The organism is Cellulomonas sp. (genome assembly GCF_015234515.1).
Taxonomy (GTDB): domain Bacteria; phylum Actinomycetota; class Actinomycetes; order Actinomycetales; family Cellulomonadaceae; genus Cellulomonas.
On the sequence record NZ_JADGMY010000010.1, the window covers coordinates 115,343 to 230,685 of the forward strand.

The 115,343-nt window shown below is 73.9% G+C and carries 97 protein-coding genes, 2 tRNA genes and 2 pseudogenes (2 of these 101 running past the window's edge); 39 read left to right on the top strand and 62 right to left on the bottom strand.

Annotation, left to right across the window (positions count from 1 at the left end; genetic code table 11):
* On the top strand, nucleotides 1-512 hold the 3' portion of the coding sequence (locus IR158_RS02860) for an HAD hydrolase-like protein (protein WP_291809254.1). The gene continues 211 nt to the left of window position 1, outside the view; only the last 512 of its 723 coding nucleotides appear in the window; its start codon lies beyond the left edge, outside the window; it ends in the stop codon at nucleotides 510-512.
* Here the strand turns inward: IR158_RS02860 and IR158_RS02865 are convergent.
* On the bottom strand, nucleotides 466-972 hold the full coding sequence (locus tag IR158_RS02865; RefSeq protein WP_291809256.1) for a phosphoribosyltransferase: 507 nt from the start codon (nucleotides 970-972) through the stop codon (nucleotides 466-468). The genes IR158_RS02860 and IR158_RS02865 overlap by 47 nt on opposite strands.
* 153 nt (nucleotides 973-1,125) lie before the next feature.
* On the opposite strand from IR158_RS02865, the gene IR158_RS02870 reads away from it, so the two are divergent.
* Nucleotides 1,126-2,022, top strand: a complete 897-nt coding sequence (locus IR158_RS02870; protein ID WP_291809259.1) for a formate/nitrite transporter family protein — start codon at nucleotides 1,126-1,128, stop codon at nucleotides 2,020-2,022.
* Here the strand turns inward: IR158_RS02870 and IR158_RS02875 are convergent.
* The 10 genes from IR158_RS02875 to IR158_RS02920 form a co-directional block, all read right to left on the bottom strand.
* Nucleotides 2,015-3,466 (bottom strand): AMP-binding protein, encoded by a 1,452-nt coding sequence (locus IR158_RS02875; protein ID WP_291809263.1) that lies wholly within the window; start codon nucleotides 3,464-3,466, stop codon nucleotides 2,015-2,017. The genes IR158_RS02870 and IR158_RS02875 overlap by 8 nt on opposite strands.
* Nucleotides 3,453-4,094 (bottom strand): hypothetical protein, encoded by a 642-nt coding sequence (locus IR158_RS02880; protein ID WP_291809266.1) that lies wholly within the window; start codon nucleotides 4,092-4,094, stop codon nucleotides 3,453-3,455. The genes IR158_RS02875 and IR158_RS02880 overlap by 14 nt, the downstream gene beginning before the upstream one ends.
* Nucleotides 4,091-5,851: a hypothetical protein gene (locus tag IR158_RS02885; RefSeq protein ID WP_291809269.1), complete on the bottom strand. Its 1,761-nt coding sequence runs from the start codon at nucleotides 5,849-5,851 to the stop codon at nucleotides 4,091-4,093. The genes IR158_RS02880 and IR158_RS02885 overlap by 4 nt, the downstream gene beginning before the upstream one ends.
* A complete protein-coding gene (locus tag IR158_RS02890; protein ID WP_291809271.1) occupies nucleotides 5,848-6,777 on the bottom strand; it encodes a hypothetical protein in 930 nt (309 codons plus the stop codon). The genes IR158_RS02885 and IR158_RS02890 overlap by 4 nt, the downstream gene beginning before the upstream one ends.
* Nucleotides 6,774-8,354, bottom strand: a complete 1,581-nt coding sequence (locus tag IR158_RS02895) for an AAA family ATPase (protein ID WP_291809274.1) — start codon at nucleotides 8,352-8,354, stop codon at nucleotides 6,774-6,776. The genes IR158_RS02890 and IR158_RS02895 overlap by 4 nt, the downstream gene beginning before the upstream one ends.
* On the bottom strand, nucleotides 8,351-9,403 hold the full coding sequence (locus tag IR158_RS02900) for an AAA family ATPase (protein WP_291809277.1): 1,053 nt from the start codon (nucleotides 9,401-9,403) through the stop codon (nucleotides 8,351-8,353). Before IR158_RS02900 ends, IR158_RS02895 begins: the two co-directional genes overlap by 4 nt.
* Nucleotides 9,400-9,996, bottom strand: a complete 597-nt coding sequence (gene pnuC / locus IR158_RS02905) for a nicotinamide riboside transporter PnuC (RefSeq protein ID WP_291809280.1) — start codon at nucleotides 9,994-9,996, stop codon at nucleotides 9,400-9,402. Before pnuC ends, IR158_RS02900 begins: the two co-directional genes overlap by 4 nt.
* A gap of 37 nt (nucleotides 9,997-10,033) precedes the next feature.
* Nucleotides 10,034-11,857: an ABC transporter ATP-binding protein gene (locus IR158_RS02910; protein ID WP_291809283.1), complete on the bottom strand. Its 1,824-nt coding sequence runs from the start codon at nucleotides 11,855-11,857 to the stop codon at nucleotides 10,034-10,036.
* The gene (locus IR158_RS02915) at nucleotides 11,854-13,710 is read right to left on the bottom strand and encodes an ABC transporter ATP-binding protein (RefSeq protein ID WP_291809286.1); all 1,857 of its coding nucleotides are present in this window, start codon (nucleotides 13,708-13,710) and stop codon (nucleotides 11,854-11,856) included. The genes IR158_RS02910 and IR158_RS02915 overlap by 4 nt, the downstream gene beginning before the upstream one ends.
* Before the next feature lie 74 nt (nucleotides 13,711-13,784).
* Complete coding sequence (locus IR158_RS02920; RefSeq protein WP_291809289.1) at nucleotides 13,785-14,549, bottom strand: SDR family oxidoreductase; 765 nt, start codon at nucleotides 14,547-14,549, stop codon at nucleotides 13,785-13,787.
* Nucleotides 14,550-14,786: 237 nt separating this feature from the next.
* Here IR158_RS02920 and IR158_RS02925 point away from each other — a divergent pair, with 237 nt between their 5' ends.
* From IR158_RS02925 to IR158_RS02950, 6 genes are all read left to right on the top strand, one after another.
* Nucleotides 14,787-16,187, top strand: coding sequence for a cellulose binding domain-containing protein (locus tag IR158_RS02925; RefSeq protein ID WP_291809292.1), 1,401 nt, complete (start codon nucleotides 14,787-14,789; stop codon nucleotides 16,185-16,187).
* A gap of 246 nt (nucleotides 16,188-16,433) precedes the next feature.
* Nucleotides 16,434-17,516 carry a putative F420-0 ABC transporter substrate-binding protein gene (locus IR158_RS02930; protein WP_291809295.1) on the top strand — a complete coding sequence of 361 codons (1,083 nt, stop codon included), beginning with the start codon at nucleotides 16,434-16,436 and terminating at the stop codon, nucleotides 17,514-17,516.
* Nucleotides 17,517-17,525: 9 nt separating this feature from the next.
* Nucleotides 17,526-18,626 carry a putative F420-0 ABC transporter permease subunit gene (locus IR158_RS02935; protein ID WP_291809297.1) on the top strand — a complete coding sequence of 367 codons (1,101 nt, stop codon included), beginning with the start codon at nucleotides 17,526-17,528 and terminating at the stop codon, nucleotides 18,624-18,626.
* Entirely contained in the window at nucleotides 18,617-19,417 is an 801-nt protein-coding gene (locus tag IR158_RS02940; RefSeq protein WP_291809299.1) for a putative F420-0 ABC transporter ATP-binding protein, read from the top strand. Before IR158_RS02935 ends, IR158_RS02940 begins: the two co-directional genes overlap by 10 nt.
* A gap of 259 nt (nucleotides 19,418-19,676) precedes the next feature.
* Entirely contained in the window at nucleotides 19,677-20,708 is a 1,032-nt protein-coding gene (locus IR158_RS02945) for an ice-binding family protein (RefSeq protein ID WP_291809301.1), read from the top strand.
* Between the two features lie 16 nt (nucleotides 20,709-20,724).
* Nucleotides 20,725-21,345 (top strand): class F sortase, encoded by a 621-nt coding sequence (locus tag IR158_RS02950; RefSeq protein WP_291809303.1) that lies wholly within the window; start codon nucleotides 20,725-20,727, stop codon nucleotides 21,343-21,345.
* A gap of 115 nt (nucleotides 21,346-21,460) precedes the next feature.
* On the opposite strand, the gene IR158_RS02955 is transcribed toward IR158_RS02950, so the two are convergent.
* Nucleotides 21,461-21,757, bottom strand: a complete 297-nt coding sequence (locus IR158_RS02955; protein WP_227564326.1) for a WXG100 family type VII secretion target — start codon at nucleotides 21,755-21,757, stop codon at nucleotides 21,461-21,463.
* Nucleotides 21,758-21,885: 128 nt separating this feature from the next.
* The gene (locus IR158_RS02960) at nucleotides 21,886-26,262 is read right to left on the bottom strand and encodes an FtsK/SpoIIIE domain-containing protein (RefSeq protein WP_291809308.1); all 4,377 of its coding nucleotides are present in this window, start codon (nucleotides 26,260-26,262) and stop codon (nucleotides 21,886-21,888) included.
* A 181-nt stretch (nucleotides 26,263-26,443) separates the two neighbouring features.
* On the opposite strand from IR158_RS02960, the gene IR158_RS02965 reads away from it, so the two are divergent.
* From IR158_RS02965 to IR158_RS02975, 3 genes and pseudogenes are all read left to right on the top strand, one after another.
* Nucleotides 26,444-27,172, top strand: coding sequence for a class I SAM-dependent methyltransferase (locus IR158_RS02965; protein WP_291809311.1), 729 nt, complete (start codon nucleotides 26,444-26,446; stop codon nucleotides 27,170-27,172).
* 23 nt (nucleotides 27,173-27,195) lie between these two features.
* A complete protein-coding gene (locus tag IR158_RS02970; RefSeq protein ID WP_291809313.1) occupies nucleotides 27,196-27,630 on the top strand; it encodes a hypothetical protein in 435 nt (144 codons plus the stop codon).
* Between the two features lie 81 nt (nucleotides 27,631-27,711).
* Nucleotides 27,712-27,804: pseudogene (locus tag IR158_RS02975) on the top strand (Fe-S cluster assembly protein HesB); the annotation flags it as partial.
* A gap of 122 nt (nucleotides 27,805-27,926) precedes the next feature.
* On the opposite strand, the gene IR158_RS02980 reads toward IR158_RS02975, so the two are convergent.
* Nucleotides 27,927-29,081, bottom strand: a complete 1,155-nt coding sequence (locus tag IR158_RS02980) for a TIR domain-containing protein (protein ID WP_291809315.1) — start codon at nucleotides 29,079-29,081, stop codon at nucleotides 27,927-27,929.
* Nucleotides 29,082-29,290: 209 nt separating this feature from the next.
* Between IR158_RS02980 and IR158_RS02985 the strand changes: the two are divergent.
* Nucleotides 29,291-29,386: pseudogene (locus IR158_RS02985) on the top strand (Fe-S cluster assembly protein HesB); the annotation flags it as partial.
* A gap of 210 nt (nucleotides 29,387-29,596) precedes the next feature.
* On the opposite strand, the gene IR158_RS02990 reads toward IR158_RS02985, so the two are convergent.
* On the bottom strand, nucleotides 29,597-29,863 hold the full coding sequence (locus IR158_RS02990; RefSeq protein ID WP_291809317.1) for a hypothetical protein: 267 nt from the start codon (nucleotides 29,861-29,863) through the stop codon (nucleotides 29,597-29,599).
* A 112-nt stretch (nucleotides 29,864-29,975) separates the two neighbouring features.
* Between IR158_RS02990 and IR158_RS19320 the strand changes: the two genes are divergently transcribed.
* Nucleotides 29,976-30,152, top strand: a complete 177-nt coding sequence (locus IR158_RS19320) for a helix-turn-helix transcriptional regulator (protein WP_366928403.1) — start codon at nucleotides 29,976-29,978, stop codon at nucleotides 30,150-30,152.
* 58 nt (nucleotides 30,153-30,210) lie between these two features.
* Here the strand turns inward: IR158_RS19320 and IR158_RS02995 are convergent, their stop codons facing one another.
* Nucleotides 30,211-31,146, bottom strand: a complete 936-nt coding sequence (locus IR158_RS02995) for a hypothetical protein (RefSeq protein WP_291809319.1) — start codon at nucleotides 31,144-31,146, stop codon at nucleotides 30,211-30,213.
* A gap of 84 nt (nucleotides 31,147-31,230) precedes the next feature.
* Between IR158_RS02995 and IR158_RS03000 the strand changes: the two genes are divergently transcribed.
* Together IR158_RS03000 and IR158_RS03005 are read left to right on the top strand one after the other, a co-directional pair.
* Nucleotides 31,231-31,800 carry an HhH-GPD-type base excision DNA repair protein gene (locus IR158_RS03000; RefSeq protein ID WP_291809321.1) on the top strand — a complete coding sequence of 190 codons (570 nt, stop codon included), beginning with the start codon at nucleotides 31,231-31,233 and terminating at the stop codon, nucleotides 31,798-31,800.
* A 100-nt stretch (nucleotides 31,801-31,900) separates the two neighbouring features.
* On the top strand, nucleotides 31,901-33,139 hold the full coding sequence (locus tag IR158_RS03005) for a DUF418 domain-containing protein (RefSeq protein WP_291809323.1): 1,239 nt from the start codon (nucleotides 31,901-31,903) through the stop codon (nucleotides 33,137-33,139).
* A 38-nt stretch (nucleotides 33,140-33,177) separates the two neighbouring features.
* Here the strand turns inward: IR158_RS03005 and IR158_RS03010 are convergent, their stop codons facing one another.
* The 8 genes from IR158_RS03010 to IR158_RS03045 all read right to left on the bottom strand — a co-directional run bounded on the left by IR158_RS03010 (nucleotide 33,178) and on the right by IR158_RS03045 (nucleotide 38,974).
* Nucleotides 33,178-33,639 carry a hypothetical protein gene (locus IR158_RS03010; RefSeq protein WP_291809325.1) on the bottom strand — a complete coding sequence of 154 codons (462 nt, stop codon included), beginning with the start codon at nucleotides 33,637-33,639 and terminating at the stop codon, nucleotides 33,178-33,180.
* A gap of 2 nt (nucleotides 33,640-33,641) precedes the next feature.
* Nucleotides 33,642-34,436, bottom strand: coding sequence for a coenzyme F420-0:L-glutamate ligase (locus IR158_RS03015; RefSeq protein WP_291809328.1), 795 nt, complete (start codon nucleotides 34,434-34,436; stop codon nucleotides 33,642-33,644).
* Nucleotides 34,433-35,434 carry a TIGR03557 family F420-dependent LLM class oxidoreductase gene (locus IR158_RS03020; RefSeq protein WP_291809330.1) on the bottom strand — a complete coding sequence of 334 codons (1,002 nt, stop codon included), beginning with the start codon at nucleotides 35,432-35,434 and terminating at the stop codon, nucleotides 34,433-34,435. Before IR158_RS03020 ends, IR158_RS03015 begins: the two co-directional genes overlap by 4 nt.
* 76 nt (nucleotides 35,435-35,510) lie before the next feature.
* On the bottom strand, nucleotides 35,511-36,125 hold the full coding sequence (locus IR158_RS03025; RefSeq protein WP_366928401.1) for a uridine kinase: 615 nt from the start codon (nucleotides 36,123-36,125) through the stop codon (nucleotides 35,511-35,513).
* A 79-nt stretch (nucleotides 36,126-36,204) separates the two neighbouring features.
* Nucleotides 36,205-37,206, bottom strand: coding sequence for an NAD(P)-dependent alcohol dehydrogenase (locus IR158_RS03030; protein ID WP_291809332.1), 1,002 nt, complete (start codon nucleotides 37,204-37,206; stop codon nucleotides 36,205-36,207).
* 22 nt (nucleotides 37,207-37,228) lie between these two features.
* The gene (locus IR158_RS03035; RefSeq protein ID WP_291809334.1) at nucleotides 37,229-37,456 is read right to left on the bottom strand and encodes a helix-turn-helix transcriptional regulator; all 228 of its coding nucleotides are present in this window, start codon (nucleotides 37,454-37,456) and stop codon (nucleotides 37,229-37,231) included.
* Nucleotide 37,457: 1 nt separating this feature from the next.
* Nucleotides 37,458-37,877 carry a hypothetical protein gene (locus IR158_RS03040; RefSeq protein WP_291809336.1) on the bottom strand — a complete coding sequence of 140 codons (420 nt, stop codon included), beginning with the start codon at nucleotides 37,875-37,877 and terminating at the stop codon, nucleotides 37,458-37,460.
* Between the two features lie 119 nt (nucleotides 37,878-37,996).
* Nucleotides 37,997-38,974: a DMT family transporter gene (locus tag IR158_RS03045; RefSeq protein WP_291809338.1), complete on the bottom strand. Its 978-nt coding sequence runs from the start codon at nucleotides 38,972-38,974 to the stop codon at nucleotides 37,997-37,999.
* 84 nt (nucleotides 38,975-39,058) lie between these two features.
* Here IR158_RS03045 and IR158_RS03050 point away from each other — a divergent pair, with 84 nt between their 5' ends.
* The 6 genes from IR158_RS03050 (at nucleotide 39,059) to IR158_RS03075 (ending at nucleotide 46,751) form a co-directional block, all read left to right on the top strand.
* Entirely contained in the window at nucleotides 39,059-39,610 is a 552-nt protein-coding gene (locus tag IR158_RS03050; protein ID WP_291809340.1) for a CGNR zinc finger domain-containing protein, read from the top strand.
* A 61-nt stretch (nucleotides 39,611-39,671) separates the two neighbouring features.
* On the top strand, nucleotides 39,672-42,332 hold the full coding sequence (gene valS, locus IR158_RS03055; RefSeq protein ID WP_291809342.1) for a valine--tRNA ligase: 2,661 nt from the start codon (nucleotides 39,672-39,674) through the stop codon (nucleotides 42,330-42,332).
* 168 nt (nucleotides 42,333-42,500) lie between these two features.
* A complete protein-coding gene (locus tag IR158_RS03060) occupies nucleotides 42,501-43,295 on the top strand; it encodes a transporter substrate-binding domain-containing protein (RefSeq protein ID WP_291809344.1) in 795 nt (264 codons plus the stop codon).
* On the top strand, nucleotides 43,295-44,116 hold the full coding sequence (locus IR158_RS03065) for an amino acid ABC transporter permease (RefSeq protein WP_291809346.1): 822 nt from the start codon (nucleotides 43,295-43,297) through the stop codon (nucleotides 44,114-44,116). The genes IR158_RS03060 and IR158_RS03065 overlap by 1 nt, the downstream gene beginning before the upstream one ends.
* A complete protein-coding gene (locus IR158_RS03070) occupies nucleotides 44,113-44,886 on the top strand; it encodes an amino acid ABC transporter ATP-binding protein (protein WP_291809348.1) in 774 nt (257 codons plus the stop codon). The genes IR158_RS03065 and IR158_RS03070 overlap by 4 nt, the downstream gene beginning before the upstream one ends.
* 50 nt (nucleotides 44,887-44,936) lie before the next feature.
* Nucleotides 44,937-46,751 (top strand): long-chain fatty acid--CoA ligase, encoded by a 1,815-nt coding sequence (locus IR158_RS03075; RefSeq protein ID WP_291809351.1) that lies wholly within the window; start codon nucleotides 44,937-44,939, stop codon nucleotides 46,749-46,751.
* A gap of 35 nt (nucleotides 46,752-46,786) precedes the next feature.
* On the opposite strand, the gene IR158_RS03080 is transcribed toward IR158_RS03075, so the two are convergent.
* The 6 genes from IR158_RS03080 to tig all read right to left on the bottom strand — a co-directional run bounded on the left by IR158_RS03080 (nucleotide 46,787) and on the right by tig (nucleotide 52,971).
* On the bottom strand, nucleotides 46,787-47,971 hold the full coding sequence (locus IR158_RS03080; RefSeq protein ID WP_291809354.1) for a hypothetical protein: 1,185 nt from the start codon (nucleotides 47,969-47,971) through the stop codon (nucleotides 46,787-46,789).
* A gap of 140 nt (nucleotides 47,972-48,111) precedes the next feature.
* Nucleotides 48,112-48,426, bottom strand: a complete 315-nt coding sequence (locus tag IR158_RS03085) for a chorismate mutase (RefSeq protein ID WP_291809356.1) — start codon at nucleotides 48,424-48,426, stop codon at nucleotides 48,112-48,114.
* A complete protein-coding gene (clpX, locus tag IR158_RS03090) occupies nucleotides 48,423-49,703 on the bottom strand; it encodes an ATP-dependent Clp protease ATP-binding subunit ClpX (protein ID WP_291809357.1) in 1,281 nt (426 codons plus the stop codon). The genes IR158_RS03085 and clpX overlap by 4 nt, the downstream gene beginning before the upstream one ends.
* 252 nt (nucleotides 49,704-49,955) lie before the next feature.
* A complete protein-coding gene (locus tag IR158_RS03095) occupies nucleotides 49,956-50,651 on the bottom strand; it encodes an ATP-dependent Clp protease proteolytic subunit (RefSeq protein ID WP_291809359.1) in 696 nt (231 codons plus the stop codon).
* 35 nt (nucleotides 50,652-50,686) lie between these two features.
* A complete protein-coding gene (locus IR158_RS03100; RefSeq protein ID WP_291809361.1) occupies nucleotides 50,687-51,307 on the bottom strand; it encodes an ATP-dependent Clp protease proteolytic subunit in 621 nt (206 codons plus the stop codon).
* Between the two features lie 269 nt (nucleotides 51,308-51,576).
* Nucleotides 51,577-52,971 carry a trigger factor gene (gene tig, locus IR158_RS03105; RefSeq protein ID WP_291809549.1) on the bottom strand — a complete coding sequence of 465 codons (1,395 nt, stop codon included), beginning with the start codon at nucleotides 52,969-52,971 and terminating at the stop codon, nucleotides 51,577-51,579.
* A gap of 282 nt (nucleotides 52,972-53,253) precedes the next feature.
* Between tig and IR158_RS03110 the strand changes: the two genes are divergently transcribed.
* Nucleotides 53,254-53,324: transfer RNA gene (locus IR158_RS03110), tRNA-Gly, on the top strand.
* 662 nt (nucleotides 53,325-53,986) lie between these two features.
* Here IR158_RS03110 and IR158_RS03115 read toward each other — a convergent pair.
* From IR158_RS03115 to IR158_RS03225, 23 genes are all read right to left on the bottom strand, one after another.
* The gene (locus IR158_RS03115) at nucleotides 53,987-56,620 is read right to left on the bottom strand and encodes a DUF6519 domain-containing protein (protein ID WP_291809364.1); all 2,634 of its coding nucleotides are present in this window, start codon (nucleotides 56,618-56,620) and stop codon (nucleotides 53,987-53,989) included.
* Between the two features lie 11 nt (nucleotides 56,621-56,631).
* Nucleotides 56,632-58,848: a phage tail protein gene (locus IR158_RS03120; protein ID WP_291809367.1), complete on the bottom strand. Its 2,217-nt coding sequence runs from the start codon at nucleotides 58,846-58,848 to the stop codon at nucleotides 56,632-56,634.
* Entirely contained in the window at nucleotides 58,845-61,349 is a 2,505-nt protein-coding gene (locus IR158_RS03125) for a putative baseplate assembly protein (protein ID WP_291809370.1), read from the bottom strand. The genes IR158_RS03120 and IR158_RS03125 overlap by 4 nt, the downstream gene beginning before the upstream one ends.
* Nucleotides 61,346-63,877: a hypothetical protein gene (locus tag IR158_RS03130; RefSeq protein WP_291809372.1), complete on the bottom strand. Its 2,532-nt coding sequence runs from the start codon at nucleotides 63,875-63,877 to the stop codon at nucleotides 61,346-61,348. The genes IR158_RS03125 and IR158_RS03130 overlap by 4 nt, the downstream gene beginning before the upstream one ends.
* A complete protein-coding gene (locus IR158_RS03135; protein ID WP_291809375.1) occupies nucleotides 63,877-64,236 on the bottom strand; it encodes a GPW/gp25 family protein in 360 nt (119 codons plus the stop codon). The genes IR158_RS03130 and IR158_RS03135 overlap by 1 nt, the downstream gene beginning before the upstream one ends.
* A complete protein-coding gene (locus IR158_RS03140) occupies nucleotides 64,236-64,568 on the bottom strand; it encodes a hypothetical protein (protein WP_291809377.1) in 333 nt (110 codons plus the stop codon). Before IR158_RS03140 ends, IR158_RS03135 begins: the two co-directional genes overlap by 1 nt.
* The gene (locus IR158_RS03145) at nucleotides 64,569-65,066 is read right to left on the bottom strand and encodes a phage baseplate assembly protein V (RefSeq protein WP_291809378.1); all 498 of its coding nucleotides are present in this window, start codon (nucleotides 65,064-65,066) and stop codon (nucleotides 64,569-64,571) included. It abuts the gene before it with no gap.
* Nucleotides 65,063-66,208, bottom strand: coding sequence for a hypothetical protein (locus IR158_RS03150; protein ID WP_291809380.1), 1,146 nt, complete (start codon nucleotides 66,206-66,208; stop codon nucleotides 65,063-65,065). The genes IR158_RS03145 and IR158_RS03150 overlap by 4 nt, the downstream gene beginning before the upstream one ends.
* Nucleotides 66,205-66,489 (bottom strand): hypothetical protein, encoded by a 285-nt coding sequence (locus tag IR158_RS03155; protein WP_291809382.1) that lies wholly within the window; start codon nucleotides 66,487-66,489, stop codon nucleotides 66,205-66,207. The genes IR158_RS03150 and IR158_RS03155 overlap by 4 nt, the downstream gene beginning before the upstream one ends.
* Before the next feature lie 5 nt (nucleotides 66,490-66,494).
* Nucleotides 66,495-67,079 (bottom strand): hypothetical protein, encoded by a 585-nt coding sequence (locus IR158_RS03160; RefSeq protein WP_291809385.1) that lies wholly within the window; start codon nucleotides 67,077-67,079, stop codon nucleotides 66,495-66,497.
* Nucleotides 67,080-67,220: 141 nt separating this feature from the next.
* Nucleotides 67,221-67,880 (bottom strand): hypothetical protein, encoded by a 660-nt coding sequence (locus IR158_RS03165; protein ID WP_291809388.1) that lies wholly within the window; start codon nucleotides 67,878-67,880, stop codon nucleotides 67,221-67,223.
* Nucleotides 67,881-68,036: 156 nt separating this feature from the next.
* Nucleotides 68,037-73,982 (bottom strand): DUF4157 domain-containing protein, encoded by a 5,946-nt coding sequence (locus IR158_RS03170; protein WP_291809392.1) that lies wholly within the window; start codon nucleotides 73,980-73,982, stop codon nucleotides 68,037-68,039.
* Nucleotides 73,979-74,239 carry a hypothetical protein gene (locus IR158_RS03175; protein ID WP_291809395.1) on the bottom strand — a complete coding sequence of 87 codons (261 nt, stop codon included), beginning with the start codon at nucleotides 74,237-74,239 and terminating at the stop codon, nucleotides 73,979-73,981. The genes IR158_RS03170 and IR158_RS03175 overlap by 4 nt, the downstream gene beginning before the upstream one ends.
* Nucleotides 74,230-76,134 (bottom strand): ATP-binding protein, encoded by a 1,905-nt coding sequence (locus IR158_RS03180; RefSeq protein WP_291809399.1) that lies wholly within the window; start codon nucleotides 76,132-76,134, stop codon nucleotides 74,230-74,232. The genes IR158_RS03175 and IR158_RS03180 overlap by 10 nt, the downstream gene beginning before the upstream one ends.
* A 4-nt stretch (nucleotides 76,135-76,138) precedes the next feature.
* Complete coding sequence (locus tag IR158_RS03185) at nucleotides 76,139-77,350, bottom strand: DUF4255 domain-containing protein (RefSeq protein ID WP_291809402.1); 1,212 nt, start codon at nucleotides 77,348-77,350, stop codon at nucleotides 76,139-76,141.
* The gene (locus IR158_RS03190; RefSeq protein WP_291809405.1) at nucleotides 77,347-78,141 is read right to left on the bottom strand and encodes a hypothetical protein; all 795 of its coding nucleotides are present in this window, start codon (nucleotides 78,139-78,141) and stop codon (nucleotides 77,347-77,349) included. The genes IR158_RS03185 and IR158_RS03190 overlap by 4 nt, the downstream gene beginning before the upstream one ends.
* Complete coding sequence (locus tag IR158_RS03195; protein WP_291809408.1) at nucleotides 78,138-78,890, bottom strand: hypothetical protein; 753 nt, start codon at nucleotides 78,888-78,890, stop codon at nucleotides 78,138-78,140. The genes IR158_RS03190 and IR158_RS03195 overlap by 4 nt, the downstream gene beginning before the upstream one ends.
* A gap of 6 nt (nucleotides 78,891-78,896) precedes the next feature.
* Nucleotides 78,897-79,421: a phage tail protein gene (locus IR158_RS03200; RefSeq protein WP_291809411.1), complete on the bottom strand. Its 525-nt coding sequence runs from the start codon at nucleotides 79,419-79,421 to the stop codon at nucleotides 78,897-78,899.
* A gap of 7 nt (nucleotides 79,422-79,428) precedes the next feature.
* The gene (locus IR158_RS03205; RefSeq protein ID WP_291809414.1) at nucleotides 79,429-81,624 is read right to left on the bottom strand and encodes a phage tail sheath subtilisin-like domain-containing protein; all 2,196 of its coding nucleotides are present in this window, start codon (nucleotides 81,622-81,624) and stop codon (nucleotides 79,429-79,431) included.
* A gap of 43 nt (nucleotides 81,625-81,667) precedes the next feature.
* Nucleotides 81,668-83,200 (bottom strand): phage tail sheath C-terminal domain-containing protein, encoded by a 1,533-nt coding sequence (locus tag IR158_RS03210; RefSeq protein ID WP_291809417.1) that lies wholly within the window; start codon nucleotides 83,198-83,200, stop codon nucleotides 81,668-81,670.
* 642 nt (nucleotides 83,201-83,842) lie between these two features.
* On the bottom strand, nucleotides 83,843-84,298 hold the full coding sequence (locus IR158_RS03215; RefSeq protein ID WP_291809419.1) for an iron chaperone: 456 nt from the start codon (nucleotides 84,296-84,298) through the stop codon (nucleotides 83,843-83,845).
* Nucleotides 84,299-84,542: 244 nt separating this feature from the next.
* A tRNA-Pro gene (locus IR158_RS03220) sits at nucleotides 84,543-84,616 on the bottom strand.
* 105 nt (nucleotides 84,617-84,721) lie between these two features.
* Nucleotides 84,722-85,198: a hypothetical protein gene (locus tag IR158_RS03225; RefSeq protein ID WP_291809421.1), complete on the bottom strand. Its 477-nt coding sequence runs from the start codon at nucleotides 85,196-85,198 to the stop codon at nucleotides 84,722-84,724.
* A 474-nt stretch (nucleotides 85,199-85,672) separates the two neighbouring features.
* Here IR158_RS03225 and cysK point away from each other — a divergent pair, with 474 nt between their 5' ends.
* The 11 genes from cysK to IR158_RS03280 all read left to right on the top strand — a co-directional run bounded on the left by cysK (nucleotide 85,673) and on the right by IR158_RS03280 (nucleotide 98,570).
* The gene (cysK, locus tag IR158_RS03230) at nucleotides 85,673-86,608 is read left to right on the top strand and encodes a cysteine synthase A (RefSeq protein WP_291809423.1); all 936 of its coding nucleotides are present in this window, start codon (nucleotides 85,673-85,675) and stop codon (nucleotides 86,606-86,608) included.
* A 93-nt stretch (nucleotides 86,609-86,701) separates the two neighbouring features.
* Complete coding sequence (gene epsC / locus IR158_RS03235) at nucleotides 86,702-87,286, top strand: serine O-acetyltransferase EpsC (protein ID WP_291809424.1); 585 nt, start codon at nucleotides 86,702-86,704, stop codon at nucleotides 87,284-87,286.
* A 73-nt stretch (nucleotides 87,287-87,359) separates the two neighbouring features.
* The gene (locus tag IR158_RS03240) at nucleotides 87,360-88,355 is read left to right on the top strand and encodes a DUF1648 domain-containing protein (RefSeq protein WP_291809426.1); all 996 of its coding nucleotides are present in this window, start codon (nucleotides 87,360-87,362) and stop codon (nucleotides 88,353-88,355) included.
* Nucleotides 88,356-88,410: 55 nt separating this feature from the next.
* Nucleotides 88,411-89,496: an LLM class F420-dependent oxidoreductase gene (locus tag IR158_RS03245; protein WP_291809428.1), complete on the top strand. Its 1,086-nt coding sequence runs from the start codon at nucleotides 88,411-88,413 to the stop codon at nucleotides 89,494-89,496.
* A gap of 68 nt (nucleotides 89,497-89,564) precedes the next feature.
* On the top strand, nucleotides 89,565-91,448 hold the full coding sequence (locus IR158_RS03250) for an acyltransferase family protein (protein ID WP_291809431.1): 1,884 nt from the start codon (nucleotides 89,565-89,567) through the stop codon (nucleotides 91,446-91,448).
* 322 nt (nucleotides 91,449-91,770) lie between these two features.
* A complete protein-coding gene (locus tag IR158_RS03255; RefSeq protein WP_291809435.1) occupies nucleotides 91,771-92,607 on the top strand; it encodes an ABC transporter ATP-binding protein in 837 nt (278 codons plus the stop codon).
* A gap of 81 nt (nucleotides 92,608-92,688) precedes the next feature.
* Nucleotides 92,689-93,732, top strand: a complete 1,044-nt coding sequence (locus IR158_RS03260; protein WP_291809439.1) for an aliphatic sulfonate ABC transporter substrate-binding protein — start codon at nucleotides 92,689-92,691, stop codon at nucleotides 93,730-93,732.
* A gap of 76 nt (nucleotides 93,733-93,808) precedes the next feature.
* Entirely contained in the window at nucleotides 93,809-94,678 is an 870-nt protein-coding gene (locus IR158_RS03265) for an ABC transporter permease (protein ID WP_291809442.1), read from the top strand.
* A complete protein-coding gene (gene acs, locus IR158_RS03270) occupies nucleotides 94,675-96,708 on the top strand; it encodes an acetate--CoA ligase (RefSeq protein WP_291809444.1) in 2,034 nt (677 codons plus the stop codon). Before IR158_RS03265 ends, acs begins: the two co-directional genes overlap by 4 nt.
* Nucleotides 96,709-96,765: 57 nt before the next feature.
* Nucleotides 96,766-98,088, top strand: coding sequence for an O-acetylhomoserine aminocarboxypropyltransferase/cysteine synthase family protein (locus IR158_RS03275; protein WP_291809445.1), 1,323 nt, complete (start codon nucleotides 96,766-96,768; stop codon nucleotides 98,086-98,088).
* Nucleotides 98,085-98,570 carry a CoA-binding protein gene (locus IR158_RS03280; RefSeq protein WP_291809448.1) on the top strand — a complete coding sequence of 162 codons (486 nt, stop codon included), beginning with the start codon at nucleotides 98,085-98,087 and terminating at the stop codon, nucleotides 98,568-98,570. The genes IR158_RS03275 and IR158_RS03280 overlap by 4 nt, the downstream gene beginning before the upstream one ends.
* Before the next feature lie 16 nt (nucleotides 98,571-98,586).
* On the opposite strand, the gene IR158_RS03285 is transcribed toward IR158_RS03280, so the two are convergent.
* Both IR158_RS03285 and IR158_RS03290 read right to left on the bottom strand, forming a co-directional pair.
* A complete protein-coding gene (locus IR158_RS03285) occupies nucleotides 98,587-98,922 on the bottom strand; it encodes an MGMT family protein (RefSeq protein WP_291809450.1) in 336 nt (111 codons plus the stop codon).
* 2 nt (nucleotides 98,923-98,924) lie between these two features.
* Complete coding sequence (locus IR158_RS03290) at nucleotides 98,925-99,995, bottom strand: PP2C family protein-serine/threonine phosphatase (protein WP_291809453.1); 1,071 nt, start codon at nucleotides 99,993-99,995, stop codon at nucleotides 98,925-98,927.
* Between the two features lie 79 nt (nucleotides 99,996-100,074).
* Between IR158_RS03290 and IR158_RS03295 the strand changes: the two genes are divergently transcribed.
* Complete coding sequence (locus tag IR158_RS03295) at nucleotides 100,075-101,322, top strand: GNAT family N-acetyltransferase (RefSeq protein WP_291809456.1); 1,248 nt, start codon at nucleotides 100,075-100,077, stop codon at nucleotides 101,320-101,322.
* A gap of 54 nt (nucleotides 101,323-101,376) precedes the next feature.
* On the opposite strand, the gene IR158_RS03300 is transcribed toward IR158_RS03295, so the two are convergent.
* Entirely contained in the window at nucleotides 101,377-101,829 is a 453-nt protein-coding gene (locus tag IR158_RS03300) for a ribose-5-phosphate isomerase (RefSeq protein WP_291809459.1), read from the bottom strand.
* Between the two features lie 60 nt (nucleotides 101,830-101,889).
* On the opposite strand from IR158_RS03300, the gene IR158_RS03305 reads away from it, so the two are divergent.
* The gene (locus IR158_RS03305) at nucleotides 101,890-103,884 is read left to right on the top strand and encodes a M13-type metalloendopeptidase (RefSeq protein ID WP_291809464.1); all 1,995 of its coding nucleotides are present in this window, start codon (nucleotides 101,890-101,892) and stop codon (nucleotides 103,882-103,884) included.
* Between the two features lie 21 nt (nucleotides 103,885-103,905).
* Here IR158_RS03305 and IR158_RS03310 read toward each other — a convergent pair whose 3' ends face one another.
* Together IR158_RS03310 and IR158_RS03315 are read right to left on the bottom strand one after the other, a co-directional pair.
* Nucleotides 103,906-104,466 (bottom strand): hypothetical protein, encoded by a 561-nt coding sequence (locus tag IR158_RS03310; protein ID WP_291809468.1) that lies wholly within the window; start codon nucleotides 104,464-104,466, stop codon nucleotides 103,906-103,908.
* Nucleotides 104,463-105,083, bottom strand: a complete 621-nt coding sequence (locus IR158_RS03315) for a DsbA family protein (RefSeq protein WP_291809471.1) — start codon at nucleotides 105,081-105,083, stop codon at nucleotides 104,463-104,465. The genes IR158_RS03310 and IR158_RS03315 overlap by 4 nt, the downstream gene beginning before the upstream one ends.
* A 234-nt stretch (nucleotides 105,084-105,317) precedes the next feature.
* On the opposite strand from IR158_RS03315, the gene pepN reads away from it, so the two are divergent.
* Nucleotides 105,318-107,924 carry an aminopeptidase N gene (pepN, locus tag IR158_RS03320; protein ID WP_291809473.1) on the top strand — a complete coding sequence of 869 codons (2,607 nt, stop codon included), beginning with the start codon at nucleotides 105,318-105,320 and terminating at the stop codon, nucleotides 107,922-107,924.
* A 99-nt stretch (nucleotides 107,925-108,023) separates the two neighbouring features.
* On the opposite strand, the gene IR158_RS03325 is transcribed toward pepN, so the two are convergent.
* Entirely contained in the window at nucleotides 108,024-108,545 is a 522-nt protein-coding gene (locus IR158_RS03325) for an AAA family ATPase (RefSeq protein WP_291809476.1), read from the bottom strand.
* Between the two features lie 17 nt (nucleotides 108,546-108,562).
* Nucleotides 108,563-110,689, bottom strand: a complete 2,127-nt coding sequence (gene malQ, locus IR158_RS03330; protein WP_291809479.1) for a 4-alpha-glucanotransferase — start codon at nucleotides 110,687-110,689, stop codon at nucleotides 108,563-108,565.
* A 143-nt stretch (nucleotides 110,690-110,832) separates the two neighbouring features.
* Here malQ and IR158_RS03335 point away from each other — a divergent pair, with 143 nt between their 5' ends.
* Together IR158_RS03335 and IR158_RS03340 are read left to right on the top strand one after the other, a co-directional pair.
* A complete protein-coding gene (locus IR158_RS03335; protein ID WP_291809482.1) occupies nucleotides 110,833-113,034 on the top strand; it encodes a prolyl oligopeptidase family serine peptidase in 2,202 nt (733 codons plus the stop codon).
* Nucleotides 113,031-114,185 (top strand): mechanosensitive ion channel family protein, encoded by a 1,155-nt coding sequence (locus IR158_RS03340; RefSeq protein WP_291809485.1) that lies wholly within the window; start codon nucleotides 113,031-113,033, stop codon nucleotides 114,183-114,185. Before IR158_RS03335 ends, IR158_RS03340 begins: the two co-directional genes overlap by 4 nt.
* Before the next feature lie 10 nt (nucleotides 114,186-114,195).
* Here IR158_RS03340 and IR158_RS03345 read toward each other — a convergent pair whose 3' ends face one another.
* Nucleotides 114,196-114,666, bottom strand: coding sequence for a PTS glucose transporter subunit IIA (locus IR158_RS03345; protein ID WP_291809488.1), 471 nt, complete (start codon nucleotides 114,664-114,666; stop codon nucleotides 114,196-114,198).
* Nucleotides 114,667-114,679: 13 nt separating this feature from the next.
* Complete coding sequence (locus tag IR158_RS03350) at nucleotides 114,680-115,138, bottom strand: PTS glucose/sucrose transporter subunit IIB (protein ID WP_291809490.1); 459 nt, start codon at nucleotides 115,136-115,138, stop codon at nucleotides 114,680-114,682.
* On the opposite strand from IR158_RS03350, the gene ptsP reads away from it, so the two are divergent.
* A protein-coding gene (gene ptsP / locus IR158_RS03355) for a phosphoenolpyruvate--protein phosphotransferase (RefSeq protein ID WP_291809493.1) crosses the window boundary here: on the top strand, nucleotides 115,113-115,343 show its start. The gene runs 1,452 nt beyond the window's last position; 231 of the gene's 1,683 nt are visible here — the first part of the coding sequence; the start codon lies at nucleotides 115,113-115,115; its stop codon lies off the right edge, out of view. The two genes, IR158_RS03350 and ptsP, sit on opposite strands and share 26 nt — an antisense overlap.

Consider the following 115,343-nt stretch of genomic DNA (forward strand, 5'->3'; position numbering starts at 1 on the left):
CGTACCGCGGCTACTTCCGCGACGCCGGCATGTGGGAGAACAGCGTCTACGCGGGCATCCCGGAGCAGCTGGCCGCGCTGCGTGACGCGGGTGTGCGGCTCGCGGTCGCCACCAGCAAGCCCGAGGTCTTCGCCGCGCCGATCTGCGAGCGCTTCGGCCTCGCACCGTTCCTCGACGGCGTGTTCGGTGCGCCGCTCGACCACGTCGCGTCGTCGAAGGCCACGGTCGTCGCCGCCGCGCTCGACGCGCTGCGACCCGCCGGCGCGGTGCTCATGGTCGGCGACCGCGAGCACGACGTGCACGGGGCTCGCGCCAACGGCGTCGACTGCCTGGGCGTCGCGTGGGGCTACGCACAGCCGGGCGAGCTGCGCGACGCAGGGGCGGTGGGTGTCGTCGACGACGTCGACGAGCTGGCGGCCGCCGTGCTGCGGGCGCTCGCCCCCACCACAGCGGCCCGTGATGCCGTCAGCGTGCCGCCTCGACCGGGGGCAGTGCCGACCACGGGAACGTGATCCAGCGGTCGGTGCGGCGCCACACGTAGTCCGGGTCGACGACCGAGCGGGTCTTGGCGTACAGCACGGCGGTGCGCACCTCGGAGCAGTCCTGCGCCAGCAGCCGCTGCACGAGCGCGAGCGTCTCCCCGGAGTCGGCGACGTCGTCGACGACGAGCGCGCGCAGGCCACGGACCGCCTCGGTGTCGAGCAGCGGCGGCAGCAGCAGCGGCTCGGGCAGCGTGCTGCCCACACCGGTGTAGAACTCGACGTTCATCGTCCCGACGGCCTTGGTGCCCAGGGCGTACGCGATCGCGCCGCCCGGGGGCAGCCCGCCGCGCGCGACCGACACCACGACGTCGGGCACGAAGCCCGAGTCGACGACGGCCTGCGCGACCTCGCGCGCCGCGCTGCCGAAGGTCTCCCAGTCGAGGACCTCACGGTCGGCCGTCGCGTCGCTCGCGCCCTGCGTCGTCGTCATGGCCCCATCGTCGCCCACCGCGCGCCCGCTCCTGTCACGTGCCTCACACGCCGCCCCGCCCTGCGCGCCGTCACCTGCGCGTCCGCAGGGCAGGGCGTGCGGTGGGACGGTCGCCCCGACGCGGGCGGCGACGCGGTGTGACAGCGTGGTTCCGTGAGCACCACCGGCCCCGACGCGGGATCCCTGTTCCCCGGCAAGAACTTCATCAGCACCGTCCTCGAGGCGCTGGAGACGAAGACGGCGATGTCCGGGACGCTCGGCCGCCGCTACTTCATGCGGGCTGCGATGGCGGGGATCATGATCGGCGTCCTGTACGCCGCGCACTACGCCGTGATCACCGCGTTCGCCCAGATCGACGTGGGGGGCTCGACGCTGGAGCCCTTGGGACGCATCGCCGGGGCGCTCACGTTCGGGTGGGCGCTGGTGTTCATCTACTACTCCCGGTCCGAGCTGCTGACGTCGAACATGATGATCGTCTCGATCGGCGCCTACCACCGCCGCACCACGTGGGGCCGCGCGGCACGCATGCTGGGGCTGTGCTACCTCGGCAACTTCGTCGGCGGCCTGCTCGTCGCGGCGTTCCTGAGGTTCTCGACGCTCGCCGACGGTGCCGTGTTCGACCGGATGGTCGCCTCCGCCGACCACAAGCTGGCGTTCGTCGCGGACGGGCCGACCGGCTGGGTCGACCTGCTGATCCGGGCCGTCCTGTGCAACTTCTGCATCAACCTCGCGATGCTGCTGGTCTACAACGGCCTCATCAGCAACGACGTGGCCAAGTCGTCCGTCATGATCGTCGCCGTCTTCATCTTCGCGTTCCTCGGCCTCGAGCACTCGGTCGCCAACACCGTGCTGTTCTCGGTCGTCGGGCTGCAGGAGGGCATCGACCTGGGCCTCGTCGCCGGCAACATCGTGCTCGCGCTCCTCGGCAACTTCATCGGTGGTGGCCTGCTCATCGGCTGGTACTACGCGTACGTCAACGACGACACCCGCTGGCTGCGCGACAACCCGGCAGACCAGGCCGGCACCGGCGGGTCGGCAGACCTCAGCTGAGGCTCGGCACGTCGCAGGAGTAGCGCGCGGGCTTGCCCCCGCCGAGGTCCGCCACGTCGTGCAGGACCTCGAGCTCCACGTGCCGGTCCAGCCACGCGTGCACCGCGCGGGCAGCCGCCTGCGCCGCCGGGGCGTCGGGGGCGACGGCCCGCAGCCGCACGTGCCCGTCGCGGTCCTGGTGCAGGTGCCACGCCACCAGCCCGGCCGTCTGCAGCACCTGCGTGGCGTCGATCGACGGCCGCGCGAGCCCCGCCGAGTCCACGAAGAGCACCGCCGCGCGCCCCTCGAGCCCGACGAGCACCGGCCGACCGTCCGACGCCCTCGCGAGGGCGGCGTGGTCGCCCGTGCGATAGCGCAGCAGCGGCAGGTACGGGTTCTCGTCCACCGTCACCACGACCTCGCCGCGCTGCCCCTCGGGCACGGGCTGCCCGGTCGCGTCGAGCACCTCGACGTGCACGCGCCGGTCGACGAGCACGTGGCCCTGACCGGGGCCGGTCGCGACCGCCACCGGGCCGGTCTCCCGCAAGCCGTACAGGTCGACCAGCGGCGCACCCCACACGTCGCGCACCCGCCGGTGGATCGCCGGCGTCACGTGCGTCGCGCCGTTGACGACCGCCACGGGCCGCACCGCCAGGCCCGCCTCGGCGAGGTCCAGCAGGTGCGTCAACGGGATCGTGCTCGTGCTCACCACCTGGGGGTCGTGCTCCTCGAACCACCGCTCCCGGTCGCCCGGGTCACGCCACGCGCTCGCGTCGAGGTTCACCCGTGCCATGAGCGGCACCGGCGCACCGGCGGGGCGCGGGAACGCCGACATCGCCGACACGTACGTGAACGCGGCGCGCTGGTCGACGAGGTTCACCAGGCCGAGGCGCGTCGCGTCCGACGCCCACGTGACGCCCGCGTGCTCGACGAGGGCGTGCACGAGCAGCAGGTCCGCCGCCACGGACCGCGGGTGCAGCGGCACCAGCAGCGCCGCGCCGGTGCTGCCCGAGCTCGTGCCGTGCAGCACGCGGTCCAGCGGGACGTCGAGCGGCACGTGCGCCGCGAGCGCCGTGACCAGGTCCCGTCGCGTCACGGTCGGCAGGTCGGCCAGGGGGGTCCCCGGGCCGGAGCGTCCGTCGCGTGCCGCGGCGCGGTACCGCGGCACGGTGCGGTGCGCCCGATCGACGAGCGCCGCGACCCAGGCGGGCGGCGTCCCACCGGCGCTCGCGGCGGCAGGCTGACCGCCCGCGAGCGCCGCGAGGTCCGCCTCGTCCAGGCGGTCGCCCGTCTCGTGCACCCAGACGGGCGCCGCCGGGTGCGCACGCGCGGCGGCGACCCGAGCGAGGTCCGCGGCGCCCAGCGTCGGCCAGCGCTCGACGTCGTCGAGCGCCACGGCCCCCATGGGGGCGTACTCGGCCGGTGGGCCGATCGGGTCGGTCGTGCCCGGGTCAGTAGTTGGCATACTGCGCCGCCGCCTCCTTCGCGCGCTGCTCCTCGAGCGCCTGCGCGAGCTCCGCCGCCCGCTGCGCCTCCGCGGCGAGCTCGGCGGCCACCGCCCGGCGGTGGCGGGTGCTCACGACGCGCCACGCGTCCCCCGCGACCGCGGGGGCCTCACCGGCGGGCAGGACGCCGAGGATCGCGAGCGCGGCGCGCGCCAGCTCCTCGCGCGCCACCTCGTCGTCCGTCCAGGCCGCCGGGTCGCGCAGCCCACCGAGCTCGTCGGCCACCGCGAGCGCCGCCGCGACCACCAGCCGGCTGACGCCGCCGCACCGTGCCGCCACGTCACGCACGCCGCCGTGCTGGGCGACGGCCGGGTCGAGCGCCACCCAGCCCGTGAGCAGCGCGAGCACGACCCGGTCCCCGCCCTCGGTGCCCAACCGCTGGTCGAGCGAGCGCAGCTCCGTGGCCTCGGCCACGCGCCCGTCCAGCACGACCGCCAGGTCCGCCAGCGCGGCACCCGGGTGCACGCCGGGGTCGCGCAGGGCCGCGGGGGCCGTCGCGAGGCGGCGCGTGACGCTGACCAGCTCCGGCCCGGGGCGTCGCTCCCCCGGCACCAGCGGGCGCGGCATCCGCGCGTCGTCGTCCCTCATCGCCCCTCCCCCCACGTGGTCCGCGCGAACCGCCGCGCGAACTCCACGAGCGCCTCGTCCCCGGTGACGCTGTGCACGTCGTACCCGTCGGGCAGCCCCGGTCGCAGCCGGTCCAGCCAGTCCGGGGGCACGTCGAGCACGAGCGTGCCCCCGCCTCCTGCCGCCTGCAGCGCCTGCACCGCGACGCCCGCCTCGCCCGGGGCGGGCCGGTCGGCGGCCATCGTCTGCACCCCCGCGTCGGAGATGACGGCGATGTGGGTGGTGCGGGTCGCCGTGGGGCGCCGCCCGTCGGCGCCGAGGTGCGTGCGGCGCAGCACGCCGAGCGGGAAGGACGTCCCGCCGCCGAAGTACGCGACGACGGCGCGCAGCGCGGCGTCGGCGTCCCGGGTGAAGCCGTCGGTCCCGGCCACCTGCCGCGGACCGGACCACGTCGTGGCCTGGACGCGCGCACCGGCCCGCACGGCCGACAGCACGAGCACGGCACCCGCCAGCGCGATCCACGAGAACCGGCGCGGATCGGCCATCGACCCCGAGGAGTCGAGGTACAGGTCGAGGTCGACCGGCACGCGGCCCGGCTCCTGCGGCTCGTCGTCCATGACGTGCCGCCGCACGGTCGTCAGCCCGGGCACCACGACGGGCGACGCGCTCACGGTGCCCACCCAGTCGACGTCCGCGACGTCCTCACCCAGCGCCCAGGGCTCGAGGCCGCCGAGCAAGGGGTCGGGGGGCAGCGGGCGGACCGCCCGGCGGAACGGCACGACGTACGGCGCGGCGCGCTCGCGGTACCAGGCCACCGCGACGTCCTCCAGCGTCGTCGACGCCCCGAGCGCCGTGAGCGTCGCGTGCAGCTCGGGCGGCAGGATCCCGCTGGCGTGCGCGCCCGTCCCGCTGGTGGACGTGGCATCGGGCGGTGCCTGCGGACCGGGCGCCGCGGGCGCGGGCGCCGCGTCACCCACGACGGCCGGGTCGAGCGCCGGGTGCACGATGCCCGCGGCGAGCCCGGCGTCGGCGACGCCGTACGGCAGGCCCTCCAGGGCACCCTCGTCGCCGCACGCGAGCGAGCGGGCCGCACCCGCGACCGCACCCCCCGGCGCCATGTCCGCGAGCTCCTGCTCGAGTGACGTCCGCAGGAGCGCCGCGAACCCTCCCGCGCCGGTCGCCGGGTCCCGGGCGTAGGCCCGGACCAGGCGCGAGCACAGCCAGGCCGCGTCGTCACGGACCGGCACGTCCCGCCCGCACAGCTCGTGCCGCGGCAGGCCCCACAGCAGCTCGTTCGTGCGCAGCACCAGCGCCATGAGGGGGTCGCTCGGCGGACCGAGCGCGCGCCACACCGCGACCAGGTCCGCCCCGCCGGTGCGCTGGAGCCGGTCGTTGATGAGCAGGTCGCACCACAGGTTCGCGACCAGGGGGACGAGGTCGTCGCGGTCGACGAGCCCCGCGCGCACCCGTGCGGCGATCCGCACGCGCGTGCGGGCGTCGACGGGCGCCAGGACGTGGTGGCCCACCTCGTGCGCGAGGACCGCCACCGCGTGCTCCTCGAGGCCGACCCGCACGACGTGCGCGAGGTCGACGTGGACCTCGACGTCGCGGCTGTCGTACCAGGCGAACGACGGCACCTCGGCCACAGGGCGGGTGTGCAGGCGGGGTGCGTGCATGCGCGTCGTCGCACCCCAGGCCGCGAGCGCCTGCGGCCACGCCTCGCCCCAGCGCGCCACGAGGGCGTCGACGTCGTGACCCGGGGCCGCGGGGACGCTCACGCCGCCCGCCCCAGCCGGACCACGTCGAGCGCGTAGGAGTGCACCCTCGCGACCAGCACCACGCCCTGGTCACCGGGGACCACGCCCGTGACCTCGTCGACCCACGGGACGGGCAGGGTGCGGGCGTCCGCACGCTCCGGCGGGGTCACCTCACCGTGGTCCGCGAGGCCGACGACGGCCGAGCCGTGCACGTCGGCCACCACCGCGCCGACCGCGCCGTCCACCACCGCGAGCCACCCGGTGGGACCTCCCGCGGCGACCCGGGGCACCTGCACCCACGGCCCACCCCAGCCCACGAACCCGCCCACGCGCTGCACGACGCCCGGCTCGTCCGACCGGCCCGGCCACCACCACCGGTCCGACCGGTGTCGCTCGAGCGTCGCGGTGACGGTGGCGGACGGCACGTCGAGGAGCGCGGCCACGACGGAGGGCGGCAGGGAGCTCGCGGCGTCGAGCGCCGCGTCCCGGTAGCGGGCGAGACCGCAGCGCCACGCGGCGACCAGGAGCGCCGGGCGGACGTCGGCCGCCCGCTCCGGTGCGTCCGCGGCGGCCACGCGCGCGACCCACGGGTCGAGGAGCCCCGCGCGGGCGATACCGCGCGACGCCGCGAGCACCGCCGGCACGACGTCGTCGGGCCACGCCCGGAGCCACGAGGACATGCGCGGCAGCACCCGCAGCACCACCGTGCGCGGCACCGCCTCGGCGTGCCAGCGGCCGCGCGCGACCAGGTCGAGCGTCGCGCGCACGATCGTCAGACCGGCCCGCGGGTCGTCGCCCACCGCCGCGAGCACGGGCTCCAGGTCCGTCAGCGCGGCCCGCGCCGTCGCCGCGTCGACACCCCACGCCGCGGCCTCCCGCAACCACGGGTCGACCGTCGTCGCGTGCGCCCGCACCAGCGCCGCCACGCCCGGGGCGGACGACGTCACACGGACTCCCAGCGCAGCCAGCGCAGGTAGGAGGAGTACCGCTGGTGCGCGTACTTCAGGGCCAGCGCGTCGTCGTACATGTCGCCGTGGAGCTTGGTGCGCTGCCAGCCCGACAGGATGCGCTCGATCGTCGCCAGGCGCGCCAGGACCGTCTGCTCGTCGAGCCCCTCCAGGCCCGCGGCCAGCTCGGACAGCACGTCACCGACCGGGTCGTCGTCGTCGAGGCCCGCCGCGTCGTACTGCAGGCAGGCGGTGTCGAAGATCTCCCGCAGCCACGACACGCGGTCGGTGCGCAGCGCCTCGCGCTCGGGGTCGTCGAACGCCGGGGCGTCGAGGTCGGGCTGCAGCTTGTCGTGCAGCACGAACGGCAGGACGGCCCGCAGGTCGTCGAGCTCGACCTGCGCGTCCCCGCGGAAGTACGCCATCGCCTTCGCGTAGAGCACGAGGGACTGCAGCGCGCGCACCGACAGGCCGTTCAGCGTCTGGGCGCCCACGTCGTCGCGCCGGTCCCTCCCGTCGTCGGCGACGAGGAGCGTGTGCGGGTCGACGCCCGCCAGGCGGGCCGTGTCCTTGGTGCGGTACTCGAGCTGCCGGCCCGCGCGCTCGAGCAGCTCGAGCTGCGCGGCGAAGAACTCCAGGCGACGACGCACCGCCTGCGGCACCGGCACGGCGATGACTTCCCGGTGCAGCCGGTCGTGCTCGTCGGCGTCGAAGACGATGCCCGGCGGCACGTTCTCCTCGGGACGCAGCCCGCGCTCTGCCCGCTCCACGAGGTCGCCGAGGAAGCGGGAGTTGAACGCCAGCGCCTTGACGACGACGTCGATGCGGTCCCGCAGCGCGTCGACCACCTGGAACGTCCCGCCGCCCGCGTCGTCGTTCGCCGTCAGGTACCACGCCGAGGCACCCGTCTCGAAGAACTGGTCGAACACCTCGACGTACCCGTCCGCGAGCACCGTCAGCAGGGCCGACTGCGTGCGCGTGGGGATGCGGTTGTACTCGTCGACGATCTTCACGCGCATCCCGAGCCACGACCGCCACGCGACGTCCACGTCCGCGAGCCGCTCGGCGTTGACCAGGTCGCGGGGCAGGGGCGTCCCGAACATGTCCTGCACCGTCAGCTGCGGGTGGCCGTGCTGCATCGCGCGGCGCACGTCGCGCACCGGGTACCCGGCGATCACGCCCATGAGGACGGCCGACGCGGTCTTCCCCCGACCCGGCCCGCCGACGAGCAGGCAGCGCCCCCGCACCGCGAACGTCAGCAGCGGCAGCAGCACGAACGACGAGTACGACTGGTCGGTCGGCAGGTGGACCGCCGCCTGCGAGTCGCCCAGGCGGTACGTCGTGCGCGCCTGCCCGGGTGCCGAGAACTCGACGTCGTAGTGCGGGCTGATGACCGCGTGGTTGACCATCCAGAAGTACGCCTGGCGCAGCTTCTCGTCGAGGCGGGGGACGTCGGCCTCGGGCGCGGTGTGCTCGTCGGCGAACAGGTGGGCGGCATCCAGCTCGACCTGCGTCGCGCCTGCCGCGCCGGCGCGCGTGGGTGCCTGGGAGACCTGCTGCAGGTCGTGCTCGTTCACGCCGAGAGTGTGGCACGGTCGCCGTTGGCCTCGGGCAGCGGCGCGGCGAGGTCACGCGGCCGGCCCAGCAGCTCGTCGACCAGCGCGACCGCGGCGTCGAACCGCTCGGTGCGCGAGCCCCGCAGCTCGACCCACGGCACGCCGTCGGCGTCGCGGCGGCGCGTCAGCTCCTCGCGGAACCGCTGCTGCATCGCGTGCCGCACGTGCTCGCCGTCGCGCCACCCGTCCTGCACGAACGGGATCTCGTCGCCCGTCAGCAGGTACAGGTCCGGGACCCGGGGCTCGGCGAGCGCCGCGACGCCCGGCGAGGGCCGCCCGACGTAGCGCTCGTGCCACAGGACGGTCGCGGTCACGTCGGTGTCGCAGACCAGCAGCGGGCGCGGTGTGCGCCGGGCCGCGTCGTCCTCGCGGCGCGCCTGCTCGCGGGCCACCAGGTCGAACTCGGCGGTGTGCCACGGCGCGTCCAGGCCGCCGTCGCGCAGCGTCGTCCACTCACGCCCGAACTCGGGCACGGCCGGCAGCCCGTAGTGCGCGGTGAGGGCCCGCGCGAGCGTGGTGGTGCCGGTGGACTCCGCCCCGGTGACGACGACACGACGCACGAACCAGGCCCGGAAGCTCGCGGGCAGCGCCCACCAGTAGCGCGCGGGGTCGGCGCGCACGGCGGTGCCCGACACCGGGAGCCCTGCACGCCCGGGGTCGACGCGGTGCCACTGCGCGCCGAGGCGTCGCGCGAGCTCCCCGCCGTAGGAGTCCGACGTGACGACCAGGTCGACGGGCGCGTCGAGCAGCCCACGGATCACCGCGACGTGCGCGTCCCACGCCGCGGGGTCGGCGTAGTCGACCGGGTGGTCGTCGAGCCCGTGCACGACGTGGGCGGTCGGCAGCTCCTCGCGCAGCCACGACGCGCGCAGCGCACCGGGCAGCGACTCGGCGCTCGACGCCAGGACCTGCACGGTCACGCGGTCGCACCGGGCCTGTGCCGCGCGCACGAGCGCGAGGTGCCCGGCGTGCGGCGGGTAGAACTTGCCGATGACCAGCCCGTGCCTCACGCGGCGACCTGCGTGGGTGCGGGCGCCGCGGGCGTCGCGGCGGGCAGGTCGCGCGACCACTGCCGCCACCCGTGCACGCACAGCCCGATGAAGAGCAGGTACAGCCCGGCGGTGAGGTGCAGCCCCAGGCTGACGTACAGGACGACCAGCAGGACGTCCGTGACGATCCACACCGCCCACGACCCCAGCCACTTGCGGCCGAGCATGACCTGGGCGACGAGGCTCAGCGACGTCGTGGCCGCGTCGGCCCACGGCTGCACCGACTCCGCGGTGCGGGCCAGCAGGGCCGCGACCGCGACCGTCGTCACCACGACGGCGACCAGCGCGACGGGCCACACCCACCGCGGGGTGCGGCGCACCGTCAGGCGCTCCGCGTCCGCACCGCCGCGCACCCACCAGTACCAGCCGAGCGCCGCCAGCACGAGGTACACGACCTGCAGCGCGGCGTTGGCGAGGATCCCGGACTGCCAGAACACCACGGCGAACACCACGTTGTTCGCGATCCCCACCGGGAAGTTGGCGACGTGCTGGCGCGTGGCGAGCCACACGCACAGCGCACCGGTGACGAACCCGACGACCTCGAACCAGTTCACGGGAGGTCACCGTAGTGCTGCGGGCCTCGGTCGCTGGTCAGGTGCTGCGCAGCGAGTCCTGCCACTGTGCGTGCAGGGTCGCGAAGCGGCCGCCGGCGGCGACGAGGTCGTCGGGGCTGCCGTCCTCCACGACCCGGCCGCCGTCGACGACGAGCACGCGGTCGGCGTGCATGACCGTCGACAGGCGGTGCGCGATGACGACGGCCGTGCGTCCGGTCAGCAGGGTGCGCAGACCCTCCTGGACGAGCTGCTCGCCGGGGATGTCCAGCGAGCTCGTCGCCTCGTCGAGCACGAGGACCGCCGGGTCGGCGAGGAAGGCACGGGCGAACGACACGAGCTGACGCTGGCCGGCGGACAGCCGGACGCCGCGCGTGTCGACGTCGGTGTCGTACCCGTCCGGGAGGGATGCCAGCAGGTCGTGGACGCCCACCGCGCGTGCGGCCTGCTCGATCTGCGCCTGGGTGGCGTCCGGACGTCCGAGCGCGATGTTGGCGGCCACGGACCCGGAGAACAGGTAGGCCTCCTGGGTGACCATCACCATCGCGGTGCGCAGGTCGTGCGGGTCGACGTCGCGCAGGTCGATCCCGTCGAGGCGCACCGCTCCGGCTCGGGGGTCGTAGAACCGCGCGAGGAGCTTGGCGACCGTGGACTTGCCCGCCCCCGTCTCGCCGACGAGCGCGACCGTCTGCCCCGAGGGCACGTGCAGGTCGAGCAGCGGCAGGACGGTGGGACCGTCCCCGTACCCGAACTCGACGCCCTCGAAGCGCACGTCACCGCGCGGCTCGCGCAGCCGCACGGGGTGCGCGGGGTCGGCCACCGTGGGCTCCTGCGCGAGCAGCCCCGAGAGCTTCTCGAGCGCCGCGGTCGCGGACTGGAAGGAGTTGTAGAACATGCCGATCTGGGCGAGCGGCGCGAAGAACCGCCGCGCGTACAGCACCGCGGCGACCAGCACGCCGACGTCGAGCGCACCGTCGAGCACCCGCAGGCCCCCGACCAGCAGGACGGCCGCCACGGTGACGTTGCCGATGAGCACCAGACCGGTGTCGAAGACCCCGTTGACCCGGATCGCCTCGGCGTTCGCCGCGCGGTACTCCTCGGCCTCGACGTCGTAGACCTGCGCGACCTGCTGCTCGCGACGGAACGCCTGCACGGCGCGGATCCCGGTCATCGTCTCGACGAACCGGACGATGACGCGCGCGACCGCGGTACGTGACCTGCGGTACTGCGCCTGCGAGTGCACCTGGAACCACCGGGTCAGGACCACGCCGGGCACCACGGCGACCAGCAGCACGAGTCCGGAGCGCCAGTCCAGGAGCGTCAGCCCCACCGCGGTGAAGACCATCGCCAGGCCGCTCGCAGCGAGCGTCGTGACGCCACCGTCGAGCAGCTCGCGCAGCGCGTCGAGGTCGGACGTCTGCCGCGAGATGATCCGGCCCGAGGTGTACCGCTCGTGGAACTCCAGGCTGAGCCGCTGGGTGTGCCGGAAGACGCGACGGCGCAGGTCCAGCAGCACCGCCTGGCTGACCGTCGCGGCCAGGCGCACCGTCGCGGCGGTGAACAGGCCCGCGACCAGCGCCGTCACGGCGTAGCCGCCGGCGACGAGGAGCAGCGGCCCGGCGTCCCCCGCGCGCAGGGCCGGGATACCCCGGTCGATGCCGACCGCGACCAGCGCCGGCCCGGCGACGAGCGCGAGCTGGGCGACGACCACGACGAGCGCGGTGAGCGCGGCACGGCGCGTGACGGGGCGCAGGAGCGAGGCGAGGAGTCCCAGCGAGCGGCGGCGGACCTCCCGGGGACCGGCGTCGCCGTGCTCGTCGGACGGCGGGCCCGGGACGCCGCCCCGCGCGGTCGTCGCGGTCACCGGTGCGCCTCCGCGACGTCGCGCGACGCGCTGCCGTCCGGTCCGGGCGCGGCGCCGGCCGGCGCGCCGTCGCCGTCGGCCTCCGCCGTGAGGACGTAGCGGTAGTGCGGGTGCGTCGCGAGCAGGTCCGCGTGCCGGCCGACGCCCGTGATGCGACCGTCCTCGAGCACGGCGACACGGTCGGCGAGCGCGACCGTCGAGGTGCGGTGCGCGACCACGAGCGTCGTCGTCGTGGCGAGCACGCGGCGCAACCCTGCGGTCACTGCCGCCTCGGTCGCGACGTCGAGCGCCGACAGGGGGTCGTCGAGCACCAGGACGCGCGGGCGGCCGACGATCGCCCGCGCCAGGGCGACACGCTGCCGCTGGCCACCGGACAGGCTCATGCCCTCCTCCCCGATCATGGTGTCGACACCGTGCGGCAGCCGGTCGACAAAACCGGCGCTGGCCACGTCGAGCGCGGTCCGCAGGACCTCGGCGGTCTCGGCTTCGCTCATCGCGGCGAGCCGCTCGGCGGGCACCCCCATGAGGACGTTGTCCCGCACGGACGCCGAGAAGAGGATCGGGTCCTCGAACGCGACGGCCACCGCACCACGCAGGTCGTGACGGGTCACGTCGCGCACGTCCACGCCGTCGACGAGCACCGCGCCGCCCGTCACGTCGTACAGCCGCGGCACCAGCTGCAGGAGCGTGGTCTTGCCGCTGCCCGTCAGGCCGACGAGCGCCATCGTCTCCCCCGGCTCGAGCGCCAGGTCGACGCCGCGCAGCACCTCGCGTGAGCCCGCGCCGTGCGCGAACCGGACGTCCCGCAGCTCGACGCGCGTGCCGCCCGGCGGCGCCACCGGCAGCGGGACGGGACGCTCCGGGTCGGCGAGCGTGGGCGTGGTGTCCATGACCTCGAGGAACCTGTCGGTCCCGGCACGCGCGTCGAGCGTCATGGCCAGCAGCATCCCGAGGCTCTCCACGGGCCGCGTCATGACGGCGGCCGTCGCGAAGAACGCGACCAGGGCACCCACGCTCACCCGGTCGGTCGCGGCGAGCCACACGCCCACGCCGAGCGCGACGGCGAGCGTCGTCTCGGGGATCCACGCGAGCGCGAACGACATCCGCGACTGCGCGCGCGCCTTGTCGAGCTCGGTGCCCCGCAGGTCGTCCGCCTGCTGGACGAAGTCGTCGAGCGCGTCGTCGCCCCGCCCGAACGCCTTGAGCACGCGGATGCCGTGCACGGACTCCTCGACGCGCGTCGCGAGGTCCCCGGCCTGGTCACGCGCACGCCGCGCGACGACCTTGTAGTGCTGCCGGAACCGGAACCCGAGCCAGATCACGGGGCCCGCGCCCAGCAGGTACACGACGCCCAGCAGCGGGCTGGTCACGATCATCAGCACCCCGCCGACCAGCACGGTCGTCGAGGACACGACGAGCTGCACGAGCCCGAACACCATCCAGCGGCGCACGGTGTGCAGGTCCCCCATGGACCGCTGCAGGAGCTGCCCGCCGGACCACCGGTCGTGCGTCGCGACGGGCAGGTCCAGCAGGTGGCGGAACAGGTCCGTGCGCATGGTCCGCTCGACGCCCGTGCCGGGGGTCGCGATCAGCGCGCGGCGCGCCCACACCAGCACCGCCTCGAGCACGCCCAGCAGCAGCACGAGCAGCGCCGCCTGCACGACCGCGACGCGTGAGCCGTCCGTCAGCAGCGGGCCGTTGACGACACCGCGCAGCACCTGCGGCACGGACAGCGCGATGAGGCTCGCCAGCAGCGTCGCGCTGCCACCGGCGACCACGCGGGGCAGCGCCGGGCGGGCCCAGCGCACGAGACGCAGGAGGGCACGCGTCGTGGAGGTCTCGACGGGGGGCACCTGGTCAGCGTAGATCGCGGTGCCGACACCGCACCTCGGCCTCTCGCGGACGCCGTCCCGAGCGCCGCCGACCGTCAGACCCCTGTGCGGGCGGTCGTCGTGTTGTTCGCCTGCGCCCGTGGCCGCACGACCAGGAGGTCGACGTTCACGTGAGCCGGGCGCGACAGCGTCCAGGCGATCGTGTCCGCGACGTCGTCGGCGACCAGCGGCTGGTAGCCCTCGTAGACCTTGGCCGCCCGCTCGGCGTCGCCCGCGAACCGCACGAGCGAGAACTCCTCGGTCGCGACGGCGCCGGGCGCGATCTCGATGACGCGGATCGGCTCCCCCACCAGCTCCCAGCGCAGCGTCGTGGCCAGCATGCGCTCGGCGTGCTTGACGCCCGTGTAGCCGGCGCCGCCCGGGTAGGCGCCGTGGGCCGCCGTCGAGGTCACGACGAGCACGTCACCCGCACCGCTCGCGCGCAGCAGCGGCAGCGCGCCCTTCGTCACCCGCAGCGTGCCGAGGACGTTGAGCTCGTACATCGTGCGCCAGCCGTCGAGGTCGGCGTCCTCGACGGTGTCCTGCCCGAGCGCGCCGCCCGCGTTGTTGACGACCGCGTCCAGGCCGCCGGTCTCCTGCACGTGCGCGAGCAGCGCGGCGACGTCGTCGTCCTGGGTGACGTCGGCGACCACCGTGTCGGCACCGGTCTCCTGCGCGAGCGCGGCGAGCCGGTCCCCGCGGCGCGCGGTCGCGACGACGTCCCAGCCGTCGGCGCGCAGGCGGCGCACGGTCGCAGCCCCGATCCCGGACGACGCGCCGGTGACGAGAGCGCGGCGAGGACGGTCGGTCGACGAGGTCATGCGGGTCTCCTGCGGTCAGGGTGCGGGTGTCGCACGAGCATCGCACGGGGGCCGGGGTCGGATCGGGCTCTCACGCCGACGGGCCCCATCGGGCACACCGAGAAGCGGTTGGTGTACCAACCGAATGGTTTCGTCCGTCGCGGCGACAGCACCCACGGGCCCAGAGTGTGGATCGATATCACCGCGTCGAGGGGAACGATCGCCATGACGAGAACGCGCAGCAGGACGGCAGCATGGATGGGAGCGGTCGCGCTGGTCGCGGCGGGGGCCGTCGCCGCCGTCAGCACGCCGGCCCAGGCCGTCCAGACCATCACCAACGTCGCGTACGCCCCGGCGGAGCCGGCGGGCAGCCGCGGGCACCTCCTGGACCTCTACGTCCCCGACGGCGCGGGGCCCTGGCCGCTCGTCGTGTGGTCGACGGGCTCCGCGTGGACGTCCGACGACGGCAAGTCCGGAGCGAGCGCGATCGCCCAGCAGCTCAACCCGCGCGGCATCGCCGTGGCAGGCGTCAGCGTGCGCTCCAGCTCGCAGGCGAAGTTCCCCGCGCAGGTGCACGACGTCAAGGCGGCGATCCGCTTCCTGCGCAGCAACGCGACGCAGTACCGGCTGGACCCCGCGCGGTTCGCCAGCATGGGCGACTCCTCGGGCGGCTGGGTCGCCGCGATGGCCGCCGTCTCCAACGGCGACGCCTTCCTCGAGGGCCGCGTCGGCACCACGGGCGTCTCCAGCGACGTCCAGGCGGGAGTGGACTTCTTCGGTCCCACCGACTTCTCGCGGATGAAGGAGCAGGACCCCGGCGGGTTCATCGACCACGACAGCATCAACGCGCCCGAGGGGCAGCTGCTCGGCTGCGCGACGCCCACCTGCCCCGACAAGGTGCGGCAGGCCAACCCGCTGACGTACGTGGACCGGGCCGACCCGCCGATGATGCTGCTGCACGGTCGTAGCGACAACGTCGTGCCCCACGCCCAGACGGAGATCTTCTACGACGCGCTCAAGGCGGCCTGCGTCGACACCCAGTTCTTCTCCGTGCCGGGCGCCGGCCACAGCCACGCGGACGTCACGAGCGCGTCGCGCTACGGCCAGCAGACGGTCCGCACGGTCGAGGGGTGCCGGGAGACCGTCACCCAGGGCAGCCCCAACCCGAGCTGGGACACGATCGCCGCGTTCCTCAAGGACGCGTGGGCCCAGGTCGACCCCGGTCCCACGACGACGCCGACGCCCACCGTGTCGCCGACCCCGACGGTCACGCCGACGCCGTCGGTCAGCCCCACGCCGTCCGTCACGCCGACGCCGTCGGTCACCCCGACCCCGTCCGTGACCCCCACGCCCACCCCGGGCCCGGGCAGCGGGTGCACCGCCTCGTACCGGCTGGCCAACAGCTGGCCCAACGGGTTCGTCGCCGACGTGACGGTCAGGGCCGCCAGCAGCGCGATCAACGGCTGGCGCGTCACCGTGACGCTGCCGTCCGGTGCCACGGCGACGCAGGTGTGGAACGGGCAGTCGACGGGCGGCTCCGCGCTCACCGTGACGAACGCGCCCTGGAACGGGAACGTGAGCGCGGGCGGGAGCACGACGTTCGGGTTCCAGGGCACCGGGAACGGTGCCGGCGCGACCGTGACGTGCGCGGCCGCCTGAGGCCCCTGAGCGACCGGTAGGCAGCAGGAGACGAGCGGTGGGCCTGGATCGTCAGGCCCGCCGCTCGTCGCTGTGCGCTTGCACGTCGCGGGGGTCGAGCGCCTAGGGTGGCTCGTCGGAACCTGACCGTCGCTCTGGTCGGGTCGCACCGCCCCCTGCTGGGACGGTCCTCCGCGGCGCGACGTGCGCCCGTCCCCTTCCCTCCCGTGCCCGACGGCGTGCACGGCAGCGACCTCCGGAGAGACCATGCCTCGCGCCCGCCGTCAGACCACCCGCGTCACCGCGACCCCCACACGCACCTCGACGGGACGGCGGTCGGCGCTGGTCGCCGCGGCCGCCTCCTGCACCCTCCTGCTCGCGTCGTGCGCGACGGACGCGCCTGGCGCCGGCCCCGCGGCCAGCGCCTCCTCCGGCCCGGCCAGCTACTCCCCCGTCACGCTCGACAACTGCGGCACCGAGGTCACGTTCGACGCACCGCCGCAGCGCGTCGTGGCCATCAAGTCCTCGACGACGGAGATGCTGCTCGCCCTCGGCCTGGCCGACGCCCTGGTGGGCACCGCCTTCGCGGACGGCCCCGTGCCGGAGCGCTGGGCCGACGACGCGGCGGACGTGCCGGTGCTGTCCGAGAAGGTCCCGGGTCAGGAGGCCCTGCTGGAGGTCGAGCCCGACCTCGTCTACGCGGGTTGGGAGTCGAACCTCAGTGCCGACGGCGCGGGCGAGCGGTCGGCCCTCGGCGCCCTCGGCATCGCGACCTACGTCTCCCCCAGCGCGTGCAAGGCGCCGGGCTACCAGCCCGACCCGCTGACGTTCGACGACGTGCTGGCCGAGATCCGCGAGGTCGGCGACGTCTTCGGGGTCCCGGACGCCGCAGCCGAGATGGTGGCGGAGCAGCGCGCGACGCTCGACGCGATCGAGCCGGCCGACGGGCAGACGGCCGTGTGGTGGTCGTCCGGCACCGACACGCCGTACGTCGGCGCCGGCATCGGGGCGCCCCAGATGCTGCTGGAGACCGCCGGGCTGACCAACGTCTTCGCCGACGTGCACGACACCTGGACGTCGGTCGGGTGGGAGCAGGTCGTCGCCGCCGACCCCGACGTGCTCGTCCTCGTGGACTCGGCGTGGAACTCGGCGCAGAAGAAGAAGGACTTCCTCGCGGCGCACCCCGCCGCGTCCCAGCTGACCGCCGTGCGTGAGCAGCGGTACGTCGTGGTGCCGTTCGCCGCGAGCGAGGCGGGCGTCCGCAACGCGCAGGCCGCGGCGGACCTCGCCGAGGCCGCGCGGGCCCTCGACGCCGACTCCCCCGCCCCCGACGCGACGGCTGCGGGCTGACCTGCGCCGATGCCCACACACAGCACACGACCGGCCGGGCCGGCACCCCGCGACGCGACGTCCGCCGACGTCCCGGGCGCCGGGCCGCGGGGCCCGCTGCGCCCACCCCTGGCGGTCCTGGTGGGCGTCGGCGCGGTCGCGCTCGTCGTCACGCTGCTCGTCGCGGTGACGATCGGCCCGGCCGACCTGGCCGTCGGGGAGGTCGTGCGCTCGGTCCTGGCGCACCTGGGGCTGCGCTCTCCGGACGTGCCGCGCCTGCACGACGCGATCGTGTGGGACCTGCGGCTGCCTCGCGTCCTGACCGCCGCGGCGGTCGGTGCGGGGCTCGCGGTGGCCGGCGCCGTGATGCAGTCCATGACGCGCAACCCGCTCGCCGACCCGTACCTGCTCGGCCTGTCCTCCGGTGCGTCGCTGGGCGCCGTCGCGGTCCTGGTCCTCGGTGTCGGCCTGCTGCTGCCGGTCGCCGCGTTCGCGGGAGCCCTGGCGGCGCTGGTGGCGACGCTCACGCTGGCCCGTACGGGCGGGACGCTGACGCCGACGCGCGCCGTGCTCGCGGGACTCGCGATCTCGCAGCTCGCCGCCGCGGCCACGTCGTTCGTCATCTTCTGGACCGCGACCGGTGACTCGTACCGCGAGATCCTGTCGTGGCTCATGGGGTCGTTGGCCGGTGCCACGTGGACGTCGGTCGCGATCGCGGCCGGCGCCCTGGTCGTCGTCGGGACGACCGTGCTGCTGACCGCGGGGCGGCTCGACGCGTTCACCTTCGGGGACACGGCCGCTGCCGCCCTGGGTGTGGACGTGAACCGCACGCGCTGGGCGATGATGACGCTCGTGGCCCTGCTCACCGGCGCGATGGTCGCGGTCTCGGGGGCGATCGGGTTCGTCGGGCTGGTGCTGCCGCACGCCGTGTCGGTGGTGACCGGCCCGGCCCACCGCCGGCTGCTGCCCGTCGCGGGGCTCGCAGGCGCGGTGCTGCTGGTGTGGGCCGACACCCTCGCGCGGACGGTGTTCGACCCGCGCGAGCTGCCCGTGGGGATCGTCACCGCACTCATCGGGGTCCCGGTGTTCGCCGTCCTGCTCCGCCGGGGGCGAGGTGCCGCGTGGAGCTGACGATCGCCGGCGTCGGCACGCGGCTCGGGGGGCGGTGGGTCGTCGACGGCGTGGACGCGACCCCGCCGCCCGGTGCGCTGACGGGCCTCCTCGGGCCGAACGGCGCGGGCAAGACGACGCTGCTGCGTCTGGTGGCGGGCCTGCTGGAGCCGCAGGCCGGTGCCGTGCTCGTCAGCGACCCCGGCGCGCGCGACCCCGGACCGACGGTGCCGGTGCACACCATGGCCCGGCGGGTCCGCGCGCGGCACGTCGCGCTGCTGGAGCAGTCGTCCGACGCGGCCGTGCCCCTGAGCGTGCGCGAGGTGGTCGCGCTCGGTCGTATCCCGTACCGCACCCTCTGGGGCACCGACACGGACGCGGGTGCGGTCGACCGGGTGCTGGCGGCGGCGTCGGCCGCGCACCTGGCGGAGCGCCCGTGGGCGACCCTCTCGGGTGGCGAGCGGCAGCGCGTCCACATCGCCCGCGCCCTCGCGCAGGAGCCGTCGCTGCTGCTGCTCGACGAGCCGACGAACCACCTCGACGTCAGCGCGCAGCTCGCGCTCCTGGGGTTCGTCCGCGGGCTCGGGGTGACGACCGTGGCCGCGCTGCACGACCTCAACCTGGCGGCGGCGTACTGCGAGCACGTGCTCGTGCTGTCCGCGGGACGGCTCGCCGCCGCCGGGCCGCCGGCCGAGGTGCTGACGCCCGCGCTGATGCGCGAGGTGTACGGCGTGGACGCGCACGTCCTCACGCACCCGGTGACGGGCCGTCCCGTGATCGCGTACAGCCCCGCCGGGACGGCGGCACCCTGAGGGTCAGGCTGCCGTCCGGGAGCGTGGTCGACGCGGCTCACCCGCGGGCTGCTCGCGTTGCTGCGCAACCGGCTGACGCCTCCCGCACCGGGCGGCCCGGGACCGCGCTCACGGGCCGGTCGCCCGACGGGGGCGGACGGACCGGGTGAAGTGCAGCGTGCAGTGCACCACATCCGGTCCGCTCCGGTGGCGTCGGGCATAACTTCCGGGCGGGGGGGCTATCGCTCCGACCTGTACCCAGGCAGCGAAGGAGCGCCACATGAGGACCACAACGGTCGCACGAACACACACGGGCCGACGGACGGCAGCCGCTGTCACTCTCGCCGCCGCGGTGGCCCTCGCCGTCGCCCTGGCGCCGAGCGCTCAGGCGGCCCCGGTCCCGGTTCCGCTGGCCACGGCGGACGGCTTCGCGATCCTCGCGGGCGCCGGCATCACGAACACGGGGTCGACGACCGTCGCCGGTGACATCGGCACGTCGCCGACGCCGTCCATCACGGGCGCGGGCTCCATCACGCAGACCGGCGCGACCCACGCGGCCGACGGGGTCGCCGACCAGGCCAAGACGGACCTCGTCACCGCCTACGACCAGGCTGCGGGCCAGGGGCCGGTCCTCGCGGTGCCCGTCGAGCTCGGGGGTCTGACGCTGACGTCGGGCGTGTACTCCTCGGGCGGCGCGCTGGGTCTCACCGGCACGTTGACCCTCGACGGCGGCGGCGACCCGAACGCCGTCTTCGTCTTCCAGACCCCGTCGACGCTGATCACGGCGACCGACAGCACCGTCGCCCTCGTCAACGGCGCACAGGCCTGCAACGTGTACTGGCAGGTCGGCAGCTCGGCCACGCTGGGCGTGCGGACGCAGTTCACCGGGACTGTCATGGCCCTGACGTCGATCACCCTCACGACGGGGGCGACGGTCGACGGTCGTGTCCTGGCGCGCGACGGCGCCGTGACGCTGGACTCCAACACGATCATCCGCCCGTCGTGCGCGACGCCGACGCCGAGCGCCTCGCCCAGCGCGACCGCGAGCCCCGGCGCGACCGCCGGACCGGTCCCGGGCGACGGCGCGAGCGCTGCCCCGGGCACGGGGTCGGGAGCCGGCACGGGCACCGGCACGGGTGCCGGGAGCGGCCCGCAGGTCCCGCGCGTGCCGGTCGGCGGGGTGGAGACGGGCGACGGCAGCAGCGTCGGGTCGTCGGTCGGCGCTCCGGTGGCTCTCGCCCTCGTGGGGGGTGTCGCACTGGTCGCCGGCGTCCTACGACAGCGCGCGCGTCGTCCGTCCCCGGTGGCGTGACGCAGCCGGCTGCAGCATGAGGTGGTGGCGTACCGCGACGGGCACGACGGTGCTCGTCGTCGCCCTGACCGCCTGCAGCACCGCGCCCGCCGTCGCACCGGCGCCGACGTCCTCGGCCGTCGCCGCGCGGCCCACGCCGTCCGCGGAGGCGTCGACGGTCGGGTCGGAGCGGCCACCGGTGATGGCGGCCTCCGTCCCCGTCCGGGTGGAGATCCCCGCGATCGGTGTCGACTCCGAGCTGATGCGGCTGGGCCTGCAGGACGACGGCACGATGGAGGTGCCACCGGCAGGGTTCCCCGCGGGCTGGTACGACGGCGCGCCGACCCCCGGTGAGCTCGGTCCGGCGGTCATCGCCGGTCACGTCGACTGGACCACCGGACCCGGGGTCTTCTACGACCTCGCGAAGGTGTCCGTCGGCGACGAGGTCCGGGTGGGACGCGCCGACGGGACGACGCCCGTGTTCGTCGTGACCGCGGTGCAGGAGCACCCGAAGGACGAGTTCCCGACGGCGGCCGTGTACGGCGACATCGAGCACGCGGGGCTGCGCCTGATCACCTGCGGCGGCGAGTGGGACCGGTCGGTGCGCCACTACACGGCGAACGTCGTGGTCTTCGCGGAGCTCGCGCACCCGGGCTGACGGGCCGGCCCGTTCCCCGCGGGTGCGCCGCCCACCGGCGAGGTTCCCGGTGGGCGGCTGCGCGTGTCGCCGGTCCGTCCTCGGTGTCGACGGTGAGGGGCGGGCGCCCCCGTGCTCAGCCGCGCAGGCCGGCGGCGAGCTGGGCGTCGGCGTCCTCAAGGGTCGCGGCCGCGGCGCGCAGGTACTCGCCCAGCGACGTCAGCGCGGAGACGGTGTCGGTCGCCCCCTGGGTGAACTGGCGGTACGACTCGCCGAACGCGACCGACGCCTGGTCGGTGACGAAGCCTGACGACACGAGCGACTCGATGAACGCCCGCAGCTCACCCAGGCGGTTCGTGATCTCGTCCTGCCCGGCGGTCAGGCGCGTCGCCGCGTCCCGCATCTCCTGGTAGCTGACGTCGATGTTCGCCATGTGGCACTCCCCTGCTGCTCGTGGCGGCGGGGTCCGTCCCCGCCGTGGTGCCGCGCACCGGCGCTGACGCTAGCGAGTTTCGTCCTGGGTCGTCCTGCTTTGTCCACAGGCTCCGCCGCGACGGACCGTCAGTCGGAGACGGGAAGCTGCACGCGTCTCAGACGCCCCTGCTCCACCAGCACACCGCGCCCCGGCGGGAACTCGGCACGCCCCATCCGGGGGAACGCCGTGCGGAACAGCGCGTCACCGTCCATGTGGTCCGGCTGCAGCACGAGGCCGCGGCGCCCGTTGCGCACCTCGGCGACGAGCGGCCACGACGAGCCCCACGTGCTCGTCTCGGACTCCGCGAGCACGAAGTGGTCGTTGCGGCGTGCGGTGCGGACCGCCTCGGTGAGCGCCTGCTCCGCGGGCCCCCCGAGCAGGTCGGCGATCGCCTCGACGACGAGCACGACGGGGGCGCCGTCGGCCGGCGCCGCGGTGAGCTGCGGCAGCAGGTCGCGCGCCAGGGTCGCGATCTCGTCGGGCGTGCCCGCGGTGCCGGTCCAGTCGACGCGCTCGCGCACCGGGGAGCGCCGCGCGCCCACGTAGTACAGGGACGCAGCGGGCATCGCGCGCCGCAGTGCGTCGCCGAAGGAGACGAGCGCGGTCGTCCGGCCGGACCCGGGCATCCCGGCGAGCAGGAACGTGCCGCGCGGGGCGAAGCCGCAGGGGGCGAGCGTGTCGTCGGCGACGCCGAGCACGGGAAGGCCGTCGACGGTGGCCGGCAGGCTCGACGCCACGACGACCGTCGGCAGCCGACGCACCGGCGGCGTCTGCGGCACGCCGGCCGCACGCAGCCGCCGCGCGACGGCGGTGATCGCCATCGCCTGCTCGGCCGGTGCGGTCCTGCCCCCGGGGACGGCGACCTGCAGCTCGTCGCCCTCGCCGGCGAAGACCCCGCGACCCGGCGGGGACTGCGGACCGAGCACGTCCTTAGGAACGTCGAGGACGCTGTACGCGCTCTCGTCCGCCTGCCGCAGCACGAGGCGCCGCGCGACGCTGCCCGCGAGCGACGTGGGCAGCGCGCCGGGCCGCTCGGCCGACATCGCGACGTGCACGCCCAGCGGCCGCCCCTCGGCGACGAGCCGCTGGAGCACCGACCACGCGCCGGTCCGGCCGGCGTCGGCCTCGTGCGCCTCGCGGAACGCGGCCAGCCCGTCGATCAGGAGCAGCAACCGCGGCTCGTCCTGCCGTCCGCTCAGCGCGCGGTAGTCCGTCAGGGAACCGGCGCGCACGGCCGCGTAGCGGGTGGCGCGGTCGTCGAGCGCGGCGCGCAAGGTACGCATCAGGCGTTGCAGCCGCTCGGTGTCCGAGCCGTCGACGACCGAGCCGACGACGGGCAGCTCCTCGAGCATCGCCAGGCCGCCCGACCCCAGGTCCAGGCCGTGGACCTGGACCGGGCCCCCCGCCCCGAGAACACCGAGCGCCGCACTGACCGCCAGCGTGCGCAGCGCGGTGGACTTGCCCGACCCGCTCGTGCCGAGGACGACCAACGACCCCTCGGCGTCGGGGTCCCACACCCACGGGTGCTGCTCCTGACGCGCGGGCCGGTCCACGACACCCAGGACGACACCGGGCCGCGCCGGGTCGACGACGTCCTCGAGCGCCCGCACGGACGCGAGCTCGGGCAGCCACGGGCGTCGCGGCGGGGGGATCGCCGCGGCGCGTGCCGCCGCCCGCAGCGTGCGGACGGTCCGCTCGAGGTCGGTCGGTCCCTCGTCGTCCGGCAGCGGGGCGTCGACCGGCGCCGGGAGGTCCCAGGGCTCGCCCGGACCGAACTCCAGGCTCTCGAGCGCGACGGCGGCGCGTGGCGGCGTCGCGCTCGACCGCCCACCCGCGTACCCGGCCTGGAAGAGCGCCAACCGCCCGGGACCGGTCCGTACCGCACCGCGGCCGGGGACCGCCGGGTCGAAGCCTGCTGCGAGCGGCGTGCCGAGGACGTCCGTCGAGTCCGCCTCGTCGGCCATCCGCAGCGCGATGCGCAGGTTCGTGTTGGCGCGCAGGTTGTCCTTGATGACGCCCGCCGGCCGCTGCGTGGCCAGGACGAGGTGCAGGCCGAGGGACCGGCCCCGCTGCGCGACGTCGACGACGCCGTCGACGAACTCGGGCACGTCGGCCGCGAGCGCCGCGAACTCGTCCACGACGATGACGAGCGACGGTGGTGTCTGGGGGTCGCCCGTGCGCTCCAGCGTGAGCAGGTCCTTGACGCCCTTGCGCTGCAGCAGGTGCTCGCGCCGGCGCACCTCGGCGCGCAAGGAGACGAGCGCCCGCCGCACGAGGTGCGGCGACAGGTCGGTGACGAGGCCCACGGCGTGCGGCAGCTCCACGCACTCGCCGAAGGCCGCGCCGCCCTTGTAGTCGACGAAGAGGAACGTGACCCGGTCCGGGCTGTGCGCCGTGGCCAGGCCCAGGACCCACGACTGCAGGAACTCGCTCTTGCCCGACCCCGTCGTCCCGCCGACGAGCGCGTGCGGCCCCTGCGTGCGCAGGTCGAGCACGAACTGGCCGGTCGCGCCCTGCCCGACGACGGCCCGCAGGCCCGCGTCCCCCCGGCGCCGCACGGCGGCTCCGGTGCGCGCCAGGACCGAGCCCGTCTCGTGCCAGCGCTCGACCACCGCCCCGGGGTCGTCGGCGACCTCCGGCCCGAGCAGGCTCAGCTGCCCGACGGAGCGCGGCAGGTCCGACTCGTCGACGACGGGCGTCCCGTCGTCCACGACGGCAGCGAGCCGACGTGCGAGGTCCGTCGCCGCGGGGACGTCGACGCGCTCGCACGTGACGGCGTCCCACCGGCCGTCACGCGTCCTGCCCACCCGTCCCCCCGTGTCGTCGACCGCGAGGAAGGCGCGGCACGCGGCGGGCAGCCCGTCGACCTGCGCCGCGCACCACAGCACGTGCACGCCGACGCCCGGGCCGTCCTCGGCGAGCCGGACCAGCCGCCCGCGCTCGGCCTGCGCGTCGTCCTCGACGACGAGGAGCACGGCGGGCTCGGCCGCCCCGCCGTGCCGCCCGAGGGCCTGCCGCGCCGCGACCAGCTCCTCGAGCGCCGTGACGACCCGGGTGGACGTCATGGGGTCGGCCGCCAGGTGCGGACCCGTCAGCGGGCTGTGCGGGGAGGCGACGTGCGGCAACCACTTGAGCCAGTCCCACCGGTCCCGGCTGGACGACGACGCCACGCCCGTGACGACGAGCTCGGACGGCGCGTGCAGGCAGACCAGCTGAGCGACGAGGGCCCGCGCGACGTCGTCCACCTGCGCCCGCGGACCGGCGACACCCACCGCACCGACGTCACGCAGCGCGACGTCGACGGGCACACCGTCCACGTGGGCGAACCGGTCGCGCAGCTCTTCCACCAGCGCCCAGTGCTCGGCGCTCGCTCGTCCGCGGGGCGGGAGCCGCAGCGTCGTGCGGGACGCCGACGTGCCGACACCCAGCCGCAGGGTCAGGAAGGCGGGCTCGCCGGGGCGCCGCGACCACAGGACGGGGCCGAGGTCACGAGCAGCGCGGACGGCCTGCCCCGTCGAGGGCAGCTCGCCCAGGCGCGCGAGCCGCTCCTCCTGCAGCCCCGCCGTCAGGTCCGCGTCGAGCGCGTCCAGCGACGTCCGGAACGCCGCGGTCTCCTCCTTGAGCCGCCGCCGCTCGGTGAACCGCTTGTCGACCCAGCCCGCGACGAGCAGCAGAGGGCTCAGGGCGAGGAACACGAGCGTCGTGGGGCGGGGCATGATCGCGTAGAGCACCGCGCCCATCACGACCGGCGCAGCCAGCGCCACCGCGGGGAAGCGTCCGGGCCGTGCCGGCTCGGGTGGTGCGGGCGCCTCCACGGTCCGCTCGGGGTGCACCGGCACGACCCGGGGAGACCGGTTGAACGCCACGACGGCGGACCCGTCGCCGGAGCCGTCCGCGGGCCGCACGCGCGTGAGCGTGAGGATGGTCTCGCCGAGCACCACGTAGTCCCGCGGCCCCACGGCCGCGCGCTCGACCCGGCCCCACCCGATGACGACCCCGTTCGACGACCCGTCGTCGACCACCTCGACCGCGTCACCGACCACCACCCGCGCGTGCGTCGTGGAGACCGTAGCGTCGGTGAGCCGCACGTCGCTGTGCCGTCCGCGGCCGACCGTCGTCGTGCCGCGCGGCAGGTGGACCTCCAGGCCGGCGTCCGGGCCGCTGACCACCGTCAGACGGGCGTGCGCGTCCTGCGGCGCGACGCCCGTGCCGGACGGCTCGTCGACGACCGGCGTCAGGCCGACCGTCGAGCCCGCACGCAGGCCCGCCTCGGCGAGGCCGGCACGGGACGCCAGGGTGCGCGGCGCCCCACCGTCCGGTGGGGAGAGCGCCAGCGTGACCGGACCGGAGACGACCCGTCCGGCAACGGCCTCCGCCCGCACGAACGTGTCGGCGACGTCGGCGACGGTCGCGCCCGCGTCCGCGGTCACGACGACGTCCACCTCGACGGTGCGGTCCGCCACCGGGCGTCGGTACGTCAGTCGGGTCCGCACGTCGCTCCCTCGCTCGTCCGTCGGTGCTCGTCGACCGGAGGACGTCGGAGCGCGCCGAGGGTAGCGAGAAACGACGGCCGGGTGTCCGGTTCGTCCACATCCCTCCCCGGCGACCCTTGTGCGCACGCGCCCGTGCCTCGACGATGGCCCGGTGGCCCGCTCGACTGCCGACCTCGCCGCCTGGGACCGGTCCGCGCGGACGTACGCCTCGACCGTGGGCGGTCCCGACGACTCGTTCCGGCGCAGGTTCGAGCCGTTCCTCGACCGGTGGCTGCCGCCGGGCACCCCCGACGTGCTCGACCTCGGGTGCGGCCACGGGTGGCTCGCGGCGTCGCTCGCCGGCCGCGGCGCGCGCGTCGTCGGCGTGGACGGCAGCGCCGAGCTCGTCGCCCGCGCGCGGGCCGACCACCCGGGCGTGCGGTTCGAGGTGGCCGACCTGACCGCGGGTCTCCCGGACGGCCTGCCGGACCGCGTGGACGTGGCCGTGAGCCACATGGTGCTCATGGACCTGCCGGAGCTCGACCGGCTGCTCGCCGACGTCGCCGCCCGGCTCACCGAGGACGGCGTGCTCGTCGCGTCGATCCTGCATCCCGCGTTCTTCCGCCAGCAGCCGGTGTACGACGCGGAGCGCCACCGCCGCGTCACCGGCTACCTCGGGCACGAGGAGTGGTGGATCGACGACTTCGGCGGGCACCGTCACTACCACCGGCCCCTCGCCTGGTACGTCCACCGCCTGCGCGACGCCGGCCTGGCGGTCGTGGACCTGGACGAGCCGCCGTCCCTCCCCCACCACCGCGCCCCGCGGGACGCGTGGACCGACGACGAGCGCTGGTTCGCCACGATCCCCACCATGCTGTCGTTCGCGGCACGTCGGCTCTGAGCGCGGGCCCCTACGATCCAGTGATGCAGCCGCTGTCGACGACGACCATCACCCGATCGTTCCAGTGGGGCATCGTGATCGTGAGCGACCCCGAGGGCGAGATCCCTGACGTCGATCCGGACGCCGCGACCACGGCGGCGAGCGGGGCGCTGGTCGCCCTGGTGCGGCACGAGGCCGACGTGCCGTCGTTCGACGACGACTTCGAGCTGGCGATGGTCGAGATCACGGTCAGGTTGCTCGCCGAGGAGGCCGACCTCGGCGACCGCCGCGCGCTCTTCGACGGCGCGCTCGACACCCCGGCCGGGACCCTCTCGGTCGGTGACGCGAACGACGAGGTGCTCGTCTCGACACATCACGGCCGCACCCGCGTCGTCGTCAGCGTCCCCGGTGACTGGCCCGTGGACGACCACCACCACGAGTCGCTGCAGATCGATCTCGTCCCGGTGACCGCCTCGTAGCCCGACCGTCCGCGCGGCCCGCAGAGGCAGATCGGCTCCCGTCGCGAGTCGTCCCTCATCGAGGGCTGCCAGAATCGCACCATGACGCTCTGGCTCACGGGTGATCTGACCGCAGACCGGCTCCTCACGGAGGATCCGTTGGCACTTCTCCTGGGGATGCTCCTCGAGCAGAGAGGAGTGAGGCACATGGCCCCTTAGGATGGACGCCAGGGAAGATGTGGCGGATTGCGACGCGCTCCATGAAAGTGTCCTGAAGCGGGTGGCTGAGAACTCTGACACCAGCTTCGTGCCGCTGATCAGCCAATCGAGAAGTTGAGAATCTTCATACTGACCAACTCTCGAAACAGCTCAATGCCTTTGTCGCTCAACTTGTCTTTCTCGAACTCGATGTAGCCGATACTGCTAAAGTTCGAAGGCAGATCAATGCCTCGTTCCTTGAAGATTACAATGCGCTCGCCATATAGCACTGAGGCGGCACCCAGCTCGTGGGACACGTTCTCGCTTGGCCGCCAAACGGAGTTTCCCTCCGCGTCGAAATATTCCTTGTCGGCGGTAAAGACTAGGATCGCAGCACCGCACTCTCGCATGGTTTCTGCAACCTTCAGCGGGATAGGACGGGCGGTGTTCGCCGAATCCACGGCTTCCTTGTGCGGAATTCCGTACTCATTGAGGATCTTGACAAGCTGCTCCATCGGCTTCCTGTTGCCACCATGGCCAACGAAGATCGCGTTCTTGCTAGGCTCGCGACCAGAGATGGACTGCGGCGGCGCATCAACGACATCCTCGAACTCCTCCTCGCCGCCGGTATAGAGCCCGTCATCTATTGCGCTTGGCGAAGAAGCCGAGGTCCCCTCGCCAACGGCCGCCGAGGTGACAGGGCCCCCGGGAACGCCGCCGTTCGATGGGCCAGCGATGTCGATGTACTCCTTGTCCTTGATGGACTTGAGCAGGCCGACATATCGCGCGTTCTCGATGAGAAGATCGTAGACGTCGCCAGTACGGTCACGCGGGACAGCGAAGGTGGCCAACACGTTCTCTGCGATACTTTTCGGCGGAAGCGGGGACCCGTTGTACTTGGAGTAGAACTGGTTCGCCACGGTCGGCTTCAGGGCCGCCTCACGCAATGCCCTCGTGTCGTCATCAACTTCTGTCGGGGTGACGACACGAGCACCGAGCGCTGTAAGGGAGATCTCTGGGGCGTTAGGTCCACCCTCAGTGAGGCCATAGCCGATCGCCGCGCCACACTCGACGCGGAAGCCTCCCGATGAGGGCTGGACCATTAGCGCGGCTGCCACGTCAAAGGGGCGAGTCGGGTGCGAAGCGTAGTTCTCGGCGATTGCTCGCGGCACCCGCAGCGCCTTCTCGAGGCTGATAGCCGGGATATCGGCCTGGCTGATGCGCGAGCGCTTCGCCTTCCCCGGCTCTGCGGCGGGCTTCGACTCCTCACTCATGCGCTTGACCATACAGTCCATGCATGCCACTACCGCGGCGTGCAAACGGGTGAAAATCTGAGCCTTTCGCATCCGACACGGGACTCGATCTCCCCACCTCGATGGGCGAGCCCGAGTCCTTCACGTCGCGGGACAGGGCCGGAGACACCCTCGGTCCTTGCTCCGCCGCACCTGCGGCTGCCTCGTAGACCGGATGAGACGATGGATTCATGACCCTGTGGATCACGGGCGATGCAGGCGCGGATCGCCTACTCGAGGACGACCCGTTCGCCCTGCTGGTCGGCATGCTCCTCGAGCAGCAGGTCCGCTAGCCACCAGGTATCGCCGCAGCTCAACGCGCTACGGGCGTTCCGTGTGGACCGGCGAGTGACGATCCCACTGCGGCAACCGGACGTAGCTCAGGTCTACGTGCCGCAGCGCAATAAGGCGCGCCGACTGGTCGATCACGTCAGGCGATACGGGTGGCGCACTACGAGGGTGACCCTCGGCCCACTCCCGCTCCTGACGAGCTCTCTTCACCTCACGCTCAAGCCTGCGCAGCGCCGATCTGGAGTGCTGGCGCTCGCGGGGTTGGTGAGACGGTCGAGTCGAGCCAGCAGCTTCTTGCGCTGCAGCGGGCCAGCCTTCATATAGACCCGCTCGATCTCTCGGGGTGCGGGGACCGCACGCACGTCGAGCGCTTCCAGCAGGGCATGCCGAACCAGGTCTTCGACTTCCGCCCGCGTCTCCGCCTCGACGTACCGTTGACTCAGGCCGCACACGTCCACTCTCCAGACCGCCACAAGAGGATGCTGCTCGTAGTCTGTCGACTCATAGAGTGCGCCGGTCGACTATCGCGATGTGGCGGCGCATAGCGAGGACCTCAGCACCCGACTGCGGCTCCTGGGCGACGCCGTGCGGGAACAGCGAACGGCTAGGGGAATCTCCCAGGAGCACTTCGCTGACCGCTCAGGCCTGCACCGGACCTACGTTGGCGCAGTCAAGGGAGGCGAACGCAGCATCAGCCTCGGAAGCCTCTACAGCCTCACCGACGCCCTCGGGGTGAACGCGAGCTCGCTCGTGCCTCATTGAAACCTCGGGCCACTACCCCGGGTGCTCCACGGCTCGACACGGCGGAACCGTGCGGCACTCAGACGCCTGCTTCGACGCCCATCTTGTGCTTAAGTACCTCGACTCGAAGGTTCAGCGCCTCCAGGGTTGGCGACTCCATCACACCCTCGATGAGCCCAGCAAGAACGATCTGGGTGGCACGCTGGCGATAACCTCGACCCTGCGCGTATAACAGCGGCGCAAGAAGCCCTGCCAGCCAGAACCAGGGCGACCAGGAGATCGCGAGCGCTGCCGTCAAGATCGCGAGCGGCAGCGGCACGGCAGTGCGCAGATCAGCCTCAGCCGAGAGCCGATCCCACTCGTCGTAAAGTTCCTTGCTCTTGACCTGAAGCCTCACAACGAGCCCCGGAGCCTCTTGGTCGATGCGCCAGAGTGTCGCCTCAAGCAAATCGGAACGCACATCTGCATCAGACATCCCGGGCTCTGCCGGGTTGCGGACAACCTCACGGAACGCTTCGTGCTCCTCCTCCGCGATCACGCGCAGGACGGTCGGATGGATCTGAGCGATATCTCGCTCTACTCGCACCCGCAGATGCGAGCCCACGGAACCCGACACCTTGCGCGCCATTTGCTCTTCGCGCCACCTGCTTGCGAGGAGTGGGTTCATCCCGTTGGCCGCGAAGCGCAGCGCTTCAAGCGGTCGATCATCGTTGGAGTACTTGATGTACAGCCAAGCGGCAACCCGCTGTGCGCCGACGACGAAGAACTCAGCCATTTTTGGGGCGCCGTTGACCAGGATCGAACCGAGCAGATAGCAGACGAAACCCCCCGCGGCGAGACTGACACTTGGGCCGAGCACATCAACTGTCCGATACAAGAACTCTGGGAGCCCTGTCGCGGCGGGCGCGGCGGGAAAAAACTTGCCAAAGCTGAACCACCAGGCCGCCGCGAGAATGACGCCGACCGCAAGCGGAGCACGAACCTCCCGCGCGCCGGTTACAAGACTGCCGATCATGACCGGAGGCTACCTCCCGCAACCACCCAGCGAGCGAGTTCGACCGCAGACCCGAGGCTGCCATTGCTGCGGCAGAATGGGCGCATGACGCTGTGGATGACGGGCGACCAGACTGCCGACCGCCTGCTCAACGACGACCCGTTCGCACTCCTGATCGGCATGCTCCTCGACCAGCAGGTGCCCATGGAGACCGCCTTCGTGGGGCCCGCGAAGATCGCCGACCGCATGGGCGGCCTGGACGTGCACCGCATCGCCGATGCGGACCCCGAGCAGTTCGCCGCGCTGTGCGCCACGCCGCCGGCGGTGCACCGCTACCCCGGGTCGATGGCGGGTCGGATCCAGGCCGTCGCACGTGCCGTCGTCGACGAGTACGACGGTGACGTCACGCGGATCTGGACGGACGGCGATCCTGACGGACCGACCGTCCTGCGGCGCCTCAAGGCGCTGCCCGGATTCGGCGACCAGAAGGCCCGCATCTTCCTCGCGCTGCTCGGCAAGCAGCGCGGCGTGCAGCCCGCGGGCTGGCGTGAGGCGGCCGGTGCCTACGGCGACGACGCGTTCCGGTCGATCGCGGACGTCCGCGACGCCGCGTCGCTGGGCAAGGTCCGCGAGACCAAGCGCGCCGCGAAGGCCGCCGCCAAGGCGGCCCGCTGACCTGCTCCTCCGCGGTCGCCCGGTTCCGTCCCACGACTGACAGCAGAACCATCCGCGAGACCGACGCGCCACCACCGGCGTGACCGCCACGATGGGCGGCATGACGACGACGCCCCCCTCCTCGTTGCCGCACGCCGCGCTCGTCCCCCTGCCGAGGCCCCCGCACGCACCGGTCGTGCCCGTCCCGGTCGAGCGCCGCGCGGTGGCACCCGACGTCGCGCGGGGCCTCGCGCTGCTCGGCATCGCGGTCGCCAACGCGGTCGTGCACCTCTCGGGCGGCGTGGTCGGCCTGGGCATGCGGCCGGTCGACTCGTCCGGGCTCGACCGCGCCGTCGACGGTGTGGTCTCCCTGCTGATCGACCGCCGCACCATGCCGATGTTCGCGCTGCTGTACGGGTACGGGATCGGGGTCGTCGTGCGTCGGCGGGCCGCGGCGTGGGTGCCGTGGCCGGCGTGCCGTGCCGACCTGCTGCGCCGCGCGGCCGTGCTCGTCGCGTTCGGCGCCGCGCACCTCGTCCTGCTCTTCGAGGGGGACATCCTCGGCGCGTACGGCGTGGCGGGTCTGGTGGCGGTCCTGTTCGTGCGCGCCTCGGACCGCACCCTGCTGGTGACGGCCGCGCTGCTCCTGGCCGTCAGCGGGTTCCTCGGCGGCGCGCTGGGCGGCGCCGTGGTCTTCAAGGATGCCTTCGACATGGGCCCCCTGACCGTCCCGTCCGTCGAGTCACCCCTGCTGGCGATGGGGGCGCGCGCGCTGTCCGGCTTCGTCGGCGCGCCGCTCGGTGCCGTCATCGCGCTGCCGCTCGTCCTGGTCGGGCTGTGGGGTGCCCGGCGCGAGGTCCTCGAGCGCCCCGCGGACCACGTCCGCCTGCTGCGCCGCACGGCCGTCGTGGGCCTGACGGTCAGCGTCCTCGGTGCCGTGCCGTTCGCGACGGCCGTCGCGCGGCTGCGGGACCCGTCGGCGCTCGACGCGTTCGGCTCGGCGATGCTGCACGAGCTCACGGGCGCCGCAGGCGGGGTCGCGTTCGCCGCGCTGGTCGCCTGGGCCGTCGCCGCCCGCGGCACGACGCTCGCGACCCTCGGACCGGTGGGCCGCGCCCTGCGTGCCGTCGGCACGCGGTCGCTGACCTGCTACCTGCTGCAGTCGGTGCTGTTCGTCCTGCCGCTCGCCCCGTGGGCGGGCGGGCTCGGCGTCCACCTCGGCTCGGCGCAGGTGGTCGCGTGGGCCGTCGGGGTGTGGCTGGTCACGGTCGCGGTCGCGGTGGCGCTGGAGGCGGCCGGGCGCAGCGGCCCCGCGGAGTCGCTCTACCGGCGGCTCGTGTACCGGCGGGCAGCGGCCTGAGGCGTCGGTGTCGCGCGCGGAGGGCCGGCCCAGCGGTGTCAGGACCGCTCCGGGTCCTCCTGCTGGTCGACGACGCCGAGCAGCCACCCCGGTCCGACGACCGCCGCATCGCCGAGGCGGGCGCGCAGCCCGCGGTCGGCGGTGACGACCAGGGCCCGGGCGCCGGCCGCCCGCGCCCGGACGACGACCTCCGCGTCACCGTCGCGCGGCGCGAGGTGGACGGCGAGTCCGGGCGCACCGGGATCGGTCGCCGTCCGCGCCTGCCCCTCGAGGACGACGTCGACGTGCCGCACCCGCACGCCGGTGCCGTCCGGCAGCGAGGTCGTCACGTCGACGAGGGCACCGAGGCGCCCGAGCAGCCGGGTGGCCGCGCCGGCGCGGTCCCGCCACCACCCGTCGGGCCGTGAGCCCACCACGTTGGCGGCGTCGACGACCAGCACCACGTCCCGCGGCGCCGGGGCGGCCCGTGCCGTCGCAGGACGCGGTCCCGGCTCGGCCACGCTCAGCGCCCGGGACGCTCGAGCGCGTCCTTCCACCCCTGCGCGTACGCCTCGGCGGACCCCTGGTGGAACATGTCGTCGGGGCCCGTGCGCACCAGCACGCGCGCCCCGGGTCCGTCGTCGTCCGTCACGACGTGACCGACCCCGCGCACGACGGCCACCGGACGCCCCGACGCCTTGCCCTTGACCAGCTCGGCAGCGCTCGCGATCTCGTCGGCGACGGCCGCCACGGTCATCGTCAGTGGCCGCCCGAACGTGTCGACCTGGCCGCGCAGGTCGTCGAGGACCTCGACGCCGGCAGCGCCGATCGCGAGGTCCGTGACCCCCTGGCGCCACGGGCGTCCCGCGGTGTCGGTGACGATGACCCCGACCCGCACGCCGAACGCGGCGGCCAGCCCGGCACGCAGGGCCCGCGCCGACCGGTCGGGGTCGAGCGGGAGCAGCAGCACCGTGCCCTCGGGGGTGTTCGACGCGTCCACGCCGGCGGCGGCCATCACCAGGCCCAGGTGGTTCTCGACGATGCGCGTGACCCCGCCGGGGTGCTCGCGCGTTGCGACCACACGCACGGTCTGTTCGGTGATCGCCCGCTCACGGTCGTCGGCGGCGACCACGCGCCCCTCGGCCTTCGACACGACCTTGCTCGTGACGACGACCACGTCCCCGTCGGTGAGCGCGTGCCCCGGGTCGGCGGCGGCGTCCGCCCGCAGGGCCGCGACGAGCAGCGCGACCAGGTCGTCGCCCGGGACGACCTCGCGGATGCCGTCGGGCGCCCAGACGCGCAGCTCGCCCACGGTCACCGCGCGAGCTTGGGCAGCACGTCGCGGCCGAAGACCTCGATCCACTCGCGCTGGTTGCGGCCGACGTTGTGCAGGTAGATCCGGTCGAACCCGAGGTCGACGTACTTCTGGATCTCCGCGCGGTGCACGTCCGGGTCCGACGAGATGACCATGCGGCCCTCGAAGTCCTCGGGGCGCACGAGCTTGGCCATCTGCTCGAAGTCGAACGGCGAGCGGATGTCGGCCTTGGGGAACTTCATGCCGCCGTTGGGCCACTCGTGCATCGCGTTCGCGAGCGCCTCCTCGTCGGTCGGCGCCCACGACAGGTGCAGCTGCAGCACCTTGGGCATCGCGTCGGGGTCCTTGCCGGCCTCGCGCGCGCCCTCGGCGAACTTGCCGAACAGTCCGCTGATCTTCTCGAGCGGCGCGCCGACCGTGATGATGCCGTCCGCGTGCCGCCCGGTGCGCTTGGCCGTGACGGGGCCCGCCGTCGCCACGAGGATCTCGGGCGCCACCTCCGGCATCGTCCACAGGCGCGTCGACTCGAGCTTGTAGAAGGTGCCCGAGTGCTTGACGTCCTTGCCTGCCAGGGAGGCCGAGAACAGCTTGTTGATGATGTCGATGGCCTCGAACATGCGGTTGATGCGCTCGGGCGCCTCGGGCCAGTAGCCGGCCACGACGTGCTCGTTGAGCGCCTCGCCCGAGCCCAGGCCCAGCCAGTGCCGTCCGGGGTACATCGCGGCGAGCGTCGCCGAGGCCTGCGCGACCATCGCCGGGTGCCAGCGGAACGTCGGCGCGGTGACGCCCGGCCCCATGTCCCCGGTGGTGCGCTCGCCGACGGCCGTGAGCACGTTCCACACGAACGAGGACTGCCCCTGCGCGGGCACCCACGGTGCGAAGTGGTCCGCGGCCATGACGCCGGAGAACCCGTGCTGCTCGGCGTACGCCGAGAGCTCCACGGCCTCGCGAGGGTGGAACTGCTCCAGCATGGCCGCGTACCCGACCGTCAGACCTGCCACGTGATGTGCCTCCCCGAGTGCTCGTCCTTGCCGACCGAGCCTAGCCCCGCGCCTGCGCAGGGCGCCCGGCCGGGCGTCAGCGCACGACGAGCGCGGGGTGCCGCGGGTCGTCGACGCGCGCGACGACGTCGGCGACGTCCTGCGGGCCGACCTCCTGCTCGTAGCGCGTGAACGCGGGCAGCTGCCACGCACGGTCGGGCCCGAGCCGGCGCGCGAGCGTCGCGGGGCGCACGGCCAGGTGCACCGTGAGCTCGGCGTCGAACCACCGCCCCAGCAGCAGCTCGCCGTCGAGGAGGAGCACCGCGCCCTCGTCCTCCCGCACCCGCTCGGCACGGGTCGCGCGGTCGCGCGCGGCGTCGCGCAGCGTCGGCAGGTACGTACCGTCGACGACGAACGGGTCGAGGACCTCGCGCGCGAGCGCACGCGCGTCGAGCCGGTCCTCGAGGTACGCGTCCGGGTCGTGCCGCCCGTGCTCGAGGCGCAGGGACGCGGGCCGCAGGAAGTCGTCGGCGTGCACGCGCGCGACCGGGCGTCCCGCGGCGCGCAGGGGCTCGACGAGCGCGTCGGCGAGCGCGTCGGGCCGCAGGGCCGCGGCGCCGTCGACGAGCACACGGCACCGGCCCGGGTGCGCGAGCACGAGCTCGACGACGTGCGCGACGAGGGCGGCGGGGGTCGTCGGTCGCACGTGCACGGTGCCCACCTCATCACGAGCCCTTTCACGACCCTGCGTCGGACCGACGGGCGCGGGCTCCCCCGCGCCCGTCGGCGCGTCACGGGTGCAGCAGCACCGAGCCAGCCTTGCGACCGGTCTCCACGTACACGTGCGCGGCCGCGGCCTCCGCGAGCGGGTAGCTGCGGTCCACGACGGCCCGCACGTGGCCGTCGCGCAGCATGCCGACGAGCACCTGCATGTCGGCGCGCTGGTCGGGCGCCGGTCGCAGACCCGTGAAGGCGACGGCTGCCGTCCGTCCGCGCTCCCACCTGCGGGTCGCGGTGCGCACCAGGACGCCGACCGACGGGACCGTCGTGAGGTAGCTCCCGCGCTCGGTGAGCAGGTGCCGGCACGCGCGGGGCGAGCTGGTGCCCACGGCGTCGAGCACGACGTCGTAGCTGCCGGTGAGGCGCTCGAGCGGGGTCCTGGAGCGGTCGACGACGTCGACCGCCCCGAGGTCGGCGACGAGACCCGCGTGCGCGGGCCCGCAGACCCCGGTCACGGCGGCACCGAGGTGGGTGGCCAGCTGGACCACGGACGCGCCGACGGCCCCTGCTGCCCCGTTGACGAGCACCCGCATGCCCGGGCGGGCACGGACGTGGTCCCGGACGAACGGCAACGCCGTCAGGCCGCCCTCGACGACGGCCACGGCGTCGTCGTCCGTGACGTCGTCGGGCAGTGCCACGACGTTCCCTGCGGGGACCCTCACCCGCTCGGCGTAGCCGCCCATCGCGAGGCCGGTCCGGGCGACGACGCGGTCCCCGACGCGCCAGGGAGCGGCGTCGACACCGACCGTCGTGACGACGCCCACGAGGGTTCCGCCGAGCACGCGGCGACGGGGCCTCAGAAGTCCGGACGCCAGCCGCGCGAAGGCGGGGTCGGCGGCCCGGAACGCCGTCTCGGCACGGGTGACGGCGACGGTCCGCACCGAGATGACGACGTCCTGCGGCCCGGGCACGGGGACGGGCAGGCGCGTGGCCTGCAGGACGTCGGGTGGTCCGTAGCGGTCGGCGACGACGGCGGTCATGGTCGCGGTCGGGTGGTCGGTGGTGGTGCGCACGGCAACCTCCTGGTGGTGGGCGTCAGCCCTCGTCGTCGGGGTAGGCGAAGACCTCGTCGAGCGGCACCCCGAGCGCCCTCGCGATCTGGAAGGCGGTCTCCAGGGACGGCGAGTACCGCCCCTGCTCGATCGCGATGACGGTCTGGCGGGTGACGCCCAGGCGGGCCGCGAGGTCGGCCTGCGTCATGTCGTCGCGCGCCGCTCGAAGTGCCCGGATGCGGTTGGTGACCCGGGTGGGTCGCCCGCCCACGTCAGAACCCCCGGCGGTAGACGACGACCTTGACGACACTGGCCACGATCGCCCCGAGCACGTACGCGAGGTACATCGCGTTGGCGACCCAGAAGTGGTCGCTCTCGGCGAGCGTGAGGCAGAACGGCAGCACCATGGCGACGGCGAGGACGAAGCCTCCGACGTACTCCCCGCGCCGGTCGATCTCGCGGTCGCGCATGTCGGGCCGCTGCGTCTCGCTCGGCCGGACGACCTCGACCAGGATGCGGACGACCATCCTCAGCAGCACCGAGACGCCGATGCTCCACAGCAGCACGGGCACGTACCGGACGTCGGTCACCGGCCCGCCGCCGGTGCGCTGCAGCACGACCGCGACGTAGCCGCCCCAGACCACCAGCGCCACGAGCCCGTAGACCCACGCGCCCTTCTCCTCGTACGTCATGCCGACTCCCGTGTGATGTCAAGAATGTTTGACATGCTCAGGGTGCCGGAGGGGGTGCTGGATGTCAAGAATGTTTGACATGCGCAGCGGTCGCGACGCGCGCGACGGCGTCCGACCCGTCAGGCGGGCTCAGCCGCGGGCTCGGGGACGACCTCGACCGCCGGGGGCGGCGCCGCGCCCCGGCGCACGTCGCGGTCCGCGCCCGCACGCACCAGCGCGACCCCTGCGACGACGAGCACGGCACCCAGCCCCTGCACGACGAGCGGCTGCTCCCCGAGCAGCACCCACGCGAGGAGCACCGACAGCAGGACCTCGGACAGGGCCAGGAACGACGCCAGCCGCTCCCCCAGCAGCCGCACCGAGACCGCCGACACCCCGTACGCGAACGCGGTCGGCACGGCGCCGACGACGAGCAGCGGCACCGCCCAGTGCACCTGCGCGCCGAGCACGTCGACCCGGACGTCGGGGGCCTCGACGGGCAGCACGCCGACCGCCGCGAGCGACCCCACGACGACCGCGCCCACGAGCATCGCGGCGCCTGCGAGGCTCACGGGCGGCAGCGCGATGGGTCGTGCCGTCAGGGCGAAGTACCCGGCGTTGCCGATCGCGGCACCGCACGCGAAGACCAGACCGAGCGGGTCGAGCTGCAGGCTGCCGGTGACGTCCAGCACGAGCACGAGGCCACCCATGGCCAGGGCCGCCCCGACGAGGGTGGCACGGGCCGGCACGCGTCCGGTCCGTGCCCAGCCCCAGAGGAGCAGGAGCAGCGGACCGGTGTACTCGACGAGCAGGGCGACGGCCACGGGCAGCCGGTCGACCGCGAAGAAGTACAGCGTCGAGGCCCCGGCGACGCCGAGGATGCCGAGCCCGACGACGGTGGCCCAGTCGGTGCGCAGCGTCGACCAGCGCCCGCGCAGCGCCCACGCCGCGGGCCCGGCGAGCAGGAGCGCGCCGATCGCCAGGCGCACGACGATGGCCGCCCCGGGGCTCCAGCCGGCGGCGAGCAGCGGCTTGACGACCGGCCCGCTCGTGGCGAACGCGAGCGCGGCGACGAGCCCCGCGACGATCCCGGCGCTGCGCGCACCCGACCCCTGCACCTTGTCTCCTCCGGCGGAACCGATGTCAGGAGTCAATGCCTCCTATGCTCGTGACGCTAGCCCGCTGCCGCGACAGGAGTCAATGTGGTTTTCGCTCGTGACACCGAGATGAATCTGCTCGCAGCCGCCGAGCTGGTGAACACCGCGCGCCGCCGCGACGGCCACGACGCCCTGAGCACGGTCGCAGACCTCGACGCGTACTTCACGCGCTGGGGCTACACCGGCCGGCACGACCGCGACGACGCGGAGGTCGCGCACGTGCGCGCGGCCCGCGACCGCATCGCCCGGCTGTGGGACGTCGAGCGCGACGAGGCCGCCGAGCTCGTCAACGCGATGCTGCGCGAGGCCGACGCGGTCCCGCACCTCGTCCGGCACGACGCGGTGGACTGGCACCTGCACGCCACGGTCCCGGGCGCCGCGCTCGCGAGCGTCATCGTCGTCGAGACCGCGATGGGCGTCGTCGACGTCGTCCGGTCCGACGAGTACGCGCGCATGAGGCGGTGCGCGGGCGCGGGTTGCCGTGCGGTGCTGGTGGACCTCTCGCGCAACCGCTCGCGACGGTTCTGCGACGTCAACGCGTGCGGCAACCGCGCGCACGTCGCCGCCTACCGCGCCCGCCGCGCGGCCCACGGATAGCGCCGCCCGGACCGCTCGCGCGTGCACTCGCGGGGGTGTCGATCTGGGAGGATGGGTGACCATGAGCGACCACACCCCCCGCACCGATACCCCGACGAGCGCCACCGCCGCCCGCCAGGTACCGGACAAGGTGACGGTCGACGGGCTGGAGGACCGCTGGTCGCGCACGTGGGCCGAGCAGGACACGTACACGTTCGACCGCACGGCCGAGCGCGAGCAGGTCTACTCGATCGACACCCCGCCCCCGACGGTGTCCGGCTCGCTGCACGTCGGCCACGTGTTCTCGTACACCCACACCGACGTCGTCGCGCGCTTCCAGCGCATGCGCGGCCGCGAGGTCATGTACCCGATGGGCTGGGACGACAACGGGCTGCCGACCGAGCGTCGCGTGCAGAACTACTACGGCGTGCGCTGCGACCCGTCGCTCCCCTACGTCGAGGGCTTCGTGCCGCCGCACAACGGCACCGACGGCAAGGCCGTCAAGCCCGGCGACCAGGTGCCGGTGTCGCGCCGCAACTTCATCGAGCTGTGCGAGCGGCTGTCGGCCGAGGACGAGCTCCAGTTCGAGGCGCTGTGGCGCCGCCTGGGCCTCTCCGTCGACTGGTCGATGACGTACCAGACCATCGGCGCGAAGGCCCGCGCGGTGTCGCAGCGCGCGTTCCTGCGCAACCTCGGCCGCGGCGAGGCGTACCAGGCCGAGGCGCCCGGTCTGTGGGACGTGACGTTCCAGACCGCCGTCGCGCAGGCCGAGCTCGAGGCCCGCGACTACCCCGGCGCGTTCCACAAGGTCGCCTTCCACCGCCCGGACGGCGAGCAGGTCGTCATCGAGACGACGCGCCCGGAGCTGCTGCCCGCGTGCGTCGCGCTCATCGCGCACCCCGACGACGAGCGCTACCAGCACCTGTTCGGCACGACGGTGACGAGCCCCCTGTTCGGCGTCGAGCTGCCCGTGCTCGCGCACCCCGCCGCCGAGCCCGACAAGGGCGCGGGCATCGCGATGTGCTGCACCTTCGGTGACCTGACCGACGTGCAGTGGTGGCGCGAGCTGCGCCTGCCGACGCGCTCGGTCATGGGGCGCGACGGCCGCATCCTGCGGGACACGCCGGAGTGGCTGACGTCCGACGCGGGGCGCGCGCTCTACGGCGACATCGCCGGCAAGACGACCTTCAGCGCGCGCGAGGCCGTCGTGGCAGGGCTGCGCGAGTCCGGCGACCTGCTGGGCGAGCCGGTCCCGACGCAGCGCAAGGCCAACTTCTACGAGAAGGGCGACAAGCCCCTCGAGATCGTCACGAGCCGCCAGTGGTACATCCGCAACGGCGGTCGCGACGAGCACCTGCGCGACGAGCTGCTCGCCCGCGGCCAGGAGCTTGCGTTCCACCCCGAGTTCATGCGCGTGCGGTACGACAACTGGGTCGGCGGCCTCAACGGCGACTGGCTGGTCTCGCGCCAGCGCTTCTTCGGCGTGCCGATCCCGGTCTGGTACCCGCTGGACGGGCAGGGCGAGCCGCGGTACGACTCCCCGCTCGTGCCGGACGAGGCCGCGCTGCCGGTCGACCCGTCGAGCGACGTCCCGGCCGGCTACACCGCCGACCAGCGCGGCGTGCCCGGCGGGTTCGTCGGCGACCCCGACATCATGGACACGTGGGCGACGAGCTCGCTGACCCCGCAGATCGTGTGCGGCTGGCTCGACGACCCCGACCTGTTCGCGCGGACGTTCCCGATGGACCTGCGCCCGCAGGGGCAGGACATCATCCGCACCTGGCTGTTCTCGTCGGTGGTGCGCGCGCACCTGGAGTCGGGCTCGCTGCCGTGGAAGCACGCGGCGATCAGCGGCTGGATCCTCGACCCCGACCGCAAGAAGATGAGCAAGTCGAAGGGCAACGTCGTCACGCCCATGGGCCTGCTCGAGGAGCACGGCTCGGACGCGGTGCGCTACTGGGCCGCCAGCGCCCGGCTGGGCACCGACGCGGCGTTCGAGGTCGGCCAGATGAAGATCGGCCGCCGCCTGGCGATCAAGGTCCTCAACGCGAGCAAGTTCGTGCTGTCGTTCGGGCCCGCGGACGAGCCGGTGTCGCTCGACGCCACGCTCGTGACCGAGCCGCTGGACCGGGCGATGCTCGCCGGCCTCGCGACCGTCGTCGACCAGGCGACCGCCGCCCTGGAGGGCTACGACCACACGCGCGCCCTGGAGCTCACGGAGACGTTCTTCTGGACGTTCTGCGACGACTACCTCGAGCTGGTCAAGGACCGTGCGTACGGTGCGGGCGCCTCGGACGCGGAGGTCACGCCCGCGACGGCCTCGGCACGCGCGGCGCTCGGCCTGGCCCTCGACACGCTGCTGCGCCTGTTCGCGCCCGTGCTGCCGTACGCGACCGAGGAGGTCTGGTCGTGGTGGCGCGAGGGCACGGTGCACCGCGCGCCGTGGCCGACGAGCGACGCGCTGCGCGCCGCGGCCGGCGACGCCGATCCGGGCCTCGTCGCCGGTGCGGGCGCCGCGCTCGCCGCACTGCGCAAGGTGAAGTCCGAGGCGAAGGTGTCCATGCGCACGCCCGTCGAGCACGCCGTCCTCGAGGTGCCGGACGCCCTGCGCGCCGGTGTCGAGGCCGCGCTCGACGACGTCCGCAACGCGGGCCGCGCGACCGGGACGCTGGAGATCGCGACCGGCACCGGGGACACGGTCGTCGCCCGGGACGCGCGCCTCGGGGAGGCCGTCGCCCGGTGACCCACCGCCGGGCGATCGGGCCGCGTCGAGCAGGGCGCGGCCCCGCCCGGGCGTGCGCGAGCACGCCGTGGGAGGGTCGGGACAGAGGTCCCGGGCACCCCCGCAACGGATAGGAATGATGTGTGGCGTATAGTTATGCGCGCACCGCTCCGCTCGGAAGGACCACCCATGCGCCACCCCCTGCCCGTCAGCGCCCTGGCCGCTGCCGCACTGCTCGCCCTGACCGCCTGCTCCAGCGGGAACGACACGGCGGGTGACGACGGCGAGCTCGCGCTCGTGAACGACGGCACCCTGACCGTCTGCACGAACCCGCCGTTCGAGCCGTTCGAGTACGAGGAGGACGGCGAGATCGTCGGCCTCGACATGGCCATCACCGGCGAGATCGCGGCCGACCTGGGCGTCGAGCTGCGACCGCTCAACACGGGCTTCGACGCGATCGAGTCCGGTGCGGCCCTCAACGCCCGCCAGTGCGACATCGCGGCGTCGGCGCTCACCATCACCGAGGCCCGCGAGAAGAACGTCGACTTCACCGACGCGTACTTCGACGCGGACCAGGGCGTGCTGGTCGCCTCCGGGTCGACCGTGGCGGACGAGGCGGGCCTGCAGGGCACGAAGATCGGCGTCCAGCAGGCCACGACCGGCGCCACGTGGGTCGACGAGCAGGGCCTCGAGGGCGTCCAGTTCGAGGACCTCGGGCTGCAGATCCAGTCGCTGCGCAACGGCCAGGTCGACGTGGTCATGAACGACGTCACCGTGCTGGAGCCGTACGCGGGCGACGGGCTCGAGATCGCCTTCGTCGTGCCGACCGGTGAGCAGTACGGCCTCGCCGTCCGCACCGGCAACACCGCACTCCTCGACGCCGCGAACGCGACGCTCGAGCGGATCACGCAGGACGGCACGTACGACGAGCTCGTGGCCGAGTACTTCGGCGCGGGCGAGCCGACGGCCGAGCCCACGGACTGATGTCGGTCGACCTCTCGGCGGCCGCCGGCCGGGCTCGCATGAGCCCGCGCCGGCGGGCCCGGCTGTCGCGCGGCGTCCAGTACGTCGTGCTGCTCGCCGTCCTCGCGCTGCTGCTCTCGACGGCGGACTGGAGCACGGTCGGCCAGACGATCTTCAACCCGGCCGCGGCCGGCGAGATGCTCGACCGGCTCCCCCGCGCGTTCCTCAACACGGTGACGTACACGCTCGCCGCGTTCGCGGTCGGCCTGAGCCTCGGCACGGTGCTCGCCCTGATGCGCCTGTCGTCGGTCGCGCCGTACCGCTGGATCTCCACGACGTACGTCGAGTTCTTCCGCGGCATCCCCGCCCTGCTCGTCGTGATCGCCGTCGGGTACGCCGTGCCGATCGCCTTCGGCATCGCCCTGACGTCGATCATCGCCATCGCCGCCATCGCGCTGGGCTCGGTGTCCGCCGCCTACATCTCCGAGACCCTCCGCGCGGGCATCCAGGCCGTCCCCCGCGGACAGGTCGAGGCGGCACGGTCCCTGGGGATGTCGCACACCCGCACCATGGTCCAGGTCGTGCTCCCCCAGGCGTTCCGCACGGTGATGCCGCCGCTGACCAACGAGGTCCTGCTCCTGACGAAGGACACCTCGCTGCTGTTCGTGCTCGGCCAGACGCCCGCGTACTTCGAGCTGACCAAGGTCGGGCGTGACGCGCTGTCGACGGCGTCGGGCGGTCTCACGGGCCTCTTCGTCGTCGGCGCCTGCTACCTCGTCATCACCATCCCGCTCGGCATCGTCGCCCGACGGCTCGAGCGGCGCACAGGAGGACGCGCATGACCGCCGACCCCGCACGGCCCGTCGTCCGGGTCCGGGACCTGCACAAGTCGTTCGGCGAGCACGAGGTGCTCCGGGGCATCGACCTCGACGTCCAGGCCGGTGAGGTCGTCTGCGTGATCGGCCCGTCGGGGTCGGGCAAGTCGACGCTGCTGCGCTGCGTGAACCTGCTCGAGCAGCCCACGTCGGGCAGCATCGAGCTGCTGGGCGCCGAGGTCACGGACCCCGACGTCGACATCGACCGCGTCCGCACGCACGTCGGCATGGTCTTCCAGCAGTTCAACCTGTTCAGCCACCGGACCGTGCTCGAGAACTGCACCATGGCGCAGCGCACCGTGCTGCGCCGCTCGCGTGCGGAGGCGGAGCGCGTCGCGCTCGCGAACCTCGAGCGCGTCGGCCTCGCCGAGCGGCCGGACGCGATGCCCGCGCAGCTCTCGGGCGGGCAGCAGCAGCGCGTCGCGATCGCCCGCGCGCTGTCGATGGACCCGCAGCTCATGCTCTTCGACGAGCCGACGTCCGCCCTCGACCCCGAGCTCGTCGGCGACGTCCTCGGCGTCATGCGGGACCTCGCGGACGGCGGCATGACGATGCTCGTCGTCACCCACGAGATGGCCTTCGCCCGCGAGGTCGGCGACCGCGTCGTCTTCATGGACGACGGCACGGTCGTCGAGACCGGACCTGCCGACCAGGTCATCGGCGCACCCCGCGAGGAGCGCACCCGCACCTTCCTGCAGCGGGTGCTCGATCCCACACACCAGTCCCCCACGAGGTGAACGTCACGGCACTACTGTCGTGACGTCCCCCTGTACAGGAGTCACGCCACATGTCCGAGTTCACGTCCCCCGCCCTCGTCGCGCCCGACCCCTCGGCGTCGATCTGCACCATGCTGGCCGCCCGGCTCGCACGCGACCCCGACGGCGTCCTGGCCGAGCGCCAGGCCGGCCTCGGCGGGACGTGGCAGCCCGTGACGGTCGCCGCCTTCGTGGCCGAGGTGCGCGCGATCGCCAAGGGCCTGGTCGCGGCCGGCGTCGAGCCCGGCGACCGGGTCGCGATCATGTCCCGCACCCGCTACGAGTGGACGCTCGTCGACTTCGCGATCTGGACCGCCGGTGCCATCGGCGTGCCGGTCTACGAGACGTCGTCGGCCGAGCAGGTGCGCTGGATCGCGTCGGACTCCGGGGTCCGGATGGCCGTCGTCGAGACGCCCGCGCACGCCGCCGTCATCGAGCAGGTGCGCAAGGACCTGCCGGGGCTCACCGAGGTCCTGGTGATCGACGAGGGCGCGCTCACCGCACTCGCGGCGCGGGGAACCGCCGTGCCGGACTCCGAGATCGACCGGCGCAGCACCATGGCCCGGGGTGACGACCTCGCCACGGTGATCTACACGTCCGGCACGACCGGCCGCCCGAAGGGCGTCGAGCTCACGCACGGCAACTTCGTCGCGCTGTCCCGCAACGGCGCGGTGGGGCTGGCGGAGGTCGTGTCGAAGCCGACCTCGCGCACGCTGCTGTTCATGCCGCTCGCGCACGTCTTCGCGCGCTTCATCCAGGTGGTCTGCATCGAGTCCGGCGCCGTCATGGGGCACGCCCCCGACACGCGCAACCTCCTGCCGGACCTCGCGTCGTTCAAGCCCACCTACCTGCTCGCGGTCCCGCGGGTGTTCGAGAAGGTCTACAACTCCGCGGAGCAGAAGGCCGGGTCGGGCACCAAGCTGCGGATGTTCCGGTGGGCCGCCAAGGTGGCGATCGCGTACTCCCGCGCCCTCGAGACCCCCGACGGCCCGAGTGCGGCCCTGAAGACGCAGCACGGCGTCGCGGACCGGCTCGTGCACCGCAAGCTGCGTGCCGCCCTCGGCGGCCGCACGGAGTACGCCGTCTCCGGCGGCGCCCCGCTCGGCGAGCGTCTCGGGCACTACTACCGCGGCATCGGCGTGCACGTGCTCGAGGGCTACGGCCTGACGGAGACCTCCGCCGCCACCGCGGTCAACCGGCCCGGCCTGACGAAGATCGGGACGGTCGGCCCTCCCATGCCGGGCACGTCCCTGCGGGTCGACGACGAGGGCCACATCTGGGTCGCCGGGCCGCACGTCTTCCGCGGCTACCGGCACATGCCCGAGGAGACGGCGCAGACGCTGGTCGACGGCTGGCTGCGCACCGGGGACATCGGCACGCTCGACGACGACGGGTACCTGCGCATCACCGGCCGGAGCAAGGAGATCATCGTCACCGCCGGCGGCAAGAACGTGGCGCCGGCCCTCCTGGAGGACCGGCTGCGCGGTCACCCCATCGTCAGCCAGGTCGTCGTCGTGGGAGACCAGCGGCCGTTCATCGGCGCCCTCGTCACGCTCGACGCGGAGATGCTGCCCGGCTGGCTCGCGATGCACGGCCTGCCCCCCATGGACGTCACGGCGGCGGCCGAGCACCCCCAGGTGCTCGAGGCGCTGGACCGCGCCGTGGACCGCGCGAACGAGGCGGTGTCCCGCGCGGAGTCGATCCGCAAGATCTCCGTGCTGACCACCGACTTCACCGAGGCGAACGGCTACCTGACGCCGTCGATGAAGGTCAAGCGGGCGGCGGTCCTCAAGGACTTCGCGCAGCAGGTCGACGCGCTGTACGTGGACACGCGCCCCGGCGCCTGAGCACCGGGGCGCGTCCCACGACGCGTCGGGCGGCCTCAGAGACCGGCGCGCAGGCGACGGTAGTCGCCCGACTGCGACGGCACCGACTCGCTCGGTGTCGACTCGTCGGCCCACCGCAGGGTCGCCCCGATACCGTCGAGGAGCTCGTCGTCGTCATCGTCGACGAACGTCACGCCGGCGTCCTGACCGACCACCGCACGCATCACCGCCACGTCCGCCGGCATCTGGCGCACCTCGCCGTCGACCACGCCGATCGACGCCAGGTCCGACCTCGACGACGCCACCTGCAGCTCACCCGGGCCGACCCACAGGGTCCGGCCCGCGAGACTGCCGGCGCCGACGATCAGCTCGTCGACCTGCCCACGTCGCAGCACGTCGACCACGTCGTCGAACCCGGTGACCGCGCCCTCGCCCCGGCCGCGCGCCTCGCGGAACCGCTCGACGTGCGCGGAGCGGCGCTTCGTGCGGTGCTCGGCCACGACCTCGGCGACCCGCGCGTGGAACGCTGCCTCGTGGATGCCCTCGCCACGGCCGCCACCGGGCACCTCCACCACCAGCTCGCGTGCGTGCTGCCCCAGGGCGTCGCGCACCAGCGGCACCATACGCACGTCTCCCGTCAGCACGACCAGGTCGGGGCGCTTGTCACGCACCCGCTTGTCGAGGGCCGCGGCGACGACCTCGGCGTTGCGCTGCCAGGAGTCCTCGGCCCGGGTCTGTCCGCGCCGCTCGAGGCCGGCCTCGCGGACCTTGCGCACCTCGTCGTGCCCGCCGTCGACGGTCTCCGTCACCGGGCCGTGGTTCTCGCCGTCGTCCACCTCGCTCCACCGCAGGTCCGCCCCCGTGCGGTCGACCGCCACCACCAGCACACCGACGCTCTCCTCGCTCGCGCGCACGACCGGCGCCAGCGCCGGGACCGGGCCGTACGAGCCGCTCGAGGTCGCGGGGGCCGCCTGCAGCACCCGGTCCACCACGACGCCGTTCGCGTCGGCGATCAGGGCGCGCCCGTGGGCGTTCCGCCGCCCGTCCGGCTGGGCGATGCGCTCGCCGAGCTCGTCCAGGATCGCGGCGGGCGCGCCGTCCCGCTCGAGATCCCGCCGCACGGAGCGCCACCGGTCCACGGGTCCCGACTCGCCGGCCACCTCCGCGGGCGACGCGTCGAGGTGGACGGTGACGAACGGGGCCGGTCGGCCGAGCAGCGGCTTGAGCCAGTGCAGGTGCATAGGGGTCTTCTCCTCCTGCGTGCACGTCCCCGGCGACGCCACAGCCGGTGCCTGACCGGGGCTGACCCCTCTACCTTGGGTCACCGGTACACCCCGCGCCAACTCCCGCACAGGGTGAGGTGGAGCCGGACGAGCGTCCGTCAGGCGCGCTGCGCGTGGTCGTGCGCGATCGCCTCGTGGTGGCGGATCACCTCGCCGACGATGAACTCGAGGAACTTCTCGGCGAAGACCGGGTCGAGGTCCGCCTCGTGGGCGAGCTCGCGCAGCCGGGCGACCTGCTGCGCCTCGCGGCCCGGGTCCGACGCGGGCAGACCCAGCTCGGCCTTGAGCACGCCGACGCGCTGCGTGGCCTTGAACCGCTCGGCGAGGATGTGGATCAGCGCGGCGTCGATGTTGTCGATGCTGCCGCGCAGGCGTGCCAGCTCGGCCGGCACGACGCGCCCGGGTGCGTTCACGCGCTCTTCTCGCGGGGAGCGCGCTTGTCGCGCGAGGTGTCGCGAGGGACCAGCGTCGGGTTGACGTTGTCGAGGACGACGTCCTTCGTGATGACGACGCGTGCGACGTCGTCACGCGACGGGACCTCGAACATCACCTGCTGGAGCACCTCCTCGAGGATCGCCCGCAGGCCGCGCGCACCGGTGCCGCGCAGCAGCGCCTGCTCCGCGACGGCCTCGATGGCGTCGTCCTCGAACTCCAGGTCGACGCCGTCGATCTGGAACATCCGCTGGTACTGCTTCACGAGCGCGTTGCGCGGCTCCGTGAGGATCCGCACCAGCGCCACCCGGTCCAGCGGGGACACGGTCGTGATGATCGGGACACGGCCGATGAACTCGGGGATCAGGCCGAACTTCAGCAGGTCCTCCGGCATGACCTCGCCGTACACGTCCACGTCGTCGGCCGAGTGGATCGGGGAACCGAACCCGATGCCGCGGCGCCCGGCGCGGGACGTGATGATCTCGTCCAGCCCCGCGAACGCGCCCGCGACGATGAACAGGACGTTCGTCGTGTCGATCTGGATGAACTCCTGGTGCGGGTGCTTGCGCCCGCCCTGCGGCGGCACCGACGCCGTCGTGCCCTCGAGGATCTTCAGCAGCGCCTGCTGGACGCCCTCGCCGGACACGTCCCGCGTGATCGACGGGTTCTCGCTCTTGCGCGCGATCTTGTCGATCTCGTCGATGTAGATGATGCCCGCTTCGGCCTTCTTGACGTCGTAGTCGGCAGCCTGGATGAGCTTGAGGAGGATGTTCTCCACGTCCTCGCCGACGTAGCCCGCCTCGGTGAGGGCCGTGGCGTCCGCGATCGCGAAGGGGACGTTGAGCATCTTGGCGAGCGTCTGCGCGAGGTACGTCTTGCCGCAGCCCGTGGGGCCGATCAGCAGGATGTTCGACTTGGCGATCTCCACCGGCTCCTCACCGGTGGTCGCCCGGGCGCCCTCACCGGCCTGGATGCGCTTGTAGTGGTTGTAGACCGCGACCGCGAGGGAGCGCTTGGCGGGCTCCTGGCCGACGATGTACTGCTCGAGGAACTCGAAGATCTCCTTCGGCTTCGGCAGCTCCACCATGCCGACCTCGGTGGCCTCGGCGAGCTCCTCCTCGATGATCTCGTTGCACAGGTCGATGCACTCGTCGCAGATGTACACCCCTGGGCCTGCGATGAGCTTCTTGACCTGCTTCTGGGACTTGCCGCAGAACGAGCACTTGAGAAGGTCCGCACCGTCCCCGATACGCGCCATGTGCGTCCCCTTCCCTCGTGTCGCCCTCCGCCGTACCGGCGGTGCGCCGTCGTCGTGACCTCACGGTCCGTGAGTCACGTTCCCCCATTGCACACCACGCACGGCCCCCTGTCAGCCGAACCCGGCGGGTGGGTCGCGGCGTGTCGGGCGCGACGCGCCGTCCGATGCGTCCCGGTTCGCACGGATGGCCCAACCTGACGAGGCCGTGCCGCCCCGGCCCGGCCACGGCGGGCCGGACCGGGGGTCACGACGTCAGGCGGGCTGGACCACCGTGGGGTGAACGCCCTTGCGGCTCTCGAGGACCTGGTCGACGATCCCGTAGTCCTTGGCCTGGGCCGCGGTGAGGATCTTGTCGCGCTCGATGTCCGCACGGACCTGCTCGATCGGCCGGCCGGTGTGCTGCGCGAGCGCCTGCTCGAGCCACTCGCGGATGCGGATGAGCTCGTTGGCCTGGATCTCGATGTCCGACGCCTGCGCGTAGCCGCCACCCTCCATCGCGGGCTGGTGGATCAGCACGCGGGCGTTGGGCAGTGCGAGGCGCTTGCCGGGCGAGCCGGCGGCCAGCAGGATGGCCGCGGCCGAGGCCGCCTGCCCGAGGCAGACGGTCTGGATGTGCGGCTTGATGTACTGCATCGTGTCGTAGATCGCCGTCAGCGCGGTGAACGAGCCGCCGGGCGAGTTGATGTACAGCGTGATGTCGCGGTCGGGGTCCGTGGACTCCAGCACGAGCAGCTGCGCCATGACGTCGTCCGCGGACGCGTCGTCGACCTGCACGCCGAGGAAGATGATGCGGTCCTCGAACAGCTTGGTGTACGGGTCCTGACGCTTGAAGCCGTAGGCGGTGCGCTCCTCGAACTGCGGGAGCACGTACCGGCCCATGGGTGAGGCGGGCGCCGTGCCGCCGGCCAGGTGGCCGGCTCGGGCGATGAACTGGGACTCCATGCTCACGAAGGTTCTCCTCGCTGATGCGTTCGCGGTGGCCGTCAGGACTGCGTCCCGCCGCCACCGGCGACGGAGTGGGAGCTGGAGACGACGTGGTCGATGAACCCGTACTCCAGGGCCTCCGGCGCGGTGAACCAGCGGTCACGGTCCGAGTCGGCGTTGATCTGCTCGACGCTCTTGCCCGTCTGCTCGGCGATCAGCTCGGCGAGCACCTTCTTCATGTGCAGGATGAGCTGGGCGTTGATGCGGACGTCCGTCGCGGTGCCACCGATGCCGCCGGACGGCTGGTGCATCATCACGCGGGCGTGGGGCGTGGCGTACCGCTTGCCCTTGGTGCCCGAGGAGAGCAGGAACTGCCCCATCGACGCCGCCATGCCCATCGCGATCGTCGCGACGTCGGGCTTGATGTACTGCATGGTGTCGTAGATCGCCATGCCGGCCGTGATCGACCCGCCGGGCGAGTTGATGTAGAGCCAGATGTCCTTGTCGGGGTCCTCTGCCGCCAGCAGCATCATCTGCGCGCAGATGGCGTTGGCGTTCTCGTCCCGGACCTCCGACCCGAGCCAGATGATCCGCTCGCGGAGCAGTCGGTTGTAGATGGAATCGTTGAGGCCGAGGCCCGGAGTATCTGACCGGGCCAGGGACGGCACCTGCTCGTTCACGAAGGCTCCCTCGTCTGGCTGCGTGCTGCCTGCGCGGTGGCCGGCCCCCCGTGTCGGGAGCTGCGGCCGGTCGCGCGTTGCAGCGACCCTAACGCCCGGCCGCGCCCGCTCACGTCCCGCCGACGCGCCGTTTCGCTGACGGCGCAGCGGCTGCGCCCGGACGGCCGCGGCCGCGGACGACGACGGCCCCGCCGCACCCGGGAAGGGCGGCGGGGCCGTCAGCGACGACGCCGGGTGGCGCGTCGTGCGGTCCTGGTGGTGCGGGCCGCTCAGGCCTTCTCGTCCGCGCTGTCCTCGCCGAACGCGACGGCGGAGAAGTCGGTCGCCGCGTCGGTCGGGGCGGACGCCTCGGCCTGCTCGACCTCGGCGTCCTCCTCCTCCGTGCCGATGAACTCGGACAGGTCGACAGCCTTGCCCGAGCCGTCGACGACGGAGACGGAGCGCAGCGACACGGCCAGCGCCTTGGAACGGGCGACCTCGGCGACCATGGCCGGGATCTGACCCTGCTGGTCCAGCGTCGTGATGAACGTGTTGGGGTCCATGCCGTACTGGCGCGACGCGCTGACGAGGTAGTCGAGCAGCTCGCTCTGGCTGACCTTGATGTCGAGCTGCTCGGCGAGCGTGTCGAGCAGGATCTGGTTGCGCAGCGCGGTCTGCGCCTGCTCCGTCACCTCGGCACGGTGCTCGTCGTCCTCCAGGCGACCCTCGGACTCGAGGTGGCGGTGCACCTCGGCCTCGACGACACCGCTCGGCACCGGGATCTCGGTCTCGGTCGTGAGCTTCTCGACCAGCAGGTCGCGCGCCTGGACGGCCTGGTTGGAGGCCTTGATGCGCCCCGCCTGGACCCGCAGGTCGGCCTTGAGCTCGTCGATCGTGTCGAACTCGCTCGCGAGCTGCGCGAACTCGTCGTCCGCGTCGGGCAGCTGGCGCTCCTTGACGGCCGTGGCCGTGACGGTGACGTTGGCCGTCTCGCCCTTGCGGTCGCCGCCGACGAGGACGGTCTCGAACGTGGTGGTCTCGCCCGACGACAGCCCGGTGAGCGCCTCGTCGAGGCCCTCGAGCATGTTGCCCGAGCCGATCTGGTAGCTCGTGCCCGAGACCTGGTCGACCTGCTCGTCACCGATGGTGGCGGCGAGGTCGATGACGACGAAGTCGCCCGCCTCGGCGGGACGGTCGACGCCGACCAGCGAGCCGAACCGCTCGCGGAGCGCGTCGAGACGCGCGTCGACGTCCTCGTCCGAGACCTCGACGTCGTCGACGGTGAGGCTCAGGGAGTCGAGCGCGGGCAGCGTGATCTCGGGGCGCACCTCGACCTCGGCGGTGAAGTGCAGCTCGCCCTCGTCGCCGGCCTCGGCGGGCACGAGGCCGGGGACCTTCGTGACCTCGACCTCGGGCTGGCCCATGGGACGCAGCTTGTTCTCGCGCACGGCCTCGGCGTAGAAGGACGACAGGCCCTCGTTGACCGCGTGCTCGATGACCGCGGGGCGACCGACGCGCTGGTCGATGATGCGCGGCGGCACCTTGCCCTTGCGGAACCCGGGCACCGTCACCTGCTCGGCGATGTGCTGGTAGGCGTGATCGATGCTCGGCTTGAGCTCGTCGTACGTCACCTCGACGGACAGCTTGACCTTGGTCGGGTCCAGGGTCTCGACGGCGCTCTTCACTTCGATGGTCTCCACTTGGTCATGGCCGGGCGCCGGAGGATCCGACGAGATGGCTCGCTTCGCTCTGCACGCGCTGGGAGGCGCTGCGCACGCTGCGGCCCGGGCGACGTCGTGACCCCACCAGGACGAGTCCCGGGGAGGCGACGTGCGAGCACCCGACGGCGTACGCGCGACCCTCGATGGTACGTCACGAGCGCGACCGGCCGCCAAAGCGGCGGTGGGGACGACACACCCCGCAGAACCGGTAGCCTTGCTGCGCCGCCGGGTCTGCGCCCGGCACGCGCGGACGTAGCTCAATGGTAGAGCCCCAGTCTTCCAAACTGGCTACGCGGGTTCGATTCCCGTCGTCCGCTCCGAGAGCGTGCGAGGTCACGCTGCCAATCTGCGGACCCTAGCGTCCTTTCGGCGCGCGAGTCGTGCTCGTCTTCGGCGAGGAGGGCTCGCCCTCCGCTCGCTCCTCAGCGACGAGCCCTGCCGCGCGGTCTCGGGCACGGTGAACCGACCTGGCCACCTGCCCCGCCCACACCTTGCTGATCCGAGCGATCCTCCGGTCATGCGTTGACCCGTGGCCACCGTGGCGGGAGGATCGAAGGGCATCAGCAAACTGGACCTCGGTGAGCAAGCAGATGAGGGTCGGCTGGTACGTCCGGTCCGATGACGGGAGTGAGACGAGCAGAGTGAGCAACTGAACTTTCGGCACATCGGACGCAACGATCCTGACTCGGTCGGTCTCGGCAGGCCGTGACGGTCTCGACGGTTTGTACGGGTTCGCCCGGCATCGACGAGCTCCGAACGGACATCTGACGGTTCTCGAACGCAGAACGGTTCCGAGTGGACGAGGAGTCGTAGGAACAGACAGGTGAAGTCTCGGCCGGCCGTGCAGCGTGAGGCCGGAGTCAACGAGGCGGGCGTCCGAGATCCGATCCGGGTGCTGTCACAGGAAGACCTCTTCGGGTCGCCAGGCGAGGGTCTGGCGGCCCGGACGCCTGCTCGGCCCGATCTCGAGCTCGGGCAGTCAGGGAGCCAGACCCACCGCCGCATGGAACGCCAGCTGTGGCGCGTCGCGGTCGAGCAGCGACGGCAGGACGGCGAGCCGGAGCACGACGCGGCCGGCGCCGACCGGGTCTCGGAGCAGCCCGGCGGCCGCCGCGCTGTCCCACACCAGGTCGAACCCGTTCTCACGACGCCGCAGCTCGACGGTTCCCGGCAGGACGACAGAGCGGAAGGCACCGGCGAGCTCTGCGTCGGGCAGATCGGCGGACACGACCACGGCCGCCTGCACGGCAGCCGCCGGAGGGTCGGACGTCAGCACGTACGGGGCGCGGAGCGTCAGCTGTCCCGCCCACACGCCGAGCGGGACGGTGTTCTCCGGCCGCAGCTCGATCTGCCGCCGTCGCCCCACCATGACGGCGCCCGCGACGGTGCCGCGGCCACCGACCACTCGGCACAGGAGATCCAGGCCGCCCTGCACCGTCTGGTCGTCGACGTTCCCGAACGCGGCGCACGGGGTCCAGTCGACGCCTGACGCGAGGGCGAGGTGTGCGCCGAAGACGATGCGCTGCGCCTCGGCTGACGGCTCGTCCAGCAGCGTTGCAGAGACGCGCTGCGTGTCGAGCTTCCGCTCGGTGCCCAGGATCCACTGGACCTGCGCCACGCCGACCGCGTCGGTCCGGACGACAGCGCGGACGGTGCGCGTGCCGCCGGGCCACGGTGTCAGCTCCTCGACCTGGACGGTGGCGTGCAGCGAGCCGCCGCCCAGCTCGTCCAGCGCCGACCCGTCCAGCATGCGCCCCTCGACCTCGAACGCGACGCGCTGCCCGGCCGCCGGATGGCTGCCGGCGGTCACCCTCGCCCGCAGCGCCAGCCCGAGCGTCTCCCCAGGGCGGCCCAGCTGTCCGTCGCCACCGGCGTCCACCAGCACGAGCTCGTCGCGTGCGGTCGCCGTGAACGTGACCGGCTGGTGCACGGACGTCCCGCCCGACGACACCAGGACCGCGGTGACCTGCTGAGCCGCCGCAGGGTCGAACCGGTCTCCGGGCGGCGGGACGGCGGGCGCCGGCCCGAGGCGCCACCAGGCGTTCACCAGGCCGTCGACGCCGGTCGTGGTCGTCACCGCGGTGGCCACCTGGTCGCCGGGTACGACCCCGGTGGGGTCGGGCGCGCTGAGGGACAGGGCGCCGCCACCGGAGGTGACCGTCAGCGTCACGGTGCGATCGGGAGCAGACGTCAGTCCCCGGCTCACGCCGACGACGAGCGGCGCAGGGAGCCAGCCGTCCGACCGTGTCTCCTGACCGTCGCCGGACCGGGCGGTGAACTGGACGTCGTCGACGAGGGGCCCGAACAGGTCGCGGCAGTCGGACACCACCCTCCACCCGCCCGCCTCGAGCACGGCGATCCCCAGCTTGACGTAGTGGTGCACCGGACCGGACGGGAGTACCGGGACCGGGACGCCACCGACCGGCTGCGGCCACTCCAGGTGCCAGTCCCCCGTGCCCGGCAGGATCGCGGTGCGCGCCGGGACCACCCAGTGGTCGCCGGTGCGCAGGCGACCCACCGTGCCGAGCCGCACCTGCAGCCCGGCGTCCAGGTCGGTCCAGTCGGCCGTCCCCAACGGCACCGGTGCGGTGCCGTCCCAGCGGCGGACCTTGGGGTGCCCGCCGGTCGCGACGACGGCAGCCAGCTCGGCCGCGAGCGCCGCGGCGCCCGCCGGTGTCGCGTCGTCCGCCGACCGCAGCCGCAGCGTCGTCCCACCGAGGACGTCGTCGACCAGCGCCAGCAGCCCCGGCGTCCCGGCCCGGTCGATCGCGTCCGTCGTCACCGTGACCAGGTCGCCCCGGCCGAACCCGTCCGCGCCACCCGGCCCGAGCCGGTCCACCTGCAGGTCCAGACGGTCGGGGACGCCGATCAGCGACGCGAGGGTGCTGGCGTTGTCCCGGCTCCACAGCACGGTCGGCGTCGCCCCGGTGAGGGCACCGGTCACCGGGTCGACGGTCGGGGTGTGCACCTCCAGGCGGTACGTCCGGTTCTCGAGGCCGCGGTACCCGGCGCTCTCGGGCACCAGGCACAGGGACGGGTCCGCCGACGCCGCATCCAGCTGCACCTCGAGCGTCCCTGTGCTTCCCGCGACCAGCGCGTCCCACTCCGGCAGCACGGAGTCGCAGTCCGGGTTCGCGGGCGCCGTCACGCGCAGCGCCCGGACCGCGTGCGTGAGCCGGGTCCGCACCGTGGTGTCGGGGCCGCCCAGGGCGACCTCGCGCAGCCGTGGCACCTCGACCGCCGTGACGGTGTGCTCCCAGGCGTCGAGCAGGACCGTCACCGTCGCACCGACGTCCTCGGGCAGCCCGCTCACCAGCACCGGGTCGGTGGCGTCGACACGCAGCCCGTCGACGTAGTACCGGCCCGCGCCCACACTCAGGCCCGGCGCCGCGCCGGGGGCGGCAGGCGGGACCGCCACGACCTCGAACCCGGGGTCGGCGAGGGGGGCACCGCCGCGCCCGATCACGTCGACGCGCGCCTCGCGCAGGTCGTGGAGCGCGATGTCGACCTGCTCGTTCCAGTCGGCGTCGAGCTGGACGCGCCCCTGCTGCTGGCGGACCGCCGTGAAGCCGCTCACCGCGTCGAACGTCGATCGGGTGATGTCGCCGTCCATGGATCTGTTCCTCACCGGTCGAAGACGGCTCCGGCCTCCAGGCCGAAGCGCAGGTACTGCTGGAGGGCGGCCGTCAGGTTCGACATCCGCAGCGCGTGGCCGAGGTGGTGCCACACTCCCGGCTCGGAGCCGTCCGCGGCTGCCGTGCGCAACCGTGACGGGCACCCGGGTGAGAGGAGGAAGAAGCCAGGGTGACCGATCGAGGTCCCGTCGTAGACCGGTCGGACCCGGGCGACGACGTCGGCACGTGTGGCCGGGTCGGTGAGGCCCACGAGGGACTCGTCGGGCTCGCACCGGTGCCGTCGCGGGCCTGCCGCCTGCGGTGCGACGTAGCTGAACCGCAGGCATCCCTCCTGCCGGACCGCGATCTCCAGCGCCCTGGCAGGCCTGCGGGCGCCCTCGTCGAGCACACACTCGCTCGCCCAGAGCGTCCGGGCCCGGATGCCGCCGACGACGGTGCAGCCGTCGAGCACGACCGCCGTACCCGGCAGGTCCACGGCGCGGGTGGCCGGGTCGTCGGCTAGGTCGGGGTCCTCGACATCGGTGCGGACGACGCTGTTCGTCGCGCGCAGCGAGGTCACGGCACCTGCCGCCACAGCCGGACCCACGATGCTGCGATCGACGACGATCTCCAGCCGCTCGTTCCGGTCGTCACCCGCGACAGCCACGGCGACGCCGTCGGTCACGGTGCACGAGGCCAGGTCCAGCCGCTCCAGGTCACCCTCGACCACCCGCACGGCGCCCTCGACGAGCAGGCCGTTCAGCAGCAGGCCGCCGGGGCGTGGGGCGCCGTCCTGGACGGTCCCGTGCACCAGGAGGTCCCCGATCACGTGGGGTCGGACACCCGCCGGCACGAGGTCGCCCACGGCACGCGCGGGGACGCCGTCCTCGTCGCGCACGGGCCACAGGCCGGCGACGACATGCAGCCGGGCACCGTCCGGGAGGTCGACGGCAACCGCCGGCGCCGCGTAGCTGCGACTGTCGAGCAGGACCACGAGCCCCGTCATGCCGCTGCGGTCGGCCGCGGGGACGCCCGCGACCGCGGCGTTCCACGCGAGCACCGCCTCGTCCAGGTCGCCGACCACCGTCTCGGCCCCGACCGGGACCTCGTCGCGGCCGACACCGGCCTGCCACGTCACGACGCCGTCGTCCCGCTGGGTGAGCCAGGAGGTCGTCCGGTCGTAGGGTCCCGCACCCAGCCGCCCGGGCGAGCCCGTCGCGTGGTCGACGAGCACCTCGACCTCGGTGCCCGGGGGCGCCTGCAGGTCCTCGTCGGCGAGGACCACAGCACCGACCACGGGGTCCACCGCGGCGGTGCCGGCCGGGGGGCGTCGTGCGGACAGCGCTCCCGCGTCGTCCACGAGCGAGCACACAGCCGTCACGAGCGTCCGCACGTCGCCGCCGACGCTCACCCGCGCCTCCACCAGCGGGTCGGTGGCCGAGCGCAGGCGGTCCAGCTCGAGCCGCGTGAGCGGGTGGGGGACGTGCTCCGGTCCGGCGAGCACCGTGGGGTCCTGCTCCGGGACCGGGAGGTTGAACAGCGGCACCGGAGCACCGAGAGCGTCGACCTGGAACCACCCAGGCACGCCCCCGAGCGGGCGGGCCTGGGTACCCGTGTGCTCCACCGCCTGCGTCCGCCACAGGTGCAGCGCCACGTTGGGCAGGTTCGGCCGGGCCAACCCGTCGGACATGGGACGCACGTCCGCCGTGCGGGCCACCTGCTCGAACGGACCACCGATCCGCTCGCACCTCGCCGGGTCGCGCAGGTCCGCGGTCCCGTACGGCGCCGGCAGGACGTCCGCACCGCGCAGGTGGTTCACCTGGGCGGTCACCGACGTGCGGGCGAACATCTCGACCGCTCGGCACGGGTACCCCGTCACGTCTCGGGCGAGCGCCTCGGTCGCTGCTGCCGTCCCCTTGCGACGACGTCGGGCGAGCGTGTTCGCCACGTACCCGCGCAGCGTGAAGTCGCGGGACCCGGCGTCGTCGACACCGGTGAGGCTGCGCACCCCCTGCACTCCCAGCGTCGCGCCGAGGTACGGGACCAGCCACTCCTCGCAGGTCTCGACGAACCAGTTGTCGTAGGTGGTCTCCAGGTCGGTCTCGATCCGCACCAGCTCCTGCTCCAGGACGGTCATGAGCGCGCGCAACGCGCCGCCGGACGCGTCGTCCCGCACGCGCAGGAACGCGGGCAGCAGCGCGTAGAGCCGTTCGGACGGGACGCTCACGTGTCCTCCAGGGCATGCAGCCGGCAGTCGATCAGCTCCGGACCGAGCACGAGCAGCTCCGCACGCGTCGGCGCGGTGCCGTCCCACCGGGGCGGCGCCGCGACCAGGACCCCGCCCTGAGGGACCCGCCCGTCTGCTCCGCGCAGCACGTCGAGGTCGACGGCGCGCACACCGGGCACCGTGTGGCAGACCGCGACGACCTCCGAGGTGGCGACCGGCTGGGAGAACTGCCGGCCGGCGAAGGAGAAGGCGCCGACGAGCGCGGACCGGACGGCGTCGAGCACGGTCGCGACCTCGTGCGCAGGGTCGACCAGCACGCCGAGCTCGACCTCGAAGCGGACCTCGGCGTGCGGGCTGACCGTGACGTGGTGGGCAGGGTCGGCGCGGAGCACGATCGCGGCCTCCAACGCGGCGACCGTCGGGTCGCCGGGTGCCGGGGAGCGTCCGTCGGCGGTGCCGACCGTCAGGTGCACGAACCCGCGGCGCCCGTCCCAGAGCGGGACGGCGCGTGCCTTCCCGATCCCGGGGAAGGAGGCCGTGAAGTCCTCGTAGTCCTGCACCGAGACCAGCCGGTCCATGGTCAGCACCGTGCGGGGCGCCAGCCGCCGGACGTCGTCGGGCGAGTCGGGCTCGGCGGCGCCCAGCGCGCCCGCCGGGTTGGTCACGCCGACCAGACCCGGCGGCCGGCTCTGCAGCAGGGTGAGGCGTCCCGCAAGCACCGCGCCCACGAGCCCCAGCCCCGTGCGGGAGGTCGCCCGGACGTTCTCGGTACCGGACGGTGGGCGGGCGCCGTGGACGCCGTCGCCGAACTCCACCACCATCATGCCGTCCGGGTCGGCCGTCAGCGTGTACACCCGGTCGGCCGGACCGGCGGTGAACAGGGACGCCACCCGTTGCCAGAGCAGGCCGTTGACCCGGACCTCCAGCTCCGGCTCCGCCCCGTTCGGTGGACGCGCGACCCAGGTGAGCGGCGCACGCCTCAGCCGATGCCGTTGCCCCGCCACAGCCGCGTCGGCGCTGCCGAGCACCTCGTCCGCGACCGTGGCGCCGTGCGTGGCGACGGCCACGTTCCCGTGGATCGTGACGCTCGAACGGACCAGCTCCGGCAGCTCGTCGGCCAGGGTCAGCACCGCGGTCGGCGCGGTGCCGTCGTAGTCGGCCACCGACGTCGAGACCACGACGGTCTCGCCGGTGCCGGGCGCGATCCCTTCGACCAGGACCGCCCGCCCGATCGGGAGCGGGGTGCCCGGTGGCAGGGGCAGGTGCACGATCGCGCCCGAGATCGAGGTCGGATCCTCCTCCTCGGCGACCGGCAGCGGACGGCTGCCGAGGAGCACGGTGGTGCTGCGACGGCGGAACTCGTCCAGGCGCTCGGGGGTGTCCAGGTACACCCGGCTGACCCGCCCGGTCAGCGAGAACTCCGTGCGCGACGCCGGCCGGGTCGCGGTCACCCGGTAGAGCTCGGCCTCCGTCGGGCCCTCCAGGCACAGCCAGCCTCCCGCGACCACCGCGGGGTACTCACGGTCGAGGTCGAGCACATGGGCGCCCAGCGCGGTCCGGGTGGTGTCCTCGTCGAGGGCGAACATCTGCCACTGGCTGCGGTTGCGGACCAGCTCGGCGTTGCCCCGGACGTCCGCCGACATCATCCGCACGTCCGGCGCGTTCCACCCGAACAGGCTGCCGCGCTCGTCGAACGTCATGACCTCGACGGCCTGCTCCGCGGGCGGCGTCCTGCCGTCCCCGAGTCCCCGGTTGAGGGTCACCACGGTGACGCCGGCGAGGGCGTCGGGGCGGACGTCGGTGACCCGGCGCAGGTCCCACCGCTCCGGCACGTCGAGCGTGCCGGTCACCACGTCGCGGCGTTCGGCGCCGACGACGACCACCGGGGACCCGCGGCTCAGGCGGGTGGCCACCCCGGCCAGCACCAGCTCGGTCGTGCCGGCGGTCACCGCGTGCGCCCGGGTCCGCTGCGGGTGCAGCTGGTTCCACTCCGCCCGGGCCACCAGCTCCTCGGAGGTCTCGAAGGTCACCGGGACCTCCCCGACAGCACCCGGGACGCTCTGCACGGGGTGCCCGGCACGCACGACCACGTCGGCGTCGTGGTGGGCGTCGACGGTGAAGGCCAGACGGGTGGACGCCGCCACGCCAGGTGCCGGGCGGTAGCCGATCCCGGTCGCGAGCTCGGTGACGGACCGCGGCTGTGCGGCCGTGGGCAGGTACCCCTCGTTGAGGATGCGCTCGCCGTAGAACGTCAGCACGTCGCACACGCAGGCGAAGGCGTCGATCAACGCGATGGTGGGGTCGTCGGTGGCGCGGGTGGTGAGCGCCGCGAGGGGGCGCACCGCGTCCGGCGGTCCGTCCGGTGGCACCGTGACGGCGGGCAGCGACCGGACCATCCGGGCCCGGAACGTCGACCACGTGCCGACGCGGTACGTGAGGTCGGTCCGGCCGGGCGGGTTCGCGCGGCCGCGGGCCGTCGGCGCGCCACCCGCGCCGGTCACCGCCCACCTCGCACGTCGAAGGCGATCCGGCCGCGGTCCGGCACGGACGGGTCGCTGTCGCACCGGGCGATCTCGAGCGCGGAGACGGCGATCCGGCCCTCGTCGAACTCGGCGCCCTGCACCGCGCCCCAGCGCGTGAACCGGCTGGTCGGCCGGACTCCCACGTCGGAGGCCACCGTGTCGACGGACGCGACACCGGGCACCGCGACCGCCCGGTCGACGACCTGGCTGAGCCACACGCTGTCGCCGAACGAGAACCGGTCGGGGTGGAAGAACCCCAGGCGACCGTCCGGCAGCACCCCGGTGGAGAACTCCCGGGCGAGGTCACGCTGGACGTCCTCACCGAACGCCGTGGGGGTCAGCCGGACGGCGAGCACGATGTCGAGCGGCACGTAGGTGGGCGCCACGACGTCCAGGTCGTAGCCGGCCAGCCGGAACCGCTCGAGCCAGCCGGCCAGCTCCGTCCGCAGGTCGTCGAACTCCGTGCCGGCGACCGGGTCCACCGTCACGTAGACGGTGTGCCAGCTGCCGGTCCACCGGCGGACGGCGACGGCACGCTGCACGCCGGGATGGCGCTGGGCCACCTCGACCCAGTCGGCCTCGGTGACCGCCCGCTGCTGCACCGCGAAGGCCACCGGTGCGAACCGGCGGACGTCGCCGAGACTCTCGGGCTCCACCCCGCCGACCGCAGGCAGAGGGTTGCCCACCGCGACGACCGCCGCGCTGAGTGCTGCGCCGACGGTGCCCGGGTCGGCGACCAGGTGCGCGATGGCGCCGGCACCGACCCGACCGGCCGCCGGTCGGCCCACGCGGTAGTCCGCGTCGAACCCGAGCAGGTCGCGCGGGCGACGACCCAGGACGTCGTCCCCGAAGCGGATCCCTGTCCGGCGGTCCTCCTCGGGCTCCACCACGAAGGACCGGGCGGACGACGTCGCGCCGAGCAGGTCCCGCTGGACCGGGGTCCACACCTCCCCCTCCCCCTGGAGCGTCACCACCGGGAAGGCCTCCGCCGGCGTCTGCTGGACGCTGCGCGTCGCGGAGGTCCCGTCGGGCGGCGGCCCGCACGCCCAGACGAGATCGGTACGGCTCAGCGCGGCCCGCAGCCCGGAGCCCCAGGCGGTGATCTCCAGCGGCTCCCCGCGGACCCACAGCCCGTGGTCGACGAGGACCAGGTTGCCGTCGACCGCGGCGACCGGGGACGTCTCGACCCGGACGTCGAGGTCGAAGGGCAACGCGTCGTCGTCGTCCCAGCGCAGGTTCCGAGCGGTCCCGCCGGCGAGCAGCGGGTCGGTGACCGGGGGCCCGACGTCCGTCAGGCGCACGACGTGCCGCAGCTCCGGGTCTGCGTCCTGCGGCAGGAGCGTCACCGGGGACCGGGTCTGGGTCAGCGCCACGAGGTCCCCTGGCGCGAGCATCAGGCGGCCGTCGTCCACGACCCAGAGGTCGGTCGCGCCCGCGGGGAGGCGGCAGCTGTTCTCTCCCCAGGTGTGGATAGCGATCTCCTGGTGGGCGTCGCTGAACGTGCTCGGCGCTTCGAGGACGTGGAAGCCCTGCGGTGCGGACGTGAGCGCGTCGGGCAGGTCGGCGAGCCGCACCGTGGCGCCCTGGTCGGGCAGACGCGTCAGCAGCAGGGCGCCCGGGCGCAGCTGCGTCCCGGTGGCCGACCTGCCGGCGGCGAGCCGCAGCTGGACGAAGGCCCGCGTGTTGCAGCCCTCGTGGACCGGGTAGTCCAGCAGCCGGGCGTGCCGACGGACCGCCGGCCGGGTCCGTGCGGTGCCGAGGTAGGCCTCGGTGGCGACGGCGTCCCCGAACCAGGCTGCCTGGTCGGCGGCGTAGGCCAGGACCTCGACGAGGGTGGTGCGCAGCTCGGCAGGCTCGCCGTCCCCGGCCGCGGGATCCAGCAGGGCGAGCCGGTCGAGCATGAGGCGCCTGAAGCTGGGGAAGTCGCGGCTCAGGTAGTCCAGGTCGGGCTCGTCGACAGGCGGGCCGCCCAGCTCGTCGGCGGGGGCGCAGTCGAACGGGGACGGGCACTCGACCTTGAACGAGAAGTCGATCTCCGACAGCACGGGGTCGAACCCGGCAGGCGGCTGCGTCCCCTCCTGCAGCGACAGGCGGTACGTCGAGAAGTCCCCGTACTGCTCGAGCATGACGGCCAGCCAGGCGTCCGGGTCCGGGTCCGCCGCATGCTCCGTCTGCAGCGCCGCGAGGTAGGCCCGCTGCGCAGGTCCGAGGTCGTCGTCGACCACGTCCACGTCCAGCGTGCTCAGCTGGGCAGCCCAGCGCACCGCCGGGTCGAGCACGCGGACACCGCCGGTGACGCGGACGGCCGACGCGGTCAGTCCGGCCACGTCGTTCCCGCTGAGCAGGGCCAGCAGCAGCACCCGCTGGCGCAGGGAGGCGGGGACCCCGGGACCGTCGACGACGACCAGGTGGTCGATCGCGTTGACGGCCGCCGGGTCGCCGGCGGCGACGAGAGCCCGCAACCGCTGCAGCCTGGCGGGCGCGGCGCACAGGTACGACGTCGGCATCAGCGTTCCAGCCGTACGGTCGCGGCGTCGTCGGCGCCGGTCGAGCGCAACCGGTAGGAGACGGTCACCTCCAGCCCGCCGTCGAACGCGACGACCGTGACCTCCTGCACCTCGATCCATGCCGCGAGCGACTCCTGGAGCGCGCCGGTGACGAGCGCCTGCGCGGCGGCGGCAGCCTGGTCACCGGCGGGAGCGAACACGAGCTGGTGGATGCCGGTGCCGAACCGGGGACGCATGACGCGTTCGCCCGGCGCGGTCATCAGCACCTGCTCGACCAGCGCACGGGCGTGCGCGGGGGCGTCGGCCGGCGTCGCTGTGCGGCCGGTCGGGTCGATGCGGTACGGGAAGTCGATCGCCATCACGTGCCCTGGACGCGCGGCTGGGTGGTGGACACGATCGGCGGGCCCTGCGGTGCCTGCTCGGGGCTGTTGGCCAGCCCGACGGACGTGGCCAGCAGCAGCGGAACGCCACCGACCATGACGCGGACCGCACCCACCGTCCAGCGGACGGTGGTGCACGGCGACGGCTTGGTCGGCGGGATGGTGAACGCGCAACCCACCACGGAGCCCTGGTCGGCCTGGACCAGGGCCGGAGAACCAGCGATCAGCACCCGGCTCTGCGACGGCATGTGCGTGACCTGCCCGGCGTGCGGGCAGGTCACGACGCTGGCGGCGGTCAGGGCGGGGAACACCTAGATCACCTGCAGCGCGCCGTCGTTGACGTTGACCATGACCACGTCGAGCATGATCTTGGCCTTCCCCACCGTGATCTCGATGCCGTCGATCCCGCAGCTGATCGTGCACGGGACGGCGACCGCGGGCGGTCCGACGGTGATCGTGACCCCACCGATGCCCGGGGTGTCGTCCAGCGTCAGGCGTGCCGCCAGGGTGCTGATGGTGCGGACCGTGGGCAGCAGCGCCTCGGTGGGGATCTGGTTCGTGGTCCAGAAGCAGCCGCTCCAGATGGGTCGCCCCGGGTCCCCGGCCTCGAACTCCACCCACACGTTGCTGCCGGGCATCGGCATCATGTAGAAGCCCTCACCCAAGCCGGCGAACGGCACGCACGGCATGGCCCACGCCAGAGGGTTCGCCTCGAGGACGGTCGGGCAGGCGACCTGCAGACGGCCCATACGGTTGGGGTCGATGTTGTTGGTCACCAGGCCCCGGTACTTGCCGAAGTGCTTCTTCACACCAGAGCCACCTTCCTCGAGAGCGCGACGGTGCCTTCACGCTCCAGGGTGAAGGACTGCTTCCAGCTGCCGGGCGTCAGGGTGCTGGTGACGGACTGGACGTACCAGGTGCCGTCCATGGTCAGCCCGACCCCGCGCACGTCGACCAGGCCACGGGCTGTGAGCACCGACCCGTACGACGCCACGTCGACCTCCCCGGACGCGGTCACGGACCCCTTGGCCGAGCGGAACACCTCGCCGGTCGCCCGCCACAGCGCCGCCAGCACGTCGCCGGACTCGTCGTCCTCCATCCGCTTCACCCCGACGAACGGCACGTTGCCCACCCACGAGGGCACCGTGGCCATCGGCTGCCCGGTGAACGGCAGACCCACGACGGGGACCGGGGCGTTGGTGCGCGACTCCTGCACCAGCCCGTACACCATCTTCGGCTTCGTCCCGTCGTGCTGGAAGCTGATGCTCCCCAGGTTCCCGGCCGAACCCATCCGCCAGGTGAGCGCGCGCTGCGGGATCCCGGCCCGGATCGGCGGACCCCAGTACACCGTGCTCATCCCGCGCTGCGGCCCGGGGGTCAGGTAGCACGTGTACCCCCACCGCTGAGCCAGGTCGTTGAGGATCCCAAGGAAGGTGCCGTTGTGGTGCGGGATCTTCTCGGTGGGCAGCGGCATGATCAGCGCCGGCTCCGGGACGACCACCGGGACCGCGCCGAACCCGATCAGGGGAGCCAGGCACAGCCCGGCGATGAGCGCGTCCGACATGCCCGGGAAGGGAAGACTGACCTCCACCAGGTCCAGCAGCACGGTGAGGTCCTCGCCGGTCACGGTGAGCCTGCCGCTGTTGGCGTCGGCGCCCGGGGCCAGCGTGTGCGTCGTGATGATGCCGTCCATGAGGACGTGCGGTGCGCCGTTCAGCGTCGCGGTCAGCTGCACGCGGTTGCCGATCCTGAACGTCTGGTCCAGCAGCCCGGGGACGTCGTCCCGGCCGGTCTCGGCGTCCCGGCCGGCGACCAGGGTGATCTGGAAGCCGCTGCGGGCACCGTCCTGCGTCACCACCGAGACCTGCTGCACGCAGCCGAGCAGGTGGGGCGCCAGCGGCTGCGGCACCACGGGACCGACCCAGATGCCCAGCCGGGCGCCGCTGATCATGTGGGGTCCGTGACCAGCAGCATCGAGCCGGGGACGAGCAGGTCGTCGGGGCGCAACGCCCCGTTCGCGTCGCACACGCGCCAGTAGGCCAGCGGGTCACCCAGCACCCGCGTCGCCAGCTGGTCCAGCCGGTCCCCCTCCGCGACCGGCACCCGGGCGACCGGACGCAGGTCCTCCGGCCTGGGCAGGAAGCGGCGCTCGACGTACGCGATCTGACGGCCGGTCGCCGTCGTCCTCGACAGGACCGGGAGCGTCGCGTACCGGCTGTCGACGTCGAACATGGCCGTCAGAGCAGCCGGGCACCGCTGCCCAGCACACCGTCGAGAGAGCTGGACACCGCGCCTGCCGCCCGGGTCTCCGCCCCGACCTGGTTGGCCAACGTCAGCGCGTGCGCCGGATGACCCGCGGGGAGGTCGGCGTAGCTCAGCACCCGCAGCGCGATGGTGACCCGGGCGAGCGTCGGGTTCAGCGACGCGTCGTGCGCCTCCTCGCTGATCGCGAGCTCCGCCACGGCGACCGGCAGCACCCGCTTGCCGCCCCAGACGAACAACGTCACCGGTCCGGGCGGCGGCAGGATCTCCAGGCTCCCCGACGCCGCCAGCGCGAGGTTGGTCAGGACGTCCGACGACCGCGGTGTGACGATCCCCTGCAGAGCGGCGAGCGACGGGGCGACGCCGTCCTGGCCCTTGCCCTCCTCCAGCGCGTCCGCGGCGTCGAGGATCAGCTCCAGCCGGATCGTCTCGCGCGGTGGCCCGGTCAGCTGCCCGGCCTCCGGGCCGCCGGTGGCGCCCTGCACCTCGAACGAGCGGGTGAGCGTGTGCGGGTTGTACTGGAAGGCGACGACCGTGGGCGCGGAGGTGTCAGGATCCACCGAGACCAGCGCACCCCGCAGGGTCCTCGGGGATCCGGGAAATGCCGTCATCGACGTCCTCCCCCCGCTGCTCGTCCAACGTAGCAGAGCGGTACCTGAGGCGATCAAGGGGGTCGTTCGCGGATTCCCTGCGGCTCCCGCTCAGGTGCGCAGCCGGCGCTGGAGCTCGAGGAGCGAGCGCACAGCCCGCGCGTCGCCCTCGGCCCGGGCCGTCGCCAGAGCGTCGGCCGCGAGCTCCCGTCCGACGCGGGACGCAGCCTTGCGGACCTCGGGTGACCGGTGCGCGAGCAGGTCGTCGAGCCTGTCCCACTGCCCCTGACCTACCTCGGCACGGATGAGTACGTCCGCCAGCTCCGGATCGACCCGTGCCCCGTCGGCGAGCTTGCGCAGATCTTCCAGCACCGGTCCCAGGTCCTGCCCGCCCTCGGCCGCCGCGACCAGCGCGGAGCGCGCGGCGGCTCGATCTACCGCGGCTCCGGACCCGGCGAGCGCGACGAGTCCGCGCAGGCCGGGGCCAAGGGCCAGCCCGCGACGAGCTGCGGCCTTGGCGACGGATGCCCAGTGCTCGGCCGACCGCGTCTCGAGCAACGGCGCGACGGTCCGCTCGAACTGCTCGGGAGATGCCCGTTCTGCGAGCGGGTGGAGAGCCTCCCATGCCCAGGTCAGCCGTCGCTCGTCGGCGCCCCGGGCAGCGCCCGTCAGCCCGGGTAGGGCCGCGTCGATGTTGACACCAGCGCCGGCGAGGTCCCGGAGCAGGCCGCCCGCGACGACGACCGCGTCCTGGTCGCCGGTCTCTACCAAGGCGCCGAGTGCGGCGCAAACGTCTCGCGCACCGGCATCCGACGACGCGATCGCTCGCTCGCTCAGCGCTCGAGCCCGGTCGCGGTCGCCGGACCGGACCGCATCCACCACCTCTTCCGCGACGGACATGCACCCAGTGTGCCGCGATCCTTCGGATCAGAACCGTGCAAGCTTGCGGGCCTTGGCCACGGAGATCGGGCGCCAGGCTCCCGAGCCACCCACGGTCCGGTCCCACATCGACCAGCCACCGGTCGCCGGGTCACGGTGGAGGATGCGCGGCTTGAGGATCACGGCAGATCCTCCCGGCCGCTGGACGATCACAGGGCTCGCCAGCGGCCCGCTGGGTACCACCGCGCTGCTCGGCCCGCCGGTGATCACCGTGACGTGCCGCCCCGCGGACTGCTGCGCCCGGATCTGGGTCGTGCGGTACTGGACCGGCTTCGTCGTGGACTTGACCTCGACGAGCGCCTTCCGGGTCAGCGCGTCGGGCCGCGTCGTCACGCCGTCGTGGGTAAACGTCTTCGGGGCAGCGTTCACATTGTTGTTCGGCACCCTCAGGTCGCTGAGCGCGGCGTTCTCGTGCGCCGATCCTCGCCGGCTGTTCGCACGGAGACGGTTGCCCGACACGCGGTTCTCCGCGCGGCTCTGGGCGCCCCTGAACCTGCGGATCGCGTCGGGATCCAGATCGCCGGCCTTCTGCGCCTTCCCGGCTCGGTGCCGGTCGAAGCGGAGGCGGTCCGCCTTCGCCGGGCTGTGCGGCTCGAGCTTGTCGATCCGCTTGCGGTACCACGCCCGCTGCGCGAAGGTGAGTCCGTCCTCGCCGAGCTCCTCCCCGACCGACGCCACCGGCCGTCCCCGGCGCTTCTTCTTCGGGGCGGCGGGAGCCGAACCGTCGTAGGTGTCGAACTCCTTCTCGCTGGCGATCAGATACAGGTGCCGCCGGCGCCCGACCCGGGGGCGGGCACGGAAGCCCTTGATCCACCGGTATTGGAACCGCAGCGCCTGCAGCGCCAGGAGCACGCCCGCCACCGAGAACCCACGGCCCTCCATCGTGTCGGAGACGACCTTGGCCTCCACCATCGCAGCCGTCAGGGCGGCCTGCGTGTGCCCTCCACCCCCGTGGCTCGTTGGCTTGGCACCGCGCCGACCGAGGCGCGACAGACGGCCCTTGATCCGTCGCCCGATGCCGCGCATCCAGGCCACCACGTCGTCGAGCCACCGTCCGACGAGCTCCACGATCTCGGTGACGGCCGCGCGGACCTTCTTGATCACCTCCAGCAGAGGCTCGATGAACCGGCGGACCTTCCCGATGATCGAGGCCAGCTTCGAGGTTGCCCGGGCGCCCTGGATGGCGGCCTTCGCCGCCGAGATCGCGGCGGACGCGCCGGCGGTGAGTGCGGCGAGCACGGCCTCGACGAGCAGCTGGGACACGAGGCTGCCGACGACCTTGCCCAGCTCGTAGTCGACGCCCGGCTTGTTGATCGCGGCCAGGAGCGCCCCCGCCGCCGACTCTGTCAGCCGACCGATCGCGGACCGGAGCGCCGCCCTTGCCCCGTCGACCAGACCGCGCACGTCCTCCTCGCTGAGGCCCTCGCCGACGATGCGGGAAAGAACCCCTCGCAGGTCCCCGAGGGCGGCCGGCGCCTCGGGTGGCCGTTCGACGCCGGTCAGGGCAGTCGGGTGGTCGGTCGCCCCGACGGGGTCCGGCTCCCCAGCGGTGGGCTCGGGGCCGGAATCGTCCGGTGTCTGCCCGGCGAAAGCCAGGGCGTCGCCTGCGGGTGAAAGCGCGGCCGCCTGACCCTCGGCGACGTCCGCCGGACCGGTGAAAGCCTCGTCCGCCTCGATCCCCGCCATGCTCGCGGCCTGCTCCGGGGTCAGGTCCAGCTGGGCGGTGTCGTCGATCTCGAGCACGGGGTCCGCGTCGACGCCCGGCACCCACACCCCGTCGACCGGGTCCTCGGGGACGTCGGCGGCGTCCGCGTCGTACTCCGCCTGCACGGCTGGTGCGACCCGGCGACGGAGCGCCCGCGGCTCGCGAGCCGCGCGCGCCACGCGCCGCCCGACGCTGGGTGCGGTGGCCCCGCGCCGGATCGCTTCGCGTGGCCCCACCTCGGCTGCGGCGGGCTCGGCGTCCGCGGCAGCCGGCTCGGCGCCGTCCGGCTCCGGCTGCAGCGCGCCGCTGAGCATCCCCGCTCCCCAGGCCATCACGCGGAACGGGAGGGTGGCCAGCCACAGGGCGGCCTGGAGCAGGAAGACCACCGTCCCGCCGGTCGCGGCCCACAGACCCTCGACGATCCCGACGGCGAACCCGGCGGCGAACATGGCGTTGCCGGCGTAGAGGCTGGCCAGCAGGTTGACGGCCCCGATCTTCTGGGGGTTCGGCGCCGCGCGCAGGCCGATCAGGAAGTGCAGGAGTCCTTGGTGGGCGATCGCCAGGCCCAGGTCCGCCGGCTCCGGGATGAAGGACACGAACCGGATCGCGACCTCCAGCAGGAAGTTCAGGAGCGGGGCCTTGTAGCACTCGGGCAGGACGTACAGCCACAGGTTGCCGGCGAGGAACGCGACGACGCCGATGGGGAACGTGAGCAGCGCGAACACCAGGCCGACAGCCACGTCGAGCAGCATCCGGACGTGTGCGCGCAGGTGGCGCAGCTCGACGGCGAGGTAGCGCAGCGTGGCGACGGCGCAGGCCCGGAAGGCGGCCAGCAGGCGGCGCAGCGGTGAGGTGACGCGTTCGAGCGCGGCGACGACCGCGTCGAGCAGCGCCAGGCCCGGCCGCCAGGCGAGCACCGAGCTCACCACGCCGAGCACGGCGGACCCCCACGCGTCGATGGCGCCGACCGCCACCACCAGGACGCTCGACGCGGCGCCGAGCACGGCGTCCACGATCGGCAGCACGGTCCGGGACAGGGTCTGCGCCGCCGCGGCGAACCAGTCCGCCGCACCCTGGCTGACCTGGTCCCAGAGCTTCCCCAGAGCCGCCCAGACCTCCGGCAGCCGGCCCAGCGCCTGCAGGAACGGCGCCAGCGGACTGGAGTCCCGCAGCCATCGCCACGCCGCCCGCAGCGCGTCCAGCACGGGCCGGGCGGCGTCGGTGATCGCCTGCCACAGCGCGTTGATGCCCTGCCGCAGCGCCTCGACCGGACCGATCGCCGGGTCGATTCCCAAGGCCGTCGCGATGTGCAGCCACGCCGTCGCCCCGATCTCGCCGAGGTCGTCGAGGACCTCGCTCACGGCCGGCTGGATGTCCTGCCACCACTGGTAGACCGGCGCGGCCACCCACCGGACGACGGCGAAGAAGTCGCTCAGACCGTTGATCTGGTCCTCGACGCCCTCGGCGGCCTGCCGCTGCAGGAACTGCTGGAGCTGGACGGCCATGGGGGACGCCAGCACCCGGTCCACGAAGCCCATGGCGTCCTGCAGGCTCTGCTGGAACGCCGCGCAGTCCAGCGCCTGCTGCTCCGGGCTCGCCTCGGGGCGTGCGGCGCACATCGACTCGACCTCGAGGTCGGCCAGCATCGCGTCCAGTGCCGCGAGGCCCGTCGCCTCCATCGCTCGCTCGACCCAGCCGTCCAGTGCCGCGGCGGTGCGGTCGACCGGCCCGGCCAGCCCCTCGTCCAGCAGCGACGCCAGGAGCGGGAACCGGGCGCGCAGGAAGGCCATCAGGCCGTTCGCCAGCAGGTCGTCGACCGCTGCGCCGACCGCGCGGACGCCCGCACCCACCTCGTCGAGAAGACCGGTGACGGCCGTCGTGACGTCGGCGACGACGGCGTCGATGGACCGGTGGAGCCCGGCTGCCCAGGCGTCGATCTCACCTTGGACGCCGTCGAGGAACGTGTGGATCGACGTGCGGTACCGCTGCGCCAGCTCACCGAGCTCACCCGGGAGGTTGGCGGCGAGGACGTCGACCGCCGCGTGCAGCAGGCGGAAGGTGGTCGCGACCGCCTGCCGGGCGGCTTCCACCACGGCGTGGGCCAGTCGCGCCGCCGCGTCGAGCAGGGCGGTGATGGCCCGCCGGCACGCCGCCAGGAAGCTGTCGACCCACGCGACCAGACGCCCCACCTGCTCGCGGACCCAGTCCAGCCCGCGCTGGAACCATCCACGGTCGGCGGTCGCGGCCACCCGCGTCCGGGCCCGGCCGCGCGCGTCCTCCCACTGCCGGTCACCCTCCGCCTGGGCGTCGGTCGTGATCCGGGCGGCGCGGGCGAGCCCGTCGCGCTCGGTGCGGTCCGCATCCGCGGCGGCGCGCGTCGTGAGCTCGTCGACCCCCTGCTCGCGCTGGGCCAGCAGCGTCTCGCCCTCGCCCTGCCACGCGGTCCGCCGCTGCTGGACACCGGCCGTGGCACCGTCGCGGAGCCGGTCACGGTCCCGCCCGGCCGCCACGCACGCGTCGCGCACCTGGGTGTCGGCGGCGTCCAGTCGCTGCGCCACCTGCGCCCGCGCGTCCGGGTCGGACGGGACGGACTGCTCCACGGCCGCCAGCGGGCCGTCCTGGACGAGGACGACCTCATGGAGGGGGACGGCGCCGGCGTTCGCCGGCGTGGCCACCCGGTCCAGACGCGCAGGGTCCACCGCACCGACCACGTCGACGGTGGGCACCGGCAGACTCTCGAGCCGCAGGTCCAGACCCGCCGTCGGGTCCCGCTCCGGCTCGAGCCGGCGCTCGCCGAACCCCTCGTCCGTCGCGGTGCGGTGCTGCTGCTGGGCGGCGGCGGCACGCTCCCGGTACATGGCCGCGCTCGCGGACGGCACGGTGCCATCGGGCGTGGGAGGAGCGTCGGCACCAGGGCCGCCGCGGGTCTCGGGTGCGGACGCCGTCGTCGCGGGGGACTCGGTGCTCGTGATGCGCTGCTCGAGCTGCCTCTGGTGGCCGGCCCGCTCGCGCTGCTCGTCGGCCGAGAGCCCAGCGGTGTCCGGCGGGGGTGCACGCGCAGGAGCGGTGCCCACCTGGGCGCGGGCAGCCTCACGGGCGCGCGCCACGGCGGTGGTGTCGGGTTCTGGCGCGCGAGGTGCCGGGACGTCCGGCACCGGTGTCGGTCGGGCGGTGCCGGACGGGGGACCCCGGGCCGGTGGGCTGGCAGCCCGGTCCGCGGCGACGGGTGTCCGCTGGGTGGGGACCACGTCGGCACACGGGCGGATCTCGTGCCCACCGGCGGTCGCTGCGGCGCCGTCCCACGTCGCCTGAGCACGGGCGACCACCTGGGCGAGCCGCTCGCGCCGGTCACGACCGGACCGCGCGGCGGTCGCGCGCCCGCCTGCCGGACCGGTCCGGCCCCGGTCGACCGCCGGCGTCCGGCCGTCGTCCTCTGCGGGTTCGGCCGGTCCGTCCGCCGACGCCGACGACTCACCGGAGGACGCGGGCGCGGCCTCGGGCCCGTCCGCCGACGCCGACGGCTCACCCGGGGACCCGGGCGCTGTCTCGGCGGCCTCGCCCGGCCGGCCCTCCTCCGTGCCCTGCGCGTCGGACTGCTCCGCCGCAGGAGCCTCCCCGGCGGACGTCGCGCGCGACGTGGACACGTCCGGGTCCGCCTCGGGCGGGGCCACCAGGTCCTCGGCGCGCGCCGTCTCCGCGGCCCCGACCACCCCCCACGGCTGCGGTTCCGTGGCCACCTCGGGGTCCGGGAGCGGGAGCACGGCGCGGCGCAGCGCCAGGGCACCGGGCGACAACCGGGCCCGCAGGCGGACGAGCCCGGTGGCGTGCGCGGCCTGCTCGGCCTCGCGCTCGGCGGGGTGGTCCGCGGCGATCGGCGCCGGTGTGGACAGGACTGCCGGACCGCCCGCGCTGCCCGCGCCGGCCTGGACCACATGGGCCACCTCGTGCGCGACCGTCTGCGCGTCCGCGCCGGGGCCGAGCAGCACGGTGCTCCCCGACGCTGCGGCGCGCGCACCGAGAGCGTGGAGCAGCGAGCGGGCAACGGTGCCGTCGAACACCCGGACGGCAGACAGCGACGCACCGAACCGGCGTTCGAGGTCGGCGCGCCCGGGCAGGGCCCGCGCCGGCTCGCGCGCCGCTGCGGCCCAGCGCTCGCCCAGACCGACCGGCGCAGACGGCCTCGGCTGCGCGGGTCGACGCGGCTCAGGGACCGGGCGGGCGTGGGTCATGGCAGCCGCCGGTGCACAGCACGGGCGAGCTCGACGCCGAACAGCACGGGGTTCCCGTCCGGGCGGGCCCGCAACCGCGGCGACGACCCACCTCCGTCCGGACCGGCCTCGACCAGCCGGGTCAGCTCGCGCTCGAACGCCGCCACGACCGACCGGCGGCGCCCCGGCGGCACGTCGGTCAGGTCGAGCTCCCCGATCTCGATCACGACGTCCGCCTGCGGGTCGGCGACCCGCGACGCACGGGAGGTCAGCGCCATCCGCGCACCTCCGCCGGGGTCAGCGACCGCCCGAGCTTGGCGTACTCGAGCTCGGCCGCGACGCGCAGCACCTCCATCGTCACGGGTCCTCCCGCATCGGCGGCGAGGAACGCCGCGTTGCGCGCGATGCTGCGGATGTTGCCGCCGGCGACCGCCAGGCGTGCGAGCAGCTGCGGCTGCAGGCCGTCGACGGGCGTCCGTGCGGGGAACGCGTGCCGCCAGATCTCCTCGCGCAGCGCCGGCTCAGGGAACGGGAACTCGACGACGAACGGGATCCGGCGCAGGAACGCCTCGTCGAGGTGGTCGCGGTGGTTCGTGGTCAGGATGGCCAGACCGCCGTAGGACTCCATGCGCTGCAGCAGGTAGCTGACCTCGATGTTGGCGTGCCGGTCGTGGCTGTCCCGGACCTCCGTGCGTTTGCCGAACAGTGCGTCGGCCTCGTCGAACAGCAGCACGGCGCCCGCCGACTCGGCGACGTCGAACACCCGGCGCAGGTTCTTCTCCGTCTCGCCGATGTACTTGCTCACGACCGCGGACAGGTCGATGCGGAACAGGTCGAGCCGCAGCTCGCCCGCCAGCACCTCGGCCGCCATCGTCTTGCCGGTACCGCTCGGCCCGGCGAAGACGGCCGAGGTCCCCAGGCCGCGAGCGCCCGGGCGGTCGCCTGCGAAACCCCACTCGTGGTCGACGACGGCCTTGGCGCGGACCTGACCCGCCAGGGCCTGCAGCGCGACCCGGCTCTGCTCGGGCAGCACGAGGTCCGTCCAGGACGCGACGCAGTCCAGCCGTTGCGCCAGGTCCTCGAGCTGGGGGTGCGCCTGCTCGCGGGACGCAGCCCAGAGCAGCTCGCCGAGATCGGCTTCCGGCTGGTCGGCCAGAGCGGCGCGCGCTGCCGTCACGGTGTCGTCCAGCGCCACGGCGCCGAGGGGGAACCGGGTGACGATCTGCGCCAGCCGATCGGGCTCGGGCAGGCTGCCCAGGGCCGTGCGCCACTGCACGAGCCGCTCGGCATGCGAGGGGCGCGCGACGCGCAAGCGGGTCACGGCCTCCCCCGGCCGAGGGTCGGAGCCGTAGCTGACGACGGCGCCCGGCGCCCGGGAGACCAGGTCGGTCACCGCGGCGCGAGCCGACGGGTCCCCGGCCTGGAGCTCGACCGCGAGGGCGAGCGGCTGCAAGCGCGACTCCCGCCCCCACAGCACCACGAGCTCGTCCAACGCGTCCGGGTCGGCGGGCACCTCGGCCGACGACAGGCTGAGGACCTGCCGGCCGCGCCCGGCAGCCGCAGCCACCGCGAGCCCGTCGCTGGCGACGTCGCACCACAGGTGCACGGGCCCGGCGCGCCCGGCGCGCCCGGCGCTCGAGCGTCCCGACCAGAGCTCGACGAGCGCCCGGGCGACCTCGGCGTGCCCGGCGGTCAGGACACCGGTCCGGGGCACCACGTGCGCCCGACGTGCGAGCGCCGGCTCGAGGTACGCGTGCCCCATGAGCGCGTGCAGCACCCGCTCGGTCAGCAGGAGGGACCGGTCGGTCAGGACGTCGCCCGGCCCGAGCTCGACCAGCCGGTGCGCCCGCAGCGGTGAGGTGGGCAGCAACGCGTGCCAGTCCGCACCGGGCAGGATCGAGAGGGCCAGCCCGACCGTCGGCCAGGGCCGTGCGTCGCTGCCGTTGAGCGTGGCGAGCTCCAGCTCGACGCCCGGCTGCAGCTCGACGAGCGCGCCGAGCAGGAGGACCCCGCGCTCGAACGCCGTCAGCCCGAAGGCGGACGACACGGCGTCCAGCGACCCACCCGGAACGGGCTCGAGCAGCATGCCGCTCTCCGGGCGGTCACCACGCAGCAGCTTCTGCACGGCGTCCATCTGGGCGTCGAGCTCGTCCCGGGAGGTCTCGGTCGTCATGGCGTCAGGGCACCGTGACGGTGGGGCCGGTGATCGCCCCGGTGGCCGGGTCGACGTCGAGGAGGCTGAGGGCGCCGCCGATCGACAGCCGCACGAGGTGGGGACCGGACGGCAGGCCGCGGGTGGTCACCTCGACCACGCCGCCGACCACGGCGCCGTCGGACCACTCGGTGCGGGTGTCCCCCGGCCCGTTGAGCACCACGGTGAACGGCTCGTCCGCCGCCGGCACGGGTGTGACGGTCAGACGCAGGACCCGGGCGCCGGCACCCGGAGCGGCCCGGCTCGACGGGTTCGCCGGCTCGATGACGGGGACGAGGGCGACGGGGAACAGCCCGGACTCCGCAGCCGGGCGGGTGCTGCCGTCCGGCAGGGTCACCTCGTGCCGCACCTGGACGCCGGTGAGGCCCGGTCGCAGCGTGCCGCCGTCGACCGGGAGGCGGATCTCCGTGTCGCCCGCCGAAGGCGCAGGCAGCGCCCGCCCTCCGACGAGCACGGTGGTCCGGTCCCCGCGCAGGGACGTGCCCGTGACGACGAGATGCTCGCCGAACCGGACCACCGGCTGCGGGCGCGCGTCCGACCGCACGGCGCTGACCTGCGGCCGGCGCAGGGGGTACACGGTGAGGACGGGCTCCCTCGTCACGGGCAGGGACGCACCGGTCGTCACCTGGGCGTCGAGCATCACGACGGCGGCACGGTAGGCCACCGTGAGCCGCGGTGCGGAGCGCGTGTTCATGCCCCAGAGCCGAGAGAGGTCCTCCAGGTCCAGCGGAACCATCGAGAGCCGGACGGACTCGACCTGGTTCGCCAGGTCCGAGCCGGCGAGGGCGTGGCCTGCCGGCAGGGCGGTCAGGAAGTCGGCGATCTCCGCCGGGGAGAGTCGCGGGACCTGGTTCAGGCTGCCGAGCACGAGACCTGCGAGGCGCTCCACGTCCTGGGCGGCCGGGGCACCGACGAAGCTGAGCGCGTACATGAGGTCGACCGCGAGGCGCGGTGCCTGGAGCACCGAGCCGTCCGTGTCGCGTTCCGGCATCCACTCGTTGCGCAGGTCGCCGTCGGGCATCACCTGGTACAGGTGGATGTACACGCCGGCGACCGCGTCCGGCTCCGGCGGTGCGGTGACGACGGTGAATCCCGCGAGCTCGGCGGCGTCGATGAGCCCCTGCACCCGGGCACGCAGCACCGCGCTCACGGTCGCGACCGCCAGGGAGTTGCTCATCCGGACCCCCGCGTCCGGCTGGCGAGGTACTCCGCGAGCTCGCTGCCCCGAGCCGCGGCCGCCGACCCGGCGGAGGCCTGCGGCACCGACGACGAGCCGGCGCGGGCGGCTGGGGCGATCGGCGCGTCCGCCCGCACGACGATCCGGTCGATCCTGACGTGCACGGTCCTGCGCGCCGGGTCTCGACCGTCCGCACGGCGCGCGTCCGCCGCCGGTGCGGCCGAGGTCGGCGGGTGCAGCGGAACCGGTGCTGCAGCGGGCGCGGTCGTGCTGCGGTCCGGGCGTTCCGTCGGGGCCGGCACCGGCGGTGCCGGCCGTGCGACCGCAGGCGGGGCGGGCGGCCGTGCGGTCGCTGCCGGCGGGGGCGCTGCTGGTCGGCCCACCACGGTGGTGTGCACCTCGATCGGCACGGGCGACACCGGCGCGGCTGCGGGCTTCGGGGACGGCGTGGACGACGGCGGCGGGATGCGCACCGGGGACGCCGACGCGTCGACGGGCTCCCGAGCGGGTGCGGACGGCTGGCGCGCTGCGGTCACGGGCTGCGCGGGCTGCGGGGCACCCGGCGGCGACGACTGCTCGACGTGCTGGACGTGGAGGGTGACCGGCGCCGGGTCGTGCTGCCGCTCGGTCGCCACGGGAGCCGGCGGCGCCGCGTCGACAGGCGGCGAGGGGAGCGCCCACACGACGTCAGCGGGCCGCACGAGGGGATCGGCACCCGACGCACCGTCGGCGCGTGCGCCGTCTCCCGTCCCGGGGTCCAGCCGCGCCAGCAGGGCTCGCAGGTAGCTCACGACCAGCCCGCCAGGTCCAGGTAGCTGCGGCGGCGGGTGGCCGGCAGCGAGAGGATGTCCCGCTCCGACCAGCCGTAGGTGCGGGCCAGCGCATCGACCTCCTGCAGCAGCCGCCGCGCGTTGACCTCGATCTCGCGCCACAGGAACGCCCCGACGTCGAACCGGGACGGCCAGGCGTGGCTGCACGCGGCGCAGCGCAGCTCGAGGGTGAGGTCTGCTGCCGGGTCGAGCCGAGCCAGCTCGGCGTCCAGGGCCTCGACCACCGGGGACGGGAGGTCCTGCACGGCACACCGGATCCCGGCTCGCTCCACCGACACCACCGCGGCCTCGAGCAGGACCGCGGCCCGCAGGTCGTGGTCCGCCTGGGAGGCGACGCGCAGGTCCCGGCTACCCGGCAACCGGAACCGGACGTCCCAGTCCTCGACCCACAGCTCGTGGACCGCCGACCCGGCAGCCACGTCGTCCGCCACGGCCGTCCCCCCGGGAACCAGGTCGCGGACGTCCAGGGCGAACTCCAGCCCGTCCCCGCACCGAGGGCACGCCACGTAGCAGTCCGCGACGGCGCCGAAGGTCTGTCGACGCACCTCCAGCAGAGCGAGGTCGCGGACACCGAGGGGCGCCGCCGCCAGGTCCTCCACCGGCAGGCTGTCTGCCGCGGACCAGACGAGGAGGGCCCGGGTGAGCGCGTCGACACCGCGGCCCTGCTCCCAGACCGCGAGCAGCTGCTCCCCCGCCAGGCCCGCCGTCACGCCAGGTCACTCCGGGACCGTGAAGCTGGGCTCGGTCGGTTCGAGCACGGCGACGTCGCGCAGCCAGCCCTCGTTCTCCAGCTTGATGGACTGGATCGCGACGGCGTTGCCGCTCGCGTCCAGCTCGGGGAAGGCCTGGTACTCGCTCACCCAGCACCGGTAGAGGTTGTAGGCGATGACCAGCTGGCCCGCCTCGTTGTACATCTCGATGGTGATGTCCTTGCGGAAGTCCTTCAGCGACACCTCGGCACCGAGGGCCGCCTCGTAGTTCCACACCTTGTTGGCCCACTGCTCGAACTCGCGGTCGTGGGTGACGCCACGCTCGAGGGTCACCGCCTCGAACTTCGACTGCCCCGGTGAGCGGAAGACTGTGCTGACGTCACCGCCCGCGCGCACGTCGATGACCTCGGTGGTGCGCTTGAGCGCACCGACCTTGCTCACTCCGGCCACGTACCGGCCGTCCCACTTCACCCGGAACTTGAAGTTCTTGTACGGGTCGAATCGGTTGGTGTTGACGGTGAACTGGACCATGGGATCCTCACTGGCCGGCCTGGGCGGCTTGCTGCTGGAGCCTGATGATGACGAACTCGGCGGGCCTGAGCGGCGCGAAGCCGATCAGGACGTTGACGACACCGCGCTGGATGTCACCGTCGGTGGTGGTCTCGTCGTCGCACTTGACCAGGTACGCCTCCTGCGCCGACGCACCCGCGAACGCCCCCTGACGGAACAGCCCGTGCATGAAGGAGCCCATGCTCATCCGGAGCTGCGACCACAGCGCATGGCCGTTCGGCTCGAAGACGGCCCACCGGCTGCCGCGCATCAGGCTCTCCTCCAGGTACAGGGCGAGCCGCCGGACGGGCACGTACTTCCAGTCCGACGCCTGCACGTCGGCTCCGTTGAGGGTGCGGGCGCCCCACACGACCCGGCCGTAGACCGGGAAGGCGCGCAGCACGTTGACGCCCAGCCGGTTCAGCTCGCCGTGCTCGGTGTCCCCGACCCGCACCGCCAGCTCGGGGACACCGCGCAACGTCGCGTCGATCCCCGCGGGCGCCTTCCAGACTCCCCGCTGCGCGTCGGTCCGCGCGAGCACGCCGGCCACCACGCCGCAGGGTGGGAACTCGGCGAGCCTGCTCTCCTGCAACGGGTCGGGCACCCGCACGCGCGGGAAGTACAACGCGGCGTTGTCGCTGCGCGTCGCGAACGTGGCAGCGTCGGTCACGGCCGCCGCCGGGGTGGCCCACTCCACCGGCGGGTCGAGCAGGAGGAACGCGCGGCGACGCTCGGCGAGGGCCACCGCCTGCGACCAGAGCGCGAGGTGACCGGCGTCCTGCGTCGACCAGGACTCGAGCGGCACGCACAGCAGGTTGACGATGTCGGCCTCGAGCAGTGCCTGCATCCCGGTGCGACCGTCGGCGCTCCCCGACAGGTCCTCCGTGAGTCGCGGCGGTCCCCCGTCCAGCCCGCCGACGAGCGGCACCGCGCCCTCGGCTGTCACCGGCGTCGTCGCGACGCGTGTCGCGACGAGCACGGCGAGCTGGGACGAGCGAGCGAGGACGCCGCCGAGCCATCGAGGGGCGAGCGGGTCCGCCGACACGCTGTAGTGCACCTCGGAGGTCAGGACCCGGCCCGTGTCGTCGGTCTCGGTGAGCGTGAGGTGGAACGTGCCCGGCTCCGCCTCGACGGAGCCGACCTGCGCCCGGAGCCCGTTGCCCCAGGTGCCGGGCGACGCAGCCTCCAGGTCGAGGACCGTCGATGCCAGGGTGAGCACGTGGGCGTCGTCGACGCTCGTGCTGCGCGCCGTGCCGTTCGGCGGCGTCGCGGCGGGAGCGGTGCCGACCACCTCGGCGAGGGCGAGACCCGTTCCCGTGCGCGCCGCTGCGATGGTCGCGGCGTAGTCGTCGTCCACGTCGAGCCCGACGATGTCCACCCGTGCCTCGTTGCCGTCGGGGCTCAGGACCGCGTCGCCGCCGTCCACGGCAGCCAGCTCGAGGTGGAAGGTGCCGGCAGCCGCATCCGAGGAGGACACGACCGCGCGCAACCGGGCGAACCCGGGCAGCGCGCGTGCCGCCGCCGTCGCGCGGAGCACCAGGCCCAGGCCGATCGTTGCCTGGGCGGCGACGGCCCGCTCACCCAGCGTGAGGACGTGCACCCCCGCGGCGGTCCGTGTCGTGCGGTAGCTGCCCTCGGGTGGCACACCGGTCGACGGGTCACCCACGAGCTCCACCAGAGCGGTGCCTGCGACCACGATGCCACCGATGGTGCCGGACGGGTCGGCGGCGAGGTCCACGGTGTCACTTCCGCTGACGTCGTTCCCGTTGTCCGTCAGCACTGTGCCGGCCGCGTCCTGGGCAGCGACCGTCAGGGTGAACGTGCGTGCCCCGGCGTCGGCGTCGGCGACAGTGACGCCCAGGTGGTCGAACCCGGCCAACCCCTCGGCGGCGGGTGTGGCGCGCAGCACCATGGCGTCAGCGTTGACCACCCGGACGACGAGCGCCTGGCTCCCACCGTTGAGGAAGAAGTGGCGCACCACCTGCCCCATGACGCTCCGGCTCCACAGCGGCCCGAACGTCGCCTCGTACTGCGTCCAGCTGCTGATCGAGGTAGCAGCGTCGACCGGGCCCCGACGCGCGGTGCCGACGAAGGCGGTGACCGACGTCGACACCCCGGTGACTGCGCGGCTCCCGCTGGGCAGCTCGAGCGTGTAGACGCCCGGGGCCGTCGTCAGCATGCTCATGCGCTGTTCCCTTCAGGACGACGACCCTGGACGGTGGTCCGGCTCAGGTGGCCGACTGGCCAGCCATCTGCTGGAACGTAAGGATCACGAACTCGGCCGGCCGCAGCGGCGCGAAGCCGACGACCACGTTGACCACCCCGACGGCGGCGTCCGCAGGGGTCGTCGTCGTGGCGTCGCACCGGACCAGGTACGCCTCGCTCGGCGTGGTGCCGAAGAAGGCCCCCTTGCGGAAGAGGTCCTGCATGAACCCGGTCACGGACGCCCGCAGCTGGCCCCACAGCGCGTGGTCGTTGGGCTCGAACACCGCCCACCGCAGGCCGCGGACCAGCGACTCCTCGATGTGCAGGGCCGTCCGCCGTACCGGGAGGTACTTCCACTCGGAGGCCATGACGTCGGCACCCCGACCGGTGCGGGCGCCCCAGACGACCGGACCGACGACGCTCAGCTCGCGCAGCGCGTTGACGCCACGCGGGTTGAGCAGGCCGCTGTCGTCGTCGGTCAAGGTGCGCTCGAGGCCGGCGAGCCCGCGCAGGGTGGCCTCGGTGCCGGCGGCCGCCTTCCAGAACCCGCGAGCGGCGTCGGTCCGGGCGATCACGCCCGCCACGGCTCCCGAAGGTGCGAACGGCCGGCTCGCGTTCTGCTGCAGCGGATCGGCCGCCATCACGCGAGGGAACGTGAACACCGAGTTGTTGCTGCGGAACGCGTCCATCCCGCCCACGAGATCCGCGGCGTCCGCCGTCCTCGTCCAGCTGTCAGGCGGGTCCACGAGAAGCACCGCACGGCGGCGCTCGCAGAAGGCCAGCGCGGCGGCCCACGTCGCTGCGCTCGTCGGCCGGTCCCGCGCGATGGGCGGCACGCTCATCAGGTTGACCAAGTCCGCCTGGTCGAGCCGGCCGATCGCCGCCTCGAAGGCCGCGTCCGTGGCCTGCGCGACGGAGCCGTCGGAGCCACCTCCGAAGGGCAGCCTCGCCCCGGCCGCCGGTCGAGCAGCCGGGACAGCTGTGGCACGGATGAGCGCAGACTGCTGCGCGAGCACCGTGTGGACGTAGCGGGGGGACAACGGGTCGACCGACACATGCGTGAAGAACTCGCGGGCGACCACCGCCTGTTCGTAGCCTCGAAGGACCTCCACCGCCGGGTCGATCTCCTCGACAGTGAGGTGGAACGCGTCTGGCCCCGACACCGCCGTGACACTGCCGGCGACACCGTGGTCGACGCTGACCCGGAGCCGGTCGCCCCAGGAGCCGGGGTCGGCGGCGGCGAGCCGCAGTCCACCGGCCCCGCCTAGGCCGTGGGTCGCGGTCGCAGCTCCAGCGGCGACGCGTGAGACGAGGACGCGACCTCCACCGTTGACGAAGAAGTGATGGACGGCATAGCCGAGCTCGGACTCCGCCCACAAGCCGCCGCAGCGGCGCTCGAAGTCCGGCCAGCTCGCGCAGTCCAACGGCACGTCGACCGACCCACGCCGCGTGCGTCCGACCATGGCGGTGATCGACGTCGCGACGCCCGTGAGGGTACGGGTCCCGCTCGGGACCTCCTCGACGAAGACGCCCGGAGTCGCCGTGCTGACCGGCATCCTCGCCCCCTGGCTCGGTGATCACGGCAGTCACATCTGAGGCGCCGGGCGTAGGCCCACGCGCACTACGTCACCGCGCCAGCGACCGTGATCGTCGACCCGGTGAAGTCCCGAAATCCAAGTCGCGTGACGTCGGCAAAGGAGCCGGTACGTGAGGTGTGCCGCCCGAGCGGAACGGGCGGCGGCATGGTCTGAAACTAGCCCCGTGGCAGTGCCGAGAACAACCCCTTGACGAGTCGCGCACCCTCCTCATTGCCCGGCCTGCCCGCGACCGTGTTCGCGGTTTACGGCTCACGGTCATGGAACCGCGGCGGCGCCCGGATCGCCGCGTCGAGCGCCGCCGCCCTCATCGCACCGCGCTCGCTTGCCTCTCTCCCGTCCCCGTACTGGCGACCTGATCGGCGACGCAGATGGGGCCACAACGCATCGCTCGTGCCGGCTCAGCGGGGAGCAGAGTCCACCGACCTGACCAGCTACGACGACAGACTCGCAGCGATCGTGGGCGTGCCCGTCGGATCCGAGTCAGTTCCCGACTGGCGATGGAACGGGGCATCACTCCAGGTCAGCGCGCTGCAGAGTGCAGTCTTCCAAACTGGCTACGCGGGTTCGATTCCCGTCGTCCGCTCCGAGGGTGAACGCACCTCAGCCGGCGGCGCGCCGGACCAGGCCGGCGATCGTCGCCGCCACCTCCTCGGTCATCCACGTCAGCGCGTACGACGTCGGCCACATCGCGCCGTCGTCGAGCGCCGCCGGGTCCTCGAACCCGAGCGTCGCGTACCGGGATCCGAACTTGTCCGCCGGCTTGAGGAAGCACACGACCTTGCCGTCCCTCGCGTACGCGGGCATGCCGTACCAGGTGCGCGGCGTGAGGTGGGGGGCGACCTCCTGCACGATGGCGTGCACGCGCTCGGCGATCGCGCGGTCCCCGTCCGGCATCGCGGCGATCGCGGCGACGACGGCCGCCTCGAGCTGGGCCGCCTTGGTGGCCTTGCCCCCGCGCACCGACTGGGCCTTGAGCTCGGCGGCACGCTCCTTCATGGCGGCGCGCTCGGCTGCCGTGAACGTGCCCTCGGTGGACTGCGTGCTCGACGTGCTCATCGCCCTCTCCCGTCGTCCGGTGCTCGTGGGGACGACTCCGACGCTAGGAGCCGCGGCGGCGGCGGCGCTTCTCGGATCCTGACCGATGCGGGGGCGTCGTGGCGGGACGCGGACGGCCGCCACGTGCTCGGCCACCACCGGCTCGAGCGCCTCGTCCCCGCGCGCGTCCCTGCACGCGTGTGCGGCACTGAGGACTGACCTCGGCGCGCGGCACCGGTGCCGGCGACCACCTGGACGCGCTGGGTCGGGGTGGTCGGATTCGAACCGGCGACCTTCCGCTCCCAAAGCGGACGCGCTACCAACCTGCGCCACACCCCGTGCACCCTGGTCGCTGCTGCGGCCAGGGCACGCGCTCACCCTACCCGCGCACCCTCGCCGCGATGCCCGCGCCGCCCGCCGACCGGCACCGGGTGTGCGACGACATCACGTGTCGAAGGCGGCGACGTGCACGGCGGCGTCCGGCCCGGTGCCGGTGACGTCCACATCGAGGACGTGCCACGCGCCGGGCGCCTCCGGGTCGCGGAACACCTGCACGCACCGGTCGACGACCCCGGCGCAGGTGTCCCCCAGCACCGCTCCGGGCCGCACGTCCGCGAGCCACGCGTCCACCGCGTCGAAGGCCGCCGTCGTCTGCGCCTCGTAGAGCGTGTCGATCCCGGTCGTGCGGCGGCACAGCGCGTTCCCGGGCAGCTCGGTGGTGGTCGCGAGGAAGTCGAGCATCAGCGCGCAGTCCACCTCCTCGCCCGTCCGGGAACCGCGGGCGTCCGTGTCGCGAGCGCCCGTGTCGCGGTCGTCCGCGACGCGGGCGGCCCCGCCCGCCTGCGCTGCGCAGGCAGACAGGCTCAGGACGACCACCAGGCCGATGACGGCGAGCGGGGCCGGGGGACGACGCGGGAGCACGTCGACGACCGTAGCGGGGCAGGTCAGCGCTGACGTCCCCCGCCGGGTGGACCCGTCGTCGGCCGTCCGGCGGGGCGACGTCCTGCTGTCCGCATCGCGGGACCGCCGTCTCACGGGAACCTTTGCGCCCGCTACCGTGTTGACGCTAGCGTCGGCTCGACCACGGGCCGACGTCCGTGCCCCGGGCCGGCCCACGGCCCCTGGACGAGGAGAGCGATGCGCGTGCACACCGCCGCCGTTGCCCACGTCCTGCGCGCCTGCGTGGCGTGCACCTGTTGTCGGTGTCGGTAGAGCGCTGGCCGCTCCCGCACGCCTGACGTGCACGCACCCCTGGGGTGCACCCTCGCCCAGCGCTCGCCCCGGAGGACCCGCTGCGGCGCGCCTCCCCCGGCCCCACCCGCGTCGCCCCGGCGCACCCTCGCACATCCCCCGCACCGCCGGCCCTGACGGGCACGGCTCGACCGAAGAGGAACCATGGCCCGCATCTACGACGACGCCACCGCGCTGATCGGCAACACCCCCCTCGTCCGCATCAACAAGATCACCGACGGCGCGCCCGCCCAGGTCGTCGGCAAGCTGGAGTTCTACAACCCCGCCAGCTCGGTCAAGGACCGCATCGGCGTCGCGATCATCGACGCGGCCGAGAAGTCCGGTGACCTGCAGCCCGGCGGCACGATCGTCGAGGCCACGAGCGGCAACACCGGCATCGCACTGGCGTTCGTCGGCGCGGCCCGCGGCTACAAGGTCGTCCTGACGATGCCGGAGACGATGTCGAAGGAGCGGCGCGCGCTGCTCCGGGCCTTCGGCGCCGAGCTCATCCTCACCCCCGGCTCCGAGGGCATGAAGGGCGCGGTCAACCGTGCCAACGAGATCGTCGCCGAGCGCCCGGGCGCGGTCCTCGCCCGGCAGTTCGCGAACGAGGCCAACCCCGAGATCCACCGCCGCACGACGGCCGAGGAGATCTGGGCGGACACCGACGGCGAGATCGACATCCTCGTCGCGGGCATCGGCACGGGCGGGACCATCACCGGTGTGGGCCAGGTGCTCAAGGAGCGCAAGCCCGGCATCCAGATCGTGGCCGTCGAGCCGGCCGAGTCCCCGATCCTCAACGGCGGCGCGCCCGGCCCGCACAAGATCCAGGGCATCGGTGCCAACTTCGTGCCCGAGATCCTCGACACCACGGTCTACGACGAGGTCATCGACGTCGACGCCGAGACGGCCATCTCGGTCGCCCGGCGCGCCGCGCGCGAGGAGGGCCTGCTCGTCGGGATCTCGTCCGGCGCCGCCCTGCACGCTGCGACCCTGCTGGCGCAGCGCCCGGAGAACGCGGGCAAGCTGATCGTCGTGATCATCCCGTCGTTCGGGGAGCGCTACCTGTCCTCGGTGCTCTACGCCGACCTGCTCGACTGAGCGCCGAGCCCGGCCGTCGTCCTCACCGACGACGGCCGGGCTAGCAGCGTCCGCCCACCGGCGGACACCCCACCCGTGACCCGGAGCCCCGCCATGCGTCCCCTGCACCGCTTCCTGCGCACGCTGCGCGACGACCTCGACGCGGCGCACCAGCACGACCCGGCGGCGCGCTCGCTGCTCGAGGTCGCGCTGGCCTACCCCGGGGTGCACGCGATCTGGGTCTACCGCCTCGCCCACCACATGTGGGCCGTCCCATTCCTGCGGCTGCCGGCCCGGCTCGTCTCGCAGGCGGCGCGCGCCGCGACGGGCGTCGAGATCCATCCCGGGGCGCGACTCGGCCAGCGGCTGTTCATCGACCACGGCATGGGCGTGGTGATCGGCGAGACGGCAGAGGTCGGGGACGACGTGGTCCTGTTCCACGGCGCCACGCTGGGCGGCCGCTCGATGAAGCGCGGCAAGCGGCACCCCACGCTCGGTGACCGCGTCGTGGTGGGCGCGGGAGCGAAGATCCTCGGCCCGGTGTGGTTGGGCCACGACGTGCAGGTCGGCGCCAACGCCGTCGTCATCACCGACGTGCCCGCCGGCGCCATCGCCGTGGGTGTGCCCGCCAAGATCCGCCGGCGCGGCACCGATGTCCCGTTCGACGTCGAGGTCGACGACCCCGCCATCTACATCTGACGGGGCGGGCCGCACGTAGGGTGCTCCCGTCGCGCCCGCGACCGTGACCGCCCTCGGCGAGGAGACCTCTGCGATGACCGCGCCCCGCCCGACCCCCCCGCACCGGCTCGCGACCACGGTGACGACCCTGGTCGCGCCCCTCCTGGTGCTCGCGGTGACGGTCGGCGTCGCGCTATCGTGGACGCCCCGCCTGCCCGACCCGCTCGCGGTGCACTGGGACGCCGCGATGCGCCCGGACGGCTTCGGCTCGCTCAAGGACGCCGTCGCGATCCCCCTGCTGTTCGTGCCGCTCTTCGCGCTCGGCATGTGGGCCCTCGCGTTCTGGACGGGACGGGACGACTCCGTCCGCCGGCTCTCCGCAGGGTTCGCGACCGGTCTGGCGGTGCTGGTATCCGTCGTGGTGCTCGGGTCGCTGTCCGTGCAGCTGGACCTCGCCGACGCGGCCGACGCGCCGGGGATCGGGCACGTCACCGTGTGGGCGTTCGGCGGCGGGATCGTCGCCGGCGTCCTCGCCGCGCTGGTCGTGCCGCGCGGCCGGCCGATCCCGAGCGACGCGCCGGTCGACCCGTCCGCGCCCCGCACGGCGCTCGCACCCGACGAGCCCGCCGCCTGGAGCCGATCGGTCACCAGCCAGGCCGGCGCGTGGGTCGGTGCCGTGGCGGTGCTCGTCAACGTCGTGCTGGCACTCGTGCTCCGGACGCCCGCGATGCTGCTCGTCGGGGCAGGGATCGCGCTGCTGCTGGTCTCCACGCTGGCGCTGCACGTGAGCGTCGACGACCGCGGGCTGGTCGCCCGCTCGCCCTTGGGGTGGCCGGCCGTCCGCGTCCCCCTCGACGAGGTCGTCGCCGCGCGCGCCACGCAGGTCGACCCGTTCGGCGAGTTCGGTGGCTGGGGCTACCGCGTGGGTGCCGGCGGGCGGGCCGGGTTCGTGCTGCGCAAGGGCGAGGCGATCCAGGTGGAGCGGACGGGCGGGCGCGTCACGGTCGTGACGGTCGACGACGCGGCGACGGCGGCCGCGCTCCTCAACACCCTCGCGGACCGGGCGCGCGGTACGACGACCGCCCGGTAACGTCGCCCGGGCGCCCGGGCGGGCGCACGTCGACGGCGACGAGAAGGAGCACCGCATGCGCCTCGGGTACCACACGGGCTACTGGTCGGCGGGTCCCCCGCCGGGCGCGGCGCAGGCGGTCCGTGCGGCCGACGAGCTCGGCCTCGACTCCGTCTGGACGGCCGAGGCGTACGGCTCCGACGCGCTCACGCCGCTCGCGTGGTGGGGTGCCGGCACGCGCCGCGTGCGCCTGGGCACCGCTATCGCGCAGATCTCGGCGCGCACCCCGACGGCGGCCGCGATGGCGGCACTCACGCTCGACCACCTGTCGGGCGGACGTTTCGTCCTCGGCCTCGGGGCGTCCGGGCCGCAGGTCGTCGAGGGCTGGTACGGGCAGCCCTACCCGCGGCCGCTCGCTCGCACGCGCGAATACGTCGACGTCGTGCGACAGGTCCTCGCGCGCGAGGCGCCGGTGACGTACGACGGCACCTTCTACCGCCTGCCCCTGCCCGCCGACGAGGGCGCCGGCCTGGGCAAGGCGCTGCGCTCGACCGTCCACCCGCTGCGCGCCGACCTGCCGATCCACCTGGCCGCCGAGGGACCGCGCAACATCGCGATGACCGCCGAGATCGCCGACGGCTGGCTCCCGCTGTTCTACTCCCCCCGCATGGACGCCACGTACCGCGAGCTGCTCGCCGAGGGGTTCGCGCGTCGCTCCCCGGACCGCCGGCCGCCCGAGGAGTTCGAGGTCGTCGCCACGGTGCCCGTGGTCCTCGGCGAGGACGTCGAGCAGGCCGCCGACGTGGTGCGCCCCTTCATCGCGCTCTACGCCGGCGGGATGGGCGCCAAGGGCGCCAACTTCCACCGCGACGTCCTCGACCGGCTCGGCTACACCGAGGCGTGCGACGAGATCCAGGCGCACTACCTCGCCGGGGACCGGGCGCGGGCGGCCGCGGCGGTGCCGACCGAGCTGGTGCGCGACATCGCGCTCGTGGGCACCGAGGACGACGTGCGCGCCCAGCTCCCCGTGTGGCGCGCCACGGCCGTCACGACCGTGCTCGCCCAGGCCGACCCGCGCGCCCTGGCCCGGATCGCGGCCCTGTGGCGTGATGCTGGTCACGACGACGGACCCACGGACCGTCCCGCCTCGGAACCGGCCTAGCCTGAGTCGGACGACGCGCCGGCCGGGGGCACGTCGGATCGCGCAGGGCACGTCCGCAAGGGGTCGCAGTGGCAGTCGTCGAGCACGTCGCGACGCGTCCGGCGACCCCCTCCGCAGACGCACCGCCCCCTGCCGGCCGGCTCCCCCACCTGCGGGGCCTCGACGGCGTCCGGGCGCTCGCCGTCCTCGCGGTGCTGCTGTACCACCTGCGCGTCCCGTGGGCCCGCGGCGGGTTCCTCGGTGTCGACGTCTTCTTCGTGCTGTCCGGCTACCTCGTCGCGACCCTCGTGCTGGACGAGGTCGAGGCGACGGGGCGCTTTCGCACCGGGCGGTTCCTCGCGCGGCGCGTGCGCCGGCTCGTCCCCGCCCTGCTCGTGGTGCTCGCCGGCACGGCGGCCGCCGGGCTCGTCGCGCGTGACGCGCTCACGTCACTGCGTGGGGACCTCCTCGCGGCGCTGACGTACACGTCCAACTGGTGGCAGGTGGTCGCCGACCGTTCGTACTTCGAGCTGACGGGGCGCCCACCGCTGCTGCAGCACCTGTGGTCGCTGGCCGTGGAGGCGCAGTTCTACCTCGTCGTCCCGCTCGTGGCACTGCTCGCGCTGCGCGCGGGCCGGGCCCGCGTCGGGCAGGTCGCCGCCGCCCTGGCCGTCGCGTCGACCGTCGCGATGGGCGTCCTGGCGACGCGTGCCGGCATGCCGGTGCCGCAGGACCCCACGCGCGTGTACGTCGGCACGGACACGCACGCCATGGGTCTGCTGCTGGGCGTGGCCGCGGCGACCGTCTGGCAGCCGTGGCGCACCTGGCGGGCCGCCGGGTCGTGGGTCACCGAGCGCGGTGACGCGGTCCGACGGTTCGAGGCGGGGATCGCCGACGTGCTCGGCGTCGTGGCGCTCGCAGGGGTGGTCGCCTGCGTCGCGCTGGTCGACGAGTACTCCGTGGGCCTGTACCGGGGCGGGTTTCTGGCGTTCGCGGGACTGACCATGGTGCTGGTCGGCGCCGCCTCCGACCCCGCGGGGCTGCTGGGGCGGGCGCTCGCACGGCAGCCGCTGCGGTGGCTGGGCGAGCGCTCGTACGGGATCTACCTGTGGCACTGGCCCGTGCTGATGCTGACGCGCCCCGACCAGGACGTCACGCTGCCGGACTGGGCCGCGCCGCTCGTACGTGTGGGGCTGACGCTGCTGCTGGCCGAGGCGTCGTACCGGTGGGTCGAGACGCCGGTCCGGCGCGGCGCCCTGCGGCGCGTGGTAGGCCGCCTGCGGACGCCGGGACCCGGGCGGCTCAGGCGCGCGGTGGTCACCGGCACGGTGACCACCGCGGTCGTCGCGACGGTGGTCGCACTCGCGGTGGGGGTGGTCCGGACCCCGGCGGCGGACGCCCCGGGTGCGAGCGCCTCGGCAGTGCCCGACGTGATCGGCTCCGTCGTCCCGGAGCAGGACCGAGCACCGAGCGCCGCACCCACGCCCGACCCGGCGCCGGTCGAGGAGGTCGGCACGGTCACCGCCTTCGGGGACTCCGTCATGCTCGGCGCCGCGGCGGACCTGGCCGCACACGGCGTCGCGGTGGACGCGGTCGTGTCGCGGCAGTTCGGCGAGATGGTCGACCTCGTGCTGGGCGCGAGGGCGGCGGGGTCGCTCGGCCACACCGTCGTGGTGCACGGCGGCACCAACGGGCCGGTGGCGGAGGAGGACCTGCGGCGCCTGCTCGAGGGAACGGCCGGCCACCGCGTGTTCGTCGTCAACGTGCGCGTCCCGCGGCCGTGGGAGCAGTACGACAACGAGCTGTTCGCGCGCGTGGTGCCCGACTACCCGCACGCGCGCCTGCTCGACTGGAAGTCGAACGGCGAGGCCAACCTCTCGTGGTTCTACGACGACGGCATCCACCTGCGTCAGGGCGGCGGACGCGAGGGCTACGCCGCGTGGATCGCGCAGGAGATCCAGCCCGCCGGGTGACCGCCAGGTGGCGAGCGTTGCCGCGGGGCGGCGCGTGCCGCTACAGTCTGCTCGAAACGTGGTCACCGAGTCTCACATCGTGAGAATCGCCCGGTGATCGCCCCGACGCCGGCAGGAGGCCCGCGATGATCGTCGCCCGCTCCGCCCGCGTCACCCCCTCCCTCATGTGCCGCTGTTGCCCGTGCTGCCCCATGCAGCCCCGCACCGGCACCTGCTGACCCCAGCAACCCGCCGACCCTCCCGGGTCGCCCCGCCGGTGCCCGCCCTCGTGGCCGCCCGGCCCCCGCCGGACGCCCGCGCCCGAACCCCACGGACGTCCCCCATGAGCCTGACCTCCGCCGCCGAGCGCCGCGCGCACACCGTGACGCTCGACGCCGTGCGCCGCACGTTCCCCACACCGTCGGGGACGCGCACCGTCCTGCACGCCGTCGACCTCGAGCTGCGCGCCGGCGAGATCGTCGCGCTCGTCGGCCCGTCCGGCTGCGGCAAGTCGACCCTGCTGCGGCAGGTCAGCGGCCTCGACACCCCCGACTCCGGACGCATCCTGCTCGACGGCACACCGCTGGCCGGTGTCGACCGCCGCACCGCGGTCGCCTTCCAGGAGCCGCGCCTGCTGCCCTGGCGCACGCTGACCGGCAACGTCGCGCTCGGCCTGCCACGCGGCACCGACACGCAGACCGGCCGCGCACGCGTCGCCGAGCTGCTGCGGCTCGTCGGCCTCGAGGAGTCCGCCGGCCTGCGGCCCCGCCAGGTCTCCGGCGGCATGGCGCAGCGGGCGTCGCTCGCCCGGGCCCTCGCCCGCAACCCCGGCGTGCTCCTGCTCGACGAGCCGTTCGGCGCCCTGGACGCCCTGACGCGCCTGCGCATGCAGGACCTGCTGCTCGACGTCCACGCCGCCGAGCCGACGACCGTGCTGCTGGTGACGCACGACGTCGAGGAGGCGCTCTACCTCGCCGACCGCGTGCTGCTGCTGCGCAACCTCGCGCGCTGCCCCGAGGGCACGCCGACCGTCGCGCGCGTCATCGACGTGCCGGGCGCCCGCCCGCGGGACCGCGCGGACCACCAGCTCGCGGAGCTGCGGGCCGAGCTGCTCGAGGGCCTCGGCGTCGCCACGCACCACCCCGCGCCGCTCGACCCTGACCTCCACCACTCCATCTGATCCTGCCCTGCCCACCGGCGCGCCCCCGCGCCGGCCCCACCCGGGCCGACCGGCCCCTCCCCCGAGATGAGAGAACCGACGATGACCATCCGTACCGCCGTCTCCGCCACCGCACTGGCCCTCGTGACCACCCTGGCGCTGACCGGCTGCGTCGCCGGTGAGAACGCCGAGCCGGAGGCCGCCGCGCCGTCCGGCGCCGCCGACGCCGGGTGGAGCGCCGACACGCTCGACATCGACTTCGCGACCTACAACCCCCTGAGCCTGGTCATCAAGGACCAGGGCTGGCTCGAGGAGACGCTCGGCGACGACGTCACCGTGAACTGGCTGCAGTCGGCCGGCTCCAACAAGGCCAACGAGGCCCTGCGCGCCGGCGCCGTGGACGTGGGCTCGACCGCCGGCTCGGCGGCGCTGCTCGCCCGCTCCAACGGCTCGCCCATCCGCACCATCGGCATCTACTCGCAGCCCGAGTGGGCCGCGATCGTCGTGCCCGCGGGCTCGGACGTCACGTCGGTGGCCGACCTGGCGGGGAAGTCCGTGGCCGCAACCAAGGGCACCGACCCCTACTTCTTCCTCCTGCAGACGCTCGAGGAGGCCGGTGTGCCGCTCGACCAGGTCGAGGTGCAGAACCTGCAGCACGCCGACGGCCGGACGGCCCTCGAGCAGGGCTCGGTCGCCGCGTGGTCCGGCCTGGACCCGATCATGGCCGCGAGCGAGGCGGAGTCGGGCACGAAGCTGATCTACCGCAACATCGACTTCAACACGTACGGGTTCCTCAACGCCACCGAGGACTTCCTCACCGAGAGCCCCGACCTCGCGCAGGTCGTCGTCGACGCCTACGAGAAGGCGCGCGCGTGGGCGCAGGAGAACCCGGAGGAGGTCGTCGCGATCCTCGCGGAGGTCGCCGGGATCGACCCGGCCGTGGCCGAGAAGGTCATCGTCGAGCGCACCAACCTCGGCGTCGACCCGGTGCCCGGTGACGCGCAGCGCAAGGTGCTCGAGGTCGTCGGGCCGATCTTCGTCGAGTCCGGTGACGTCGCGGACCAGGCCACGATCGACAAGGCGCTCGACGAGCTGTTCGAGCCGGCGTTCGCCGAGAAGGCCGACGCCGCGAACCTCGCGGACTGACGCACCGGTGCCCCGCCGCGGCGACGTGGCGGGGCACCGCCCCACCCTTCCTCCTCCTCTCCCCCAGGAGCGCTCCATGACCGTGCTCGGCACTCCCGGCACCGGACCCGTCACCGACACCGAGGGGCGCCCGCTGCGAGCGCTCAACCCGCACGACAGCGGGCCCGCACGGCCGACGTCGGCGTCGTTCTGGTCGCGGCGCGGCACACGCGTCGTCGGCGGCGCGCTGCTCCCGCTGCTCGTGCTCGCCGTGTGGCAGTACGTCACGACCAGCGGCCTCGTGGCGCCGTACCAGCTGCCCAGCCCCGCGTCGGTGTGGAACGCAGCCGTGGACCTCTGGCAGCGCGGCGACCTGCAGACGCACGTCGCCATCTCCGTCCAGCGCGTGTTCGTCGGCTTCGCGATAGGCGCCGCGGTCGCGCTGGTCGTCGCCGCGTTCGTCGGCCTGTCGCGGGCCGGTGACGTGCTGCTCGCACCGACGCTCGCCGCCGTCCGCGCGGTCCCGTCGCTCGCGTGGATCCCGCTGCTGATCCTGTGGCTGAAGATCGGCGAGGAGTCGAAGATCACGCTCATCGCGATCGGCGCGTTCTTCCCGGTCTACACGACCGTCGCGGCCGCGCTGAGGCACGTCGACCCCCAGCTCGTGGAGGCCGGTCGCGCCTTCGGGCTGCGCGGCGTGCGGCTGTTCCAGTCCGTGCAGCTGCCCGCAGTGCTCCCCGCCGTCATGTCCGGCCTACGCCTCGGCCTCGCGCAGGCGTGGCTGTTCCTGGTCGCCGCCGAGCTCATCGCGTCGTCCATGGGGCTGGGCTTCCTGCTGATCGACTCCCAGAACAACGGCCGGGTCGACCGGATCCTGCTCGCCATCGTGCTGCTCGCGCTCATCGGCAAGCTCACCGACTCCATCGTCGCGATCGTCGAGAAGCAGCTCCTGCGGAGGTTCGCGTGACCACCCTGACCGCGCTGCAGACCGAGACGCGCACCTACCCCGCGCCGGCGCACCTGGCCGCGACGTCCAACGTCCGGCCCGAGGACTGGGCCCGCGCCGAGGCCGACCCCGTCGCGTTCTGGGAGGAGGCCGCGCGCCGCCTGCAGTGGGACACGCCCTGGCATACCGCGCACACGTGGTCCCCGCCCGTCCCCGTCGCGGGGGGCGAGGCCGACGAGCTCACCGTCCCCGAGGCCCGCTGGTTCGTCGGCGGGCGGCTCAACGTCGCCGTGAACTGCGTGGACCGGCACGTCGCGGCGGGTCGCGGCGGCAAGGTCGCGCTGCACGTCGAGGGCGAGCGCGGCGACCGCCGCTCGATCACCTACGCGCAGCTGCAGCGCGAGGTCGCGCAGGCCGCGCACGCGCTCACCGAGCTCGGCGTGGGGCCTGGCGACCGCGTGGTCGTGTACCTGCCGGTGATCGCGGAGACCGTCGTCGTGACGCTCGCGATCGCGCGCATCGGCGCCGTGCACTCGCTGGTCTTCGGCGGGTTCTCGGGCGAGGCCGTGCGGTTCCGTGTCGAGGACACGCAGGCCAAGGTGCTGGTGACGAGCGACGGCCAGTTCCGCCGCGGGCAGGCCGTCGAGGTCAAGTCGGCGGCCGACGAGGCCGTCGCGGGGCTCGACCACGTCGAGCACGTGCTCGTCGTGCGTCGCACCGGCCAGGACGTCGCGTGGACGCCGGGGCGCGACGTCTGGTGGCACGAGGTCGTCGACCGGCAGCCCGACGTCCACGAGGCGCGGGCGTTCGACGCCGAGCACCCGCTGTTCGTCATCTACACCTCCGGCACGACGGGCAGGCCCAAGGGGCTCGTGCACACGTCCGGCGGGTACCTCACGCACGCCGCGTGGTCCCACTGGGCGGTCTTCGACGCCAAGGACGACGACGTGCACTGGTGCACCGCGGACCTCGCGTGGGTCACGGCGCACACGTACGAGATCTACGGCCCGCTGGCCAACGGCCTCACGCAGGTGATCTACGAGGGCACGCCCGACACGCCGCACCGCGAGCGCCACCTCGAGGTGATCGAGCGCTACGGCGTCACCACCTACTACACGGCCCCCACGCTCATCCGGACGTTCATGACGTGGTTCGGCGACGCGCTGCCCGGCGGGCACGACCTGTCGAGCATCCGGCTGCTCGGGACGGTCGGCGAGGCCATCAACCCCGAGGCGTGGGTGTGGTTCCGCCGCACGTTCGGCCGCGACGAGGTGCCGATCGTCGACACGTGGTGGCAGTCGGAGACCGGCGCGGCGATGATCGCGCCCGTCCCGGGGGTCACGACCCTCAAGCCGGGCTCGGCGACGCGTCCGCTGCCGGGGATCGCGGCCAAGGTCGTGGGCGAGGACGGCGTCGAGGTGCTGCCCGGACAGGGCGGCTTCCTGGTCGTCGAGCGCCCGTGGCCGGGCATGGCGCGCACCGTGTGGCGCGACCCGCAGCGGTACCTGGAGGCGTACTGGCGGCGGTTCGCCGGCCACGGCCCGCACGGCGGGTACTTCCTCGCGGGCGACGGCGCGTCGTACGACGAGGACCGGGACATCTGGCTCCTGGGCCGCATCGACGACGTCATCAACGTCTCCGGGCACCGCCTGTCGACCATCGAGGTCGAGTCGGCGCTCGTCGCGCACCCCGCCGTGGGCGAGGCCGGCGTGGCGGGCGTCACGGACCCGGTGACCGGCCAGAGCATCGCGGCGTTCGTCGTCCCCAGCACGCCGCCCGGGCCGGTCGAGGACGTCGAGGCGTGGCTGGCCGCGACGCATCGCCTGCGCGAGGACCTGCGGGCGCACGTGGCACGCGAGATCGGCCCCGTCGCGCGGCCGCGCCACGTGCTGGTCGTCCCCGAGGTCCCCAAGACCCGCTCGGGCAAGATCATGCGCAGGCTGCTCGCGCAGCTCGTCGAGGGCACGACGCTCGGCGACACGACCTCTCTGCAGAACCCGTGGGCGGTCGACCAGATCGGCACGCTGGTCGCCGCGGGCCTGCCCCGCTGACCACCCCGGCGTCCCGGCGCCGCACCCGTCCCCCGTCCCCTCCCCGACAGGAGCACCGTGAGCGAGCACCGCTTCGGCTTCCGCACCCGCGCCCTGCACGCCGGCGGCATCCCCGACGCCACCACGGGCGCACGCGCCGTGCCGATCTACCAGACGACGTCGTTCGTCTTCGACGACACCACCGACGCCGCGAACCTGTTCGCGCTGCAGAAGTACGGCAACATCTACTCCCGGATCGGCAACCCCACCGTGGCGGCGTTCGAGGAGCGCATCGCGTCGCTCGAGGGCGGCATCGGTGCGGTCGCCACCGCGTCCGGCATGGCCGCCGAGTTCCTCGTGTTCGCCGCGCTGGCCGGCGCGGGCGACCACATCGTCGCCTCGGCCCAGCTGTACGGCGGCACGGTCACGCAGCTCGACGTCACGCTGCGCCGGTTCGGTGTCGAGACGACGTTCGTCCCCGGCACCGACCCCGCCGACTACGCCGCGGCGATCCGTCCGGAGACGAAGGCCGTCTACACCGAGGTGATCGCCAACCCGTCCGGCGAGATCGCCGACCTCGCGGGGCTGGCCGAGGTCGCGCACGCCGCCGGCGTGCCGCTCGTGGTCGACTCGACGCTGTCCACCCCGTACCTGGTGCGGCCCATCGAGCACGGCGCGGACATCGTGATCCACTCCGCGACCAAGTTCCTCGGCGGGCACGGCACCACGCTCGGCGGCGTGATCGTGGAGTCCGGCCGGTTCGACTGGGGCAACGGGCGCTTCCCCACGATGACCGAGCCCGTCGCGTCGTACGGCGGCGTGCGCTGGTGGGAGAACTTCGGCGAGTACGGGTTCCTCACCAAGCTGCGCTCCGAGCAGCTGCGCGACATCGGCCCGGCCCTGTCCCCGCAGTCGGCGTTCCAGCTGCTGCAGGGCGTCGAGACGCTGCCGCAGCGCATCGACGCGCACCTCGCCAACGCGCGCGAGGTCGCGACGTGGCTGGAGTCGGACCCGCGGATCGCGTCGGTGCTCTGGGCGGGCCTCGAGTCGCACCCCCACCACGAACGCGCCCTGCGGTACCTGCCGCTGGGGCCCGGGTCGGTCATGGCGTTCCGGCTCGCCGCCACCCCGGAGCTCACGGGACGCGAGATCGGGCGCCACTTCATCGAGTCGCTGCAACTCGCGAGCCACCTGGCCAACGTCGGTGACGCCCGCACGCTCGTCATCCACCCCGGTTCGACGACGCACCAGCAGCTGTCCGCGGAGCAGCTCGCCGCCGCGGGCGTGCCCGAGGACCTGGTGCGCATCAGCGTCGGCATCGAGGACGCCGCCGACATCCTGTGGGACCTCGACCAGGCGCTGACCGCCGCCACCGGCACGACACGAGAGGACGCCCGATGAGCGCACGCACCTGGCAGGGGCCGAGCGCCCCGGAGCGGCTGTCGATCCTGCGCGCGACGCGCTCGATCGCGATCGTCGGGGCGTCGAGCAACCCGGCCCGCGCGTCGTACTTCGTGGCGACGTACCTGCTGTCCAGCTCGCCGTACGACGTGTACTTCGTCAACCCGCGCGCCGACGAGATCCTCGGCCGGCCCGTCTACCCGTCGCTCGACGCGCTGCCGGTCGTCCCGGACCTCGTCGACGTGTTCCGCCGCCACGACGACCTGCCGACCGTGCTCGACGAGACGCTCGCGGTGGGCGCGAGGACCCTGTGGCTGCAGCTCGGGTCCTGGCACGAGGACGTCGCGCGGCGCGGGGAAGCCGGGGGCCTCGACGTCGTCATGGACCGCTGCGTGAAGATCGAGCACGCGCGGTTCCACGGCGGCCTGCACCTGGCCGGGTTCGACACGGGGGTCATCTCGTCACGGCGCGCGCTCGGCTGAGCGTGGCGCCGGCTGCTCAGTCCTCGGGGAACCAGACCGCCTCGCGCACCCGCACGCGCTCGCCGTCGTCGGTCAGCGGCGTGCCCTCGGCCCGCAGGTGGGCGAGCGCGCGGCCCTCGTGGCACGCGGGCGGGCGGCCCGCGGCGGTGACGACGCGCCACCACGGCACGTCACCGCCGTGGGCCATCGCGCGTCCGACCTGACGCGGTCCACCGCGCGGTGGGCGGCCGACGGCGGCCGCACGGTCGACGAGCACCTCCGCGATGAGCCCGTACGTCATGACCCTGCCGGCGGGGATCCGGGCGACGAGGTCGTGCACCTCGTCGACGTAGTCCGTCCGCTCGTCCGGCACCGTCAGCGCCGCCGCACGACGACGACCGCACGGTCGTCGTCCTCCGCCGCCCGCACACCCGCGAGGACCTCGTGGGCGCTGCCGGGCCGTGCGGCGACCATCGTCTCGACGACCCCGAGCAGCCGGTCGATGCCCTGGTCGACGTCACGCCCGGGCGCCTCCACGAGGCCGTCGGTGTACAGGACGACCGCGTCGCCGGCGAGCAGGACGCCGCCGAGGACCCCGGGGGTCATGTCGTCGACCACACCGAGCGCGATGCCGCCCGGGGGGTCGAGGACCTCGATGCGCCCCGAGCCCGCGTGCAGCAGCGCCGGCGGCGGGTGCCCGGCGATCGCGACGCGGAACGCGCCCGTCGTCAGGTCGATCGTCAGGTGCGCGGCCGTCGCGAACCCCTCGTCCCACCCCTGGCTCAGCAGGTACCGGTTGGCCGCCGGCAGGAAGCTCTCGAACGGGAGCGCACCGAGCAGCCCACCGAGCGCCCCCTGCAGCTGCAGGGCGCGCACCCCGGCGGCCTGGCCCTTGCCGGACACGTCCACGAGCACCACCTCGAACGAGGACCCGGCCCGGTGCGCGACGACGAAGTCGCCCGAGAAGGCCGCGGCGTGCGCCGAGCGCACCTCGGCGTCCACCTGCCACACGGCGGGCAGGTCCGGCAGCCGGCCGCCGGCCGCGAGCCGGTCGCGCAGGTCCACGAGCATGAGCGCACCCGGGGCGCCCTGCAGGCCGAGCCGTTCCCGCTCGACGCCGAAGGTGACCACGGCACCGCAGGCGAGCACCAGCACCGCGATCTCGCCGGCGTTCACGACGGCGGCGACCGCGAGCCCCGCCGTGAGCAGCACGACGAACGAGACGAGCACCAGCAGCCACCGCCACCGCAGGACGAACGCGCCGACGAGCAGCACCAGGAGCAGCCCGGAGGCCGCGAACCACTCGGGGCGCCAGTGCACCGCGCCGGCGTAGACCACCGCGAGCAGGCAGAGCGCGATCCCGACGAGCGGCTGCGGCCCGACGGCCCAGCCCGCCAGCACCCGCGACACCCACCCCGTGGGGGCGCCGGGCCGGGAGCTGGTCACGGTCCGAGCCTAGAGGTCCGGTCCGGCGAACCGGGGAAAGGCCGTGCGTCGCCGCACGCCGCAGCGGCAGGATGACCCGATGACCACGCTGCCTGCCGGGTACCGCACCGCCGTCGTCCCGCCCGAGCGCGTCGACGAGTTCCGCACCGTCGACCAGCTCGCGTTCGCGACCTCCCCGGATCCGGAGGTCGAGCGGCTCCTGCCCTTCCCGATCCCGCTCGACCGCCTCATGGCCGTCGAGGGCCCGGACGGCCAGTACGCGGCCGTGCACGGCTCCTACGAGTTCGCGATGCCGGTCCCGGGCGGGCAGGTCGCGTGCTCGGGCCTCACGTGGGTCGCGGTCCGCCCCGACCACCGCCGCCGGGGCCTGCTGCGGTCGATGATCAGCACCCACGTCGAGCGGTCGCTCGAGCGCGGTGAGCCGGTCTCCGCGCTCTTCGCCGCCGAGTCGTCGATCTACGGGCGGTTCGGCTACGGCAGCGCGGCCGACGACGTGCGGCTGACCCTGCCGCGCGGTGCCGCGCTTCGCCCCGTCGCCGGCTCGCAGGACCTCACGGTGCGGCTCGAGCGCGTCGACCCGGCGCAGCACGCGGGGCTCGTCGAGGAGCTGCACGTGCAGGCGGGGCGTGGTCGGCCCGGGTGGATGCCGCGGGCGACGCCCGCGCTGCAGGCGCGCAGCGTGGGTGACCCGCCCAGCTGGCGGCACGGCTTCGAGCCCCTGCTGCTGGCGACCGTCCGCGCCGGCGACGACGTCCGCGGCCTGGCGGTGCTCGCGCGCAAGGACTCCTGGGGCGAGGGCGGACCGGACTTCACCGTGAAGGTCCGTCAGGCCTCCGCGGTGGACGCGGCCGCGACGCACCGGCTGTGGTCCTTCCTGCTGGACCTCGACCTGACCGCCACCGTCGAGACGCCCCTGCTCCCCGTCGACGACCCGCTGCTCCAGCTGCTCGTCGACACCCGCCCGACGCGGCGCCGCCTCAACGACAACATGTGGGTCCGTCTGCTCGACCTGCCGACGGCCCTCGCCGCCCGCACGTACGCCGGGCCCGCCGACGTGGTCCTCGAGGTCACCGACACGCTGCTGCCCGCGAACGCGGGCCGGTGGCGGCTCGTCGTGGACGCCGCGGGCGACGCCGAGGTCACCCGGACCGACGCCGAGGCCGAGGTCCGCCTCGACGTGCGCGAGCTCGGTGCGCTGTACCTCGGCGGCCGCTCGGCGACGGCGCTGGGCACGGCGGGGCTCGTGCTCGGCGAGGACCGTGACCTGGCCCGGCTCACGACGACGTTCGGTTCGCCGCTGGCCCCCGTCTGCCCCTGGATCTTCTGAGGTCCGCGGGCGGGGTCGGGTGGCGGCGTACCGGACGCCGCCACCCGGACGCGCTCAGGCGCGCGCGGCCTCGTAGGCGGCGAGCTGCTCGATCCGGCGGGCGTGGCGCGGGTTGCCGCTGAAGGGCTCGGCGACGAACGCGTCGACCAGCTCGAGCGCCTCGTCGACCGAGTGCTGCCGCGCGCCGATCGCGACGACGTTGGCGTCGTTGTGCTGGCGGCCCAGGCGCGCGGTGTCCAGGTTCCACGCGAGCGCCGCGCGCACGCCGGTCACCTTGTTCGCGGCGATCTGCTCGCCGTTGCCCGAGCCGCCGATGACGACGCCCAGCGAGCCGGGGTCGGCGACGACGGCCTCGCCGGCGGAGAAGCAGAACGCCGGGTAGTCGTCCTGGTCGTCGTACTCGAAGGCACCGTGGTCGACGACCTCGTGGTCGGCGGCACGCAGGTGCTCGACGAGCGCGACCTTCAGCTCGTACCCGGCATGGTCGGCGGCGACGTGGATGCGCATGTGCACATCCTGCCGCAGGCCGGGCCCCCGGATGTCACCGGCAGTTCGTAGGCTGTCGCCATGACGCGCAGCGGAATCCCCCTGGACGACCTCGACCCGGCCGCCCGACCCCAGGACGACCTCGACGCCTTCGTCAACGGACGGTGGATCGCGTCGTACGAGATCCCGCCCGACCGTGCGATGGACGGCCCGTTCCGAGCGCTGTACGACGAGGCCGAGCGCCAGGTGCTGGCCATCATCACCGACGCGGCCGCCGCTGCCGGCGAGGGCGACGCCACGGGTGTCGAGGCCAAGATCGGCGCGCTGTACGCGAGCTTCATGGACACCGACGCGGTGTCCGCCGCGGGCGTCGAGCCGCTGCGGGAGGACCTCGCCCTCGTCGACGGCGCGACGACGCCTGCCGACCTGACGGTGGCGCTGGGCACGCTGCAGCGCACGGGCGCCGTGTCGGCCGTCGACCTGTACGTGGACAACGACGCCAAGGACCCCGACACGTACGTCGTCCACCTGGTGCAGGGCGGTCTCGGCCTGCCCGACGAGGCGTACTACCGCGAGGAGCAGCACGCCGCGGTGCGCGAGAAGTACCTGCCGCACGTCGCCCGCATGCTGCGGCTCGCGGCGCCGGTGTCCGAGGTCGTCGCGGCCGGCGACCCCGAGGACCTCGCGGCGCGCGTCGTCGCGCTCGAGTCGCGGCTGGCGGGCCACCACTGGGACGTCGTCAAGGACCGCGACGCCGAGCTGACGTACAACGCGCTCACGCTGGCCGAGCTCGCCGAGCGCGCCCCGACGTTCGACTGGCGCGCGTGGGTGGCGGCCCTCGGTGCGCCGCAGGACGCGCTCGACCGGCTGGTGGTGCGCGAGCCGTCGTTCGCCGAGGGCTTCGCGAGCCTGTGGGCCGAGGTGCCGCTGGCCGACTGGAAGGCCTGGGCCACGTACCACGCGGTGTCGGCGCGCGCCGCGTACCTGACGGACGAGCTGGTCGAGGCCAACTTCGACTTCTACGGCCGCACGCTGTCCGGCTCGCCGCAGGTCCGCGAGCGCTGGAAGCGGGGCGTCTCCCTGGTGCAGGGCGCACTCGGGGAGGCCGTCGGGAAGGTCTACGTCGAGCGCCACTTCCCGCCGTCGCACAAGGAGCGCATGGACACGCTCGTGGCGCACCTCGTCGAGGCCTACCGGGAGTCGATCACGTCGCTCGAGTGGATGGGTGAGGACACCCGCCGTCGCGCGCTGGAGAAGCTCGAGAAGTTCACACCGAAGATCGGGTACCCCGTGCGGTGGCGCGACTACTCCGCGCTCGAGGTGCGCGCCGACGACCTGCTGGGCAACGTGCGGCGGTCCCACGCGTTCGAGCTCGACCGCGAGCTGCACAAGATCGGCCGGCCGATCGACCGCGACGAGTGGTTCATGACGCCGCAGACCGTCAACGCGTACTACAACCCCGGCATGAACGAGATCGTCTTCCCGGCCGCCATCCTGCAGCCGCCGTTCTTCGACGCCGACGCGGACGACGCGGTGAACTACGGCGGCATCGGCGCCGTCATCGGCCACGAGATCGGCCACGGGTTCGACGACCAGGGGTCGAAGTACGACGGCGACGGCCGGCTGGTCGACTGGTGGACGGCCGAGGACCGCGCCGAGTTCGAGCGCCGGACCAAGTCGCTGGTCGACCAGTACGCGCAGTTCTCGCCGCGCCAGCTCGGCGGCAGCCACCACGTCAACGGCGAGCTGACGATCGGGGAGAACATCGGCGACCTCGGCGGCCTGGCCATCGCGGTCCGCGCCTACGAGATCGCGCTCGGCCGTCCGCTCTCCGAGGCCCCCGTGCTCGACGGGTACACCGGGCTCCAGCGCCTGTTCATCGGCTGGGCGCACTCCTGGCGGACGAAGGGCCGGGACGAGGAGATCATCCGGCGGCTCGCGGTGGACCCGCACGCACCGGACGAGTTCCGCTGCAACGGCGTGGTGCGCAACATCGACGAGTACTACACGGCGTTCGACGTGCAGCCGACCGACGCCCTGTGGCTGGACCCGGAGGACCGCGTCCGCATCTGGTGACGCGGGACGGCGGGACGGGTCTCAGGGCAGCGCGTTCCACTGGGCGCGCGCCAGCCGGAACCCGATCCCGCCGGCGTCCGTGCACGTCACGCCGTCGGTCCCCGACGCGCACGTGTAGTCACCGACGGTCTCCCGGAGCCCGTACGTGAGCTCGGGGCCGTCGGCGGTCACCCGCGGGGCGTCGTCGTCCTCGCACACGAAGCCGAAGCCCTCGGCGTCGAGCCGCAGGAGGTGCCCGGTCTCGGCCTCGCAGCCGGTGACCTGCGGCGGCGCGTAGGTGAAGCTGCGGATGCTGCACAACACACCCTCGACGCCCATCTCGCACGCGATGTTCCCGCTGGGCAGCGTGAACGCGACGGTCTCGTCCGGGCGGCCCTCGCCGTCCTCGTCGCCGTCGCCGACGTCCGACGTCGCCGTCGGCGTCGAGGTGGTGGTCGCTGCCGACGCTGCGTCGCCCGACCCGCCCCCGCCGGGCAGGGTCGCCGCGAGCACCACGACGAGCAGCAGCACGAGCAGCACGTCGATGAGGACGAACGCCTGCATGCCCCGGCTCAGACCGCGCAGCAGCTCCGGAGCTCTCACGCCTTCTGCGCCTCCGTGGTATCGAACACCGGCCCCTGCGTGCGCGTGCGCTTCAGCTCGTAGAACCCGGGGACGCTCGTGACGAGCGCGAGACCGTCGAAGAGCCGGCCCGCGTCCTCGCCCTTCGGCGCCGGGGTGATGACGGGCCCGAAGAAGCCGACGCCGTCGATCGCGACGACCGGCGTCCCGACCTCGTCGCCGACGAGCTCCATGGCCTGCTGGTGCGAGGCCCGCAGCAGGTCGTCGACCTCGTCGGTGGCGGCGACGTCCGCGAGGGACGCCGGCAGGCCGACCTCGGCGAGCGACTCGGCGACGATCGCCGCGGTGTCGGACCTCCCGCCGGGGTGCCGGCGCGTGCCCATGGCGTCGTACAGCGGCTTGAGGACCTGGTCCCCGTGGTCCCGCGCGGCGGCGACCAGCACGCGCACCGGGCCCCAGGAGGCGTCCAGCAGCTCGCGGTAGCCGTCGGGCAGGTCACGCCCCTCGTTGAGGACGGACAGGCTCATGACGTGCCACCGGACCTCGACGTCCCGGACGCGCGCGACCTCGTCCATCCAGCGGGACGTCATCCACGCCCACGGGCACGCGGGGTCGAACCAGAAGTCGACGACGGGCACGCGGTCTCCTCTCGCTGACGGGTCGTGCCAGAGTGTGCCCCTTCCGGCGCCGGGGTGCACATCCCGCTCCGCTCCCCGGCCGTGCGGGACCCCCGTGGCATGATCGTGCGGTCGCGCACCAGCGACACGGTGGCGCCTCGCCACGGCCCCGACCCGACCTCCGGTCGTCGCCGACCGCCCGGTCGCCGCTGCAGCCCCTCGTGGCCACCGCCGCAGATCGATCGGAGAGCATCCGTGCCCGGAGAGAACCTCACCCGCGCCGAGGCGGCCGAGCGCGCCGCCCTGGTCCGCACGCACGCCTACGACGTCCAGCTCGACCTGACGACAGGACCCGAGACCTTCGCGTCGCGCTCGACGGTGACGTTCTCCGCGGCAGCGGGTGCCAGCACGTTCGTCGACCTCATCGCCCCGACGGTGCACGAGGTGGTCCTGAACGGGCGCAGCCTGGACGTCGCGGACGTCGTCTCCGACTCCCGCATCCGGCTCGACGACCTCGCCGAGGAGAACGAGCTGACGGTCGTCGCCGAGTGCGCCTACATGAACACCGGTGAGGGGCTGCACCGGTTCGTCGACCCCGTCGACGACGAGGTGTACCTGTACAGCCAGTTCGAGGTGGCCGACTCCCGCCGGGTGTTCGCCGTCTTCGAGCAGCCGGACCTCAAGGCGACGTTCGCGTTCACCGTGACGGCGCCCGCGCACTGGACCGTGGTGTCGAACTACCCGCAGCTGGGCATGCCGCAGCGCGTGGAGGGCGGCCGCAACCTCAACGGGGGCCGCGACGAGGGCACCGCGACGTGGCGGTTCGACACGACGCCGCCCATCTCGTCCTACATCACCGCGGTCGTCGCGGGGCCGTACCACGGCGAGCACAGCGAGCTGACCAGCAGCGACGGCCGCACGATCCCGCTCGGCGTGTACTGCCGGTCGTCCCTCGCGCAGCACCTCGACACCGACAACATCCTCGAGATCACGCGTGCCGGCTTCGCGTTCTACGAGGAGCGGTTCGGTCACCCGTACCCGTTCGTGAAGTACGACCAGCTCTTCGTCCCCGAGTTCAACGCCGGTGCGATGGAGAACGCCGGCGCCGTGACGTTCCTCGAGTCCTACGTCTTCCGCTCCAAGGTGCCGGACGCGACCGTCGAGCGCCGCGCGGTCACGATCCTGCACGAGCTCGCGCACATGTGGTTCGGCGACCTCGTGACGATGCGCTGGTGGGACGACCTGTGGCTCAACGAGTCGTTCGCGGAGTACGCGTCGACCCTCGCCACCGCCGAGGCGACGCCCTGGACGAGCGCGTGGACCACGTTCTCCTCGCTCGAGAAGTCCTGGGCCTACCGGCAGGACCAGCTGCCCTCGACGCACCCGATCGTCGCGGACATGCGCGACCTCGAGGACGTCGAGGTCAACTTCGACGGCATCACGTACGCCAAGGGCGCGTCGGTGCTCCGGCAGCTCGTCGCGTGGGTCGGTGAGGACCACTTCTTCGCGGGGGTCCGCGCGTACTTCGACCGCCACGCGTGGGGCAACACCGAGCTGCGCGACCTGCTGCGCGAGCTGGAGACCACGAGCGGCCGCGACCTGTCGGCCTGGTCGGCGCTGTGGCTGGAGAAGGCGGGCGTCACGCTCCTGCGGCCGGCGATCGAGGTCGACGCGGACGACGTCATCACCTCGTTCGCCGTCCTGCAGGAGGTGCCGGACGAGCACCCGGTCCAGCGTCCGCACCGCCTCGCGGTCGGCGGCTACGACCTGGTCGGCGAGGGCGCCGACGCGCGCCTGGTCCGGACGGTGCGCGTCGAGCTCGACGTCGACGGCCCGCGCACGGAGGTCCCCGAGCTCCTCGGCGTGCGTCGGCCGGCGCTGATCCTGGTCAACGACGACGACCTGGCCTACGCGAAGGTCCGCCTGGACCCCGTGTCGCTCGCCACGTCGGTGTCGCACCTCGACAAGTTCACCGACTCCCTGCCCCGCACGCTCGTGTGGAACGCGGCCTGGGACGCGACGCGCGACGGCGAGACGCCCGCGCGGGACTTCGTCGAGCTCATGCTCGGCAACGTCGCCCACGAGACGGACTCGTCCGTGATCCTCGTGCTCCTGCGTCAGCTCACCACGGCGCTCGACCTGTACGTGGCGCCCGAGCACCGGGAGGCGACCGCCACCGCGGCGGCCGACCGCCTGCTCGAGCTCGCGCAGGCCGCACCGGCGGGGTCCGACCAGCAGCTGCAGCTCGTCAAGGCGTTCGCGAGCCGCGCCCGCACGGCGGCGCAGCTCGACGTGGTCAGCGAGGTCCTCGACGGGCGTCGCGCGCTCGAGGGCCTGTCCGTCGACACGGACCTGCGCTGGGAGCTGCTCACCGCCCTCGTCGCGGGTGGCCGCGCGGGCGACGCCGACATCGCGGCCCAGCAGGCCGCCGACCCGACAGCCACCGGGCAGCGTGCCGCCGCGGCGGCCCGCGCCGCCGTGCCGACGACCGAGGCCAAGGAGCGCGCGTGGGCGGCGGTCGTCCAGGGCGACGACCTGCCGAACGCACTGCAGGCGGCGACGATCAGCGGCTTCGCGCGCGTGCACGACCATGCGCTGCTGGTGCCGTGGGTCGAGCCGTACTTCGCCGAGCTCGAGCGCGTCTGGGCGGACAAGACCAACGAGATGGCCCAGAAGGTGGTCGTCGGGCTCTACCCGACGGTCCTCGCGGACGACCCGGCCGTGGAAGTCCTGGGAGCCACGGACACGTGGCTCGCGACGCACCCCGACGCGCCCGCAGCCCTGCGCCGCCTCGTGGTGGAGTCCCGCGACGGCGTGCGCCGCGCGCTGGCCGCGCAGGAGGCCGACCGGCGCCGCGTCTGACCGCTCACGTCGACGGCCGGGCACCGACGTGCCCGGCCGTCGGCGTCCCGGGCGTCGGCGTCCCGGGCGTCGGCGTCCCCGGCGTCGGCGTCCCGGTCGTCAGCGGGCGTGCTCGAGGGCGCGCAACCAGCGCTCGGCGGCGCGGGGGTCACGCAGCCGCACGACGTCCGACCCCGGTGCCTGCGCGCGTCGCGCGTACCGCTCGGCCACTGCGCCGTGGTTGTGCCAGGCCCACAGGACGATGTTGCGGTGCGGGTCGGCGTGCCGCAGGTTCGCGAGCGTCTCCCGGTTGCCGTGCCACAGCTCGCGCCGCGTGACGCCCCGCCACAGCGTCCGGCGCACGACCCGTGCCATGACGGTCCGCCGCGGGTAGTCCAGCCACACCAGCGTGTCCGCGCCGTCGAGGAGGTCGCGGACCTGGGACTCCCAGTTGCCGTCGACGACCCAGCGGGCTCCCGCCGTCCGCGCGCGGAGGTCGGCGCGTGCCTCGTCGGGATCGCGCTTGACCCACGCCGGCCCCCAGAACACCTCGTCGAGCTCGACGTGCGGAGCGTCCAGCACCCGGGCGAGACGGCGAGCGAAGGTCGTCTTGCCCGCGCCGGAGACACCGACCACGCGCACGCGACACAGCTGCGCGCTCACTCGCCCATCGCGTCGGCGAGCGACTGCGCGCGTGCGTTGGTGAACAGTTCGTCGAGGAGCACCAGCCGCCCGGTGCCGTCGGCGAGCGGCACCTTCCAGTTGGGGTACTCCTGGTCGGTGCCCGGCTGGTTCTGCGCACGGCGCTCCCCCACGGCGTCGGCCAGGGAGACCCCGTGCAGGACCGACGGTGTCGCGCGGATCCACCGGTGCAGTGCCTCGACGACCTCCCGCTCGGAGGGGTCGTGGCCCAGGAGCCCGCGCTCGCGCAGCGCGTCGAGCATCCGGTCGCGCTCGGCCGCGGCGTGCTCACGCACCTGGGCGACGGGCTCCGACAGCAGCCCGAGGCGGTCGCGCAGCGTGACGTGCTCCCCCGCGAGGTACCCGGCGGTCGGCGGCAGGTCGTGCGTCGTCACGGTGGCCAGCGCCAGCTCGCGGTACGTCTCGGGAGGGCGGGGGCGTCCGTCGTGCTCCTGCTCGAACCACAGCACCGACGTCCCGAGGATGCCGCGGTCGTTGAGGTAGTCGCGCACCCAGGGCTCGACGGTGCCCAGGTCCTCGCCGATGACGACCGCACCGGCGCGGTGCGCCTCCAGCGCGAGGATCCCGATGAGGGCGTCGTGGTCGTAGCGCACGTACGCGCCGTCCTTGGCGCTGTTGCCCACGGGCACCCACCACAGCCGGAACAGGCCGATGACGTGGTCGATCCGGATGGCCCCCGCGTGCCGCAGCACCGTGCGGAGCATGTCGCGGTAAGGGCGGTACGCGGCGCGCGCGAGCGCCTCGGGGTGCCACGGCGGCTGCGACCAGTTCTGCCCCTGCTGGTTGTACATGTCGGGCGGGGCGCCCACGGACGCACCGGTGGCCAGGACGTCGCGCAGCGCCCACGCGTCGGAGCCCTGGGCGTGCACGCCGACCGCGAGGTCGTGCATGATCCCCAGCGCCATGCCGCCCTCGCGCACGACCCGCTGCGCGCGCTCGAGCTGCTCGTCGGCGACCCACTGCAGCCACGACCAGAAGACGACGCGGTCGGCCAGCTCGACCGCCGCTGCGGCGACCGCGTCGGACAGCGGGTCGCGCAGGTCCTCGCTCCAGCCCGCCACGGGCCCGTACCGCTCGACGAGCGCGCACCACAGCGCGAACTCGCGCAGCCCCTCGCCCTCCTCCTCGACGAAGGCGTCGAACGCGGCCTGGCGCGCCGCCGACCGCGGGTGGGCGTGCACGACCTCGAGCGCGGCACGCTTGGCGGCCCAGACTGCGTCGCGGTCGATCGGCCCGGTGTCGGTGTCCAGCGCGAGCACGGGTTCCGCGGCCCACTCCACGAGGGCACGGTCCGCGGCGGACAGGTACGCCGTCTCGCGCACGTCCTCCACGCGGATGTACAGCGGGTTGACGAAGCGGCGCGTGGTCGGCAGGTAGGGGCTCGGGGTGAGCGGCTCGACGGGCTCCGCCGCGTGCAGGGGGTTGACCAGCAGGAAGTCCGCGCCCCACCGGTGCGCCGCGAGCCAGCCCAGCTCGGCGAGGTCTGCAAGGTCACCCACCCCCCACGACCTGCTCGAGCGCACCGAGTAGAGCTGGGCCATGAGCCCCCAGACGCTCTCCTCCCGCAGTCGCTCGGGCAGCTCCAGCCGTCGCGGTGTCACGACGACGGGGCTGTGCGCGTGCGCGCTGGGTCCCTCGGCGTGGAGCTCGTGCCAGCCCAGCGGCAGGTCGTCGGGGACGACGAAGGTCGCGCGCCCGACCAGGCGCCCGTCCACCGAGCGCGGCTCGACCACGACGTCGACCTGCGTCAGCTCGCGGCGACCGCCACCCGCGTCCGGCTCGATCTCGAGCCAGACGTCGACGGGGTCGCCGTGCGTCACGTGCACCGACACCTGGACGGACTCGCCCTGCCGCACGACCACCACGGGCGGGAGGACGCGCCGCCACGGCGTGTTCTCGACGTTCGCCAGCGCCAGCGCGATGCGCTCCGGGGAGGAGGCGTCGACGCCGAGGGCGGCGAGCACCCGGACGACGGTCTCGTCGCTCGCCTCGTGGTCGTGGCCGTCGTGCCCGCGGTAGCCGGGCACGACGTCGTAGGCGGCGGCGAGCCGCCACAGGTCCTCATGGGTCGTCGTCTCGGGCACACGTCGATCCTGCCAGAGGGTGCGTCGTGCGGCTCGACGCGGGGCCGGGGACCCGGCCGACGTCCACCCGTCGCGGAGCTCCCGTGCCCGTACCGCCCCCGGGTCCGCCAGTCGGCCCGTCGGTCGACGTAGCCTGGGGCACCGTGACGACCCAGCCGCTGCGGGACGACCCGCGTCCCGCCTCACCCGTTGCCACCTACCCCGTCGCCCAGCGCGCCGACCTCGTCGAGGAGCTCCACGGCCGACGTGTCGCCGACCCGTACCGGGCCCTCGAGGACGCCGACGACGAGGGCACGCAGCGCTGGTCCGGCGCGCAGGACGACCTGTACGGCGCCTACCGGTCCGCGCTGACGGCCCGGGCCGCCGGTACGCCGTTCGCCGACGAGGCGCTGCACGCGCGGCTGAGCACGCTGCTCGGCGCGGGGTTCGTCAGCGCGCCCGCGTGGCGCGGGGACCGGCGGTTCTTCTCCCGGCGCGCGGGCGACCAGGAGCACGCCGTGGTCGTCGTCGCCGAGCCCGGCCCGGACGGGACCGAGACCGAGCGCGTCCTGATCGACCCGCTCGCGCTCGACGCGACCGGCACGACGACCCTGGACGGGTGGCAGCCCTCGAAGGAGGGCGACCTGCTCGCCTACAAGGTGTCGCACGGCGGCACCGAGGAGAGCGTGCTGCACGTGCTGGACGTCGCGACGGGCGAGCTGGTCGACGGGCCGATCGACCGGACTCGCCACTCCCCCGTCGCCTGGCTGCCGGGCGGTGAGGCGTTCTACTACGTGCGCCGCCTCGCGCCCGACCTGCTGCCCGCCGACGAGCAGCAGTACCACCGCCGCGTCTGGCTGCACCGCGTCGGCACGCCCGCGGACCAGGACGTCGAGGTGTTCGGCGCGGGGCTGCCCATGACGAGCTACTACGGCCTGCAGGTCAGCCGCGACGGACGCTGGCTGCTGGTCTCGGCCGCGGCCGGCACGGCACCGCGCAACGACGTCTGGATCGCCGACCTCACGGCGCCCGGCGCCCTGGAGGCGCCACCGTTCGTCGAGGTCGCGGTCGGCCTCGACGCCGAGGTCGGCGCGTGGGTCGCCCGTGACGGACGGCTCTTCGTGCACACGGACCTCGACGCCCCCCGCGGACGCCTCGCCGTCACGGACCCCACGACGCCCGGCGTCGAGCACTGGGTGACGCTGCTCGCGCAGGACGACGTCGCAGTCCTGGAGGACGTCGCCCTCGTCGACGCGGGCGACGCGTCGCAGCCGACCGCGCTGCTCGCGGCGTGGCGACGGCACACGGTTAGCGAGGTCACCGTCCACGACCCACGCACCGGCGCCCGCACGGGCGAGCTCCCGCTGCCCGGCCTCGGCTCGGTCTCCGGGCTCGTCACCCGGCCCGACGGCGGGCCCGAGGTCTGGTTCGGGTACACCGACCACGTGTCGGTGCCGCGCGTGCACCGGTACGACGCGACCACGGGCGCCGTCACGCTGTGGGCCGCACCCCCCGGAGCGTTGCCCGACCTACCGGCGGTCCGCACGCAGCAGATCGAGGTCACGAGCGCCGACGGCACGACCGTGCGGGCGTTCGTGCTCGCACGCGCCGACCGCGTGGCCGTCGACGGGCGGCCGCTCGCGCCGGCCCCGACCGTCCTGTACGGGTACGGCGGCTTCCAGATCAGCCTCGACCCCGCCTACTCGGCCACCACGCTCGCGTGGGTCGAGGCGGGCGGCGTGTACGTCGTCGCCCACCTGCGCGGCGGCGGCGAGGAGGGTGAGGAGTGGCACCGCGCGGGCATGCGGGCCACGAAGCAGAACGTGTTCGACGACTTCCACGCGGTCGCGGAGCACCTGGTGGCCGAGGGCTGGACGACACCGGACCGGCTCGCGTGCTGGGGCGGGTCCAACGGTGGTCTGCTCGTGGGGGCGGCCGTCACGCAGCGCCCCGACCTGTGGGCGGCGGCCGTGTGCTCGGCGCCGCTGCTGGACATGGTCCGGTACCAGCGCTTCGGGATGGGCGTCACGTGGACCGAGGAGTACGGCGACGCCGACGACCCCGAGGAACTCGGCTGGCTCCTCGGGTACTCGCCATACCACCGCGTCATCGAGGGCACGGCCTACCCCGCGGTGCTCTTCACGGTCTTCGAGGGCGACTCGCGCGTCGACCCGCTGCACGCCCGCAAGCTCGCCGCGGCGCTGCAGCACGCGACGACCTCGGACCCCGCCGAGCGGCCGGTGCTGCTGCGACGTGAGGTCGGCGTGGGGCACGGCGCGCGCGCACTGTCGCGCACGATCGGGCTGTCGGTCGAGCAGCTGCAGTTCGTCGCCGACCGCACGGGCCTGCTGGGAGCGGCACGATGACGCGGTCGACCATGTCCCCGAGCGCCGACCCCACCCTGCCGGCGCTGCCGAAGGACACCGAGGACATCCCGCAGTGGCTCGCCGAGCTCGGCGAGTGGTTCGTCGGCGTCCCCCTGCGCATCGTCCTGATCATCGTGTTCAGCGCGATCGTCCTGCTCCTGCTGCGCCGCGCGATCGCCGGCATCACCCGGCACATCGCCGAGGGCGAGCCGGTGATCGAGCGCGGGGTCCTGCGCCCGATCGGACGGACCGAGGTGGGCTCGGTCCTGCTCAAGGCGAACCCGCTGGCCAACGCCCGGCGGGCGCAGCGGGCACGGACCATCGGCTCGGTGCTGCGCTCGACCGCCTCGGTGGTCGTCTGGTCGCTGGCCGCGGTGCTCGTGCTCGACTCCCTCGGCGTCAACCTGGCACCGTTCATCGCCTCCGCCGGGATCGTGGGCGTGGCCGTCGGCTTCGGTGCGCAGAGCCTGGTGAAGGACTTCCTGTCGGGCCTGTTCATGCTGCTCGAGGACCAGTACGGCGTCGGTGACGTCGTCGACGTCGGCCCCGCCACCGGGACCGTCGAGGCCGTGGCCCTGCGCGTCACCAAGATCCGCGACGAGGACGGCACGCTCTGGTACGTGCCGAACGGCTCGATGGTCCGCGTCGGCAACAAGACGCAGGGCTACAGCACGGCCGTGGTCGAGGTGGACGTCGACTACTTCGTCGACCTCGACGAGGCATCCGGTCTGCTCCGGCAGGCCGCGCGCGACGTCGCCGCGGACCCGGTCGTCGGCACCTACCTGCAGGGCGAGCCGACGGTCACGGGAGCCGAGAAGCTGGCGGCCGACGCCGTGGGGCTGCGGCTGTCCGTGCGGACGGCACCGGCGATGCAGTGGGAGGTGGCCCGCCACCTGCGGGTCGCCGTCCGCCGCGTGCTCGAGGCGGCCGCGATGCCGCTCGCCGGGCAGCGCGACGCGCTGGTCGCGCACCGGGAGCGGATCGGCGGGGTCACGGACGCCGGGCCGGTGGACGCGGACACGAGCACGGACGCGGCCACGCAGCCCTCGTCGGACGGCAGCCCGCAGGACGTCGAGCCGACGCGCGACCCGCACGACACCCCGGTCCACGAGGCGGTCGAGCCCGACCAGCCGCCGCGCCCGACGCGGTGACGCGCAGCACTCAGCGGGCGGGGGCCCACTCCAGCAACGCCTGACCCGCGTCCACGTGGTCGCCGTCGGCGACCGACGACGTGAGGGCCGCAGGGTCCCCCTGCAGCGCGATCACCGGGCACATGGTCGACAGGCCCGCGGCGGCGACGTCCACGGGCGACCAGGTCAGCACGACCTGGCCCGCGCGGACGCGCTGCCCCCGCTCGACGCGCAGGTCGAAGCCCAGACCCGCGAGCGTCACGGTGTCGATGCCGACGTGCACCAGCACCCCCCGCCCGTCGTCCAGCTCGAGCGCGAACGCGTGGGGGTGCAGGGCGCCCACCACGCCGTCGCACGGCGCCAGCACGTCCTGCCGCCCGTTGCGGTCCGGCTCGAGCGCCACGCCCGGCCCGACCATCTCGCCGGCGAAGACCTCGTCCGGCACGGCCGACAGCGGTCGCACGACGCCGGGCACGGGGCTCGTGAGCCGCAGCAGGGTCACCCGCGTGCCGTGGTCAGCGCAGGCCGTCGAGCTCGGCGGCGAGGTTGTCCGCCTCCGGACCGACGATGACCTGCACGATGCGACCCGAGCGCACGACGCCGAACGCGCCGCTCGCCTTGAGCGCGGCCTCGTCGACGAGATCCGCGTCACCGACCTCGACCCGCAGCCGGGTGATGCACGGCTCGAGGTCGACGACGTTCGTCTCGCCACCCAGCGCCGCCAGGATCTGCTGTGCCTTGCTCAATGGGCTCTCCCCGGGTGTCGTCCGTCTCTCACCCAGGCTACCGCCGCGGCGAGCCGCGCGGCTCCCCCGTCCGCCCACTGCGACGCGCCGCGCGCGCGTGTCGCCGCTGGCCCGCCGCGCGCGCGGGCGACAGACTGCTGGGGCACGACGACGAGGCCCGCACGGGTGCCCGCGTCGTCGCAGGTACCGAGGAGGTCCCGGGGTGGGCAGCAGCAGCGTCGTCGGCATCGGCGTGAGCCCGGGCCGCGCGGTCGGTCCGGCGGTGCACCTGCCCGACCCCGTCGCCGAACCGCCGGCGGGGCGACGCCTCCCCCCGGGAGCCGACAGGCAGGCGGCCGCCGAGCGGGTCGCCCGGTCCGCCGACGCCGTCCGCGACGAGCTCGACGCCGCGGCGCTCGCAGCGCAGGGCGACAGCGCCGCGCTGCTCCACGCC

Excerpts from the sequence above, each read along its gene's own strand:
- IR158_RS02865 (WP_291809256.1), bottom strand. The coding sequence starts at position 972 with ATGACGACGACGCAGGGCGCGAGCGACGCGACGGCCGACCGTGAGGTC.
- IR158_RS02875 (WP_291809263.1), bottom strand. The coding sequence starts at position 3,466 with ATGCCAACTACTGACCCGGGCACGACCGACCCGATCGGCCCACCGGCC.
- IR158_RS02880 (WP_291809266.1), bottom strand. The coding sequence starts at position 4,094 with ATGAGGGACGACGACGCGCGGATGCCGCGCCCGCTGGTGCCGGGGGAG.
- IR158_RS02920 (WP_291809289.1), bottom strand. The coding sequence starts at position 14,549 with ATGACCTCGTCGACCGACCGTCCTCGCCGCGCTCTCGTCACCGGCGCG.
- IR158_RS02925 (WP_291809292.1), top strand. The coding sequence starts at position 14,787 with ATGGGAGCGGTCGCGCTGGTCGCGGCGGGGGCCGTCGCCGCCGTCAGC.
- IR158_RS02930 (WP_291809295.1), top strand. The coding sequence starts at position 16,434 with ATGCCTCGCGCCCGCCGTCAGACCACCCGCGTCACCGCGACCCCCACA.
- IR158_RS02935 (WP_291809297.1), top strand. The coding sequence starts at position 17,526 with ATGCCCACACACAGCACACGACCGGCCGGGCCGGCACCCCGCGACGCG.
- IR158_RS02945 (WP_291809301.1), top strand. The coding sequence starts at position 19,677 with ATGAGGACCACAACGGTCGCACGAACACACACGGGCCGACGGACGGCA.
- IR158_RS02950 (WP_291809303.1), top strand. The coding sequence starts at position 20,725 with ATGAGGTGGTGGCGTACCGCGACGGGCACGACGGTGCTCGTCGTCGCC.
- IR158_RS02955 (WP_227564326.1), bottom strand. The coding sequence starts at position 21,757 with ATGGCGAACATCGACGTCAGCTACCAGGAGATGCGGGACGCGGCGACG.
- IR158_RS02970 (WP_291809313.1), top strand. The coding sequence starts at position 27,196 with ATGCAGCCGCTGTCGACGACGACCATCACCCGATCGTTCCAGTGGGGC.
- IR158_RS02980 (WP_291809315.1), bottom strand. The coding sequence starts at position 29,081 with ATGAGTGAGGAGTCGAAGCCCGCCGCAGAGCCGGGGAAGGCGAAGCGC.
- IR158_RS02995 (WP_291809319.1), bottom strand. The coding sequence starts at position 31,146 with ATGATCGGCAGTCTTGTAACCGGCGCGCGGGAGGTTCGTGCTCCGCTT.
- IR158_RS03000 (WP_291809321.1), top strand. The coding sequence starts at position 31,231 with ATGACGCTGTGGATGACGGGCGACCAGACTGCCGACCGCCTGCTCAAC.
- IR158_RS03005 (WP_291809323.1), top strand. The coding sequence starts at position 31,901 with ATGACGACGACGCCCCCCTCCTCGTTGCCGCACGCCGCGCTCGTCCCC.
- IR158_RS03040 (WP_291809336.1), bottom strand. The coding sequence starts at position 37,877 with ATGACGTACGAGGAGAAGGGCGCGTGGGTCTACGGGCTCGTGGCGCTG.
- valS (WP_291809342.1), top strand. The coding sequence starts at position 39,672 with ATGAGCGACCACACCCCCCGCACCGATACCCCGACGAGCGCCACCGCC.
- IR158_RS03060 (WP_291809344.1), top strand. The coding sequence starts at position 42,501 with ATGCGCCACCCCCTGCCCGTCAGCGCCCTGGCCGCTGCCGCACTGCTC.
- IR158_RS03065 (WP_291809346.1), top strand. The coding sequence starts at position 43,295 with ATGTCGGTCGACCTCTCGGCGGCCGCCGGCCGGGCTCGCATGAGCCCG.
- IR158_RS03070 (WP_291809348.1), top strand. The coding sequence starts at position 44,113 with ATGACCGCCGACCCCGCACGGCCCGTCGTCCGGGTCCGGGACCTGCAC.
- IR158_RS03075 (WP_291809351.1), top strand. The coding sequence starts at position 44,937 with ATGTCCGAGTTCACGTCCCCCGCCCTCGTCGCGCCCGACCCCTCGGCG.
- IR158_RS03080 (WP_291809354.1), bottom strand. The coding sequence starts at position 47,971 with ATGCACCTGCACTGGCTCAAGCCGCTGCTCGGCCGACCGGCCCCGTTC.
- clpX (WP_291809357.1), bottom strand. The coding sequence starts at position 49,703 with ATGGCGCGTATCGGGGACGGTGCGGACCTTCTCAAGTGCTCGTTCTGC.
- IR158_RS03115 (WP_291809364.1), bottom strand. The coding sequence starts at position 56,620 with ATGGACGGCGACATCACCCGATCGACGTTCGACGCGGTGAGCGGCTTC.
- IR158_RS03130 (WP_291809372.1), bottom strand. The coding sequence starts at position 63,877 with ATGCCGACGTCGTACCTGTGCGCCGCGCCCGCCAGGCTGCAGCGGTTG.
- IR158_RS03135 (WP_291809375.1), bottom strand. The coding sequence starts at position 64,236 with ATGGCGATCGACTTCCCGTACCGCATCGACCCGACCGGCCGCACAGCG.
- IR158_RS03150 (WP_291809380.1), bottom strand. The coding sequence starts at position 66,208 with ATGATCAGCGGCGCCCGGCTGGGCATCTGGGTCGGTCCCGTGGTGCCG.
- IR158_RS03155 (WP_291809382.1), bottom strand. The coding sequence starts at position 66,489 with ATGTTCGACGTCGACAGCCGGTACGCGACGCTCCCGGTCCTGTCGAGG.
- IR158_RS03170 (WP_291809392.1), bottom strand. The coding sequence starts at position 73,982 with ATGACCCACGCCCGCCCGGTCCCTGAGCCGCGTCGACCCGCGCAGCCG.
- IR158_RS03175 (WP_291809395.1), bottom strand. The coding sequence starts at position 74,239 with ATGGCGCTGACCTCCCGTGCGTCGCGGGTCGCCGACCCGCAGGCGGAC.
- IR158_RS03180 (WP_291809399.1), bottom strand. The coding sequence starts at position 76,134 with ATGACGACCGAGACCTCCCGGGACGAGCTCGACGCCCAGATGGACGCC.
- IR158_RS03185 (WP_291809402.1), bottom strand. The coding sequence starts at position 77,350 with ATGAGCAACTCCCTGGCGGTCGCGACCGTGAGCGCGGTGCTGCGTGCC.
- IR158_RS03200 (WP_291809411.1), bottom strand. The coding sequence starts at position 79,421 with ATGGTCCAGTTCACCGTCAACACCAACCGATTCGACCCGTACAAGAAC.
- IR158_RS03205 (WP_291809414.1), bottom strand. The coding sequence starts at position 81,624 with ATGAGCATGCTGACGACGGCCCCGGGCGTCTACACGCTCGAGCTGCCC.
- IR158_RS03210 (WP_291809417.1), bottom strand. The coding sequence starts at position 83,200 with ATGCCGGTCAGCACGGCGACTCCGGGCGTCTTCGTCGAGGAGGTCCCG.
- IR158_RS03215 (WP_291809419.1), bottom strand. The coding sequence starts at position 84,298 with ATGAGCACGTCGAGCACGCAGTCCACCGAGGGCACGTTCACGGCAGCC.
- cysK (WP_291809423.1), top strand. The coding sequence starts at position 85,673 with ATGGCCCGCATCTACGACGACGCCACCGCGCTGATCGGCAACACCCCC.
- epsC (WP_291809424.1), top strand. The coding sequence starts at position 86,702 with ATGCGTCCCCTGCACCGCTTCCTGCGCACGCTGCGCGACGACCTCGAC.
- IR158_RS03240 (WP_291809426.1), top strand. The coding sequence starts at position 87,360 with ATGACCGCGCCCCGCCCGACCCCCCCGCACCGGCTCGCGACCACGGTG.
- IR158_RS03245 (WP_291809428.1), top strand. The coding sequence starts at position 88,411 with ATGCGCCTCGGGTACCACACGGGCTACTGGTCGGCGGGTCCCCCGCCG.
- IR158_RS03255 (WP_291809435.1), top strand. The coding sequence starts at position 91,771 with ATGAGCCTGACCTCCGCCGCCGAGCGCCGCGCGCACACCGTGACGCTC.
- IR158_RS03260 (WP_291809439.1), top strand. The coding sequence starts at position 92,689 with ATGACCATCCGTACCGCCGTCTCCGCCACCGCACTGGCCCTCGTGACC.
- IR158_RS03265 (WP_291809442.1), top strand. The coding sequence starts at position 93,809 with ATGACCGTGCTCGGCACTCCCGGCACCGGACCCGTCACCGACACCGAG.
- IR158_RS03280 (WP_291809448.1), top strand. The coding sequence starts at position 98,085 with ATGAGCGCACGCACCTGGCAGGGGCCGAGCGCCCCGGAGCGGCTGTCG.
- IR158_RS03295 (WP_291809456.1), top strand. The coding sequence starts at position 100,075 with ATGACCACGCTGCCTGCCGGGTACCGCACCGCCGTCGTCCCGCCCGAG.
- IR158_RS03300 (WP_291809459.1), bottom strand. The coding sequence starts at position 101,829 with ATGCGCATCCACGTCGCCGCCGACCATGCCGGGTACGAGCTGAAGGTC.
- IR158_RS03305 (WP_291809464.1), top strand. The coding sequence starts at position 101,890 with ATGACGCGCAGCGGAATCCCCCTGGACGACCTCGACCCGGCCGCCCGA.
- IR158_RS03340 (WP_291809485.1), top strand. The coding sequence starts at position 113,031 with ATGACGCGGTCGACCATGTCCCCGAGCGCCGACCCCACCCTGCCGGCG.
- IR158_RS03350 (WP_291809490.1), bottom strand. The coding sequence starts at position 115,138 with ATGCCGACGACGCTGCTGCTGCCCACCCCGGGACCTCCTCGGTACCTG.